The sequence below is a fragment of the Methylobacterium nodulans ORS 2060 genome, assembly GCF_000022085.1.
In the GTDB taxonomy this organism is placed as follows: domain Bacteria; phylum Pseudomonadota; class Alphaproteobacteria; order Rhizobiales; family Beijerinckiaceae; genus Methylobacterium; species Methylobacterium nodulans.
This window is the reverse complement of the sequence record NC_011894.1, coordinates 4,446,313-4,555,360: the sequence shown is the minus strand read 5'-3', so window position 1 is coordinate 4,555,360 and position 109,048 is coordinate 4,446,313. Positions and strand designations below refer to the sequence as shown.

Annotated in this window: 107 protein-coding genes and 1 pseudogene (1 of these 108 cut by a window edge); 53 read left to right on the top strand and 55 right to left on the bottom strand. The window is 70.8% G+C overall.

Annotation, left to right across the window (positions count from 1 at the left end):
- Positions 1–8: 8 nt before the first annotated feature.
- Positions 9–2,867, bottom strand: coding sequence for a phosphoenolpyruvate carboxylase (locus MNOD_RS21215; RefSeq protein ID WP_425277485.1), 2,859 nt, complete (start codon positions 2,865–2,867; stop codon positions 9–11).
- A gap of 167 nt (positions 2,868–3,034) precedes the next feature.
- On the opposite strand from MNOD_RS21215, the gene MNOD_RS21210 reads away from it, so the two are divergent.
- The 3 genes from MNOD_RS21210 to MNOD_RS21200 all read left to right on the top strand — a co-directional run bounded on the left by MNOD_RS21210 (position 3,035) and on the right by MNOD_RS21200 (position 4,335).
- The gene (locus MNOD_RS21210) at positions 3,035–3,232 is read left to right on the top strand and encodes a hypothetical protein (RefSeq protein ID WP_015931008.1); all 198 of its coding nucleotides are present in this window, start codon (positions 3,035–3,037) and stop codon (positions 3,230–3,232) included.
- A gap of 174 nt (positions 3,233–3,406) precedes the next feature.
- Positions 3,407–3,745, top strand: coding sequence for a hypothetical protein (locus tag MNOD_RS21205; protein WP_015931007.1), 339 nt, complete (start codon positions 3,407–3,409; stop codon positions 3,743–3,745).
- Positions 3,742–4,335: a hypothetical protein gene (locus tag MNOD_RS21200; protein ID WP_015931006.1), complete on the top strand. Its 594-nt coding sequence runs from the start codon at positions 3,742–3,744 to the stop codon at positions 4,333–4,335. Before MNOD_RS21205 ends, MNOD_RS21200 begins: the two co-directional genes overlap by 4 nt.
- A gap of 111 nt (positions 4,336–4,446) precedes the next feature.
- On the opposite strand, the gene MNOD_RS21195 is transcribed toward MNOD_RS21200, so the two are convergent.
- The gene (locus tag MNOD_RS21195; protein ID WP_015931005.1) at positions 4,447–4,722 is read right to left on the bottom strand and encodes a hypothetical protein; all 276 of its coding nucleotides are present in this window, start codon (positions 4,720–4,722) and stop codon (positions 4,447–4,449) included.
- Between MNOD_RS21195 and MNOD_RS47005 the strand changes: the two genes are divergently transcribed.
- From MNOD_RS47005 to MNOD_RS21180, 3 genes are all read left to right on the top strand, one after another.
- Complete coding sequence (locus tag MNOD_RS47005; protein ID WP_043749175.1) at positions 4,721–4,900, top strand: hypothetical protein; 180 nt, start codon at positions 4,721–4,723, stop codon at positions 4,898–4,900. The two genes, MNOD_RS21195 and MNOD_RS47005, sit on opposite strands and share 2 nt — an antisense overlap.
- Positions 4,901–5,270: 370 nt before the next feature.
- Positions 5,271–6,014, top strand: coding sequence for a Crp/Fnr family transcriptional regulator (locus MNOD_RS21185; RefSeq protein WP_043749173.1), 744 nt, complete (start codon positions 5,271–5,273; stop codon positions 6,012–6,014).
- 117 nt (positions 6,015–6,131) lie between these two features.
- A complete protein-coding gene (locus MNOD_RS21180) occupies positions 6,132–6,731 on the top strand; it encodes a helix-hairpin-helix domain-containing protein (RefSeq protein WP_015931002.1) in 600 nt (199 codons plus the stop codon).
- A 148-nt stretch (positions 6,732–6,879) separates the two neighbouring features.
- Here the strand turns inward: MNOD_RS21180 and MNOD_RS21175 are convergent, their stop codons facing one another.
- The 3 genes from MNOD_RS21175 to MNOD_RS21165 form a co-directional block, all read right to left on the bottom strand.
- On the bottom strand, positions 6,880–8,478 hold the full coding sequence (locus MNOD_RS21175) for an adenylate/guanylate cyclase domain-containing protein (RefSeq protein WP_015931001.1): 1,599 nt from the start codon (positions 8,476–8,478) through the stop codon (positions 6,880–6,882).
- Between the two features lie 135 nt (positions 8,479–8,613).
- Complete coding sequence (locus tag MNOD_RS21170) at positions 8,614–9,576, bottom strand: CobW family GTP-binding protein (protein ID WP_015931000.1); 963 nt, start codon at positions 9,574–9,576, stop codon at positions 8,614–8,616.
- Positions 9,577–9,639: 63 nt separating this feature from the next.
- Positions 9,640–10,443 (bottom strand): creatininase family protein, encoded by an 804-nt coding sequence (locus MNOD_RS21165; RefSeq protein ID WP_015930999.1) that lies wholly within the window; start codon positions 10,441–10,443, stop codon positions 9,640–9,642.
- 192 nt (positions 10,444–10,635) lie between these two features.
- Between MNOD_RS21165 and MNOD_RS21160 the strand changes: the two genes are divergently transcribed.
- On the top strand, positions 10,636–11,217 hold the full coding sequence (locus tag MNOD_RS21160; protein ID WP_015930998.1) for a MarR family winged helix-turn-helix transcriptional regulator: 582 nt from the start codon (positions 10,636–10,638) through the stop codon (positions 11,215–11,217).
- Positions 11,218–11,497: 280 nt separating this feature from the next.
- On the top strand, positions 11,498–11,695 hold the full coding sequence (locus MNOD_RS21155; RefSeq protein WP_015930997.1) for a hypothetical protein: 198 nt from the start codon (positions 11,498–11,500) through the stop codon (positions 11,693–11,695).
- Positions 11,696–11,744: 49 nt separating this feature from the next.
- Here MNOD_RS21155 and MNOD_RS21150 read toward each other — a convergent pair whose 3' ends face one another.
- Positions 11,745–12,779: a phosphotransferase gene (locus MNOD_RS21150; protein ID WP_015930996.1), complete on the bottom strand. Its 1,035-nt coding sequence runs from the start codon at positions 12,777–12,779 to the stop codon at positions 11,745–11,747.
- A 234-nt stretch (positions 12,780–13,013) separates the two neighbouring features.
- Here MNOD_RS21150 and MNOD_RS21145 point away from each other — a divergent pair, with 234 nt between their 5' ends.
- From MNOD_RS21145 to MNOD_RS21135, 3 genes are all read left to right on the top strand, one after another.
- Complete coding sequence (locus tag MNOD_RS21145; protein ID WP_015930995.1) at positions 13,014–13,625, top strand: invasion associated locus B family protein; 612 nt, start codon at positions 13,014–13,016, stop codon at positions 13,623–13,625.
- Between the two features lie 91 nt (positions 13,626–13,716).
- Positions 13,717–15,012 (top strand): dual-specificity RNA methyltransferase RlmN, encoded by a 1,296-nt coding sequence (rlmN, locus tag MNOD_RS21140; protein WP_015930994.1) that lies wholly within the window; start codon positions 13,717–13,719, stop codon positions 15,010–15,012.
- Positions 15,013–15,027: 15 nt separating this feature from the next.
- Complete coding sequence (locus MNOD_RS21135) at positions 15,028–15,543, top strand: hypothetical protein (RefSeq protein WP_015930993.1); 516 nt, start codon at positions 15,028–15,030, stop codon at positions 15,541–15,543.
- A 282-nt stretch (positions 15,544–15,825) separates the two neighbouring features.
- Here the strand turns inward: MNOD_RS21135 and MNOD_RS21130 are convergent, their stop codons facing one another.
- Complete coding sequence (locus tag MNOD_RS21130; protein WP_015930992.1) at positions 15,826–16,461, bottom strand: LysE family translocator; 636 nt, start codon at positions 16,459–16,461, stop codon at positions 15,826–15,828.
- 116 nt (positions 16,462–16,577) lie between these two features.
- Here MNOD_RS21130 and ggt point away from each other — a divergent pair, with 116 nt between their 5' ends.
- The 4 genes from ggt to MNOD_RS21110 all read left to right on the top strand — a co-directional run bounded on the left by ggt (position 16,578) and on the right by MNOD_RS21110 (position 20,529).
- A complete protein-coding gene (gene ggt / locus MNOD_RS21125) occupies positions 16,578–18,329 on the top strand; it encodes a gamma-glutamyltransferase (protein WP_015930991.1) in 1,752 nt (583 codons plus the stop codon).
- Positions 18,330–18,390: 61 nt separating this feature from the next.
- A complete protein-coding gene (locus MNOD_RS21120; protein WP_043751783.1) occupies positions 18,391–18,969 on the top strand; it encodes a sigma-70 family RNA polymerase sigma factor in 579 nt (192 codons plus the stop codon).
- Positions 18,966–19,745, top strand: a complete 780-nt coding sequence (locus MNOD_RS21115) for an anti-sigma factor family protein (RefSeq protein WP_015930989.1) — start codon at positions 18,966–18,968, stop codon at positions 19,743–19,745. Before MNOD_RS21120 ends, MNOD_RS21115 begins: the two co-directional genes overlap by 4 nt.
- Positions 19,746–19,818: 73 nt before the next feature.
- The gene (locus MNOD_RS21110) at positions 19,819–20,529 is read left to right on the top strand and encodes a Bax inhibitor-1/YccA family protein (protein WP_015930988.1); all 711 of its coding nucleotides are present in this window, start codon (positions 19,819–19,821) and stop codon (positions 20,527–20,529) included.
- Between the two features lie 234 nt (positions 20,530–20,763).
- Here the strand turns inward: MNOD_RS21110 and MNOD_RS21105 are convergent, their stop codons facing one another.
- The 5 genes from MNOD_RS21105 to MNOD_RS21085 form a co-directional block, all read right to left on the bottom strand.
- Positions 20,764–21,999 carry a porin gene (locus tag MNOD_RS21105; protein WP_015930987.1) on the bottom strand — a complete coding sequence of 412 codons (1,236 nt, stop codon included), beginning with the start codon at positions 21,997–21,999 and terminating at the stop codon, positions 20,764–20,766.
- 669 nt (positions 22,000–22,668) lie between these two features.
- The gene (locus tag MNOD_RS21100; RefSeq protein WP_043749168.1) at positions 22,669–23,397 is read right to left on the bottom strand and encodes an amino acid ABC transporter ATP-binding protein; all 729 of its coding nucleotides are present in this window, start codon (positions 23,395–23,397) and stop codon (positions 22,669–22,671) included.
- A 150-nt stretch (positions 23,398–23,547) separates the two neighbouring features.
- The gene (locus MNOD_RS21095; RefSeq protein WP_015930985.1) at positions 23,548–24,240 is read right to left on the bottom strand and encodes an amino acid ABC transporter permease; all 693 of its coding nucleotides are present in this window, start codon (positions 24,238–24,240) and stop codon (positions 23,548–23,550) included.
- Between the two features lie 41 nt (positions 24,241–24,281).
- The gene (locus MNOD_RS21090; RefSeq protein ID WP_015930984.1) at positions 24,282–25,004 is read right to left on the bottom strand and encodes an amino acid ABC transporter permease; all 723 of its coding nucleotides are present in this window, start codon (positions 25,002–25,004) and stop codon (positions 24,282–24,284) included.
- Between the two features lie 283 nt (positions 25,005–25,287).
- Entirely contained in the window at positions 25,288–26,193 is a 906-nt protein-coding gene (locus tag MNOD_RS21085; protein WP_015930983.1) for a transporter substrate-binding domain-containing protein, read from the bottom strand.
- Between the two features lie 183 nt (positions 26,194–26,376).
- Between MNOD_RS21085 and dgcN the strand changes: the two genes are divergently transcribed.
- Positions 26,377–27,399: an N-acetyltransferase DgcN gene (gene dgcN, locus MNOD_RS21080; RefSeq protein ID WP_015930982.1), complete on the top strand. Its 1,023-nt coding sequence runs from the start codon at positions 26,377–26,379 to the stop codon at positions 27,397–27,399.
- A complete protein-coding gene (dgcA, locus tag MNOD_RS21075) occupies positions 27,396–28,376 on the top strand; it encodes an N-acetyl-D-Glu racemase DgcA (RefSeq protein WP_015930981.1) in 981 nt (326 codons plus the stop codon). Before dgcN ends, dgcA begins: the two co-directional genes overlap by 4 nt.
- A gap of 144 nt (positions 28,377–28,520) precedes the next feature.
- On the opposite strand, the gene MNOD_RS21070 is transcribed toward dgcA, so the two are convergent.
- On the bottom strand, positions 28,521–29,150 hold the full coding sequence (locus MNOD_RS21070; protein ID WP_015930980.1) for a hypothetical protein: 630 nt from the start codon (positions 29,148–29,150) through the stop codon (positions 28,521–28,523).
- Positions 29,151–29,768: 618 nt separating this feature from the next.
- Here MNOD_RS21070 and MNOD_RS21065 point away from each other — a divergent pair.
- The 3 genes from MNOD_RS21065 to MNOD_RS21055 all read left to right on the top strand — a co-directional run bounded on the left by MNOD_RS21065 (position 29,769) and on the right by MNOD_RS21055 (position 31,875).
- Complete coding sequence (locus MNOD_RS21065) at positions 29,769–31,082, top strand: NAD(P)/FAD-dependent oxidoreductase (RefSeq protein ID WP_015930979.1); 1,314 nt, start codon at positions 29,769–29,771, stop codon at positions 31,080–31,082.
- Between the two features lie 180 nt (positions 31,083–31,262).
- Positions 31,263–31,580 carry an EthD family reductase gene (locus MNOD_RS21060; RefSeq protein ID WP_015930978.1) on the top strand — a complete coding sequence of 106 codons (318 nt, stop codon included), beginning with the start codon at positions 31,263–31,265 and terminating at the stop codon, positions 31,578–31,580.
- A gap of 10 nt (positions 31,581–31,590) precedes the next feature.
- Positions 31,591–31,875: a hypothetical protein gene (locus MNOD_RS21055; RefSeq protein WP_015930977.1), complete on the top strand. Its 285-nt coding sequence runs from the start codon at positions 31,591–31,593 to the stop codon at positions 31,873–31,875.
- Between the two features lie 96 nt (positions 31,876–31,971).
- On the opposite strand, the gene MNOD_RS21050 is transcribed toward MNOD_RS21055, so the two are convergent.
- The 3 genes from MNOD_RS21050 to MNOD_RS21040 form a co-directional block, all read right to left on the bottom strand.
- Positions 31,972–33,495, bottom strand: a complete 1,524-nt coding sequence (locus tag MNOD_RS21050; RefSeq protein ID WP_015930976.1) for a heme biosynthesis protein HemY — start codon at positions 33,493–33,495, stop codon at positions 31,972–31,974.
- Between the two features lie 179 nt (positions 33,496–33,674).
- On the bottom strand, positions 33,675–35,684 hold the full coding sequence (locus MNOD_RS21045; protein WP_015930975.1) for a hypothetical protein: 2,010 nt from the start codon (positions 35,682–35,684) through the stop codon (positions 33,675–33,677).
- Positions 35,685–35,809: 125 nt separating this feature from the next.
- Positions 35,810–36,598, bottom strand: a complete 789-nt coding sequence (locus tag MNOD_RS21040; protein ID WP_015930974.1) for a uroporphyrinogen-III synthase — start codon at positions 36,596–36,598, stop codon at positions 35,810–35,812.
- Between the two features lie 96 nt (positions 36,599–36,694).
- On the opposite strand from MNOD_RS21040, the gene tsaD reads away from it, so the two are divergent.
- From tsaD to MNOD_RS21005, 8 genes are all read left to right on the top strand, one after another.
- Positions 36,695–37,744, top strand: a complete 1,050-nt coding sequence (gene tsaD / locus MNOD_RS21035; RefSeq protein ID WP_015930973.1) for a tRNA (adenosine(37)-N6)-threonylcarbamoyltransferase complex transferase subunit TsaD — start codon at positions 36,695–36,697, stop codon at positions 37,742–37,744.
- Positions 37,741–38,697: a GNAT family N-acetyltransferase gene (locus tag MNOD_RS21030; protein ID WP_015930972.1), complete on the top strand. Its 957-nt coding sequence runs from the start codon at positions 37,741–37,743 to the stop codon at positions 38,695–38,697. The genes tsaD and MNOD_RS21030 overlap by 4 nt, the downstream gene beginning before the upstream one ends.
- A complete protein-coding gene (locus tag MNOD_RS21025; protein ID WP_015930971.1) occupies positions 38,694–39,686 on the top strand; it encodes an NAD(P)H-dependent glycerol-3-phosphate dehydrogenase in 993 nt (330 codons plus the stop codon). Before MNOD_RS21030 ends, MNOD_RS21025 begins: the two co-directional genes overlap by 4 nt.
- Before the next feature lie 131 nt (positions 39,687–39,817).
- Positions 39,818–41,302, top strand: a complete 1,485-nt coding sequence (locus MNOD_RS21020) for an outer membrane protein (protein ID WP_015930970.1) — start codon at positions 39,818–39,820, stop codon at positions 41,300–41,302.
- A 672-nt stretch (positions 41,303–41,974) separates the two neighbouring features.
- Positions 41,975–42,496 (top strand): hypothetical protein, encoded by a 522-nt coding sequence (locus MNOD_RS48190; protein ID WP_015930969.1) that lies wholly within the window; start codon positions 41,975–41,977, stop codon positions 42,494–42,496.
- A gap of 151 nt (positions 42,497–42,647) precedes the next feature.
- Complete coding sequence (locus MNOD_RS48185; protein ID WP_015930968.1) at positions 42,648–43,313, top strand: hypothetical protein; 666 nt, start codon at positions 42,648–42,650, stop codon at positions 43,311–43,313.
- Positions 43,314–43,662: 349 nt separating this feature from the next.
- On the top strand, positions 43,663–43,971 hold the full coding sequence (locus MNOD_RS43790) for an HIT domain-containing protein (RefSeq protein WP_083786688.1): 309 nt from the start codon (positions 43,663–43,665) through the stop codon (positions 43,969–43,971).
- A gap of 157 nt (positions 43,972–44,128) precedes the next feature.
- Entirely contained in the window at positions 44,129–44,551 is a 423-nt protein-coding gene (locus MNOD_RS21005) for a cupin domain-containing protein (RefSeq protein WP_015930967.1), read from the top strand.
- Between the two features lie 22 nt (positions 44,552–44,573).
- Here the strand turns inward: MNOD_RS21005 and MNOD_RS21000 are convergent, their stop codons facing one another.
- Together MNOD_RS21000 and aptA are read right to left on the bottom strand one after the other, a co-directional pair.
- Positions 44,574–46,250 (bottom strand): formate--tetrahydrofolate ligase, encoded by a 1,677-nt coding sequence (locus tag MNOD_RS21000; protein ID WP_015930966.1) that lies wholly within the window; start codon positions 46,248–46,250, stop codon positions 44,574–44,576.
- 250 nt (positions 46,251–46,500) lie between these two features.
- A complete protein-coding gene (gene aptA / locus MNOD_RS20995) occupies positions 46,501–47,856 on the bottom strand; it encodes an omega-aminotransferase AptA (protein ID WP_015930965.1) in 1,356 nt (451 codons plus the stop codon).
- A gap of 161 nt (positions 47,857–48,017) precedes the next feature.
- Between aptA and MNOD_RS20990 the strand changes: the two genes are divergently transcribed.
- The 3 genes from MNOD_RS20990 to MNOD_RS20980 all read left to right on the top strand — a co-directional run bounded on the left by MNOD_RS20990 (position 48,018) and on the right by MNOD_RS20980 (position 49,590).
- On the top strand, positions 48,018–48,311 hold the full coding sequence (locus MNOD_RS20990) for a hypothetical protein (RefSeq protein WP_015930964.1): 294 nt from the start codon (positions 48,018–48,020) through the stop codon (positions 48,309–48,311).
- 243 nt (positions 48,312–48,554) lie between these two features.
- Entirely contained in the window at positions 48,555–48,785 is a 231-nt protein-coding gene (locus tag MNOD_RS20985) for a DUF6894 family protein (RefSeq protein ID WP_015930963.1), read from the top strand.
- Positions 48,786–49,014: 229 nt separating this feature from the next.
- Positions 49,015–49,590 carry a hypothetical protein gene (locus tag MNOD_RS20980; protein ID WP_015930962.1) on the top strand — a complete coding sequence of 192 codons (576 nt, stop codon included), beginning with the start codon at positions 49,015–49,017 and terminating at the stop codon, positions 49,588–49,590.
- Positions 49,591–49,601: 11 nt separating this feature from the next.
- Here MNOD_RS20980 and MNOD_RS49285 read toward each other — a convergent pair.
- The 10 genes and pseudogenes from MNOD_RS49285 to MNOD_RS20935 all read right to left on the bottom strand — a co-directional run.
- A pseudogene (locus tag MNOD_RS49285) lies at positions 49,602–49,706 on the bottom strand (polyketide cyclase); the annotation flags it as partial.
- 103 nt (positions 49,707–49,809) lie between these two features.
- On the bottom strand, positions 49,810–50,220 hold the full coding sequence (locus tag MNOD_RS20975) for a VOC family protein (RefSeq protein WP_015930961.1): 411 nt from the start codon (positions 50,218–50,220) through the stop codon (positions 49,810–49,812).
- Positions 50,221–50,352: 132 nt separating this feature from the next.
- Positions 50,353–51,348 carry a branched-chain amino acid ABC transporter permease gene (locus MNOD_RS20970; protein WP_012631247.1) on the bottom strand — a complete coding sequence of 332 codons (996 nt, stop codon included), beginning with the start codon at positions 51,346–51,348 and terminating at the stop codon, positions 50,353–50,355.
- A 42-nt stretch (positions 51,349–51,390) separates the two neighbouring features.
- Positions 51,391–52,278, bottom strand: a complete 888-nt coding sequence (locus tag MNOD_RS20965) for a branched-chain amino acid ABC transporter permease (protein ID WP_015930960.1) — start codon at positions 52,276–52,278, stop codon at positions 51,391–51,393.
- Between the two features lie 81 nt (positions 52,279–52,359).
- A complete protein-coding gene (locus tag MNOD_RS20960; protein ID WP_015930959.1) occupies positions 52,360–53,565 on the bottom strand; it encodes an ABC transporter substrate-binding protein in 1,206 nt (401 codons plus the stop codon).
- A 110-nt stretch (positions 53,566–53,675) separates the two neighbouring features.
- Positions 53,676–54,926 (bottom strand): ABC transporter substrate-binding protein, encoded by a 1,251-nt coding sequence (locus tag MNOD_RS20955; RefSeq protein ID WP_015930958.1) that lies wholly within the window; start codon positions 54,924–54,926, stop codon positions 53,676–53,678.
- Positions 54,926–55,660: an ABC transporter ATP-binding protein gene (locus MNOD_RS20950; protein ID WP_015930957.1), complete on the bottom strand. Its 735-nt coding sequence runs from the start codon at positions 55,658–55,660 to the stop codon at positions 54,926–54,928. Before MNOD_RS20950 ends, MNOD_RS20955 begins: the two co-directional genes overlap by 1 nt.
- Positions 55,653–56,441, bottom strand: coding sequence for an ABC transporter ATP-binding protein (locus tag MNOD_RS20945; protein WP_015930956.1), 789 nt, complete (start codon positions 56,439–56,441; stop codon positions 55,653–55,655). The genes MNOD_RS20950 and MNOD_RS20945 overlap by 8 nt, the downstream gene beginning before the upstream one ends.
- Positions 56,442–56,798: 357 nt before the next feature.
- Positions 56,799–58,085 carry an MFS transporter gene (locus MNOD_RS20940; RefSeq protein ID WP_015930955.1) on the bottom strand — a complete coding sequence of 429 codons (1,287 nt, stop codon included), beginning with the start codon at positions 58,083–58,085 and terminating at the stop codon, positions 56,799–56,801.
- A gap of 86 nt (positions 58,086–58,171) precedes the next feature.
- Positions 58,172–58,717 (bottom strand): gamma-glutamylcyclotransferase, encoded by a 546-nt coding sequence (locus tag MNOD_RS20935; protein ID WP_015930954.1) that lies wholly within the window; start codon positions 58,715–58,717, stop codon positions 58,172–58,174.
- 81 nt (positions 58,718–58,798) lie between these two features.
- On the opposite strand from MNOD_RS20935, the gene MNOD_RS20930 reads away from it, so the two are divergent.
- A complete protein-coding gene (locus tag MNOD_RS20930; RefSeq protein ID WP_015930953.1) occupies positions 58,799–59,923 on the top strand; it encodes a DUF2125 domain-containing protein in 1,125 nt (374 codons plus the stop codon).
- Positions 59,924–60,008: 85 nt separating this feature from the next.
- On the top strand, positions 60,009–61,844 hold the full coding sequence (locus MNOD_RS20925; RefSeq protein WP_015930952.1) for an aminopeptidase P family protein: 1,836 nt from the start codon (positions 60,009–60,011) through the stop codon (positions 61,842–61,844).
- A 39-nt stretch (positions 61,845–61,883) separates the two neighbouring features.
- On the opposite strand, the gene MNOD_RS20920 is transcribed toward MNOD_RS20925, so the two are convergent.
- From MNOD_RS20920 to MNOD_RS20905, 4 genes are all read right to left on the bottom strand, one after another.
- Positions 61,884–65,000, bottom strand: coding sequence for an efflux RND transporter permease subunit (locus MNOD_RS20920; RefSeq protein ID WP_015930951.1), 3,117 nt, complete (start codon positions 64,998–65,000; stop codon positions 61,884–61,886).
- A gap of 12 nt (positions 65,001–65,012) precedes the next feature.
- Positions 65,013–66,263, bottom strand: coding sequence for an efflux RND transporter periplasmic adaptor subunit (locus tag MNOD_RS20915; RefSeq protein ID WP_015930950.1), 1,251 nt, complete (start codon positions 66,261–66,263; stop codon positions 65,013–65,015).
- Positions 66,260–66,883, bottom strand: coding sequence for a TetR/AcrR family transcriptional regulator (locus MNOD_RS20910; protein ID WP_043749161.1), 624 nt, complete (start codon positions 66,881–66,883; stop codon positions 66,260–66,262). The genes MNOD_RS20915 and MNOD_RS20910 overlap by 4 nt, the downstream gene beginning before the upstream one ends.
- A gap of 211 nt (positions 66,884–67,094) precedes the next feature.
- The gene (locus MNOD_RS20905; protein ID WP_425277484.1) at positions 67,095–67,988 is read right to left on the bottom strand and encodes a DUF2778 domain-containing protein; all 894 of its coding nucleotides are present in this window, start codon (positions 67,986–67,988) and stop codon (positions 67,095–67,097) included.
- Positions 67,989–68,590: 602 nt separating this feature from the next.
- On the opposite strand from MNOD_RS20905, the gene MNOD_RS20900 reads away from it, so the two are divergent.
- Both MNOD_RS20900 and MNOD_RS20895 read left to right on the top strand, forming a co-directional pair.
- Positions 68,591–68,869 (top strand): BrnT family toxin, encoded by a 279-nt coding sequence (locus tag MNOD_RS20900; RefSeq protein WP_015930947.1) that lies wholly within the window; start codon positions 68,591–68,593, stop codon positions 68,867–68,869.
- Positions 68,842–69,201, top strand: coding sequence for a helix-turn-helix domain-containing protein (locus MNOD_RS20895; RefSeq protein ID WP_015930946.1), 360 nt, complete (start codon positions 68,842–68,844; stop codon positions 69,199–69,201). Before MNOD_RS20900 ends, MNOD_RS20895 begins: the two co-directional genes overlap by 28 nt.
- A 130-nt stretch (positions 69,202–69,331) precedes the next feature.
- On the opposite strand, the gene tolB is transcribed toward MNOD_RS20895, so the two are convergent.
- The 8 genes from tolB to MNOD_RS20855 all read right to left on the bottom strand — a co-directional run bounded on the left by tolB (position 69,332) and on the right by MNOD_RS20855 (position 76,462).
- Positions 69,332–70,660 (bottom strand): Tol-Pal system beta propeller repeat protein TolB, encoded by a 1,329-nt coding sequence (gene tolB / locus MNOD_RS20890; protein ID WP_015930945.1) that lies wholly within the window; start codon positions 70,658–70,660, stop codon positions 69,332–69,334.
- 118 nt (positions 70,661–70,778) lie between these two features.
- The gene (gene tolA / locus MNOD_RS20885; protein WP_015930944.1) at positions 70,779–72,197 is read right to left on the bottom strand and encodes a cell envelope integrity protein TolA; all 1,419 of its coding nucleotides are present in this window, start codon (positions 72,195–72,197) and stop codon (positions 70,779–70,781) included.
- 12 nt (positions 72,198–72,209) lie between these two features.
- A complete protein-coding gene (locus MNOD_RS20880) occupies positions 72,210–72,653 on the bottom strand; it encodes an ExbD/TolR family protein (protein WP_015930943.1) in 444 nt (147 codons plus the stop codon).
- Between the two features lie 31 nt (positions 72,654–72,684).
- Positions 72,685–73,401 carry a protein TolQ gene (gene tolQ / locus MNOD_RS20875; RefSeq protein ID WP_015930942.1) on the bottom strand — a complete coding sequence of 239 codons (717 nt, stop codon included), beginning with the start codon at positions 73,399–73,401 and terminating at the stop codon, positions 72,685–72,687.
- Between the two features lie 323 nt (positions 73,402–73,724).
- Complete coding sequence (locus tag MNOD_RS20870) at positions 73,725–74,579, bottom strand: lysophospholipid acyltransferase family protein (protein WP_425277514.1); 855 nt, start codon at positions 74,577–74,579, stop codon at positions 73,725–73,727.
- A 17-nt stretch (positions 74,580–74,596) separates the two neighbouring features.
- Positions 74,597–75,079, bottom strand: coding sequence for a GNAT family N-acetyltransferase (locus tag MNOD_RS20865; protein ID WP_015930940.1), 483 nt, complete (start codon positions 75,077–75,079; stop codon positions 74,597–74,599).
- 4 nt (positions 75,080–75,083) lie between these two features.
- Complete coding sequence (gene tsaB, locus MNOD_RS20860; protein ID WP_015930939.1) at positions 75,084–75,782, bottom strand: tRNA (adenosine(37)-N6)-threonylcarbamoyltransferase complex dimerization subunit type 1 TsaB; 699 nt, start codon at positions 75,780–75,782, stop codon at positions 75,084–75,086.
- Between the two features lie 116 nt (positions 75,783–75,898).
- Complete coding sequence (locus MNOD_RS20855; protein WP_015930938.1) at positions 75,899–76,462, bottom strand: NifU family protein; 564 nt, start codon at positions 76,460–76,462, stop codon at positions 75,899–75,901.
- A 551-nt stretch (positions 76,463–77,013) separates the two neighbouring features.
- Between MNOD_RS20855 and MNOD_RS20850 the strand changes: the two genes are divergently transcribed.
- A complete protein-coding gene (locus tag MNOD_RS20850; RefSeq protein ID WP_012631021.1) occupies positions 77,014–77,994 on the top strand; it encodes an IS110-like element ISMno29 family transposase in 981 nt (326 codons plus the stop codon).
- A 260-nt stretch (positions 77,995–78,254) separates the two neighbouring features.
- On the opposite strand, the gene MNOD_RS20845 is transcribed toward MNOD_RS20850, so the two are convergent.
- Positions 78,255–78,758 (bottom strand): universal stress protein, encoded by a 504-nt coding sequence (locus tag MNOD_RS20845; RefSeq protein WP_015930937.1) that lies wholly within the window; start codon positions 78,756–78,758, stop codon positions 78,255–78,257.
- Positions 78,759–78,964: 206 nt separating this feature from the next.
- Between MNOD_RS20845 and rplS the strand changes: the two genes are divergently transcribed.
- Entirely contained in the window at positions 78,965–79,360 is a 396-nt protein-coding gene (rplS, locus tag MNOD_RS20840; protein ID WP_015930936.1) for a 50S ribosomal protein L19, read from the top strand.
- A gap of 269 nt (positions 79,361–79,629) precedes the next feature.
- Entirely contained in the window at positions 79,630–79,842 is a 213-nt protein-coding gene (locus MNOD_RS46985) for a hypothetical protein (RefSeq protein WP_198157531.1), read from the top strand.
- Between the two features lie 535 nt (positions 79,843–80,377).
- Here MNOD_RS46985 and MNOD_RS20830 read toward each other — a convergent pair.
- Complete coding sequence (locus tag MNOD_RS20830; protein WP_244424540.1) at positions 80,378–80,842, bottom strand: GtrA family protein; 465 nt, start codon at positions 80,840–80,842, stop codon at positions 80,378–80,380.
- A 67-nt stretch (positions 80,843–80,909) separates the two neighbouring features.
- Entirely contained in the window at positions 80,910–81,740 is an 831-nt protein-coding gene (locus MNOD_RS20825) for an SDR family NAD(P)-dependent oxidoreductase (RefSeq protein WP_015930934.1), read from the bottom strand.
- 146 nt (positions 81,741–81,886) lie between these two features.
- On the opposite strand from MNOD_RS20825, the gene carB reads away from it, so the two are divergent.
- The 3 genes from carB to MNOD_RS20810 all read left to right on the top strand — a co-directional run bounded on the left by carB (position 81,887) and on the right by MNOD_RS20810 (position 86,533).
- Positions 81,887–85,360 carry a carbamoyl-phosphate synthase large subunit gene (carB, locus tag MNOD_RS20820; protein WP_015930933.1) on the top strand — a complete coding sequence of 1,158 codons (3,474 nt, stop codon included), beginning with the start codon at positions 81,887–81,889 and terminating at the stop codon, positions 85,358–85,360.
- A gap of 126 nt (positions 85,361–85,486) precedes the next feature.
- Positions 85,487–85,963 carry a transcription elongation factor GreA gene (gene greA / locus MNOD_RS20815; RefSeq protein ID WP_015930932.1) on the top strand — a complete coding sequence of 159 codons (477 nt, stop codon included), beginning with the start codon at positions 85,487–85,489 and terminating at the stop codon, positions 85,961–85,963.
- 72 nt (positions 85,964–86,035) lie between these two features.
- A complete protein-coding gene (locus MNOD_RS20810) occupies positions 86,036–86,533 on the top strand; it encodes a hypothetical protein (protein WP_015930931.1) in 498 nt (165 codons plus the stop codon).
- Between the two features lie 71 nt (positions 86,534–86,604).
- On the opposite strand, the gene MNOD_RS20805 is transcribed toward MNOD_RS20810, so the two are convergent.
- Entirely contained in the window at positions 86,605–87,531 is a 927-nt protein-coding gene (locus tag MNOD_RS20805; protein WP_015930930.1) for an amino acid--[acyl-carrier-protein] ligase, read from the bottom strand.
- A gap of 36 nt (positions 87,532–87,567) precedes the next feature.
- Positions 87,568–88,776, bottom strand: a complete 1,209-nt coding sequence (locus MNOD_RS20800) for an acyl-CoA dehydrogenase family protein (RefSeq protein WP_015930929.1) — start codon at positions 88,774–88,776, stop codon at positions 87,568–87,570.
- 302 nt (positions 88,777–89,078) lie between these two features.
- On the opposite strand from MNOD_RS20800, the gene MNOD_RS20795 reads away from it, so the two are divergent.
- The 5 genes from MNOD_RS20795 to MNOD_RS20775 all read left to right on the top strand — a co-directional run bounded on the left by MNOD_RS20795 (position 89,079) and on the right by MNOD_RS20775 (position 95,350).
- The gene (locus MNOD_RS20795; RefSeq protein WP_015930928.1) at positions 89,079–89,357 is read left to right on the top strand and encodes a phosphopantetheine-binding protein; all 279 of its coding nucleotides are present in this window, start codon (positions 89,079–89,081) and stop codon (positions 89,355–89,357) included.
- A gap of 985 nt (positions 89,358–90,342) precedes the next feature.
- The gene (locus MNOD_RS20790; protein ID WP_015930927.1) at positions 90,343–91,158 is read left to right on the top strand and encodes a WecB/TagA/CpsF family glycosyltransferase; all 816 of its coding nucleotides are present in this window, start codon (positions 90,343–90,345) and stop codon (positions 91,156–91,158) included.
- On the top strand, positions 91,155–92,597 hold the full coding sequence (locus MNOD_RS20785) for an acyl-CoA synthetase family protein (RefSeq protein ID WP_015930926.1): 1,443 nt from the start codon (positions 91,155–91,157) through the stop codon (positions 92,595–92,597). The genes MNOD_RS20790 and MNOD_RS20785 overlap by 4 nt, the downstream gene beginning before the upstream one ends.
- A 75-nt stretch (positions 92,598–92,672) precedes the next feature.
- The gene (locus tag MNOD_RS20780; protein ID WP_015930925.1) at positions 92,673–93,932 is read left to right on the top strand and encodes a TetR/AcrR family transcriptional regulator; all 1,260 of its coding nucleotides are present in this window, start codon (positions 92,673–92,675) and stop codon (positions 93,930–93,932) included.
- 167 nt (positions 93,933–94,099) lie between these two features.
- Entirely contained in the window at positions 94,100–95,350 is a 1,251-nt protein-coding gene (locus MNOD_RS20775) for an acyl-CoA dehydrogenase family protein (RefSeq protein ID WP_015930924.1), read from the top strand.
- On the opposite strand, the gene MNOD_RS20770 is transcribed toward MNOD_RS20775, so the two are convergent.
- Positions 95,351–96,037, bottom strand: coding sequence for an RluA family pseudouridine synthase (locus MNOD_RS20770; RefSeq protein ID WP_015930923.1), 687 nt, complete (start codon positions 96,035–96,037; stop codon positions 95,351–95,353).
- 72 nt (positions 96,038–96,109) lie between these two features.
- Between MNOD_RS20770 and ftsY the strand changes: the two genes are divergently transcribed.
- From ftsY to MNOD_RS20750, 4 genes are all read left to right on the top strand, one after another.
- A complete protein-coding gene (gene ftsY / locus MNOD_RS20765) occupies positions 96,110–97,423 on the top strand; it encodes a signal recognition particle-docking protein FtsY (RefSeq protein WP_015930922.1) in 1,314 nt (437 codons plus the stop codon).
- Positions 97,424–97,617: 194 nt separating this feature from the next.
- Positions 97,618–98,229, top strand: coding sequence for a septation protein A (locus tag MNOD_RS20760; RefSeq protein ID WP_015930921.1), 612 nt, complete (start codon positions 97,618–97,620; stop codon positions 98,227–98,229).
- Positions 98,230–98,354: 125 nt separating this feature from the next.
- A complete protein-coding gene (gene trpS / locus MNOD_RS20755; protein WP_015930920.1) occupies positions 98,355–99,398 on the top strand; it encodes a tryptophan--tRNA ligase in 1,044 nt (347 codons plus the stop codon).
- 39 nt (positions 99,399–99,437) lie between these two features.
- The gene (locus MNOD_RS20750) at positions 99,438–100,139 is read left to right on the top strand and encodes a haloacid dehalogenase type II (protein ID WP_015930919.1); all 702 of its coding nucleotides are present in this window, start codon (positions 99,438–99,440) and stop codon (positions 100,137–100,139) included.
- Positions 100,140–100,241: 102 nt separating this feature from the next.
- Here the strand turns inward: MNOD_RS20750 and MNOD_RS20745 are convergent, their stop codons facing one another.
- From MNOD_RS20745 to MNOD_RS20725, 5 genes are all read right to left on the bottom strand, one after another.
- Complete coding sequence (locus MNOD_RS20745) at positions 100,242–100,433, bottom strand: fumarylacetoacetate hydrolase family protein (RefSeq protein ID WP_015930918.1); 192 nt, start codon at positions 100,431–100,433, stop codon at positions 100,242–100,244.
- The gene (locus MNOD_RS20740; protein ID WP_015930917.1) at positions 100,430–101,191 is read right to left on the bottom strand and encodes an SDR family NAD(P)-dependent oxidoreductase; all 762 of its coding nucleotides are present in this window, start codon (positions 101,189–101,191) and stop codon (positions 100,430–100,432) included. Before MNOD_RS20740 ends, MNOD_RS20745 begins: the two co-directional genes overlap by 4 nt.
- A gap of 239 nt (positions 101,192–101,430) precedes the next feature.
- Positions 101,431–101,877 (bottom strand): Crp/Fnr family transcriptional regulator, encoded by a 447-nt coding sequence (locus MNOD_RS20735; protein WP_015930916.1) that lies wholly within the window; start codon positions 101,875–101,877, stop codon positions 101,431–101,433.
- Positions 101,878–101,990: 113 nt separating this feature from the next.
- The gene (locus MNOD_RS20730; protein ID WP_015930915.1) at positions 101,991–104,822 is read right to left on the bottom strand and encodes an ABC transporter transmembrane domain-containing protein; all 2,832 of its coding nucleotides are present in this window, start codon (positions 104,820–104,822) and stop codon (positions 101,991–101,993) included.
- A gap of 323 nt (positions 104,823–105,145) precedes the next feature.
- Positions 105,146–105,349 carry a hypothetical protein gene (locus MNOD_RS20725; protein ID WP_015930914.1) on the bottom strand — a complete coding sequence of 68 codons (204 nt, stop codon included), beginning with the start codon at positions 105,347–105,349 and terminating at the stop codon, positions 105,146–105,148.
- A 217-nt stretch (positions 105,350–105,566) separates the two neighbouring features.
- Here MNOD_RS20725 and MNOD_RS20720 point away from each other — a divergent pair, with 217 nt between their 5' ends.
- A complete protein-coding gene (locus MNOD_RS20720) occupies positions 105,567–105,761 on the top strand; it encodes a con-10 family general stress protein (RefSeq protein WP_012332567.1) in 195 nt (64 codons plus the stop codon).
- A 302-nt stretch (positions 105,762–106,063) separates the two neighbouring features.
- Here MNOD_RS20720 and MNOD_RS20715 read toward each other — a convergent pair whose 3' ends face one another.
- From MNOD_RS20715 to MNOD_RS20705, 3 genes are all read right to left on the bottom strand, one after another.
- A complete protein-coding gene (locus tag MNOD_RS20715) occupies positions 106,064–106,261 on the bottom strand; it encodes a hypothetical protein (RefSeq protein WP_015930913.1) in 198 nt (65 codons plus the stop codon).
- 34 nt (positions 106,262–106,295) lie between these two features.
- On the bottom strand, positions 106,296–106,802 hold the full coding sequence (locus MNOD_RS20710; protein WP_015930912.1) for a hypothetical protein: 507 nt from the start codon (positions 106,800–106,802) through the stop codon (positions 106,296–106,298).
- A gap of 395 nt (positions 106,803–107,197) precedes the next feature.
- The gene (locus MNOD_RS20705; RefSeq protein WP_015930911.1) at positions 107,198–108,001 is read right to left on the bottom strand and encodes a response regulator; all 804 of its coding nucleotides are present in this window, start codon (positions 107,999–108,001) and stop codon (positions 107,198–107,200) included.
- 188 nt (positions 108,002–108,189) lie between these two features.
- Here MNOD_RS20705 and MNOD_RS20700 point away from each other — a divergent pair, with 188 nt between their 5' ends.
- The gene (locus MNOD_RS20700) at positions 108,190–108,411 is read left to right on the top strand and encodes a NepR family anti-sigma factor (protein ID WP_015930910.1); all 222 of its coding nucleotides are present in this window, start codon (positions 108,190–108,192) and stop codon (positions 108,409–108,411) included.
- Between the two features lie 183 nt (positions 108,412–108,594).
- On the opposite strand, the gene MNOD_RS43780 is transcribed toward MNOD_RS20700, so the two are convergent.
- Positions 108,595–108,771, bottom strand: coding sequence for a DUF1328 domain-containing protein (locus tag MNOD_RS43780; protein WP_015930909.1), 177 nt, complete (start codon positions 108,769–108,771; stop codon positions 108,595–108,597).
- A 205-nt stretch (positions 108,772–108,976) separates the two neighbouring features.
- On the opposite strand from MNOD_RS43780, the gene MNOD_RS20690 reads away from it, so the two are divergent.
- Positions 108,977–109,048 carry the beginning of a hypothetical protein gene (locus MNOD_RS20690; protein ID WP_015930908.1) on the top strand. 144 nt of this gene lie beyond the right edge of the window, so the window shows 72 of its 216 coding nt (coding positions 1–72); its start codon is at positions 108,977–108,979; its stop codon lies beyond the right edge, outside the window.

The following is a 109,048-nucleotide window of genomic DNA, read 5'->3' as shown; positions in this document are numbered from 1 at the left end:
CGGGAGCCTTATCCGAATGACCCGATTTCGTGCTGGATCATGCCGCTGATCTCGCGCACCAGGGCGAAGAGCCGCCCGATCGGCTCGAACAGGGTGCGGTGCTCGGTCTCGTAGGTGCCGACGCCGCGCGGGCCGGGCGGCTCGCCGAAATTGAGGCCGAGCGTCGGGTCGGGCGCCACCGGGAAGATCTCGTCCAGCGCCTTGAGGCAGCTCGCCACGTCGAGGCGCAGGATGCGCTCGATCAGGATCTCGCGGGTGATCCCGGCCTGGGGCCGGAAGCCCGGGATGTGGACGGCCAGGAACCAGATCCGGTGGATCAGGGCGAGCCGCAGGGCGTGGAGCAGCGTGAGGCGCAGGCTCATGGTGCCGAGATCGGGGGCCACGGAATGCAGCATCAGGTGGTCGTGCGTGAGGCGCCCGAACAGGCGGCGCAGGCGCGGCGCGAGGTCGAGCCGGTCGAGCGCCGCCGCGATGGCGATGATCTCCTCCCGGCGCCCATCCCTCGTGGCCCGCCGCGCCCGCTCCAGCCACATGCCGGGATCGAGCGTCTCCACATAGGCGCGCAGCACGTCGAGGTCGCTCACCGCGGCGGCGTGCTGGACGAGGCTGAAGGCGCGGCCGAAGCGATCGGACTGGGCGCGCATGTCGCGAAACAGGTCCGGCGCACGGGCGGCTGCGTGGCCGATGCCGTGCATCGAATTCGCCAGGAAGCCGAGCTGCTGCAGGATCGCGTTGTTGGGGATCGCCCGGATCTGGCGCGGATGGGTGATGGCGACCGGCCCGCCGGCATCGGACTGGCGCGCCACCGGCCGCGAGCCGGTGCGGTCGATCAGGTTCGGGCCGAACGTCCCGAGCAAGGCGGCGTAGCCGGGATCGTCGACCAGGCTCTCCATGTCCTGGCGCGCGCCGGTGAAGAACTCGGTGGCGAAGTCGGGCTCGGCGTAGATCGGATCGTCGGGCGGATCGCCGGGTGCGAAGACGTGCTCGACGATGCGCAGGACCGTCGCCCGCGCGAGGGGCCCTGAGCCGAACAGCAGATAGCCGTCCGTCCCCTGGAAGCTCGATTCGAGCCGCGCCTTGACCCCGGCCTCGCGGTTGCGGCGCCGGGCGTGGCTCGGCGCGAGGTAGGCGAGGCGGTCCTTGAGGCTGGCCGGATGGGCGCCGCGGCCGATCGATTCGCCATGCGTGTCGAAGATGACGAGCTCGATGTCCGAGAGCCCGTTCTGCACCATCATCTCGGTAATGCGCAGGCGCAGCCGCTCGATCCAGAAGGTGGCGGCGAGCTGCCCGACATAGCGCCCGGAATCCGAATAGCCGAACTGCAGGACGAGCCGGCCGATCCGCCGCAGGTAGCGCCGCCAATGGGCCGAGCGCAGCGCGTCCTCGATCACATGGACGCCCTGCTCGAGGGCCGAGGCGGTCTCGAACAGCGGCGTGATCTCGACCTTGTCGCCGATGCCGAAATGCTCGGCGAGCCAGAGGGCGGCGAGCAGCGTGTAGCCGGTCTCGGTCTCGGCGATCAGGAAGCGGACCGGATGGGTGCCGTCCACGTGCTTGAGGATCTGGGCGACCGTCATCATCAGCCGGGCGGCGGAGGCCCGCTCGGCGGCGAGCGCGCCGAAATCCACCGGCACCGCCTCGACCCGGTCGAGCAGCGCGTTGATGGAGGCGAGATGCGAGCGGCGCTGCGCCGGATCGGTCGGATCGCCGTCCCGGTCGAGGGTGCGGCGCACCGCGTTGTGGACCTGCGTGGCGTTGAGCCGGAAATGCGGCAGCCCGTTCTGGAGCCCGTGGGCGGCGCAGCCGGCGCGCAGCACGCAGAGCTTGAGCCGCGACTCGTCATCGGCCGCGCCCGCGATCGCCGCGTCGAGGGCGGCGATGAGCGGCCCCGCCTCGGTCTGGGCGCGGTCGCGCTCGATGATGAGCGCGAGCGCGAATCGGTGGACCGCCTCCAGGCTCGGATCGTCCCCGAGCTTGGGCGCGACGGCGAGCTGGCGCGAGACGGCATCGCGCGCCGCCTCGGCGAGACGGCGCACGGGCACCGCCGCGGGATCGTCCGGCAGCTGGGCCAGCACGCGCTCGATCTGCGTCCGCTTCGATTCGAGCCGGTAGCGCAGGGTGTCCCACCAGCCGATATCGGTGCGCCCGTCCGTGTCGCAGCCCACCCACGAGGCGATCACGACGGGCTGGGGCACGAGTTCGAGCCAACGGTCCGGCCAGCGCTCGCGTGCGGCGCGCAGCAGCGCCTCGTTGAGGCCGTCGAGGGCGGCGCGCCCGTGCTGCACCGAGAAGCGGGCCTGCTCGAACTCGTCGTTGAGGGTGATGACCGGGTCGGGCCGCGACGACAGGGCGGCGGCCTCGGTCAGCAGCCCGCGGCGGGCCTCGGGCGAGGGCGTCGAGGCGGCCTCCGCGAGCAGATGGGCCACCGCCTTCGGCATGCCGAAGGTCGGATGGGCCGTGAACACCGCCGCGAAGCGCGGCCGCCCGATGCGGGCCCGCACGGCCTCGAAGTCGTCCGCCGTCTCGCCGAAGACGAGCGGCACCGCCCGCCCGAGATCGTCGCCTGCCTCCTCGCTCAAGCCCACATAGGCGCGCAGGCGCGCAGCCCGATCCTCGAGGGCCTGGAGCCGCAGGCTGCGGAACAACCCGTCGAGATCGCCCTCCGTCACCTCCCCCCGGTCCATCCGGCGGCTGATCGCCAGGGCCACGGTGAGGACCGGGTTGCGGAAGGGATCCTCGCTCGCCTGCTGGCGCACCTGCTCCACGAGCTGCAGCAGAGCCGCCTCCAGGCTCCCCGGAGCGGCGTGCGGATCGGAGCTGTCCTCGGTCCGGTGGATTGGCATCACTTGGGGCATCATTTGGGGCATCACTCGTCGCAGCGAAGGCGGGGCGCGGCCTGCGGCGACGCAAGGTCCGTTCCGCCCGAGCGGGCCGGCCGCTCTTCGGCCGAGATTGCCCGCAAGACAAGAAGAAGCGTTAACATAGTCCGACGCCGCGGCGATTCGGTCCGATGCGCGGAACGGGGGTATACCGCATGACGTCCATTGCCGCCGTTCTCGAACCGGCCCGTGCTCCCCTTGCCTGGACCGGGCCGGGCCCGTGCCCCCACGGCGAGGCCGCGTCGCGGCCGGTCGAGCCGGACGAGGCGGTGAGCGCCGCGGGGAATCCGGAGGACGACCTGTTTAGGGCCGTCGAGGCGGACCTGCGGCATGCGGGCTTCCTGGTCGATTGAGGCCCCGCCTCCGACCGGCTCGACGCCCGGAGGAAGTGGAATCCGGATTCGCCTTCGGGTAGATCGGGCGGGAACCGAGGATCCGTCGTTCGCCGAGGCGGCGACGCCTCACCGTCCTCTCCGAGACGGAATTCAGCGCGGACGGCAGGCGGGGCAGCCTCGGGCAGAGTGGATATGGTCGTGTTCCTGGCCGTCGCGGCCGTGATCCTCGCAGTCGGAATCGTCCTGCTGATCGTCCACGCGGCGGACCGGCGCCCGCCCCTGCGGCTGCCGCGGGAGGAACTGCTGGAGGAACGCGGGGACGAGCTCTACGACGCGATCGGGCCCCGGCCGAAGAGCCCCGTCGACCGCACCGCCCCCTCGCTGGAGGTGACCTCGGACGGCATGCCAGTCTCGCCGGACCCGGTGCGGATCGAGGGCCCACGGCCGCCGATGCGGGGAGGCCCCCTGGTGATCGACCATGACCCGTCCGAGCGCGGACCGGCTCCCCGCGGCGAGAGAGGCGCCCGGTGAGGCTGCGGCTCGGGCTCGCCGCCCTGCTGGTAGGCGTCGGCGCGGCTTGGGCTCAGGCAGCTTGGGCTCAGGCAGCTTGGGCTCAGGCGCCCGCGCCCATCGCCTGCGGCGGGCAGGCGGCGCAATACGCCGGCGGCAAGGGCTTCGCCCTCTGGGTCACGCGCCGGGGGACGCTGAGGCGGGAGAACCCCCTGCGCCCGCTCACGCCGGACGAGTTGCAGGTGCTTCAGGTGGTGATCCGCGGCAAAGCCGCGACCGCCTACGGGCCGGATCTCGACACGCTGCGCCGCGGCGCCGCGCCAGCGAGCCTGGAGGCGCAGAGCGGCGCCGCGATCCGGTGGGGCGAGAGCATTGACGGCCTGCCCGCCACCCTGCGCATCCTGGAGGATGACGGAGCGGGCGTCCTCGCCGCGCTGCAGTTCCGCAGCTGCGGCGATGCCCCCAAGGTTGCGGTGGCCAAGGCCCCGAAGGCGGAAGCGCCGAAACGGGCTGCGGCGCCGAAGCCGAAAGCGAATTCGAAAGCCGATCAGGCGGACTCCCCGCCGCGCCTGCCGAACGGGTTCACGCTGCCGCAGGGGGCTATTCCATGAGGTCGCCGCGCTGACAGGACCCTGGTTCCGGCTGGCGGCACCGCTCGCCGGCGGGTGCGGGCGAATGCGCGGCGCCTCCGCAACGGGTGACGCCGCGCCCGTGTCGGGGCGTTACTTGCGGGCAGCCATCATGTCGTGGGCGAGCACCGTGAGCTTGCCGATCAGGCTCGAAATATCCCCATGGGTGCAGGACCATTGCGTCCCGATCGATGCCCCGTCCGAGGAAACCGAGACGACGGCGACCGAGCGCAGCTTGCCCTCGCGCGCGAGCCGCAGCTGTTCCTGCAGCACCTCGATCATCGAGGCCGTGTTCTCGTCCGCGGGCGCGGCGGGAACCGCCTGGGGGAAGGTGAGGATGCGGGTCGGTTCAGGAGCGGGTTCGGTCATGGGACTCTTAACGACGCGGGTTGTGATCTCGGGCGTGGGAGGCGGGCTCGCCGTCGAGCCGCACCAGGAGTTCGGCGAGGCTCTCCGCGAGTTCGCAGGGGAGCGCCTCCGCGAGACAGCCTCCGAAGGCGGCCTGCAGCCCCGGAGCCAAGGCATCGGCCAGTCGATCGCCGCCTGACGGGCAGGCTCTGGTCGCACCATACCCGGGCAGTGCCGTGGCCGACCCGTGCCACATCGCAGGCGAATTCTGTGATGTCATGGGGTCCTCGGGACTGTACGCCGCCTCTGGCTTCAACCCTGCCAATCCCGGCGCGGATCACAATCCCTCGTCTGCGGCCGAGCTTTCGGTTCCACCGCCCTTGTGATCGGGCCGCAACACTCGCGCAGCTCAGGGATCGGCGGGCGGACCACCTGCGTCTCGGCCACCATGCCTCAGCCGGAAGAGCCGTCCCGAGATGCGGCGCTCTGGCCGACGAGCTAACTTATGTAGATCCGAACCCGAGCGTTTCCGGCCAAACTCTGCTGTGCTCCTCGGGATCGGTCACGCTTTGGCTCAATATCTGATCCGCAAGCTCGAGCATTACACTCGCCTCTCGTCAGAGGAGAAGGAGTCGCTCGATGCGCTCGCGCGGCTTCGGACGCGGCGAGTCCGTGCGCGGGACGACATCATCCACGAAGGAGACGTGCCTCAATTCATCAATCTGGTGCTCGATGGATGGGCTTGCCGCTACAAGACCTTGGAGGATGGCCGCCGGCAGATCGTCGCCTACCTGCTTCCAGGCGATGTCTGCGACATCGGCGCGCCGATCCTGCGCGAGATGGACCATTCGATCGGGACCATCACCGCCGTCACGCTGGCCGAGATCCCGCTCGACGCCGCGGAGCAGCTCCTCATGGCCCATCCGCGCCTGATGCAGGCCCTCTGCTGGGATGCCCTGACCGCAGCCTCGATTCAGCGGGAATGGACGGTCAATGTCGGGCAGCGCACGGCCTTCGAACGCCTGGGCCACCTCCTGTGCGAGCTGTTCGTGCGGATGCGGGTCCTCGGGCTCACCCGCGGCAGCAGCTGCGACCTGCCCCTCACCCAGGCCGAGATCGCCGACACGATCGGCCTCTCCGTGGTCCACGTGAACCGCACCCTGCAGGAACTCCGCAGCACCGGCTTCATCACCCTCGGCGGGCGGGAACTGACCATCCACAAGCTGGAGTCGTTCGAGCGGGTGGTGCTGTTCAACCAGAACTACCTCCACCTCTCGCATGAGGGGCGTCACCTCGACGCGGACGAGACCTGACGGGCGATGCCGGAATCCTCCGGCTGCGCTTAAGGCCGCCAGACACCCCGGCACCGCGTCACTAAAATGACACGGTCATCGAGAGTTTCTGAAGATCCAATGCTCGGATCTCTCGCCATGCTGACCGGTTCAGCCATCACGCGCGCTTTCGTCATCGTGGTCCTGGCAGCGGGCCTTGCGGGGATTTGGCAATCCCTCACCGGCCGGCTCGCCGCATCCGATCCGCTGTCCCAGCCGCCCAGGGTCGTGGCCTCTGCGGCGGCGCCCTCCCCTCCGGCGGTCCCGCAGCCCACGGCCTCGCCCGGCGACGATCCGGATCCGGTGCGCTTGGTCTATCCGGGTCCCGACGGGGGCGAGGCGCGCTCGCGTCCGCCGGTCCCGGACCCCGTTGCGCCGGTCACCGAGGCCCGGGCCGATCCGGCACCGCCCGCGTCCCCACCGGTCTTCCCACCGCCCGTCGCGGCGGCGGAGCCGGAGCCCATGCCGGACGCAGGCCCGCCCCCGGAGGAGCCGTCTCAGGCCGCGGCGCCCGCCGCCAGCGGCATCGATCTCAACACCGCCACGCTCGCCGAGCTCAACGGTCTGCGCGGCGGCGGCCTCATCGGCAAGGCGATCATCGCCCGACGCCCCTATGGCTCGCCGCAGGAACTCGTGTCGAAGCGCGTCCTCAGCCGGGCGGCGTTCGAGCGCATCAAGGACCAGGTCACGGTCCGCTGACCTCGGGATCGCCGCGGCGGTCAGCCGCTTCCGCCCGAGCGCGCCAAGCATCCTTCTCCAGGCATCCTTCGCCGGACCGTGAGACACTTCGGCGAAGGATGCGGAATCGAAGCAATCCAAGCAGCGTGGCGCGGCCCCGCCACCCTGCCTAGGCCGCGCTCGGCCGGGCGCCGCGCGCATCGAGGGCCTGAAGGGCCTCCGCGAGGCGGCGGCGCGCCCGCTCGGCCGCCGCGTCGTCGAGCGCCCCGAGATCGATGAACAGGTCGAGCCCGGCGGCGTGCTCCGAGATCACGGTCGCGTCGGCCGCGAGGTCCCCGGCCAGCCCCTCGACCGCGTAGGGCACGATCTCGCGGCTGATTCCCTTCATGCGGATCGGCGGCTGCGGCGTCGCCCGCACGACGTCGCGCACCTGCGCGTAGGTCTCGAAGCTCAGCATGATGCCGCCGGGCTCGGCGATCATCTGGAGGCGCGCGGCGAGGTTCGCCTCCGCCCCGATGATCGTGTAGTCCATGCGGTCGTCGCTGCCGAAATTGCCGACGTTGCAATAGCCCGTGTTGATGCCCATGCGGGCGCGGAACGGGATCTCGATGCCGCGCCGCCGCCATGCCGCGTTGAGCTGCTCCAGGCGCCGCTGCATCTCCACCGCCATGGCGAGGCAGGCCCGGGCGTCGCCCTTGACGCCGAGCGTCTCGGGATCGCCGAAGAACACCAGCATCGCGTCGCCGATGAACTTGTCGATCGTGCCGCCGTGCCGCTCGGCGATGGCGGCCATCTCCGTGAAGTATTCGTTGAGGAGGGCCGTCAGCTCCTCGGGCTGCAGCCGCTCCGTCGAGGCGGTGAAGTCCTTGATGTCCGAGAAGAAGATGGTGAGCTTCTTGCGCTCGGTCTGCACCACCACGTCCTTCTCGCCGCTGAAGATGCGGCGGTAGATCTGCGGCGGCAGGTACTTGGCGATCTTGAGCGAGATCGAGGCCAGGAAGTCGTTGGCGGTGGCGAGTTCGCGGTTCATGGCGCGGATCAGCCGCGCTTGGCGGCCCTGCAGCAGGATCACGGCGAGGCCCGCGCTGGCCGCCAGCACGAGGTAGGCGAGCAGGAACTTGAAGGCGAAGATGTTCGCCTCGATGGGCTGGCGGATCGCGATCTCCTGGATGCCGCGCACGTCGCCCACCGCCCAGTCGTTCTTGGGGCTCAACGGGTGGCTGTTGTGGCAGGCGACGCAGACCGGCCCCATCACGATCGGACTCGCGATCCGCACCTGCCGGTCGAAGATCGAGCCCGTGACCTCGACCACGGGCTTGCGGGCCTCCGGATGGGCGGCGCGCAACGCGTCGAGGGCCCCGCGCTGGAAGGTATCGAGGGTCTGGGCCTCCCGATTGCGGAACGGCAGGTCGGAGACGAAGCGGTAGCGCATCGCCCCGTCGCGGTCGCTGATGCGCCGGCCGAGCTCGATCGACAGCGTCGCGGGGATCGGGATCGCGCCGGGCGTGGTGCGGAAATCGTGCGTGACCGAGACCGGACGGTCGGCCTTCAGCACCCGGTCGACCACCTCGGTGGCATAGAAGCCGCGCACGTCGTTGATCAGGCGCCCGGTCTCGTTCGCCTGCTGGCGCAGCATCTGCTCGGTCAGGGCGCTGAGATCGAACCAGACGGCGACCGGCAGCCCGAGCAGCCCCAGGCACACCGCCGCGACGAGAAGCGGCATCAGGCGCCCCTGCCCCTCCGCCGCCTTCTCCTTGACCCCCGCCATGACCGGCCCCCGCGCGGGATGGCGGCCCGCGCCGCCCGACCATGATCCGGTCTAGCTCAGCGCGGGCAGACAGGCGAGCCCGCTGGCCGGGCGCGGGAGGAATCCGGCCCTATCGGTCCAGCGCCGCCCGACGGATCATGCCTTCGTGGCCTCGAAACCCTTGCGGATCTTCTCCGGATCGAGATTGCGGCCGATGAAGACCACGCGGGACTCGCGCGGATCGCCCGCCGGCCACTCGCCCTGCAGGTCGCCGTCGAGGATCATGTGCACGCCCTGGAACACGAAGCGGCGCGGCTCGTCGGGGAAGCTGACGATGCCCTTGCAGCGCAGGATGTCCGGCCCCTGCACCTGCGTGAGGTCCGAGATCCAGGGCATGAACTTGTTGGGATCGACCGCGCCGGGCAGCCGCGCCGAGACCGACTGGATGTCGTCGGAATGGTGATGGTGGTGGCCCTCCTCCAGGAATTCCGGCTCGACGGTCATGATCCGGTCGAGGTCGAAGGCCTTGCGGTCGAGCACCGCATCGAGGGGCAGGTTGCACTGCACCGTGCGGTGGATGACGGCGGAGGGATTGATCGCCCGGATCTGGCGCTCGACCGCGGCGAGCCCGGCCTCGTCGACGAGGTCGGCCTTGTTGAGCAGGATCACGTCCGCAAAGGCGATCTGGTTCTTCGCCTCGGGCGCGTCCTTGAGGCGCTCGGACAGCCACTTGGCATCCGCCACGGTCACCACCGCGTCGAGGCGCGCCGCCTCGCCGACGTCCTGATCGACGAAGAAGGTCTGGGCGACGGGAGCCGGATCGGCGAGGCCGGTCGTTTCGACGATGATCGCGTCGAACTTGCCCCTCCGCTTCATCAGGCCGTCCATGATGCGGATCAGGTCGCCGCGCACGGTGCAGCAGATGCAGCCGTTGTTCATCTCGAACACTTCCTCGTCGGCCCCGACCACGAGGTCGTTGTCGATGCCGATCTCGCCGAACTCGTTGACGATCACGGCGTAGCGCTTGCCGTGCGGCTCGGTGAGGATGCGGTTGAGAAGCGTGGTCTTGCCGGCGCCGAGATAGCCGGTGAGCACGGTGACGGGGATCTTGTCCGACATACGGCAAACCTGAGGGGCTGGACCGCCGGTACGGGGCGGCAGAGGAGCGAATGATATAGTGTATCACTCCGCCGACCGGGAGGGCGTCCCGGTCAGGCTGAAGCGGTCGACATCGCGCAGCAGCTCGACGAAGGCGCGCGCGCCATGCGCGAGGGCGGCCTCGCCGGCATCGAGGGTAGCGAGCGTCGCGTCGCCGATCGCGCCGGACGGGTTGAGGTCCTCGGCGAGCCACGCGAAGGCGGCGGGGCGCCCCGCCCGCAGATGGGTGAAATCCCGCTCCATCGCGCGGCTGCGCGGCATGAAGTCCCGCAGCTCGTCGCGGCGCACGAGGTCGGGGCGAAGGGCCAGCATCAGGGCCGTCTCGACGGCGCCGCCATGGATGCCGTGACGCACCTCCTCCGGCGGAAACAGCCCGGGCGGGTAGCCGAACCGGCTCCACGCCGTGGTGACCGCGACGAGCCCGCAGCTGCGGCGCAATTCGAGGGCGACGAGGTCGATCAGCGCGCTGTTGCCGCCATGCGAGGTGACGATGACGAGCTTGCGGCATCCGGCGCGGTGCACCGCGGTGCCGATCTCGACCCAGGCGGCGAGCGCCGTCGGACCGGAGAGGGTCAGCGTGCCGGGAAAGCTCAGATGCTCGTCGGACTTGCCCACCGCCTGGACCGGCAGGAGGAGAACCTCGAGGTCCTCCGGCACCAGGGCGCGCATGCGGGCGAGGTAGCCCTCGGCGATGATCACGTCGGTGCCGAGCGGCAGGTGCGGCCCGTGCTGCTCCACCGCCGCCACGGGCAGGACGGCGATGGCGCGGTGCAGCGGGCGGGCGCGGATCTCCGCGGTGGTCAGGTCCTGCCAGGAGCGGGCCGGCATGAGGGTCCTCCAGATCGACGCCCTGAGATAAGGAGGCCCGGCGCCCTCGCCTACCGTCCCGCCGAACCGCGGCCGTGCGCCGGCCGCAATCTGTCATCGGACCGTCACGGCCCGGCGGCAGATGGCCGTATAGTGTCTCATGCGCGGCGGCGGAGACATCCGCGCGGCCTCTGCGGCAGAAGGAAGGATCGGATGGCAACGGCCGAGCAGGCGATGCTGGTGGAGGCCGACGAGGCGCCGCGCCGCAAGTCCTCGAAGGCGCTGCGCCCGCCCGGCGCCAAGAGCGTCGGCTGGGCGCTGGTGCAGGCGGCCCGCATGCACCGCGCGCGGATCGGCGACCGGCTCGCCGCCCTCAACCTCTTCGCCGGACAGGAACAGGTGGTCCAGGTGCTCGCCGCGGCGGGCACCATGACCATGGGCGACCTCGCGGCGACCCTGCGGGTGCGGCCGCCCACCGCCTCCAAGACCGTGACGCGTCTTGCCGCCCTCGGCTTCGTCGAGCGCCGGACCGAGGCCGCGGACGGCCGCATCGTGCGCGTGCGCCTCACCGAGGCGGGCCTCGCCAAGGCCGCCGCGATCGACCGGATCTGGGACGAGGTCGAGGCCGAGATGCTCGACGGCTTCGACAACAAGGAGAAGCGGCGCCTGCGCAAGCTCCTGCGCCGGGCCGCCCGCAATCTCGCGGAGGCGTCCGGACTCGATTCCCACGAGCCCGAGGACGATCTCGACGCCGTCGGGCTGGAAGTGGAGGACGGCACGCGGGATGCGGATTGAGTTCGCTGCCGGCCGGGCCGACCCCGACGGACGAAACCGGCTGACTGAGCGCTCCCTCCCATGGCGGCCAACCCCGGCCCTCATGCTGAGGTGCTCCGTGCGATCTTCGATCGCCTGCACCTCAGCATGAGTTGAGGAGCGGCTTCCAGGCACGTCGGTTTCGACTTCGGCGCCTCCGATTTCCCACTGGATCGTTGCGGAAGGGTCACGCTCCAGCCCCGCCCTCGCCCGAATCGGCTGGTCAGGTCGCAACCCAAGCAAGAATACGGGGAGTGATCCGATGCAGGAGCGCCAAGCGGCCGCTTCGGAAGAGACCGAGCTCGAACGTTCCGTCGCGGAAGCCTTGCGGATCATCGCCGAGGCTCAGGCCGAGCGGGTCGACGCGCCGGTGCGCACCGCCCGCCTGCGGCTCGCGACGATCTACGGCGTCAACCGCCTGCGGCGGCGGCTCAGCCGCAAGGGCAGCGCCGCCGCCTAGGGCATCGTCCGACGCGCGAATCCCGCTTCGCCGGACGAGGCGCCGGGTCTCAGCCCCGCGCCAGTTCCCAGCCGCGCTCGGCGAGCGCGATCCCGAGCGCCCCCTTCTCGCTCGCATCCGCGCTCGATGCGTTGCCGGCCTTGGCGCGGGCGAGCACGCCTTCGAGGATCACCGCGAGGCGGAACAGCGCGAAGGCGAGGTGGAAGGACGTGATGCCGTCGCGGCGCCCGGTGCGCTCGCAGTAGCGGCGCACATAGGCCTCCTGGCTCGGGATGCCGAGCGCGTCGAGGTCGCGCCCGCGGATGCCGCGATAGACCGTCGGGTCGGTATTGTAGGCGATGCAGTTATAGGCGAGGTCGGCGAGCGGATGCCCGAGCGTCGCCAGTTCCCAGTCGATGATGCCGATCACCCGCGCCTCGCTTGGGTGGAAGATCATGTTGTCAAGCCGGAAATCGCCGTGGCAGATCCGGGTCTCGTCATCCTCCGGGATATGGGCGGGAAGCCAGGCGGCGAGATGGTCGATCGCCGGGTTCTCGCGGGTCTTCGAGGCCGCCCACTGGCCCGACCAACGCTCGATCTGGCGGCGGAAATAATTTCCCGCCCGGCCGAAATCCGAGAGGCCGATGGCCGCCGGATCGACACGGTGCAGGCGCGCCAGCGCCTCGTTCATGGCGAAGTAGATCGGCGCGCGCTCCTCGCGGGGAAGCTCCGGCAGGGCCGGGTCCCAGAACACCCGGCCCTGCAGCCGCTCCATCAGATAGAAGGGCGTGCCGATCACCGCCGGGTCGGCGCAGAAGGCGACCGCCCGGGGCACTGGCACGTCGGTGCGGGACAGGGCCTGTAGGACCCGGAACTCCCGGTCGACCGCGTGGGCGGAGGGCAGCAGCTTGCCGGGCGGCTGCTTGCGCAGCACGTATTCGCCCGTCTCCGTCACGATCAGGAAGGTCGGGTTCGATTGTCCGCCCCGCATCTGCCGCAGGTCGGTGAGGCGTCCCTGCCCCTGCCCGGCCAGGAAGGCCTCCAGCGCTGCGGTGGGGAAGCGATGCGCCTCGCGCACCGGGATGGTCTCGGGCAGGGCTGTCATGCGGTATCCGCTCCGGGGGATCGCGGCGGGACCATGCCTCAAGCGCCGGTCGGGGTCATTCCTGCACTGCAGCAATTCGCCAACGCCTTCCCGGAATACACGGCCCGGGTTTCCGGTCGCGGGCGGGGACCGAACGGGCGCAAGCACCGCCGCCGCCACATCGGGCCCTTGATTTCGCCTCCATCCTTCTGCGAACCGCAGGACACACCGCGGAATGATGCGTAGGATCCCCGTATGAGTCGCGCCCTCCTTCCCGTCCTCGCCCTCTCCCTCCTCGCGGCCGCTCCGGCCCTCGCCAGGCCAAAGGCCAAGCCCGAGGCCTCGGCGCCGCCGAACCTGCAGGCGAGCCCGATCGGCAGCTTCGGATCCTGGAACGTCTTCGCGGCCGGCGAAGGCAGGAGCCGGATCTGCTACGCGATCAGCCAGCCCCAGGCCCGCCTGCCGAAGAGCCTCAAGCGAGACGCCGCCTACCTGTTCGTGACCGTGCGAAAGGGCGAGCGGGTGTCGAACGAGATCGCCCTGATGATGGGCTTCGCGCCGAAGCCCGGCAGCAACCAGACGGGGGCCGGCACCGAGACCGCGGCCGCCAACGCCGCCGTGCCCACGCCCTCGGCGGCCAACGACCCGTCGCTCGCCATCGGCGCCGCCCGCTACGCCCTGGTGGTGAAGGGCACGAATGCGTGGCTGCAGAACCCGGCCGAGGAAGGCCGCGTCGTCAACGAGATGAACCGGGGCAAGAAGGTCATCGTGAAGGCCGTCTCGCAGCGGGGCAACGCCTCGACCGACGAGTACAGCCTCGACGGGTTCGGGGACGCGCTCAAGCGCACCCGCGAGGAGTGCAAGTAGGGGGCGACTTCCCCGTATTCGCGTTTCGGCCGCAAAGCGCCTATATCGACGGAAACCTGCATTCCAGAGATTTCCTGCCGAAGGTTTCCTGATGGCGACGGCGTCCCTCGACACCGCGCGGCCCGAGCGCCGCGCCGGTTCCTCTCCCCTCATCGAGAAGACGCCCGAGGTGCGCCCCGAGGCGATGGTGGCGACGGGCCGGCCGTCCCTGGTCGGCCTGACGCGCAACGCGCTGCGCGAGCGCCTCGCGGCGATCGGCGTGCCCGAGCGCGAGCAGCGCATGCGCACCGGCCAGCTCTGGCACTGGATCAACGTGCGCGGCGCCTCCTCCTTCGAGGCCATGACCAATGTCGGCAAGGCGCTGAAGGCCGAGCTTGAGCAGGTCTACACCCTCGACCGGCCCGAGGTGGTAAGCGAGCAGGTCTCGCGCGACGGCACCCGCAAGTGGCTGCTGCGCATGCCGCCGACCGGCCGCCACGACCACAATCGCGGCGCCGAGATCGAGTGCGTCTATATCCCGGCGAACGACCGCGGCACGCTCTGCGTCTCGTCCCAGGTCGGCTGCACCCTGACCTGCTCGTTCTGCCACACCGGCACGCAGCGCCTCGTGCGCAACCTGTCGGCCCAGGAGATCACCGCGCAGCTCGTCGTCGCCCGCGACCGGCTCGGCGACTGGCCCGGCCAGAGCCCGCCCAAGGGCACCTTCGTGCCCGTCGACGGCTCGCGCTTCGTCTCCAACGTCGTCTTCATGGGCATGGGCGAGCCGCTCTACAACGTCGACAACGTCATCGACGCGATCGGCGTGATGAGCGACAACGAGGGCCTCGGCCTCTCGCGCCGCCGCATCACCGTCTCGACCTCGGGCGTGGTGCCGCAATTCGAGCGGCTCGGCATCGACGCGAACGCGATGCTGGCGATCTCGCTGCATGCGGTGCGCGACGACCTGCGCAACGTCCTGGTTCCGCTCAACCGCAAATATCCGATCCGCGAGCTCCTCGACGCCTGCCGGAACTACCCGGGCGTCTCGAACGCCCGGCGCATCACCTTCGAATACGTGATGCTCAAGGGCGTGAACGACTCGGATGCCGAGGCGCGCGAGCTCGTGCGGCTGCTCAAGGGCATCCCGGCCAAGATCAACCTGATTCCGTTCAATCCCTGGCCCGGCTCGTCCTACGAATGCTCGGATTGGGAGCGGATCGAGCGCTTCTCCGAGATCGTGTTCAATGCCGGCTACGCCTCGCCGGTGCGCACCCCGCGGGGCCGGGACATCCTGGCCGCCTGCGGCCAGCTGAAGAGCGAGACCGAGAAGCTGCGCGCCCGCGCCCGGCTGATGCTGGAGGACGGCATCGGCGCCGAGGGCGTGTACGGCGCGGTGGACGACGACTGAGTTCGGGCCGGCCCCATGCGCCTGATCGGCCGCCTCCTGGTCATGGGCTTCGCGCTGCTGCTGGCGATTCCGGCCGGCGCCGCCCTGCTCGGGATCGGCACGCTCGCCGATCCGGTGCTGCGCGACCTCATCGGCCAGCTCGGCCTCTACGGCATCGAGGCGATATGGTCGGAACTCGCGGCGGGCTATCCGCCGGATGCCGGCATGGTCGAGGCTGTCCTGGATGTCGGCCGTGCGCTGCTGCTGCTGCTCGCCGTGCCGCCGGCCCTCAACGCGGTCGTCGGCGAGGTGCTCGGCTGGCGCTCCCTCGCCTGGTACGCGGGCGCGACCGGCTTCCTCACCGCCCTCCTGCCCTGGCTGATGCGCGGCACCCGTGCGGCGGGCGCGGCGGGGCCGAGCGGGATCGCGGAGGGCCGCGTCACCGCGCTGCTGTTCGTCGCGGGCGCGGCGGCCGGGCTGGCCTACTGGCTCGTCGCCGGCTGCTCTGCGGGCCGCCCGCCGGCCCCGATGGCGCTGCCCGGCCGGCGCTGAGCCTTCGTCCGACGCCGGCGCAACCGACCCTCGCGGATGAAACCATGGCTGACCGAGCGCTCCCGCCTGGGGCAGTCCCACCGGCCCTCATGCTGAGGTGCTGGGCGATCGAAGATCGCGCAGCCTCGAAGCACGCCTGAGCGCTGGTCCGAGGCTCTGGTGGATGGGAGCACCGGTCAGGCGTGCTTCGAGGCTTGCTGCGCAAGCACCTCAGCATGAGGAGCGGGGCGGCTTCCACCCACGTCGTTTCTATTTAGATGCCGCAGGGCGGCGTGGATCCGCTCACCGCGCCGTCGCCAGGATGCGCGCCGCGAAGGCACCGAACATCCCGGCAAACAGCCAGTCCATCGCCCGCAGCACCCGCGGCCGGGCCTGCAACGCGCCGGTGACCCGCTCCGCTCCGAGCACCAGCAGGATCCCGAGCGGCAGCGTCAGCCCCACGAAGGCGACGCCCAGGAAGGCGAGCTGGCCGGTCGGGTTCGGCGCATCGGCGCGCACGAATTGCGGCAGGAAGGTGATGAAGAACAGCACGACCTTCGGGTTGGTCAGGTTGACGCCGACCCCGGTCCAGAAGGTGCGCCAGACCCCGCCCTGCATCCGCTCGGCGCGCACACGAAGCGCCGAGCCGTGCCGCAGGGCATCCAGCGCGAGCCACGCGAGATAGAGGGCCCCCACCAGCTTGAGTACCAGGAAGGCCGTGGCCGAGGCGGCGAGCAGCGCCGAGACGCCGAACGCCGCTGCCAGCGTGTGACCGAGGGTGCCGACGCTGGTGCCGAGCACCGTCGCGATGCCGGCCCGGCGGCCGGCCCCGATGGTGCGGGCGAGCATGAGGCTCATATCCGGCCCCGGCGTGACGAAAAGGACGAGGCAGGCCGCCAGATAGGCGACGAGCGTCGGGGTATCGGGAAGAAAGCTCATGGCAGCGCTCCGGGTGAGCCCTCACGGGCCCACATGCCCCAGGCCGCCGCCCCGGCGCAAGCCGAGGGTTGAGGCGGGCCGGGGCAGCCCCACCTTGACGGCAGGAGGCCCGTCCCATGCCGCTGCGCCGCGTCCTCGCGCTCCTCGTCGCCCTTACGCTCGCCGCCCCGGCCCCGGCCGCGGCGCAGGGCGCCCCGCCCGGGATGCCGGGAGCGGGCGCGATCCAGTCGGACACGGCGCGGCTGCTGCCGGCCTTCGCGCCCCACGGCATGGTGGCCTCCCAGGAGGCGCGGGCGACGCGGATCGGCGTCGACATCCTGCGGCGGGGCGGCAATGCGGTGGATGCGGCGGTGGCGGTGGGCTTCGCCCTCGCCGTGACCCTGCCGCGGGCGGGCAATCTCGGCGGCGGCGGCTTCATGCTGGTGCATCTCGCCGCCCGCAACGAGACCATCGCGATCGACTACCGCGAGACGGCCCCCAAAGCTGCGACCCGCGACCTCTTCCTCGGCCCCGATGGCGAGCCCGATCCGAGGCTTTCGACCGCCACCGGCAAGGCCGTCGGGGTGCCGGGCACCGTCCGCGGCATGGCCGAGGCCCTGTCCCGCTACGGCTCAGGCCGCTTCAGCCTCGCCGACCTGATCGCACCCGCCGAGGCGCTGGCCCGCGACGGGATCACGGTGGAGGCGGATCTGGCGGATTCGCTGCCGCGGGCCGCCGGGCGGCTCGGGCGCTGGCCGTCGAGCCGCGCCGTGTTCTTCAACGGCGACAAGCCTTTCGCCTGGGGCCAGCGCCTCGTGCAGCCGGATCTCGCCGGGACGCTGCGGCGCATCGCCGAGACCGGGCCGGACGCCTTCTACACGGGCGAGATCGCCCGGCGGATCGTCGCGGCGGTGCGGGAGGCGGGCGGCGTGATGACGGAGGACGACCTCGCGGCCTACCGGGTGGCGCTTCGCGAGCCCGTGCGCGGCACCTACCGGGGCAACGCCATCGTGGCGATGCCGCCGCCGAGTTCCGGCGGCGTGCACCTCATCGAGATCCTCAACATCCTCGAAGGCTACGATCTCGCGGCGATGGGCGCGGGCAGCGCGGAGGCGATCCACATCCTGGCGGAGGCGATGAAGCAGGCCTATGCCGACCGGGCGGCCTTTCTCGGCGATCCGGACCGGGTCCGCATGCCGGTGACGGGGCTGACCGCCAAGGCCTATGCGGACGCCTTACGCGCGCGCATCGATCCCGCCCGCGCCCGGCCGGCCGATGCGGTTCAGGCGGGCGACCCCCTGCCCTTCGAGCCCGACCAGACCACCCACTATTCGGTGGTCGACCGCGACGGCAATGCGGTCGCCAACACCACCACGCTGAATTTCTCCTACGGGCTCGGCCTCGTCGCCGCGGGCACGGGCGTGCTCCTCAACAACGAGATGGACGACTTTTCCGCCAAGCCCGGGGCGCAGAACGCCTACGGCCTCGTCGGCGGCGCGGCGAACGCGGTGGCGCCGGGCGCGCGCCCGCTGTCGAGCATGACGCCCGCCTTCGTGTTCCGGGACGGGCGGCTCCTCCTCGTCACCGGCAGCCCGGGCGGCAGCCGCATCATCTCGACGGTCCTGCAGGTCGTCACGGGCGTCCTCGATTTCGGGCTCAACCTCGCCGAGGCGGTGGCGGCGCCGCGGGTGCATCACCAGTGGCGACCGGATGCGCTCTTGGTCGAAACCGGCCTGTCGCCCGACACCCTCGCGCTCCTGCGGGCCCGCGGCCACCGGGTGGTGGTGGGATCGACCTCCGGCTCGGCGAGTTCCATCATGGCCGTGCCCGGCGGCTGGGCGGGCGCCGCCGACCCGCGCCAGCGCGGCACCCTGGCGGACGGCCCGTGAGGGATTATTCGGCCCGGCCGAGCCGTTCATTCATCAGGAGCCCTCTCGAACCGTCCGGATGATGAGACCTCGCAAACGCCTCGACGTCGTGGATCTGATCGTGCCGCTGCGCCGCTATGCGCGCGCCCTGACCCGCGACGCGACCCAGGCCGACGACCTCGTGCACGATGCGCTGCTGCGCGCCCTGGAGCACCAGGGGGCGCTGAAGAGCGGAACCAACCTGCGCACCTGGCTGATGACGGTGCTGCACAACGCCTTCATCGACGGCCAGCGCCGGCGGCAGGTCGAGGCACGCTACGCCGATACGCTGGAGCACCTCGCCGACGAGGCGGTGCCGCCGGCCCAGGACAGCCACGTGCGCCTCGCGCAGATCCGCGAGGCCTTCTCCCGGCTGCCGGAGGAGCAGCGGGCCGCCCTCCACCTCGTGACCATCGAGGGCATGGCCTACCAGGAAGCCGCCGACGTCCTCGGCATCCCGATCGGGACGCTGATGTCGCGCCTCGGGCGGGGGCGGGCGGCCTTGCGCAATTTCGAGAACGGACAGGGCCGCCTGCCGTCCGCGGAACCCGAGACGCCGCGCTCCCCGCCGCGCCTGCGCGTGGTCCAGGGGGGAAGCCCGTCCGTGGAGTTCGACTCATGATGGACCCGATCACCGAGAGCGACCTGAACGCCTATATCGACGGCCAGCTCGACCTCGCGCGACGCATCGAGGTCGAGGAGCATCTGGCCGCCAATCCCCGGATCGCAGCCCGCGTGATGGCGGATCTGCGCACCCGCGATGCGCTCAGTGCGGCCTTCGCGCCGTCGCATCCGAACCCGCAGTCGGGCCCGGTGCCCGAGCGCATCGCGCTCGCCGCGCGGCGGCTCGACCGGGCGCTGACCTGGCGGCGCATCGGGCAGCGCTTCCAGCGCGCCGCCGTCGTGGCCCTGCTCGTCGGCACCGGCTGGCTGATGCATGCCGAGACCGGCGGCTTCGGGGTGCCGGGCACCATCGCCTCGACGCATTCGCCCCCCTTCGTGGAGGATGCGATCCAGGCGCGGCAGGCCTCGCAGATCCGGGCCCGGGTCGCGTCCTTGCGGCCGACGCCGGCCTATGACCGCAGCGGGATCGAGGCCGCGACCGGCATCCACCTGCCGGACCTGCCACAGGACTGGCGGGTGCGCGACCTGCAGATCTTCCCCACCCGCTCCGGCGCGGGGGTGGAGGTGGCCATCGACGCCGCCGCGCTCGGGCCGGTCGCGCTGTTCGCGACCCGCACGGAGGACGGCGAGGCGTTGGCGCCCGAGGTGACGCGCTCGGCCGAGGCCGTGACCGTCTACTGGAAGGCGGGCCACACGGCCTTCGCCCTGAGCGGTGGAGCCGACGAGCCGGCTTTGGGCCGGGCCGCCGCGACGCTCGGCGCCCCCAAGCCCTGATCGCCCTTCCCCGTTTCCCTTCCTGTCGGGCCGCCCCGCGGCTCTGGCGGGTTCCACGCGAGGATCTTGACGCATGAACACGCCTTACGCTTGGCAGACCGGAGCGGCTTCGTCCGCGGTCGCCTTCGACGCGAGCCTGCGGCAGCACATGCTGCGGGTCTACAACTACATGGGGCTCGGTCTCGCCCTGACCGGCCTTGTCGCCTTCGCGGTGGCCTCGACCCCGGCCATCGCCCAGCCGTTGTTCGGCACGCCGCTCAAATACGTGGTGATGCTGGCCCCGCTGGCCTTCATCCTGTTCCTGTCGTTCCGCATCGAGCACATCTCGGCCGCCACCGCCCAGACCCTGTTCTGGAGCTTCTGCGGCGTGATGGGCCTGTCGCTGGCCTCGATCTTCCTGGTCTTCACCGGGACGAGCATCGCCCGCACCTTCTTCATCACGGCGGCGATGTTCGGGGCGACCAGCCTGTACGGCTACACGACGAAGCGCGACCTGTCGCAGATGGGCTCCTTCCTGATGATGGGCCTGATCGGCCTCATCATCGCCAGCCTCGTGAACATCTTCCTGGCGTCGAGCGCCCTGCAGTTCGCGATTTCGCTCATCGGCGTGGTGATCTTCGTCGGCCTGACCGCCTACGACACGCAATCGATCAAGGAGCAGTACGCAGAGCATTGGGGACAGGAGGCGAACAACAAGCTCGCCGTGTTCGGCGCGCTGTCGCTCTACCTCAACTTCATCAACCTGTTTCAGATGCTGCTGAACCTCACCGGCGAGCGGGAGTGAGCGGGCGGAGCCCCGCCTCACCCAGCCGTTCAGCCTCCGGCCGGCCCCCCGTCCTCCCGGACGGGGGTTTTGTTTGGGCCGCTCAATCGTGGGGGACGGCGATCGCGGCGAGAGACCGCCGGATCGGATCTGCCGAGCTGCCACTCCGACAGACCGGAGCGTCAGGAAGGACGAAGCCCCGCCGGGAAGAATCCGGACGGGGCTTGTGGCATGAAACCGGGTTCCCGGACGGCTTTAGAACGTGAATCCGGTCTCGATCATGTAGCGGTCCTGGGAGGTCTTGTTGCCCAGGCGACCGAAGCCGAGTCCGGCGGTGATGTCGTAGAGCTGCACGTGCGAGTACTCGCCACGCAGGAAGTAACGGCCGATCGTGAAGGTCGGCGTGATCGTGAACGACAGGGCCGAGCTGCCCGGTCCGTACAGGAGGCTGGTGATGCCGGTCAGGCGGTTGCCGGTCTGAGTCTCGTACTCGACGCGGCCGGCCAAGGCGAAGTTGTCTGTGAAGGAGTAGCTCGCCAGCACCGCGCCGCCATAGGTCGAGGCGCTCTCCAGGATCCCGATCCGCAGATCACGTTCGACGTTCGTGAACTGGAAGTACGGCGTGATGGTCCAGGGACCCTCGGAATAGGTGTAGTTGATGTTGAAGATGCCGCTGTTCTGCTGGAAGAGCGGAGTGGCGTACTGATACCGCAGGCTGCGGTTGAGCACGTTCGTGCGGTCGAAGTTGAAGCCGCCGTTGATGCCGATCGTGTTGGCATCGTCGATCTTGTAGGAGACCGACCCCGTCAGCCAGCTCAACTCACCCGAGAAGAACCCATCCGTCACCGCGACCGAGGCCGACCACGGGCCGTCCGAGAAGTTCAGCTGGATGCCGTGATTGATAATGTTCTCCTGGTTGAACAGGAGGCCGCGCGAGATGTTGAGGTTCTGGAAGGTGAACGGCGCCTCCGATCCGATCAGGGTCGGCATGCGGCCACCCTGGATCGACCACATGTCGTTGATGACGATCTTGCCGAAGGCGACCGGCAGCGGGCTGAACAGGAGGTCGGTCTGGTCGAAGGCGCTGTAGTTCACGAAGCCCAGGGCCGGAATCGCGTAGGCACCGGCCTGGATGTAGAACTGGAACGGCCCGTCAGCCTTCTGGATGAAGGCCTGAAGGTTCGAGATGTCGACGCGCGCCGCACGATCGCTCGGCAGGGGAGCCGCCGAGAAGGGGAACGGATTCGTCTGCGTGTAGGCGTAGCCCGTGAGAGCGCCGCCCACGTAGATGTCGCCGAAACCCCCGATCGTGAAGCAGGTCGGATCCGGGTTCTGCTTGATCGGGCCGTTGAAGGCAGGGAACGAGATCGTGGCCTTGCAGGCTTGCGGCGCGGAGGCCGGCGCTGGCGCGGCGGGCATATCGGCCGCCTGAGCGTAGCCGGACATCAGCGCCAGGGCAGCCATGCTGACGGGAGTGAAACGGATCGCCACGGTTCTCAAATCCAATGTCGGTCTGACTACGGCTAAGCTGACAGCGCGTGGCATGTGGCGCAAAGGCATTTTCTGAGCATCTGCATATGTTTTGAGCAAGATCACCGCAACGGCAACGATGCGTTGCGCGCACGCAACAGTAGATTTCGCATCCGCATCGGTCGATCAACTCAGAAAAACTTGCAGCAACCTGCCTTCACAACAATCTATTACCCTGGGTTATCAAATCACGTTCAATGATTTGTCGTCACTATTGTATATTAATTTTGTCCGTCGAATCGTCAAAGAGGAATTTAGGAAATTTTTAAATTGGTTATTATTGAGACCATAACGCAAACATTATTCATGGGATCGACCACGGAGGCTGCACTGACCTGACCTGCTATAATTTAGAATAGATAAAATATGGATCGCCGATGGAACGGAAGGCGGTCCCGTTCTGGCAACACTCTGCACCAGGATGAAGGAATTCACTGCAACACAATGAGGATCTTCTGAGACGCTGCGCTATCGACGACCGCTCCAGGGAGAGAGATTGCGCCTGATCCCAATCGGGTAGGGGGCTCGGCATCCGAACCCTGCGCTTGATCTGCGGCGACGATGCGCACTCGGATGGCCGCGGCCGAGCACCAGTTCCCGACCATCCGCAGCATCGCCACCCCCGAAGGCTCAATGCGACAGGATCTTCGAGAGGAAGGTCTGGGCGCGCTCGCTGCGCGGGGATCCGAAGAAGTCCTCCTTGTGGGCATCCTCGACGATCTCGCCGCGGTCCATGAAGATCACCCGGTTCGCCACCTTGCGGGCAAAGCCCATCTCGTGGGTGACCACCATCATGGTCATGCCCTCGCGGGCAAGCTCCACCATCACGTCGAGCACCTCGCCCACCATCTCCGGGTCCAGCGCCGAGGTCGGCTCGTCGAACAGCATCACGATCGGATTCATGGCCAGCGCCCGCGCGATGGCGACGCGCTGCTGCTGCCCGCCCGAGAGCTGGCCCGGGAACTTGTGCGCATGCGCCTTCAGCCCCACCCGCTCCAGCAGCGCGAGCCCTTTCGCCTCCGCCTCCGCGCGCCCGCGCCCCAGCACCTTGCGCTGGGCGAGCGTCAGGTTGTCGGTGATCGACAGGTGCGGGAACAGCTCGAAATGCTGGAACACCATGCCCACCCGCGAGCGCAGCTTGGGCAGGTTGGTGCGCTTGTCGGCGATCTTGGTGCCGTCGACGGTGATCTGCCCCTTCTGGAAGGGTTCGAGCGCGTTCACGCACTTGATCAGGGTCGACTTGCCGGAGCCGGAGGGGCCGCAGACCACCACCACCTCGCCCTTGGCGATCGAGGTCGTGCAGTCCGTCAGCACCTGGAAGTCGCCGTACCACTTGCTGACCTGATCGATGACGATCATGGGGCCAGACGTCGTGGTGACGGGCGGCGTCTCGACGAACGGCGCTGTGACCGGGCCGGAAGGAGGCGCCATCGCGGCCGTGGCCTGGGGCTCCGGGGCAGTAGCGGGAGGCGGCATCGCGGACGAGGTCATGGGACGGGCCTCTCGAGTTCAGCGGATGATGGCGATGCGGCGCTGCAGACGGCGCACCAGGGTCGAGGCGAAGAAGCAGATCACGAAATAGACCACGGCCGCGAACAGGTACATCTCGACGAGGCGGCCGTCGCGCTGCGCCACCTTGGAGGCGGCGCCCAGGAAGTCGGTGATCGACAGCACGTAGACCAGCGAGGTGTCCTGGAACAGCACGATGGTCTGGGTCAGCAGGACGGGCAGCATGTTGCGGAAGGCCTGGGGCAGGATGATGTTGCTCATGCTCTGCCAATAGGTGAGGCCGAGCGCCGAGGCGGCCGCACTCTGGCCCTTCGGGATCGACTGGATGCCGGCCCGCATGATCTCCGAGAAATAGGCCGCCTCGAACAGCGTGAAGGTGACCAGCGAGGAGGTGAAGGCGCCGACCTGGATCGGCCGGTCGGCCCCGGTGAGCCATTGCCCGATATACGGCACCAGGAAGTAGAACCAGAAGATCACCAGCACCAGCGGCAGCGAGCGCATGAAGTTGACGTAGCCCTTGGCCACCACCGGCGCCACCGGCAGGCCGGAGAGCCGCATCATCGCGATCAGCGTGCCGAGGATCACGCCGCCGAGCGCCGCGAGCGCGGTGAGCGTCAGCGTGAAGGTCATGCCCGTCAGGAACAGGTAGGGCAGCGCATTGACGATGACGCTGAAATCGAAATTGGCGAGCATCGGCTCTCACCCGCGTCGGGAAGGTGGAAGGATCGGCATCATCAGCGGGCGCCGGGGATCGCGACCTTGCGCTCCAGGAACCCGGCCGCCGTCACCACCACCAGGTTGATGATGATGTAGAGGATGGTCGCCGCCGTGAAGGCCTCGAAGACCTGGAACGAGAATTCCTGCATCGAGCGGGCGCGGGCGGTGAGTTCGAGCAGCCCGATGGTCAGCGCCACCGACGTGTTCTTGAGGTTGTTGAGGAACTCGGAGGTGAGCGGGGGCAGGATGATGCGGTAGGCGTTGGGCAGCAGCACGTAGCGGTAGGTCTGGCCGGTGGTGAGGCCGAGCGCCGTGCCGGCCATGCGCTGGCCGCGCGGCAGGGACTGGATGCCGGCCCGCACCTGCTCGGCGACGCGCGAGGCGGTGAAGAAGCCCAGGCACACCACGGCGGTGTAGAAGGGGGCATCGGGCAGCTGCTTCAGCCAGGTGCCCCAATCCTGCGGCAGCAGCTCCGGCAGCACGAAGAACCACAGGAACATCTGCACGAGCAGCGGGATGTTGCGGAACACCTCGACATAGCCGTTGCCGAACGCCTGGGCGGCGCGGTTCGGCAGCGTGCGCATCACGCCGATCACCGAGCCGACCGCGAAGGCGATGATCCAGGCGCAGAGCGCCGTGACGATGGTCCAGACCAAGCCCGACAGGAGCATGTCGGCGTAGGTGCCCGTGCCTTCCGGCGACAGATCGAAGAAGATGCTCCAGTTCCAGTTGTAGTTCATCCCACACCCCGTTGCCGCGGTGATCCCGATCCCGGCTACGCGCCGGCCCGACGTTACGCCATTTCGGGTGGGAGCGGGGGCGAAATCCGCCGTATCCACGGCTTCATGACGCCGTCGCGCCCCTCCCCCCGACGCGGGAGAGAGGATTCTCCCACCGAGCATCCGTCAGGCGCCGATGGGAACGCCCGACGGATCCCGGGTCCTTGATCGATCGCATCTCCGTCCAGGAGAAGCGGCATCCGCTCTGTCCTGGACGGGTCCTTGCTCGTGAACCGGCGGCGCGTCAGTACATCGCCGGGTCGGGGCTGTCGCTCGGCTGCGCGAAGGCTTTCTTCATCGCCGCATCCATCGGCAGGTTCAGATTGATGTTGCGCGGCGGGATCGGCTTAGTGAACCACTTGTCGTAGGTCGCCGGACCCTCCGGGCTACGGTAGAAGGCCGCTGTCGCCTCGTCGGCCACCTTCTTGAATGGCGCGTCGTCCTTGCGGAGCATGATGCCGTAGGGTTCGGGCTTGGAGATCGCGTCCTTCGAGATCATGTAGGCGTCGGGTTCCTTGGAACCGGCGGCGAGCGAGGCCAGCAGCACGTCGTCCATCACGAAGGCGACCGCGCGGCCGGTCTCCACCATCAGGAATGCCTCGGCGTGATCCTTGGCCGGCAGGATCGTCATGCCGAACTTGTGCGCCGCGTTGTACTCGTTGATCTGCTTGATGTTGGTGGTGCCGGAAGTGGACACCACCGTCTTGCCCTTCAGATCCTCGAACTTGTTGACGTTGCTGGCCTTCTTGGCGACGAAGCGGTTGGCGGTCAGGAAGTGGGTGTTGGTGAACGCCACCTGCTTCTGGCGCTCGGCGTTGTTGGTGGTCGAGCCGCATTCGAGGTCGATCGTGCCGTTGGCCATGAGCGGGATGCGCGTCGCCGAGGTCACCGGGTTCAGCTTGACCTCGAGATTCGGCATGGCGAGCTTCGCCTTCACCGCCTCGACGATCTTGTAGCAGATGTCCATGGCGTAGCCGACGGGCTTCTGGTTGCCGTCGAGGTAGGAGAACGGCACGGACGAGTCGCGGTAGCCCAGGGTGATCGCGCCGGTCTCCTTGATCTTCTTGAGAGTTCCGGTGAGTTCCTCCGCCGAGGCCGGCATCGCGGCGAGGCCAGCGACCAGGAGGGGCAGCAGGCGTTTCAAGGGCATCCACATTCTCCTTTTGGGCGGGGTTCTACGTCCGCCATTGCGGGCCGCGGCGTCAAGGGCCGTGCCCATGTTGTGCAGCGCCCGGGACCGGTTGCGGAACACGCAGCCGCGCGCGAGAACAGCGGGCGCCGCCCCGCGGCAGCCCTTATGCCCGCCTGAACGCCCCCGCCAGGAGCGGACCGCATGCAGATCGCCACGCCCTACCTGATGTTCCTCGGCGACGTCCCCGACCGCCTCGCCGCCAAGACCGCCTACGGCATCGTGGACTGGCGGCCGGAATGGTGCGTCGGGCAGCTGCGCCTGCCGGGCTGCGCGGCCGATCTCGGCATCCCCGACCTGACGATCGAGGAGGCAGTGGCGAAGGGCGTGCGCACGCTGATCGTCGGCGTGGTGAATGCGGGCGGCGTGCTGCCGGACCATTGGATCACCTCGATCGTCGCGGCGCTCGAGGCCGGGCTCGACGTGGCGAGCGGGCTGCACACACGGCTCGGTTCGATCCCCGCCATCGCCGAGGCGGCGGCACGGGGCGGCCGGCAGCTTTACGACGTGCGCCATTCCGACCAGCGCTTCGACACCGGCAAGGGCACGAAGCGGCCGGGCCGTCGCCTCCTCACCGTCGGGACGGATTGCTCGGTCGGCAAGAAATACACGGTGCTGGCCCTGGAAAAGGGCATGCGCGCTCGCGGCTTCGACGCCGATTTCCGGGCCACCGGCCAGACCGGCGTGTTCATCTCCGGCCGCGGCGTCGCCATCGACGCCGTGGTGGCGGATTTCATCTCCGGCGCGGTGGAATGGATCTCTCCCGCCGCCGCGCCCGAGCACTGGGACCTGATCGAGGGCCAGGGCTCGCTGTTCCATCCCTCCTTCGCGGGCGTGAGCCTCGGCCTGCTGCACGGGGCGCAGCCCGACGCCTTCGTGGTCTGCCACGAGCCGACCCGCACCCGCATGCGCGGCGTGCAGCATCCCCTGCCCTCGATCGAGGAGGTCATCGACCTCACGGTCCGCTGCGGCAGCCTCACCAATCCAGAGATCCGCCCGGTCGGCATCGCGGTGAACACGCAGGCGCTGGAGGAGGCAGAGGCACGGGCGCTGCTGGAGCACCTCGCCGCTGCCCATGACCTGCCGGCGACCGACCCGGTGCGGTTCGGCGTCGAGAGCATCGTGGAGCGCATCGCCACCCTGTATCCGGCGGGAGTCGCGGCATGATCCGCCTCGAGGTCGCGGTCGAGACCTGGCCGCTCGCGGGCCGCTTCACCATCTCGCGCGGCAGCCGCACGGAGGCGGTCGTCGTCGAGGCCCGGGTCACGGACGGCACCCATACGGGCCGGGGCGAATGCGTGCCCTACGCCCGCTACGGCGAGACCGTGGAGGGCGTGCGCGACCTCGTCGCCGCGCAGGGGCCGGCGGTGGCGGCGGGTGCGACGCGCGCCGACCTCCTCCGGCTGATGCCGGCGGGCGCGGCGCGCAACGCCCTCGACTGCGCCCTGTGGGATTACGAGGCCAAGGCGACCGGGCGGCCCGCCCATGCCATCGCCGGCCTCCCGCCGCCCTGCCCCGCCACCACCGCCTACACGCTCAGCCTCGGCACGCCCGAGGAGATGGAGGCGGCGGCCCGCGCGGCGGCGCAGCGGCCCCTGCTCAAGGTGAAGCTCGGGGGCGAGGGCGACCCGGCGCGCATCGCGGCCGTGCGCCGCGGGGCTCCGGCCGCGCGGCTCATCGTCGACGCCAACGAGGCCTGGCGGGCCGGCACCCTGGCCGAGAATCTCGCGGCCTGCGCGGCGGCGGGCGTGGAACTGATCGAGCAGCCGCTCCCCGCCTCCGACGACGGCGCCCTCGCCGGCCTGCCGCGCAGCATCCCGCTCTGCGCCGACGAGAGCCTGCACGACACGGCCGGCCTCGACGCGCTGCTCGGCCGCTACGACGCGATCAACATCAAGCTCGACAAGGCCGGCGGCCTCACCGAGGCCCTGGCGCTTGCCCGCGCGGCCCGCGAGCGGGGGCTCACCATCATGGTCGGCTGCATGGTCGGCACCTCGCTCGCCATGGCGCCGGCCATGCTGCTCGCGGACTTCGCCGCCTTCGTCGATCTCGATGGGCCGCTCCTCCTCGCCCGGGACCGCGAGCCCGGCCTGCGCTTCGAGGGCAGCACCATCCATCCGCCGGAGCCGGCCCTGTGGGGGTGACGGACCGGCAACCAAGATGCGCGCGGTGCCGGGGTCGACCGCGTCCGGGGATGCCCTGACTGCGTCTGCAGTCGCTCGCCGGTCTCGTGCGGGAAGTTGCGAGGGTCCGGCGAGCACCCGTGCAAGTCTGCATGAGTGCCGGCGTCACCAGGCGCGCAGGCGCTCAAGATAGGCGGCATTGGCGGGAGGCAGGGGCACCGGGCTCCAAAGGCCGGACAGCCCGGCCACCACCGCCAGACCGAAGGCGAGCCCCGCGAGGGGCAGCAAGCGCAGCCAGAGCGGCGCAGGCGCGGGCCAGTTCCGGAACCTGAGCGCCGCGGCAAGGTGCGCGGCAAGGGCCGCGAGGGCCAGCGCGTAATAGGGACCGAAGTAGAACACGAAGGGCGCGCGGCTCACCACGGCGGCCGCGAAATGGCTGTCGGTGTCGAGCGGCGGCTCCTGCATCCGCGCGAGGAGGATCGCGGGCACGTGCTGCAGCAGGAAGAAAACGAGATAGCCGCCCGAGAGCACCTGGAGCCAGGCCCACCCTCCGCGCGGCCACCCCCGGCCGAAGGCCAGCGCAACGCCCAGAAGGATCTGGACGGCGAAGAGCCCGATGAGAAGGGTTTCGGTCAACATCCCGCGATAGATCTCGCGGAGCCGCCGCAGCACCGCGAGATGCGCCGCAACCCCTGCCATCCCGGCGGCATGGGTGGCGAGATGCAGGGTGAGGAAAAGGCCGAGAAGGGCGGCGTTCCAACGATGGAAGCTGCGCAGGAGAGGCATGAGGGACATCACGTTGACCCGAGGAGGCAGCAACAAGCCCTGCTGTGGTTCTTTCAGGCAGGTAAGCCTGCCGCGGCTTTCCGAGCCGTCATGGCCCGGAGGCGGTGCAGGTGGGCGGCAAGAAGAGACTGGTACGAGCAGGATAGAACGGACCGGCTGCTGATAGGGAAATGACGGGAGCGATACGCTTCGGCATGCTCCGGCCCGAGACCCCTATGTGATTCGCCTCATCTTCCGCAAAGGGAGATGCGGGTCACGGGACGTGTTATTCAGCCCTTGTCGGACCGCCTCTCAACACACGGCATCACCGGCCCCATTGCACCTCGCCGAGGGCGTGGCGATGCCCGCCAACAACCTCATCCTGGTCTTCCGCGCCGGGGAGCGGATGGCCGGGTAGTTCGCCCGTCCACAGCCGAGGCCGGCCCGCTCCGCCTCGGACATTCGTACCCCTTCCCGGGGCCTGCGCCCTTGCCCACCCTCTGTTCCCGCAGGGGTCGTGCGGCGAGAGGATCCCGACTTCGACAGCGGCGCCGGATCCTCCGCGAGGAACGACCATCCCGTCATCGGGCACTGGCCAATGCCATCGGATACAGGCCACAATCGGGATCTTTGAGGGGGGAGAGCGGCGTGGCGGGACGGCACAGGATCGTGGTGGTGGGGGGCGGCGCCGCGGGGCTGGAACTCGCGACGAAGCTCGGCGACCGGTATGGCAAGCGCAAACAGGCGGAGATCACGCTGATCGACCGCTCGCGCACCCATATCTGGAAGCCGCTCCTGCACGAGGTGGCGGCAGGCAGCATGGATGTGGGCTACCATGCGGTCGATTACCTGCACCACGCCCACGCGCACCATTTCCGCTACCGGATCGGCGAGATGACCGGGCTCGACCGCGACCGGCGGGTGGTGAAGCTTGCCGCGAGCCACGACGCGGAGGGTCGCGAGGTGACCCCGGCGCGCGAGATCCCATACGACACCCTCGTCATTGCGGTCGGCAGCACCAGCAACGATTTCGGCACGCCCGGCGTGAAGGAATACGCCATCGCGCTCGACACGCCGGACCAAGCCGAGCGCTTCCACCGCCGCCTCGTCAACGCGATGATTCGCGCCCATGTGCAGGAAGGCCCGGTGCGGCCCGGCCAGCTCCACGTGGCGGTGATCGGCGCGGGCGCGACCGGGACCGAGCTGGTCGCGGAGCTCCACCGCACCACCCGCCACGTGGCGGCGACCGGCCTCGACCGGATCGACCCCGACAAGGACCTGAAGCTGACGCTGATCGAGGCCGCCGACCGCATCCTGCCGGCGGTGCCCGAGCGCCTGTCGCAGGACGTCATGGCCCTGCTCGCCGGGATCGGCGTCGAGGTGCGCACCCGCGCCCGCGTCACCGAGGTGCGCCCCGACGGGGTGCAGCTCGCCGACGGCAGCTTCATCCAATCCGAACTGGTGGTCTGGGCGGCCGGGGTGCGCGCGCCCGACGTGCTGCGCGACCTCGGCGGCCTTGAGACCACCCGCAACAACCAGCTCGTGGTCACCCCGACCCTGCAGACCACCCGGGACGAGAACATCTTCGCGATCGGCGATTGCGCCCACCTGATCGATGCGGCCACCCAGAAGCCGATCCCGCCGCGCGCCCAGGCCGCCCACCAGCAGGCGACCCATCTCCTCAAGCAGATGCCGAAGCGCCTCGCCGGACAGCCCCTCGTGCCGTTCCGCTACCGCGACTTCGGCTCCCTCGTCTCGCTCGGCGAATACACGACCGTCGGCAACCTGATGGGCTTCATCCGCGGCCGCAACGTCTTCATCGCGGGGCTGTTCGCCCGGATGATGTACCAGTCCCTCTACAAGATGCACGAGCAGGCGCTGCACGGCACCTGGAAGGTCACGCTCGACACGGCGGCGCGCGCGCTCACCCGGCAGACCGTTCCCCGGGTGAAGCTGCATTAGAGCGCTCCCCGCCGAAGTGGACGCCGGTTCGGCGCAAGGGAGCGCGACAGAGCAAAAAACCTTAAGCGCCCTGCCCGATCCGGTTGGATCGGGCAGGGCTCCAAGGGGGGCGGTTGCGCCGCACCCCGATCGGTGCTTCCGTGCGCCCGGCCCGCGCGGGCCGGAGAGGACCGACGAGCGATGATCCTGGTCAGCGTGATGTATCCGGGTGGGGCCGAGCCGGCCGCCTTCGATCTCGACTATTACCTCAAGCGTCACATGCCGCTCGTGCGCGAGCGCTGGTCGCCGATGGGCCTGGAGAAGGCGGAGGTCGTGAAGGCCGCCGCGACCCCCGACGGCAGCCCGCCGCCCTTCCAGATCATGGCGCTTCTCAGCTTCCGGTCGCTGGAGGACTTCCAGAAGGCCGCCGCGGCGCACGGCAAGGAGATCTTCGCCGACATCCCGAACTTCACGCGGGCCCAGGCCGTGGTGCAGATCAACGAGCCGCAGGCGTGGTGAGCCGCCCCGCATGATCGACATCGTCAAGATCGTGAAGGAGCAGCACCCGGATCTCGGGCCCTATTTCGTGGTGCTGCGGCCCATGTCCGGCCTGATCGCCCCGGAGGCGCCCGACGCGCTGGCGGAGGAGGTTCAGGTCTGGGCCGCCACCGAGGCGCCGAGCGCCCGGCTGTCGCTCCGGGACGTCACCTACGCGCTCTTCCCGGGCTGGCCGGAGGAGACCCGCACCCTGGAGGTGGTGTCGTTCGCGGACGCCACCGAGCTGGCGCGGTTCGCGACCCGCTGGACGCATTGAGTTCACCGGCGGCTTGGCAGCACTTCGGTGCGAGACCAGAAGGCCCGCGCATCCGAGAGGATGCGCGGGCCTTCTTCGATCGGGAGGGCGGCCGGCTCAACCGGCCCGCCGCGAGGGCTCCGGGGCCGGGACCGGCGCCTCGTCCTCCTTCGGCTTCGGCGGCGGGAACACGACCGGGGTGGCGGTCGCCACGAAGGGCGGTGCGGAGGTGTCGAGGCCGTTGCCGGCCGGATGGGCAGGCTTCTCCTCCTTCACCGCGGGGCCGGGCGCCGGGAGCGGGCCCGGCTCCGAGACCTCCTTCTCCTCCGGCGGAACCTCGCGGCTCGAGCGGCCGAGGAGTTCCGGCGGGGTCTGCCACACGAAGGCATCGAGCCGGCCACTCACCGGCGAGACCGGTGCCCAGCGGTCGGACACGATCCCGTCCGCGCACCAGGCCGGGTCGCGTGGAGCGTGGGCGGCGCGGGCGAGCCACTCGCGGGCGCGGCCCGAGCCGCGGCCATGCTCGGCCTCCTCGATCTCGGCCATCATCAGGTAGACGCGCTGCGTCGGGTTGTCCGCGAGCAGGGGGCTCAGCACGTCGCGGGCGCGGCCGAACTCCCGGGCTTCCAGGGCCGCACGCGCGATGGCGAAGCGCGATTCCGGATGCCAGGAGGACAGCCGGGCCAGCGTCTCGGCCCGGGCGAGCCGGTCGCGGCTCGAATCGCCCGGCCGCAGGTCGAGATAGACCCGGGCGAGGTCGGGATGCGGGCTGGCCTTCCACGCCGCCTCGACGACGCGCGCGGCGCGCTTGAGATCCGCGCGGCGCGCGAACAGGCGCCCGGCCACGGCCGCCGCCGGCACGAGGTCGGGGGCGAGCTTGACCGCCTCCCGCGCCTGGGCGAGGGCGCGCTCGGGATCGCCGGCCTCAAGCTCCAGGGCGCTCGCGGTGAGCAGCACCGCCCGCTGGCGGCGCGCTGCCGTCTTGTCGGCGATGCCGAGGGAGGCGCGGCGCGACACCGTTTCGAGAGCGTTGTTCCAGTCGCGGTCCGCGCATTGCGCCTCGAGCACCGCCTCGTTGGCCCAGGACACGCCGGGAGCGAGCCGCGCGGCCTCGGCCGCATAGGCCCGGGCCGTCGCCTCGTCGCCCTGGCGCCGCGCCTCGACGAAGAGGCCGCGCAGGCCGAGCACCCGGGTCTCGGGCTCCTCGGTCATCCGACGGAAGGCGTTCTCGGCGCCGGCCCGGTCGCCGGAGATCTGCGCGGCCTGCGCCTTCAGGAGCAGGGCGAGCGGCTCGTCGCCGAGCAGGCGCGCGGCCTCGCCCGCGTGGCGCCGGGCCGCCGCCGGATCGCCGGATCCCACCGCCACCATGCCGCGCGAGAGGGCCTCGTAGCCCCGGGCGCGCCGCCGCGCCCGGTTCCTGACGCGCAGGCGATGCGGGAACCGCAGGATTCCCCGGGTGAAGGCCCAGACGAAGCCGAGGATCACGGCGAAGATCAGCACCCCGACGAGCGCTGCCGCGAGGCTCGTCGCCACCTCGTAGCCGCTCCAGGTCACGGTCACGACGCCGGGATGGTCGGCGAGCCAGACCGCCCCGTAGGCGGCGATGGCCAGGAGGGCCAGGAAGGCGAGTGCGCGCCACATCGGTTCTTCTTCTCCTCAGGTCCGCGCGGGGCCGCGCGGCGGGGACGTGAGCGCCCCTTGGATCTCCACGTTCGGCGCGGCCGGTCAGGATCCGCGGAGCGACCCGCACCGAACCGCGCCACACAGGCATGACCGTCGTTCGGCCGCGAGCCGAATCGTCCGGCGGTTGGTTCCCGTCCTCAGCGCGCCGCGCCCGACAGCGCCGCGAAGGAGGCCGCGAGCCGCGCCCGCGCCGCATCCCCGGCCGCCGCCCGCGCCTTGAGCTTGTCGCCGAACGCGGCGGCCTCCTTGCGGGCGGCCTCCGGCAGCGCGTCGAAGGCGGCGGCCGCCTCGGCGATCGCGCCGCGGTCGAGGGCGCTCTGCACCTTCGCCACCGCCGCTTCGGTCTGATCAGCCGCCGGCTCGGCCGCGCCCGGGCTCGCCCCGCCATCGGCCTTGCGGACCGAGACGATCGATCCGGCCATGCTGGCGAGCCGGTCGGTGAAGCTGCCCCGCTCGGCCACCTCGCGCTGCTGGGCCGCCTTCACGGCAGCGAGGATCCGGGCGCCGACCGGCTGGAATTCCTGCGCCAGGGCGGCGGCGGTCGGCGCGCCTGTCGCCGCGAAGGGCTCCAGGGCGGCGAGCGGAGCGCCGTCGTCCGGCCCGAGCTGCTTGAGCGTCGCGAGGGCATCCGCATAGGGCGCACCGAAGGCCAGGGCCGTCGCGATCCGGTCTGCCGCGACCAGCCGCAGACCGGCCTGGAGCGCCCCGGCCTCCGCCCGGCCGGCGACCTCGCGGGCAAGCTCGGCGAGGCGCTGGTCCTGTGCCTTGCCGCGGGCCTCGACGGCCTGCTGGAGCGCATCGAGACGACCGGCCAGGGCCTTGTCCGCCTCCTGGTCGGCGCCGAGACGCTGGCCGAGATCGGCCTGGAGCGCCTTCAGGCCCGCATCGAGCCCGTCGAGCCGCCCGCGCAGCTCGCTCGTGTCGGCCTTGCCCTGCAGGCTCGCGAGCGCCTGCGCGAGGTCGTCGACCTTCTGGCGCAGCTCGGGGTTTTCGGTCCGGCCCTGCAGGTCGGCGAGGCGCTTGTCGAGCGCGTCGAGCCGCGCCTGGAGGGGCTCGGCCGGGGTCGGCGCAGATTCCGGCGTGCCGGGCGCGGAGGCGGCCGGAGCCGCGGAGGCAGCCGGCGCGGCCTCGGCCCGCCGGAGGGCCTCCGCCGCCTGGTCCGAGGCCGCCTTGGCGGACGCCTCGGCGGTGCGGACGGCGTCGGGCAGCGGGCGCAGCGCCGCCTCGGCGGCGGCGATCCGGCGGTCGAGGGCCTGCACGCTCTCGCGCGGCGCGAGATCGGCGAGGCGCTGATCGAGCCCGGCCGCCGGGTCGGCAGGCTTGGGCAGGAGGCCATAGGCGGGGCCGTAGACCTGAACACCGTAGAGAAGGCCCGCCCCGATCACGCCGCCGAGCAGCGAGGCGGCCAGAACGGAGCCGAACCCGGCGCCGGAACGCGCGGGCGCCGGGCCGGATGCGGGCACGGCCGTCGGCCGCGGCGGTGCGCTCCCTGTGGGGACCGCCTTGGGCGGCTCCGACTTCGGGGGCTCGGCCTTGGACGGTTCGGTCTTGGACGGCTCGGCCTTGCCGGGCTCGGGCTTCGCCGCCGTGGTGGCCGCGGCCGGACCCGTCTTCGGGACCGATGACGGCGCGGAGCCGGTGGCAGCCGCGGAAGCGGGTTTCGCCGGGCCGGTTGCCCCCGTCGCACCCGCCGCGGAAGCGGGCGACGATGGCGAGGACGGAGGGGTCCCGGGCTTGGCGGCGCCGGTCGAGCCGGGCGCTGTCGTGTCACCGGCGGCCGGTCCCTTGCCGGGCCCGGTTGCGCCGGCAGCCGCCGCGGGCGCTGTCGCGGGCTTGGCGGTTTCGGCCGGCCCGGCCCCGGGCTTCGCCGCAGCGGCTGCTCCGGACGGGGCGCCCCCGGGTGGTTTCGGCGGCGCGCCGGAGGCCGGCGAGGCCCCGGCGGGCGGCTTCGGCGGGGTGTCGGCGGCCGAAGCGCCGGGCTTGGCCCCCTCGCCCGGCTTCGGCGGCGTACCGGGGCCCGGCCCCTTTCCGGGGGCCTCGCTCACGCGGGTCGCCTTCAGGTCGATGATCGGGCCGTCCGCCGGGTTGGGGCCGCGTCCGCCGGGGCGGTTGCGGGAATCCTGGGGGTCCTTGTCGGATGGGGTCACGGACGAAGATCCTCACGACTGCGCGGAACGTGAACGAAGGGAACGCCCGCCGGCTGCCTCTGGCCCAACGATGACGCGGCCTAAGACCGGCCGGCGCCGACCGCGGCTGCTCTGGTGCGCCGTCCTTAGCACCGCTTCCCATCCAGGCGCGAGCCTCCTTGCGCGGGGGAGGCCGGAGCGAGGGCGGCGAGGAGCGCATCTTCGGTCGGCTGCGCCGCGACGAGATGGGACTGGATGCCGGCGCCGACCAGGGGCGCGGCGCAATCCTCGGACAGGCAGAGATGCGCGAGCCGCGCGAAGGCCTCGTCGCATCCGGCGGCGCGCGCGAGCCCGAGGGCGGTGGCGGCGCTGCGGCGGGAATAGTGCAGGACGGCATCGAGACGCCCCTCTGCCAGGGCAGCCGCGACGGGTTCGGGCAGGGACGCCACCGGCCTCGCCGCATAGGCGACCCAGGCCGTGACCGCATAGCCCGCGGCCGCGAGGGAGGCGGCCGGCTCCGGCTTGCGCTCGCGGCCCGCCGCGTGGAGGAGGCGGGCCCCGACCGGCAGGACGGCGGCGACGTGCCCGGCGAGCGCCGCCGCATCACCCTCCCCCTGGCGCACATCCGGGAGCCCGGCCGCGCGGGCCGCCTGCGCCGTGCGGGCGCCGACGCAGAAGGCGGTGAGATGGATAAGGCCCGCCGATTCCAGCGCCGGCACCGCGTTCGCACTCGTCAGGATCAGGGCGTCGAACACTCCGTCCGGCGGCGGCGCGTGGCTAAGGCCGAGATCGAGCACGGGCGCGAGGAGCGGCGCATGGCCGAGATCCGACACAAGCGCGGCCGTGCGTGCGCCAGCCGGCAGCGGCCGCGCGACCCAGACCCGCAGGGGCGTCCGATCCAGCCTCAGCGCGCCGCCGCTCACCTCGCCTCCCATCTTTGCGGGGCGGGTCCCCCGGGTTATCTGAGCCCCAAGCATACCGGGCCCGGCGCTGTGCGCCATCCCTCCGCCTGCCTCGCGAGCGCCACTACGATGAACGTCCTCGGCATCGAGACCACCTGCGACGAGACCGCGGCCGCGATCGTGGCCGCCGCGGAGGATGGGCGCGGCGTCATCCGCGCCAACGAGGTGCTGAGTCAGATCGCCGAGCACGCCGCCTATGGCGGCGTCGTGCCGGAGATCGCGGCCCGGGCCCACGTGGAGGTGCTCGACCGCCTGATCGCCCGCGCCCTGCACGAGACCGGCCTCGTCTTCGACGATCTCGACGGCATCGCGGTCGCGGCCGGACCGGGGCTGATCGGCGGCGTGCTGGTCGGGCTCGTCACGGCCAAGACCCTGGCCCTCGTCACCCGCAAGCCTCTGCTCGCCGTCAACCACCTGGAGGCGCATGCCCTCACGGCCCGGCTCACGGAGGGCATCGGCTTCCCGTATCTCCTCCTCCTGGCCTCGGGCGGCCACACGCAGCTCGTCGCCGTGAAGGGCGTCGGCGAGTACCTGCGGCTCGGCACCACCATCGACGACGCCATCGGCGAGGCCTTCGACAAGGTGGCGAAGCTCCTCGGCCTCGCCTATCCGGGCGGCCCCGAGGTGGAGCGCGCCGCCGAGACGGGCAATCCCGAGCGCTTCGCTCTGCCGCGCCCGATGCTCGGCCGGCGCGAGCCGAATTTTTCCCTGTCGGGGCTCAAGACCGCCCTGCGCCTCGAAGCCGAGCGCATCGCGCCCCTCACCAACCAGGACGTGGCCGACCTCTGCGCCAGTTTCCAGGCCGCCATCGTGGACGTGGTGGTGGACCGGGTGCGGGGGGCTTTGCGCGCCTTCGGCGACGTGGCCGGGCACCCGACCGCGCTCGTCGCGGCGGGCGGCGTCGCGGCGAACGGGGCGCTGCGGCGGGCGCTGACGCAGCTCGCGGGCGAGGCCGGCCTGCCCCTGGTGGCCCCGCCCCTGCCCCTCTGCGGCGACAACGGCGCGATGATCGCCTGGGCCGGGCTGGAGCGCCTGCGGCTCGGCCTTATCGACGACATCACGGCGCCCGCCCGCCCGCGCTGGCCCTTCGCCGAGGCGCTGCCGGCGACCGCCGGATGAGCCCCGCCCGGCGAGAGGCGGCGCCCGACGCCGCGGCGATGCAGCGGCGCTGGCGCGCGCTGGTCGACGAGCGCCTGCCCGAAGCGGCCGCATCGCGCGGCGACTGGCCGGTGCGCCTCAACCACTGCTTTGCCCGCATCCTCCTCGACAATGCCTGCGGCGGGCCGTGGCGCGAGAGCGTCGCGCCCCCCGCCTGGGCGAACATGCCGCCCGCGCGGCTCGCGGCGGCGCTCGCCCTCGGCGAGGCCGTCCTGCGGGGCGAGGCGGATCTCGCGGAACTCAACCGCCGCTCGCTGGCATGGCGCGGCAGGCTGCGCAGCGCCGCAGCCCCGCCGGAACTCGCAGGCCCGGGCTTTCGCCTGCGACGCTGGCGCCGCGAGGACGATGCCCCCTTCGCGGCCCTCAATGCCGATCCGGCGGTGATGCGCTTCTTTCCGGCGCTGAAGAGCCGGCGCGAGAGCGAGGCGGAGGCCCGCGCGCTCGACCGGCGCTTCGAGCAGGACGGCTTCGGCCCCTGGGTGCTCGAGGCGGAGGGCACCTTCGTGGGCTTCGTGGGCTGCTGGCGTCCGGTGCGCCCCCTGCCCTTCGCGGCGGTGCCGGGACACGTCGTGGAGATCGGCTGGCGGCTCGCCCGCTCCGCCTGGGGCCGGGGGCTGGCGACGCGAGGCGCGCGGCTCGCCCTGGCGGATGCCTTCGGGCGCTGCGGTCTTCCGGAGGTCGTGGCCTATACGGCGGTTCTGAACCGCGCTTCGCAGCGGGTGATGGAGCGGCTCGGCATGGAGCGGATCGAGGAATTCGCCCATCCGGCGCTCGTCGAGGGCGATCCGCTGCGCCCGCACGTGGTCTACCGGCTCAGCGCTGCGCGCTTCGCGGGCAGCGCCGTGCGCTTCGCGGGCGGCACGGTGCATTCCGCAGCCGGCGCCGCGACCGTCGCGTCCGGAGGCGACCGATGAGCGCCCGCCCTGTCGCGGTCATCGGCGGCGGCTCCTGGGGCACGGCGCTCGCCAATGCCGCCGCCTTGGCCGCCCCGCGGGAGGTGGTGCTGTGGCTGCGCGACGCCGCGGCCGCCCAGGCGATGGCGACGTCGCGCGAGAATGCCCGCCACCTGCCCGGGGTGCCGCTTCACCCCGGGGTGCGGCCGACGGCCGATGCGGCGGCTTTGCGGACGGCCGAGGCCGTGCTCCTCGTCACCCCGGCCCAGACGCTGCGCGGGGTACTGACGGACCTCGCGCCCGCCCTCGATCCGGCCGCCCCCTTGATCCTCTGCGCCAAGGGCATCGAGCGGGGCACCAACGCCTTCCTCACCGATGTCGCGGCCGCAATCGTGCCGGGCGCCGCCCTGGCGGTGCTGTCGGGCCCGAGCTTCGCGGCGGACGTTGCCCGCGGGCTGCCGACTGCCGTGACCCTCGCGAGCCGCGACGGCGACCTCGCGGCACGGCTCGCGGCAGCTTTGTCGGGGCCGAGCCTGCGCGTCTACCATGGCACCGACCCGCGCGGGGTCGAGATCGGCGGGGCGGCCAAGAACGTCCTCGCCATCGCCTGCGGCGCCGCCATCGGCCGGGGCCTCGGCGAGAGCGCCCGGGCGGCGCTCGTCGCCCGCAGCTTCGCCGAGCTGATGCGGTTCGCCCGGGCCTGGGGCGCACGGCCCGAGACCCTGATGGGCCTCTCGGGCCTCGGCGATCTCGTGCTCACCGCGACCTCGGCCCAGTCGCGCAACTTCGCCTTCGGCGAGCGCCTGGGCCGCGGCGCGAGCCCGATGGAGGCGGGAGGCGGCGCGCTCGCCGAGGGGGCGCACACGGCGGCGGCCCTCGTCGCCCTGGCGCATCGGCGCCGCGTCGAGATGCCGGTGGCCGAGGCGGTGGCCAGCCTCGTGGCCGGGACGATCAGCCTCGACGACGCCATCGCGGGCCTGCTCAGCCGGCCGCTGCGGGCCGAGATCTGAACCGCGACCCGGTATCGTGACCGAAATGCCGCAACGCAGTCGAAAGCGAACGCCGCGCCGCTTTTCAACTGCCGCTTCACTCGGTGCCGACTAGTCTTCTGTCGGAAACACTCTGGATTCGGACCGGCCCGATGGTGATTCGAGCAAGCGCCCTCGGCGCGGCGGCGGCGGGGTTACTGGCCTCGCAGGCCTCACGGGCGGCGGACCTGCCGGCGCAGGCGGCTCCGATACCGGCCTTCGTCGTCCAGGACTGGTCGGGGTTCTATGTCGGCAGCCATCTCGGGGGCGTCGTCAGCGGGCGGGGCGAGCGCCGCGTGGTCAGCGGTGACGGCGGCGGGCTGATTCCGGCCGGGTTCGGCGGGCGCGGCGGCCGCACCGGCATCGCCATCGGCCGGATCGAGGGCCGCACCGTCTTCCAGGGCGTGCATGCCGGCTACAACTGGCAGCAGGGCAGCGCTGTCGCCGGCATCGAGGCCGACCTGGCGAGCCTCGGGCCGGTGGACGACCTGCTCGGCAGCGTGCGCGGCCGCCTCGGCTTCGGCAGCGACCGGCTGCTGATCTACGGGACGGGGGGCCTCGCCATCCGGTCCGTGCCCGGCCTGGTGCTCGGCACCTTCGTGGGCGGCAACGGCGGGGCCGGCGGCAATGGCGGACCGGGCGGCGCCGGCGGCAATGGCGGCAACGGATTCGGCACGCTGACAATCGCCCGCGGTGGCAGCGACGATGTCGGCTTCGTCGGCGGCGGCGGCGTCGAGGTGAAGCTGACTCCGCTGGTGGGGGCCGGCCTCGAGGCCCTGTACTATCGCTTCGACGGCCCGCGCCTTCTCGGCGCACCGCGGGACTTCCTGACCCTGCGGGGCCGCCTGACCCTCCACCCGGGCGCGGCACTCGCCCCGGCCTCGTCCCTGGCCTCCTTCCCCGTGTCCTGGGCCGGCGCCTATGTGGGCGGGCACCTCGGCGCGCTTCACACCCTGTCCGGCAGAACCTTCGGGTCCACGGCGCTCGCCGGGGGCGAGCCCGGCGGAGCGGGGCAGCGCGGGATCGATGGCGGCGGCGGTGGCGGCGGCGCCGTGGCCTTCGCCGGGCTGGCGCGCAGCCCCGCGATCCTCGGCGGTGCCCATCTGGGCTACAATTGGCAGAACGCCGCGCTGGTCTACGGGGCCGAGGGCGATGTCTCCGTTTCGGCTGCCGACAGCCACCGGTATCTGGGGACGATTCGCGGCCGCCTGGGCTGGAGCGGCGGGGCCACCCTGGTCTACGCCACGGCGGGCGTCGCCTTCGCGGGCAACGAGAGCGTACGGGCGGTCTTCGCCGGCAACGGCGGGGCCGGCGGCAATGGCGGCGCGGTGCTGGCCGCGCCGGGCGGGGCGGGCGGAGCCGGCGGGCAGGCCCTGGCCTTCCGGGCCAACGACACCGAGATCGGCTTCGTCGTCGGCGGCGGCCTCGAGGCACGCCTGAGTGAGCGCGTCAGCGCGGGCGCCGAGGCGCTCTATTACGGCCTGTCCAGCCGCGCCTTCGCGCCCGCCCTGCCCGGTCCCGGCCGCACCCTGGTGGCTGGCCGCGGCAACGACGCTCTCGTCCTGCGCACGCGCCTCTCGTTCAGCTTCGAGCCCTGAGCGCCCCCGGCGAGCGGCCATCATCGTTCTCGATCGAACCTGACCGGCGTGGCGGCCGCCACGCCGGTCAGGTTCTATTTCGGTCCCCTTCCTGAGCGCGTCGGCGACGCACAGCCTGCCGTCGCGATAGCGCGCGGCGGCGCGGCCGTTGCCGGGCGATCCTGGCACGGGCCGGCTCCATGCGTGCGAGGCTCGCCAAGCCCGGCGCGATACGAACGGTCTTCCGGCCAGTCCTCGGCGCCATCCCGTCACGCGTGCGCGATAGCACCTCCGGCCCTCGGAAGGGCCGATACAGTTCTCGTGTCGCTGGAACAGACCAACCGGCAGCGAAAACATCGAACGGATTGGACCGAACCCTAGGTCGGTGCCCGCACTCACCCGCACACCCCAAATGATCGGCCCAGTTCACGACCGGCACAGCACCTGAATGGCGAGAGTGGTTAACATTCATACTCCATTCAGCGCCACGCCAGCAAATTGAAACAACAGAGAATACAGAACAAATATCGGCCATTCCTTCAAAACAGGGGATGGCAAGCTCGCGCCAGAAGACGTCGCGAAGTAATACGCTCGTATCTGCGTAAACGCGCATGGGGTCCGGCGCGCTCAGCGGCCCCTTTACATCCCGTCACAGCAACTCGGCACCAACGGTGGCCGGTACAGGAGGTTGTCATGAAGAAGACGATGTTCGCGGTGGTGTCGGTCATCGCCATGATGGCGGCCTCGCCGCAGGCCTTTGCCTGGGGTGTCGGCGGCAACGGCGGCGCCGGCGGCGGCGGTTATTACGGCGGCTATGGCGGGACCGGCGGCGGCGGCGGCGGCGCCACCAAGGGCGGCTACGGCGGCAACGGCGGAAGGGGCGGCTCCGGCTATTATGGCGGCGGCGGTGGCGGTGGCGGCTGGGGCGGCAGCGGCTCCTACGGGGGCCGGGGCGGCAATGGCGGCGGCGGCGGCAGCGGCTACTATGGCGGGGCCGGCGGCGGCGGCGGCGGCGGCGGTTCGGGCGCCTTCGGGGGCCGGGGCGGCAACGGCGGCAAGGGCGGCATGGGCAGCTATGGCGGCATCGGCGGCTCGGGCGGCGGCGGCGGATCGGCGGCCGGGTACGGCTCGAGGGGCGGCAACGGCGGCGCCGGCGGCAATGGCAGCCATGGCGGCGTCGGCGGGGCCGGCGGGCAGGGCGGCAACGTCTACTAACGGCGGCTGAGCGAACCCCTCCACGGCGACGGTCGCCGGCCCGTGGAGGACCGCATCCGGGCCGGAGACCTGCGGCGACGCGGGGCTCCGGCCCGGCACATCGTGCAGGCCTTAAGGCCGGCGGCCGGATTCCCGACACGAGGCAGATCCGATGAAGACCCTCACCCTTCTGGCGGCCGCCGGCAGCGCAGCGCTCGCCGGCACCTTCGCCCTGGCGGCACCCGGGCCGGCAATGCCGGAGCCGACCCGGGATCTGGTCATACGGACCGGATCGGGTGATGGCGCCGGCCTCCCCGGCGCCCCGGGCGGACGGGCCGGTGCCCCGGGCCGCGTCGGCGGCACCTGGAGCGGGCCCGCGGCCCCGGCCAGTCCCGAGGCCCTGCGCCGCTACTGCGTCGACCTCCTCGACCCGGCCGATGCCCGGTCGGCGTCATCATCCACGGAATTCCGGCCCGCCGACTGCGCCGGCCTGTTCGCCGGGACCGAGACGGGGCCGGTGGGCAGCGGGCGGTCCGACCGGTCCCTCGCCCGCAGCTGCGCCGATTGGCTCAGGCACCCCGGCGCGACCATGGACACCGATGGCCTGGAGCCGGAGGATTGCAGCGCCTTGGTGACGGGCCTCGACAGCACTGCCCCGCGCCGGGACGCGACCGGGCTTGGCGGGCGGGCGGCCGATGGGCCGAGCATTGCGGGCGGGATCGGCGGGCGAGGCGGCCGGGCCGGGACCGGGCCGGGTGCCGGCCTGGGCGGCGCCGGGGGAGCCGGGGTCGGCGGCGGCGTGGGCGGGGCCGGCGGGGCCGGCGGCTCCGTGCGCTGAGGCACCGCACTGCCCTGAGGTCCGGCCGGCTCGTCCGGCCGGACGAGCCGGACCCCGGTTCCTCATCTGGACGCAGGATCCATCGAGAGCTGAACGCCTATGATCCGAAATCCCGCCTGATGGCGTGACCATCGGGCTTTCGGCTTCGCTCGAGCGCCGCACACGGCGTGTGGTCCGGTTTTCGAACCGGTCGTCCGGAAACCGGATCGATGTCCGGCCGGGTGGGAGCCGCTATTGAAATTCCCCTGACCTCCTCCCGCAGAGTTCGAAAAGCTGCGCATCCGCGCAATGAGGGCACAATTAAGTAACACGAAACGCTTGCGTATTCTGTCGCCGCTTCAGCCTTGACATCATCACTGAGAACACTCTGGCTTTTGCCATCAGGGATAAGTTCCCTGCACGCCCGCTTCATACACTGATCATCCCAAAGCGTCATGTTGCCGACATCTTTCACACCAACGCCGCGGAGCGCGAGGCCATCCATGAACTTGCGGCACTGTGCTGCGAGCAGATTCGCAATGAGGACGAGAGCGTCGGCGGGTTCAACTTCGGCTCGAATATCGGTGAAGCGGCCGGGCAGAAGATCTTTCATGCCCATGTGCATCTGATCCCGCGCCGAACGGGGGACGCTTCACTTGCACCTGCGCGCCCGGATTGAGCGGTGAGGGCCGGGCCGGCAGGGTGAAGTCGAAACGAGGAGGACAGACCTTTAACCGTCATATCGCCGAGTCCGCGCCCTTGACGATCGGGCCAGGGCGTCGGAGCGTTGCCGCATGCGGCCGGCAGGCGAGACCGGCCGGTCGGGAGGATCGGGGATGCTCACACGGCGCGGCTTCGGCCGTATCGCGTCCTGCGCGCTCTGCGCGACGGCGGGGTTCCTGGCGACGGACGCCTCGGCGCAGTCGCCGCCCAGCCCGACATCGGGCGTGCGGCGCAAGGTCCTGTCGCAGGTCGAAGGACCGACGCCGGGCTACGTCACGATCATCGTCGAGGCGGAGGTCGACCCGGGCGTGCTGGTCGCACGACACACCCATCCGGGGGTCGAATCCGGCTACATCCTCGACGGCGCGATCGAGATCCCCATCGAGGGCCAGGCGACCAGAACCTACAAGGCCGGGGAGGCGTTCCAGGTGCCGCCGAACACGCCGCATGCGGGAGCCCGGAACGGCGACCGGACCTTGCGCTTCACCAGCACCTACATCGTCGAGAAGGACAAGCCGTTGGCCTCGCCCGCTTGAGCGGGCGAGGAGCCTCGGCGCCTCAGAACAACCCCTCGATCTGGCCATTCGCGTCGAGGTGGATCCCCTCGGCGGCCGGGACCTTGGGCAGGCCCGGCATGGTCATGATCTCCCCGCAGATCACCACCACGAAGCCGGCCCCGGCGGACAGGCGCACGTCGCGCACCGCCACCACGTGGCCGCTCGGAGCACCCATCAGATTCGGATCGGTCGAGAACGAGTACTGCGTCTTGGCCATGCAGACCGGCAGCTTGCCGTAGCCGTCCTTCTCGAACTGGGCGAGCTTGGTGGCGGCCTTCGATTCGACCTGGATGTCCGCAGCCCCGTAGAGGGTCTGGGCGATGGTGCGGATCTTGTCGGTGAGCTTGGCGTCCTCGGGATAGACGAAGTTCGGGGTCTTCGGCGCCCCGCCCTCGGCGAGGGCCACCACCGCGCGGGCGAGTTCCTCGGCCCCCGCCCCGCCCTCCGCCCAATGGCGGCAGGTGATCGCCTCGACGTCGAGCTTGTCGCGGCAGAGCGCCTTCAGGGTGGCGAGCTCGGCCTCGGTATCAGTATGGAAGTGGTTGACCGCCACCACCACCGGCAGGCCGAAGCGGCGCACGTTCTCCACGTGGCGGGCGAGGTTGACAAAGCCCTTCTCGAGTGCCGCGATGTTCTCCGTGCCGAGCGCCTTCTTCTCGACGCCGCCATGCATCTTGAGCGCGCGCAGGGTCGCCACGATGACGACAGCGCTCGGCGACAGACCGGTCTGGCGGCACTTGATGTCGATGAATTTTTCCGCGCCGAGATCCGCGCCGAAGCCCGCCTCCGTCACCGCGTATTCGCCGAGGCGCAGGCCCGTGCGGGTGGCGATTACCGAGTTGCAGCCATGCGCGATGTTGGCGAAGGGGCCGCCATGGATCAGGGCCGGGCTGCCCTCCAGGGTCTGGACGAGGTTCGGCTGCAGGGCGTCCTTGAGCAGCACCGCCATGGCGCCGGTCGCCTTGAGGTCGGCGAGCGTCACCGCCTTGCGGTCACGGGTCTCGGCCACCACGATGCGGCCGAGGCGCGCCTCGAGGTCGGCGAGGTCGCGGGCGAGGCAGAACACCGCCATCACCTCGGAGGCCACCGTGATGTCGAACCCGTCCTCGCGCGGGTAGCCGTTGGCGACGCCGCCGAGCGACTGCGTGATGGAGCGCAGGGCGCGGTCGTTCATGTCGACCACGCGGCGCCAGGCGATGCGGCGCACGTCGATGTTGAGCTCGTTGCCCCAGTAGACGTGATTGTCGATCAGCGCCGCCGCGAGGCTGTGGGCCGAGGTGATGGCGTGGAAATCGCCCGTGAAGTGGAGGTTGATCGCCTCCATCGGGACGACCTGGGACTTGCCGCCGCCGGCCGCGCCGCCCTTCATGCCGAAGCACGGGCCGAGCGACGGCTCGCGCAGGCAGATCACCGCCTTCTTGCCGATGCGATTGAGGGCGTCGCCGAGGCCCACCGTCGTGGTGGTCTTGCCCTCGCCGGCGGGCGTCGGGCTGATCGCCGTCACCAGAATCAGCTTGCCCTCGGGCTTCGCCTCCAGGGAGGCGATGTGGGCATGGTCGATCTTGGCGATGTGCCGCCCGTGCGGGTGCAGGGCCGCGTCCGGGATGCCGATCTTCTCGGCGATGGCGCTGATCGGCTGAAGGGTCGCCGCGCGGGCGATCTCGATGTCGGTCGGCATGGAACCCGATGGCTGTTGTTCTGGGGAGCGTGACGTGGCGTCCGTCTCAGGTCACCTTAAGCCGCGCGGCTGGATTCAGGCCAGACTAAATCGGTTGATCATTCGGCTCAGAAAATTCTAACGCACGCGAGCCAAGACTGTACTTTAGTCTAGAGCTTTTTCCGACGAAGCGGATACCGGTTCGTCGTAGAAAATGTGGCAAATTCAAAGGCCTAGAGTGGCATCCGGTCCACCGTGAACGGATGCCGCTCTAGGCGACCGCGCGAATGACTCGGCCGAGTTTGTCGACGAGCTCGCCGATCTGGTCCTCACTGATGATGAGGGGCGGCGTCACCGCGATGGTCTCGCCGGTGATGCGGATCATCAGGCCGAATTCCTGGAAGGCGCGGTCCATGGCCTCGAAGGCCCGGGCGCCGGCCGCATCCGGCCGCGAGGCGAGGTCGATGGCGCCGACGAGGCCGAGCGTGCGGATATCGAGCACGTTCGGCAGGCCCCGCAGGGACATCAGGGCCTCGCCGAGCACCGGTTCCAGGCGCTTGGCGCGGGCGAACAGCTCCTCCTCGCGATAGAGATCGAGGGTGGCGAGCGCCGCCGCGCAGGCGAGCGGATGCGCCGAGTAGGTGTAGCCGTGGAAGAGCTCGATCGTGCGCTCGGGCCCCTGCATGAAGGCGTCGTAGATCCCCTTGCGCACGAGCACGCCGCCCATCGGCACGGTGCCGGAATTCACCGCCTTGGCGAAGGTGATCATGTCGGGCACGACGCCGTAGCGCTCGGCCGCAAAGGCATGGCCGAGGCGGCCGAAGCCGGAGATGACCTCGTCGAAGATCAGGAGGATGCCGTGCCGGTCGCAGATCTGGCGCAGGCGCTGCAGGTAGCCCTTGGGTGGCGGCAGCACGCCGGTGGAGCCTGCCATCGGCTCGACGATCACCGCCGCGATGGTCGAGGCGTCGTGGAGCGTCACGATGCGCTCCAGATCGTCGGCGAGATGCGCTCCCCATTCCGGCTCGCCCCGCGAGAAGGCCTGGTGCTCGCGCGAATAGGTGTGGGGCAGGTGATCGACGCCGGCGAGCAGCGTGCCGAAGAACTTGCGGTTGCTGACGATGCCCCCGACCGAGATGCCGCCGAAGCCGACGCCGTGATAGCCGCGCTCGCGGCCGATCAGCCGGGTGCGGCTGCCCTGCCCGCGCACGTTCCAGTAGGCGAGCGCGATCTTGAGCGCCGTGTCGACGGCTTCAGATCCGGAATTGCAGAAGAAGACGTGATCGAGGTCCCCCGGCGCCAGGGCGGCGAGGCGGGAGGCCAGCGCGAAGCCGCCCGCATGGCCGAACTGGAAGGCCGGCGAGAAGTCGAGCTCGGCCGCCTGGGCCTGGATTGCCGAGACGATCGGGTCTCGGTTGTGGCCGGCATTGCAGCACCACAGGCCCGCCGAACCGTCGAGCACGGCCCGCCCGTCCGGCGTGTAGTAGTGCATGTCCTTGGCGCGGGCGATCATGCGGGGCTTGCTCTTGAAGGCGCGATTCGCCGTGAAAGGCAGCCACCACGCATCGAGATCGTTCGGCGCCAAAGCATCGTTGGCCGCCCTCAAGCCCGCCGCGTTCACCGCCATCCGCCCTCTCCTCGCCGATTGCGTAGCCGCGACGGTAGCAGGGGCGTCCCTGCGACGCAAAAGGGCGCGACGTTAATCATTCCGTACGATTCGCAACCGGTGGAGAGGCGCGGTTCACGACTCCTCGCGAGAGTGCCGGCGATGGAGTTCGGGAGACGGGAATGGGTTTCCTCCTGCGCGCCGGCCTGGTGATCGGCCTTCTCGCCTATGCGTCGGCGCCCGCGACCACCGTGACCGCGGGCAGGCCCGGGCCGGGCCTCGCCGAGCAGGCTGCCGCGGCGGTGCCGGCCACCCTCGACGCCCTGCCGCCCGGCCTGCGCGAGCGCATGATCCGCGAGGGAGAGGCCGCCGCGAGCCGCGCGATCGCGGCCCAGCTGCGTGCAAGCCCGGGCGCTCCCGCCGCGGTGGAAACCGACCGGGAGGCGGCTCCGCCTCCCCCATCCCGGGAGTACTGATATATCAGTTCCTGCCAGATGTTCCTGGATATCTTCTGGCCCGATCATGTCCCCGGATAGAAATCGGGATCGCAGACCGGGCCGACTCGCCTATTGGTCGAGCAGCTTGGCGAACTGCATTTCATATGCCAGGGTACAGGGCAACCTGACGGCTGCGAGGACTTGCCGCCCGGCCTGTCGTGACGACTTCGGGCGGCAACTCGGGGCCGACGGGTCTCGGATGAGTGTTCGCGCCGGGATGCCGTGCCTCGCTACTTCTTCGACGTGATGGATTCGACGCGCAGCGTCCCCGATGAGGCCGGCCTCGAATGCCGGGACCTCGGCGAGGCACATCTGCGAGCCTGCGCCCTCATCGCCGACGCCATGACCGGACCGGAGACGCTCGCTCTCGATTGGCGTCTATGGCGCGTCGAAGTCCGCGACGAGGCCCGCAGCCTGTTGTTCAGCGTGCCGTTCCCGCCCCGGCTCGACTAGAGCCGTTCCCGACCTGATTGCATCAGGTCTGCGGCTCTCAGCTCTTGATGTGACGCGCTCCCTTGCGCCGAACCGGTGTCCATGTCGGCGGGGAGCACTCCAAGCACCCCGAACCAGACTGTGCGGAACCGATCCTCCCTGCGCGACGCGACTGGACCGTGCGCCATTGCGTTATACTGTGGGGGAGTTATCAGATCGGGGTCGGTCGCGTCTGTCGGGAAAGGTGGCGATGGGGGAGTCTGGGGAGCGGATCGCCGAGGAACAGATCCGGAAGACGCTCGACGCCGTGCTTCGCACGCCCTGCTTCACCCGTTCACCCAAGCTCGCGAGCTTCCTGCGTTTCGTGGTCGAGGAGGAACTCGCCGGACGCGGCGCGGCGCTCAAAGCCTATACGATCGCGACCCGCGCGCTCGGCCGCGGAGGTGATTTCGATCCGAGCCTCGATCCGAGCGTGCGCGTCGAGGCCGGGCGGTTGCGCCGCACCCTCGACGAGGCTCACGCGCTGGCCGGCCCGGGATTCGGCGTCCGGATCCGCATCCCGGTCGGCACCTATCGACCGCATTTCGAGATGGTCGAACCGCCCTCCCCCGCTGCGGAGCCCGTTGTGGCCCCGGCCGCTGCGGAGCCCGCCATGCCGACGCACCTCGTCGTCGCCTTTAGCCCGCGCGGCCAGACCGCGATCATCGCGCTCCTCACGGGCATCCTCCTGATGCTCTGCATCGAGGTCGGGCTGCTGCTCGGCGGAACGGTCCCGGTCGATCGGGGGATCGGGCGCGGGACCAGCCTCGCCGAGAGCCTGCGGTGAGAGCGGCTCGCCTATAGCGAAGCGGCCAGGGCGGCGAGCTGATCGGCGCAGCGCCCCCAGCCCGTGTGGAAGCCCATGGCCTCGTGCGCTTCGCGGTCGGCGTGGCTCCAGTGGAGGAGGTCGGGCTCGGTTCAGGCGCGGTAGGGGGCGGAGCGGGGCGCCGGGATCAGGCGGGTGAGCACGAGGTCGCGGTCGTCGGTCGTCATGGGCCCCTCCCGCTCAGCGCTTCGGCTGGTTCATCGCCCAGATGATTCCGAACGGGTCGCGCAGCTGGCCGTAGAGGTCGCCCCAGAACATCTCCGCCACCGGCATCACCACCTCGGCTCCGGCCGCCACCGCCCGGTCCCACCACGCCGCGATATCGTCGACGGGGAGCAGGAGGGAGAAGCCCTGCGGCGCCCGCCACGGATGCCCGTGCTCCGGATAGGCGTCGCTCAGCATCAGCGAGCTGCCATTGACGTAAAGGTGCACATGCATGGTGCGGCCCTTCTCGTCGGCCGGGTGCGCGGCGGCGATCTCGGCGCCGAAGGCTCGCGTGTAGAAGGCGGCGGCGTCCATCGCGCCGTCGACCGTCAGGTAGGCGACGACCCCGCCCTTCACGGCCGGGGAAGGCTTCGTCTCGGTGCTCATCGGTGTCGGTCCTCTCGAAGGCGGCCTCTTGTCGGGCCCGCCCCAAGGACGATCGGGGCGGGTGCGATCCGACATCATCGCGAGATATTTTCGCAGCGGCGTCCGGTGACGCCGCTCCGGCCGAGCCGCCCCTCAGAGCGGCTTCTTGAGCATCCGCGCGCAGAGGCCGACGATGCCCTCGCGGAACAAGATCACGCAGATCACGAACACCACGCCCTGGATGATCGTCACCCAGGCGCCGAACTGCGCGAGGTAGTTCTCCATCGCCACGATCACGAAGGCGCCGATGATCGGCCCGAACACCGTGCCCATGCCGCCCACCAGCGTCATCAGCACCACCTCGCCCGACATCGACCAGTGCACGTCGGTGAGCGAGGCGAGCTGGAACACGATCGCCTTGGTCGCCCCGGCCAGCCCCGCCAGCGTGGTCGAGAGCACGAACACCGCCAGCTTGTACTGGCTCGCCCGGTAGCCCAGCGACACCGCCCGCGGCTCGTTGTCCCGGATCGCCTTCAGCACCTGGCCGAACGGCGAGTGGATGATGCGGTAGATCAGCAGCAGCCCCAGGAAGAAGATCAGCGCCACCAGCGCATACAGCACCCGGTCGTCCGCCAGGCTGATCACCCCGAACAGCTGGCCGCGCGGCACCGCCTGGATGCCGTCCTCGCCGCCGGTGAACGCCGCCTGCAGCGAGAAGAAGAACACCATCTGGGCCAGCGCCAGGGTGATCATCGAGAAGTAGATGCCCTGGCGCCGGATCGCCAGCGCCCCGAACACCAGGCCGAGCAGCGCCGCGGTGAGCGTGCCGGCCAGGATCGCCAGTTCCGGGCTCAGGCCCCAGACCTTGGCGCCATAGGCCGCGATGTAGCTCGCCATGCCGAAATAGGCGGCATGGCCGAAGCTGAGCAGCCCGCCGTAGCCGAGCAGAAGGTTGAAGGCCAGCGCGAACAGCGCGAAGCACAGCACCTTCATCAGGAAGACCGGGTAGAGGATCAGCGGCAGCACCGCGAGCGCGACCGCGATGCCGATGAACACCAGGCGGTGGAGCGCCTTGGTGTCGCGGCCCTCCGGCAGGGCGCTGGCGATGGGGGTGGCGTCGTCGGGCGCCGTGGCGGCGGAGTGGGCCATCTCAGGCGGTCCTTGCGGGAGCGGGAAGCGGAGGATGCAACATCAGGCGGTGCGTCCGAACAGGCCGGCGGGCTTGACCAGCAGCACCAGCACCATGATGACGAAGATCACGGTCGAGGAGGCTTCGGGGTAGAACACCTTGGTGAGGCCCTCGACCAGGCCGAGCGTGAAGCCGGTGACGATCGAGCCGAGGATCGAGCCCATGCCGCCGATCACCACCACGGCGAAGACCACGATGATGATGTCGGCGCCCATGTTGGGGTTGACCGAATAGACCGGGGCGGCGAGCACGCCCGCGAAGGCGGCGAGCGCGACGCCGAAGCCGTAGGTGAGGGTGAGCAGCAGCGGCACGTTGACGCCGAAGGCCTGGACCAGGGTCGGGTTCTCGGTGGCGGCGCGCAGGTAGGCGCCGAGCTTGGTCTTCTCGATCACCAGCCAGGTGGCGAGGCAGACCACGAGCGAGGCGACCACCACCCAGCCGCGGTAGTTGGGCAGGAACATGAAGGGCAGGCGCTGGCCGCCCGACAGTTCGGCGGGGATGGCGTAGGGCAGGCCCGAGACGCCGTACTGGTTGCGGAACAGGCCCTGGATGATGAGGGCGAGCCCGAAGGTGAGCAGCAGGCCGTAGAGGTGGTCGAGCTTGTACAGCCGCGCGATCAGGAGCCGCTCCAGGATCACCCCGAACAGGCCGACCGCGAGCGGGGCCAGCAGCAGCGCCCACCAGTAGCCGATGCCGGCGTAGTTCAAGAGCATCCAGGCCACGAAGGCGCCCATCATGTACTGGGCGCCGTGGGTGAAGTTGATGATGTTGAGGAGCCCGAAGATGATCGCGAGGCCGAGCGACAGGATCGCGTAGAACGAGCCGTTGATGAGGCCGAGCAGCAGCTGCCCGAACAGCGCCTGCAGGGGTACGCCGAAGATCGTGGTCATGGGGATCAGCGACTCGTGGGTTGCGAAAGAGCCGGTCGGGCGGGGCCGACGGCCCCGCCCCGCAGGATCAGGTCGGCCGGATCAGCTCTTGCCGACGAGGGGGCAGCCGCCCTCGCTCATGGGCCGGAAGGCCTCGGCACCGGGGATCGTCGCCAGCGTCTTGTAGAGGTCCCATTCCCCCTTCGACTCGCCCGGCTTCTTCACCTCGAACAGATACATGTCGTGGATCTTGCGCCCGTCCGGCCGGATCGTGCCCTTGCCGAACAGCGGGTCGTCGGTGGGCAGTTCCTTCATCTTGGCCACCACCTGCGCCCCGTCACCCGCCGATTTCAGCGCCTCGACCGCCTTGAGGTAGTGGATCACGCCCGCATAGACGCCCGCCTGCACCGCCGTCGGCTTCTTGCCGCCGGAGGACTTGGCGAAGCGGTCCGAGAAGGCGCGGGTGGCGTCGTTGAGGTCCCAGTAGAACGGTTCGGTGAGCACCAGGCCCTGTGCGGTCTTCGTCGTCAGCGAATGCACGTCCGACACGAAGATCAGCAGGCCGGCGATCGACTGTCCGCCCTCGGTGATGCCGAACTCCGCCGCCTGCTTGATGGCGTTGATGGTGTCGCCGCCCGCATTGGCGAGCCCGATCACCTTGGCGCCCGACCCTTGAGCCTGCAGCAGGAAGGATGAGAAGTCGGAGGTCGGGAACGGCGTCTTGACCGAGCCGACGACCTTGCCCCCGTTCTTGACCACGACTGCGGTGGTGTCGCGCTGCAGCGCCTGCCCGAAGGCGTAGTCGGCGGTGAGGAAGAACCAGGTGTCGCCGCCGCGCTTGACCATCGCGCCGCCGGTGCCGTTGGCGAGCGCCACCGTGTCGTAGGTCCAGTGCACGGTGTTGGGCGAGCATTGCGCGCCCGTGAGATCGGCGGTGCCGGCACCCGAATTCACGAAGGCCTTGTTCTTCTCGCGGGTCACCTGACTGATGGCCAGGGCAACCGAGGAGGTCGGGACATCGAAGATCGCGTCAACGCCATCCCGGTCGTACCATTGGCGGGCGAGGGCCGCGCCCACATCGGGCTTGTTCTGGTGGTCCGCCGAGACGATCTCGACCTTGAGGCCCTTGTCGGCGGCCTTGAAATCCTCGACCGCCATGCGGGCGGCCACCACCGAGCCCTCGCCCGAAAGGTCGGCGTAGACGCCCGAACGGTCATTGAGCACGCCGATCTTCACGGGCGTCTGGGCCAGGGCCGCCCCGGCGGTGAGCGCCGCGAGAGCCGTCGCGGTCAAGAGTCGTTTCAGCATCCGTCTCTCCTCCGGTGAGCGCCCTCCGCACAGGGGCGCCGATTGTCGTTGATCGTCCCCCGCGCCACCTTACGTGCCGCGGGCCTGCGGTTCGAATCAGGCTTCGCCCGTCACGGCGTAGCCCGATCGAGCCGGACCACGTCGCCCCGGCCCAAGGCTTCCGCGCCGACGAGGGGGCAGCCGCCCTCGCTCATGGGCCGGAAGGCCTCGGCACCGGGGATCGTCGCCAGCGTCTTGTAGAGGTCCCATTCCCCCTTCGACTCGCCCGGCTTCTTCACCTCGAACAGATACATGTCGTGGATCTTGCGCCCGTCCGGCCGGATCGTGCCCTTGCCGAACAGCGGGTCGTCGGTGGGCAGTTCCTTCATCTTGGCCACCACCTGCGCCCCGTCACCCGCCGATTTCAGCGCCTCGACCGCCTTGAGGTAGTGGATCACGCCCGCATAGACGCCCGCCTGGGCCGAGGTCGGCATCCGCCCGCCGAACCTTTCCGCGAAGCGGTCCGAGAAGGCGCGGGTGGCGTCGTTGAGGTCCCAGTAGAACGGCTCGGTGAGCACCAGGCCCTGCGCGACCCTCGTCGTCAGCGCGTGGATGTCCGACGAGAAGATCAGCAGGCCCGCAAGCGCTTGGCCGCTCCGCGCGAGGTCGAGCTTGGCGGCCTGCCGGATGGCCGCGATGGTGTCGCCGCCCGCATTGGCGAGCCCGATCACCTTGGCGCCGGAGCCCTGCGCGAGGCGCAGGAGCGGCGTGACATCCGAGGCCGGGAACGGCGCCCGGACCGCGCCGAGCACCCGCCCGCCCCGGCGGGCGATGAGGGCGGCGGCATCCCGCTGCACCGCTTCGCCGAAGGCGTAGTCGGCGGTGAGGAAGAACCAGGTATCGCCGCCGCGCTTGACCATCGCGCCCGCGGTGCCGTTGGCGAGCGCCACGGTGTCGAAGGTCCAGTGCACGGTGTTGGGCGAACATCGGGTGCCGGTCAGGTCCGCGATGCCGGCGCTTGAGTCCACCAGGACCTTGTTGCGCTCACGGGCAACCTCGTTGACCGCGAGCGCAACCGAGGAGGTCGGGACGTCGAAGATCGCGTCGACCCCATCCCGGTCGAACCAGCGGCGGGCGAGCGAGGCGCCCACATCGGGCTTGTTCTGGTGGTCGGCCGAGACGATCTCGACCTTGAGCCCCTTCTCGGCGGCCTTGAAATCCTCGACCGCCATGCGGGCGGCCACCACCGAGCCCTCGCCCGAGATGTCGGCGTAGACGCCCGAGCGGTCGTTGAGCACGCCGATCCTGACCGGTGTCTGCGCCCGGACCGCCCCCGCCGCGAGGACGGCGACGATCGCGGCAAGGAGGGCCCGGATGCTCATCACACCCCGAGGTAGGTGTGGAGCTTGTCGATGTTGGCGTCGAGCTCGGCATTGGGGATCATGTCGATCACCCGCCCCTGCTCGACCACGAAATGCCGGTCCGCCACCGTCTGGGCGAAGCGGAAGTTCTGCTCCACCAGCACGATCGTGTAGCCCTCGCTCTTCAGCCGGGCCAGCGTGCGGCCGATCTGCTGCACGATCACCGGCGCAAGCCCCTCGGTCGGCTCGTCGAGCAGGATCAGCTTGGCCCCCGTGCGCAGGATGCGGCCGATCGCCAGCATCTGCTGCTCGCCCCCCGACAGCTTGGTGCCCTGGCTGCCCGCGCGCTCCTGCAGGTTCGGAAACAGCGTGTAGATCTGCTCCACGCTCATGCCGCCGGGCTTCACCCGCGGCGGCAGCATCAGGTTCTCGTAGACCGACAGGCTCGAGAAGATGCCCCGCTCCTCCGGCACGTAACCGAGACCCAGCTTGGCGATGCTGCGCGAGGCCATCCCGATCGTCTCGGTGCCGGCGTAGCGGATCGAGCCCTTGCGCTTGCCGAGGATCCCGATGATCGCCCGCAGCGTCGTGGTTTTGCCCGCGCCGTTGCGGCCGAGCAGCGTCACCACCTCGCCCGGCCGCACGTCGAAGCTGACGCCGTGCAGCACATGGCTCTCGCCGTACCAGCCCTCCAGCCCCTGGACCGCGAGCAGCGGCGCCGCGGCCGCGGATGTCGTCAGCGCCGCCTCAGCCATGTCCGGCTCCGATATAGGCCTCGACCACGCGGGGATCCTTCGAGACGGTGGCATAGTCGCCCTCCGCCAGCACCTGGCCGCGGGCCAGCACGGTGATGCGGTCGGACAGCGAGGCCACCACCGAGAGGTTGTGCTCGACCATCAGGATGGTGCGGTTGGCCGAGACCCGCCGGATCAGGGCGGCGGTGCGGTCGACGTCCTCGTGCCCCATGCCGGCCATCGGCTCGTCGAGCAGCAGCATGGCGGGATCGAGGGCGAGCGTGGTGGCGATCTCCAGGGCCCGCTTGCGGCCATAGGACAGCTCGACCGCCGGCACCTCGGCGAAGTCGGCCAGGCCCACCGCCTCGATCAGGCTGAGCGCCTCGTCGTTGAGGGCGCGCAGCACGCGCTCGGAGCGCCAGAAGTCGAAGGAATCGCCGCGCTGGCGCCGCTGCAGGGCGATGCGGACGTTCTCCTTGACGGTCAGGTGCGGGAAGACCGCCGAGATCTGGAAGGAGCGCACCAAGCCGAGCCGGGCCACGTCGGCGGGCTTCATCCGGGTGATGTCGCGGCCGTTGTAGCGGATCGCGCCGGCGGTGGGGGTGAGGAATTTGGTGAGCAGGTTGAAGCAGGTGGTCTTGCCGGCCCCGTTCGGGCCGATCAGCGCGTGGATCGTGCCGCGCTCGACCCGAAGCGCCACGCCGTTCACGGCGCGGAAGCCCTTGAATTCCATCGTCAGGCCTTCCGTGGCCAGCACGATGTCCGGCGGCGCGGCCGCGGCATGGGTGGTGGTTTCAGCCATCGCTTAGCGTCACCCCTGCGTTTCCTCGATCGCGCTTATGCGACATTGGTATGCCTCACAGCATGGCGCCGGGAGTGAGTCAACCGCTCCGCCGCTCAGCGGTCGACAATGCGGCTCATCCGTTCGAATAAGGCCGGAACGGGCGGGTCTATCCGGCCATCGCGCCGGCAGGCCGGGCGATCGACCGGATTCAAGGCGGATTCCGACCAGTCGCCGGCCTCATGTCAACGACCCGAGATGCTGATGCGCTTGCTCACGCATCGGGCCGTTGACCCATTTCGAATGGTCGATGCCAAGCCTTGGGCCTGACGACAATTTGAAAATGGAACCAAGGGTCATTGACAAGGCCCGTCGGCATCAGGCCCGCCCCTGCTCCTCGAAGGCCAGCCGCGGGCCCTCCGGCGGGAGCCGGCTCGCCGCCCCGATGGTCCCGCAGGGCGCGCCCGCCGCATCCTGGCCACTGGGCGCGCAGGTCTCCTCCAGCCAGAGGGCGAGGCCGAGGCTCAAGAGGGCCGGCAGGCCGAGGGCCAGGAAGGTCCAGGTCCAGCCGAAGTGGATCGCCAGCAGGCCGCCGATCCAGCCCGAGAGCGCGCCGCCGACACCCTGGACGGCCGCGACCGTGCCGAGGGCGGTCTGGGTCCGCCCCGAGCCCCAGGTGAGGTCGGCCACGACCACGGGCACCGCGACGCCGATCACGCCGGAGGCGACACCGTCGAGCACTTCCGCCAGGATCAGCCAGGCCGGGTCGTCGAGGAGCGCGGACAGGAGCGCGCGCACGGGAAGCACCGCGCAGGCCGCGATCAGGAGCTGGCGCCGCCCCCGCCGGTCCGCCAGGGAGCCGGCCAGCAGCGCCACGGGAATCATCACGAGCTGGGCCACCATGACGTAGCGCGCGGTCCAGCCGGTGCCGTCCTGTCCGGCCGCGACGAGCTTCTGGCCGAGCAGGCTCAGCATCGAGCCGTTGGCGAGGTTGAACAGGGCCAGGGACGCCGAGAGCAGCAGGAGCCGCCGGTCGCCCAGCACCTTCAGGATGGCGGATCGCTCGGGCTTGTCGTCCGGGTCGTCCTCCTTCCAGCCGACCGCCCGGCGGGCATTCCAGGCCCTGCCGGGCGTCGTGACCGTCGCGACGATGGCCCCCACGGCGAGGAGGCCGAGGACCCAGAAGGCGATGCTCGGGCCGAAGACCGGCGTGCCGAAGCTGATCGCCAGGGCGGCCCCGAGGATGCCGACGTGGTTGTAGGCCTGATTGCGTCCCTGCTGCTTCGGGAAAGCCTGCTTGCCGACCATGCCGAGGGTGAGCGCGGCGACCGCCGGCACGACGAGCGTTCCGCCAAGAGCGGCCACGAACTGCGCCGCCAGCACCGTCGGGAAGGAGCGGGCGGGCATCAGCATCACGGTCCCGCCCAGGATCGCCGCGCAGGCCAGCGCGATCAGCAGGCGCGGGCGCCCGACCCGGTCGACCAGCGCCCCGAGCGGGCCGCTGAGAACCAGGGTCGAGAAGCCCACGATGGTGGTGACGAGGCCGATCCGGCTCGGGCTCCACTGCGCGGCCTGCGCCAGCCATGTGCCGAGAAAAGGGCCGAGCCCTCCCTGGATGTCGCCGACGAAGACGTTGATGAGCGCGAGATGGGAGGTGGCCTGCATCGACGCATGATCCTCGTGCGCCCGAAGCCGGCGCGGACCTGAGCAACGCATGACGGGCGGAAAAAGGTCGATCCAATCTTTGCCGCTCACGGGCTCGGCACCGCGCAGGCCGCGGCGATCCGGGCCAGCAGCGGGTCGGCGACCCCCATCGCCAGCAGGTGCTGGTGGGTGTTGCGGACGTAATCGGGATTGGCGCCGGAGCGGCCGAGCCCCTGGCGCACGAGGCGCAGCAGCTCCGCCTCCGGCAGACGGCCGGCATATTGCGGGTGGGTGCGGTCGACGAGGTAGGTCACGGCGGTGACGCGGCGCCCGTCCTCGAGGGTCACCCCGAGCCGGCGCTCGACATAGACCGCCGTGACCTGCTCGCGGGCGCGCAGATAGGCGAGCGTCGCGGCGGATTCCGTCTCCGCGATCCGGAAGGCGACGCCTCGGCAGCTGCCGCCGCGGTCGAGGCCGAGCACGAGGCCCGGCCGCTCCGGCGTGCCGCGATGGACATGCGAGAGCACGCAGAGCGCCCGATGGTAGCCGCGCAGCTGCGCCTTGCGCCGCTCGACCGCCGGGAAGCCCGGGTTCCACATCAGCGACCCGTACCCGAACACCCACAGATCCGCGGTTACGTCGCCAATGCCCACGCTTTGCCCTCCCCGCCTTGCCGGCCGCGGCCGGTAGCAGCTAGGGAGACCCGGTTCAATCGCGAGCGGAGGCTAAGGCCGATGGTGCGGACGACCGAGACCGACGGGGATGTGCCGGCGCAGCATCGCGGGCGAATCGGCCTCTTCGCCCCCTTCATCCTGCTCGTCCTCGTCGCGGCCCTGTGGTCGGCCGGCTGGGTCTGGGTCCGCGGCCGGGCCGAGGAAGCGGTCGACCAGTGGTTCGCCCGCGAGGCGCAGGCCGGCCGCAGCTGGACCTGCAGCGACCGCAGCCTCGGCGGCTATCCGTTCCGCCTCGAACTGCGCTGCGCCGCCCTGCGCTTCGCGCGCTCCGACGTGACCTTCTCGGTCGGGCCGGTCGTGGCGGTGGCGCAGATCTACCAGCCCCGTCACGTCATCGTCGAGGCGGACGGCCCCTTCCACGTCGAGCAGGAGGGCAAGGTCGGCGACGTGACGTGGCGGCTCCTCGAAGCCTCGCTGCACCTCACGGACGGGGGCTTCCAGCGCGCCTCCCTGGTGACGGACGATCTGCGGGGTCAGGTCACGGGCGTCGAGGTGCCGGGCGCCGCGGGGCAGCCGATCGCCTTTACGGCGGAGCATCTCGAGTTGCATGCCCGCCCGACGCCGGGCCGCTTCGAATCCGACGGCGCCGTCGACCTGAGCGCGCGGGTCACCCAGGCGACGCTGCCGCTCCTCGACCCGATCCTCGGCGGGACGGAGCCGGCCGATCTTGGCCTCGATGCGACGGCGAGCCGCGCGGCGGGCCTCCGCACGCGGCCGCTCGCCGAGGAGCTGGAGCGCTGGCGCCTGGCGGGCGGCAGCGTCGCGCTGACGCGGCTGTCCGCCGAGAAAGGCCGCAGCCGCCTCCAGGCCCAGGGCACGCTCGCGCTCGACGAATCGCACCGGCTCGCCGGCCAGCTCGATGTGCGCACGGCCGGGCTCGACGCGGTGATCGCGCCCCTCGTCACCGAGCAGCTCGGCGAGCGGGTCGGGGGAGCGAACGCGGCCCTGATCGGAAACCTCGTCGGCCAGCTGCTCGGCGGCGGCCGGCGGCGCGAGGAGGCCCCTGCGTCCGGCCGGCCGGACGAGGCCGCGCTCAAGCCCCTGCCGCCGGTGCGGCTCGCGGGCGGCAAGGTCGCGGTGGGCCCCTTCGTGATCCCGAATGTGAGACTCGACCCCCTCTACTGAGGGCCCGCCCGCCCGAGGCAGTGCCCTGCAAGCCATGCTCCCCCGCCCCATTGCCGCGCCCGCCCGCGCAGCGTAGGCCTTGGCCATGACGCAGGCCCGCTTCCAGACCTTCGACGATCCCAGCCACCGCGCCGGCGCCGCCCGCATCGCGGCGCTCCGCGCCGCCATGCTCCAGAAGGGCTTCTCGGGCTTCGTGGTGCCGCGGGCCGACGAGCACCAGTCCGAATACGTCCCGCCCTATGCGGAGCGCCTCGCCTGGCTCACGGGCTTCACCGGCTCGGCCGGCACCGCCGTGATCCTGGCGGACCGGGCCGCCCTGGTGGTCGACGGGCGCTACACGCTCCAGGCCGCCGAGCAGGTCGACACCAGCGTCATCACGCCGGTTCCCCTCGCCGAGACCTCGGCCGAAGCCTGGATCGAGGCGAATCTGCCCGCGGGCGGCATCCTCGCCTACGACCCCTGGCTGCACACGCCGGATGGGTTCGCGCGGCTCGAACGGGCCGCGAAGGAAGCGGGCGGGCGGCTTGAGCCCACGGGCCTCAACCTCGTGGACCAGATCTGGATCGATCGGCCGCCTGCGCCGCGGGCGCCGGTCGTGCCGCACCCGGAGGCGCTCGCCGGCGAGGCGGCCGCGCGCAAGCTCGACCGGGTGCGCGAGGCGCTCGCCAAGGCGAAGGCCGATGCCCTCGTCGTCTCGGACCCGCACAACCTCGCCTGGGTGTTCAACCTGCGCGGCGGCGATGTCGCCCATACGCCCCTGCCGCTCGGCTACGCCATCATTCCCCGCGAGGGCTCCGCCACCCTCTTCCTCGACGCCGCCAAGGTGACGCCCGAGGCGGCGGCGGCCCTCGACGGCCTGGCCGAGCGCATGGATCCGGCGGGGCTGCCCGCGTCCCTCGCCGCGCTCGGCCGCGCGGGGGCCCGGGTGCGGCTCGATGCGGCGACGGGTGCGGTCGCCCTGCGCCGCCGCATCGAGGAGGCTGGCGGCACGACGGATATCGGCCCGGACCCGATCACCGGGATGAAGGCGGTCAAGAACGCGGCCGAGATCGACGGTTCGCGGGCGGCGCACCGGCGCGACGGGGCCGCGGTGACGCGTTTCCTGGCCTGGCTCGCCCGCGAGGCGCCGGAGGGCCGGGTCAGCGAGATCGCGGCGGTCGCGCGTCTCGAAGCCTTCCGCGCCGAGACCGGCGAGCTGCGCGACGTCTCCTTCCCGACGATCTCCGGAAGCGGGCCGAACGGGGCCATCGTCCACTACCGGGTGACGAAGGCCACCGACCGGACGGTGCGGCCGGGCGAGCTGTTCCTGATCGATTCCGGCGCGCAATATGTCGACGGCACGACGGACATCACCCGCACGGTCGCGGTGGGGGCGCCCACGCCGGAGATGCGCGACCGCTTCACGCGCGTGCTCAAGGGCCACATCGCGATCGCCACCGCGGTCTTTCCGCGGGGTACGACGGGGGCTCAGATCGACGGCTTCGCGCGCCGCCCGCTCTGGGAGGCGGGGCTCGATTTCGACCACGGCACCGGCCACGGGGTCGGCGCCTTCCTGTCCGTGCACGAGGGGCCGCAGCGCATCGCCAAGACCGGCACGACGGCCCTGCAGCCGGGCATGATCCTGTCGAACGAGCCCGGCTACTACCGGGCGGGCGCCTACGGCATCCGGATCGAGAACCTGGTCCTGGTGGAGGAGCGCGCGATTCCCGGCGGAGAGCGGCCGATGCTCGGCTTCGAGACCCTCACGCTTGCGCCGATCGACCGGACGCTGATCGCGGCGGAGCTTCTCACGCCCGCCGAGGCCGCCTGGGTCGATGCCTATCACGCCCGCGTCCGCGAGGCGCTCTCTCGGCTCCTCGACCCCGAGACCCGGGCCTGGCTCGAGGCCGCGACGCAGCCGCTCGCCAGTACCTCAGGATGACGTCGAGGGGAGGAACACCGAGGGGTTGACCGTTACGGGCTACTCCGCCGGAGCCCTGGCAGCCGGCAGGCGCCCGCGCCGCAGCCTGAGCAGGAGCCGGGTCGTGCCGGCGGCGAGCCGGTCCATGTAGAGATACAGGACCGGCGTGATGAACAGCGTGAGAAGCTGCGAGACGAGCAGCCCGCCCACCACGGCGACGCCCAGCGGCTGGCGCAGTTCGGCGCTCGCCCCATGGCCGATGGCGATCGGCAGCGTCCCCATCACGGCGGCGGCCGTCGTCATCATGATCGGACGGAAGCGCAGGAGACAGGCCTCGCGGATCGCGGTGGCGGGCGTCCAGCCCTGCTCGCGCTGGAGCACCAGCGCCACGTCGATCATCATGATGGCGTTCTTCTTCACGATGCCGATCAGCATCAGCACGCCGATGATCGCGATGACCGAGAGGTCCATCCCGAGCAGCTGGAGGGCCCCCAGCGCCCCCACGGCCGCCGCCGGGAGGCCCGTGAGGATCGTGAGCGGATGGATGAAGCTCTCGTACAGGATGCCGAGCACGAGGTAGATCGTCAGCACCGCGGCGGCGAGCAGCAGGCCCTGATTGGCGAGCGCATCCTGGAACACCTGCGCGGTGCCCGCGAAGGTGGTGGTGAGCGTGCCGGGCAGGCCGAGCGACTGCTTGATCGCGGCGACGCGGTCGACCGCCTGCCCCAGGGCGACGCCGGGCGGCACGTCGAACGAGATCGTCACCGCCGGCAGCAGGCCGAGCTGGTTGATCGAGAGCGGGCCGGGTTCGCGCGTGATGGTGGCGAAGGCCGAGAGCGGCACCAGCTTGCCGCTCGACGCGCGCAGCCGCACGTCGTCGAGCCGGTCGGCCGTCCATTGCAGCCGCGGATCGAACTCGGTGATGACTTGATAGCTGTCGGCGGTGCCGTAGATGGTCGAGATCTGGCGGGTGCCGAAGCCGGTATAGAGCGTCTGGCGGATCTGGTCGGAGCTGATGCCGAGCGCCTGCGCCTTGTCCGTGTCGACCGTGATCCTGGCCTGCAGGGCGGCGTTCTGCAGGTCGTTGGTCACGCCCGCGAAGGTGGCGCGGTCCTGCGCCATGGCATCGGTGAGCTTGAGGGACCAGCGCTCCAGCTCCGCCCGGTCGAGGCCCTGCACCACGTACTGGTACTGCGACTTCGACTGGCGGCCGCCGAGCCGCAGGTTCTGAACCGGCGTGATGAAGGCCGCAAGGCCGGGCACCTCGCCGAGGTCGCGGCGCAGCTCGGCGATGGTCGTCTGGAGGGGCGGCCGCTCGCTGCGGTCCTTGAGCTCCACGAAGAACGAGCCCTGGTTGAGCGTGCCGGTGAAGCCGTTCGAGCCGGCCCGGTTGACCACATGGGCGACCGCCGGGTTGCGGGCCAGCACCGTCTCGGCCTCGTGCTGGAGGGAGGCGACCGCATCGAAGGAGATGTCCTGGCGCGCCTCCGTGGCGATCTGCAGTTGCCCGATATCCTCGGACGGGAAGAAGCCCTTGGGGATCGCCGCGAACATGGCGGCGGTGAGCCCCACCGAGCCGAGGAACACCAGCAGCACCGCGAAGGGATGGCGCAGGCAGAGATCGACCCCGCGCTCGTAGCCGCGCTGCAGGCGCGCGAAGCCGCGCTCGAACAGGTTCTTGTTCGTCCCGTGGCCTGCGGCCCCCGCCGGCAACCGGGCGGCCAGCATCGGCGTGAGGGTCAACGAGATCACCGCCGAGGCGACGATGGCGATCGTCACCACGATGGCGAATTCGTTGAAGATGCGGCCCACCACCCCGCCCATCAGCAGGACCGGGATGAACACCGCGATCAGCGAGATGGTGATCGACAGGATGGTGAAGCCGATCTCGCCCGCCCCCTTGAGCGCAGCCTCGAAGGGCTTCATGCCCTCCTCCACGTGCCGGACGATGTTCTCCAGCATGACGATGGCGTCGTCGACGACCAGGCCGACCGCCAGCGTCAGGCCGAGCAGCGAGATGTTGTCGATCGAGAAGCCGAGCAGGTACATCGCCCCGAAAGTGGCGATGATCGAGATCGGCACCGCGATCGAGGGGATCAGCGTCGCGGCGAGCCGGCCGAGGAACAGGTAGATCACCACCACGACGAGCCCGATCGTGAGCAGCAGCGTGAACTGCACGTCGTGCACCGCCTCGCGGATCGAGACCGAGCGGTCGTTGACGACGCTGATCGTGCCCCCGCCGCCGAGCTGCTCCTGGAATTTCGGCAGCATGGCGCGGACGCGGTCGACCACCTCGACGGTGTTGGCGTCGGGCTGGCGCTGCACCGCCAGCACGAGGGCGCGCCGGCCGTCCTTCCAGGAGGCGATGCGGGCGTTCTCGACCGAGTCGATGACGCGGGCGACCTCGCCGAGCCGGACCGGGCGGCCGTTCCTCACTGCCACGATGATGTCGCGGAAGGCATCCGCGTTCATCAGCTGGGTGTTGGTCTGGATGGTGAGGTTCTGGCCCCGCCCCTCGACCACGCCGACCGGCGTCGAGGTGTTGGCGTTCGAGATCGCCGCCTGGACCTCGTCGACGCCGATGCCGCGGGCGGCGAGCACGTTCGGATCGAACTGGATCCGCACCGCGAATTTCTGGCTGCCATAGACCAGCACCTGCCCGACGCCCGTGATGGTCGAGAGCGAAGGTGAGATCACTGTCTGGGCGAAGGCGTCGAGGGTCGGCAGCGGCGTGGTGTCGCTCGACACGGCGAGCAGGATCACCGGCGCATCCGCCGGGTTGAGCTTGCGGAAGCTCGGCGGGATGGTGAGTTCGACCGGCAGACGCCGCAGGGTGCGGGTGATCGCCGCCTGCACGTCGGCCGCCGCCTGATCGATGTTGCGCGACAGCTCGAACTCGATCGTGATCGAGGTGAAGCCCTGGTAGTTGGTCGCCGAGATCGTGGCGATGGCCGGGATCGTGGAGAATTCCTTGATGAGCGGCGTCGCCACCGAGGCCGCCATGGATTCCGGCGAGGCGCCGGGCAGTTGCGCCGTGACCGAGATGGTCGGGAAATCGACGGTCGGGAGCGCCGCGACCGGCAGGAGCCGGTAGGCGAACAGCCCCGACAGGGTGAGCGCCAGCGACAGCAGGATCGTGGCGACCGGCCGGCGGATGAAGGGGGCCGAGATGTTCACGCCTCAAAGCCCCTACTCGATCCGGGTCCGCTGGCCTGCCGCCGCCTGCGCGTCGGGCGGGACGTCCTGCGGGCGCTCAACGACGGCGAGGCCCTCGCGCGCCCGCGCCTGCCCCTCGACCACGACGCGCTCGCCCGCCCTCACCCCGCGGGTGAGCGCCGCGACGCCGCCCGCGGCCGAGAGCACCTCGACGGCCCGCCGCTCGATGATGCCGTCCGGGCGCACCACCCAGGCATAGCTGCCGTCCTGGCCGGGCTGCACCGCGACCTGCGGCACCGTGACGGTGTTCGGGCGGCGGCCGAGATCGATCTCGACCCGCACGTACTGGCCCGGCCAGAGCCGCTCGTCCTCATTGGGGAAGAGCGCCCAGGCGGTCACTGTGCCGGAGGCCTGATCGACGCTCGAATCCACGAAGGAGAGCCGCCCGGTGGCGAGCACCGCGTCGCTGCCGCTGGAAAAGACCCGCACCGGCGCGGTCTGCGGCCGGGCGAGGGCCTCCCGCAGGCGGTCGAGCTCGCGCTCGGGCAGCGAGAAGGTCGCGCGCAGGGGCTTCATCTGCGTGATGGTGACGAGGCCGGTGCCGGCCGATTCGTTGCCCTTCACGAGGTTGCCTGCCGTGACCCGGACCGTGCCGAGCCGGCCCGCGATGGGCGCGCGGATCGTGGTGTAGTCGAGCCGCACCCGGTCGGCGTCGAGGGCTGCCTTGGCGGCCTCCACATTGGCGGCGGCGACCTTCGCCTCCGCGGCGGCGAGGTCGAACTGCGCCTGCGAGGCGGAGTTGCGCGACAGGAGCTCGCCGACGCGGCGCATGTCGTTCTGGGTGCGCGTGCGGGTGGCCTCGTCGCGGGCGAGCGCCGCCTCGTTGCGGGCGATCTGGGCCCGCAGCTCGCGGTCGTCGAGGCGGTAGAGCACCTCGCCCGCCTTCACCATCTGCCCGTCGCGGGCGAGCTGTTCCGTGATGACGCCGTCGATGCGGGGCCGCACCACCACGGTGGCGATGGGCTCGATCCAGCCGACGGCCGTGCGGGTGAGCGGCAGATCCACGCTGCCCGCCGCCACGGTGCCGACCGTCACCCGCGGCGGCGCCGCAGGCGCCTTGGGCGGCGGCGGCGTGAAGGCGAGCGGCAGGTGCTGCGCGAGGGACGGCGGCAGGGCCGAGCGGGTCGTCTCCCAGGCGGCGCGGGAATCACCCCCATGGCGGTAGACCATCACGCCCGCCCCCGTGCCGAGGGCCGCCACGAGGAGGAGCAGGAGGCGGGTCATGCGAGGGCTCCGAGGCGCCGGACGGCCGGAAGCGGCACCGCCGCGCCGGCCCGCAGGCCGTTGAGGAAGAAGGCGGCGACCGCGGTGGGCGACGGCGCCTCCCGGCCGGTGCCGTGGGCGGCCATGCGGATGCCGCCCAGCACCATCATCACGGCCAGATCCACGTCGGGGACATCGAAGCGCCCGGCCGCCACCCCGTCGCGCAGGAGCGCCGCCAGCGCGTCGCGCAGGCCGTCGAATCCCTCGCGCAGGACCCGCCGGCTCTTCTCGCCGAGATCGCTGCTGCGGCTCTCGATGGCGTGGAGCGCCGGCGAGAGCCGCCCGATCCGCTCCAGCACCAGCCCCACCGCGACTTCGAGGCGCCGGGCCTCGTCGCCGCCGGTCGTCCGGGTGGCCCCGATCGCCTCGCGCAGCTCCGCGAGCGTCCAGGCCAGCCCCGCGATGAACAGGGCCTCCTTGGTCGGGAAGTAGCGGTAGAGCGTCGGCTTGGCGACGCCTGCCGCGGCGGCGACCGCCTCCATGTGCACGTCCGCATAGGGCATGCCCGAGAACAGCCGCATCCCGGCCTCCAGGATGCGGCGGCTGCGGTCCGGATCGAGAGGACGGACGAGTTGGCTCATACGCACACAACTGAACTCACGGGTTCAGTCTCGCGGCGCAGGGCAACGATACAAGCGAAAGCTCCCGCGGCAGGGTGCCGCAGACCTTCGGGCAATGGGCGATCGCGCCGCGAGAGCGCACCCCGCCGCAGTGGTGCCGGTTCGGCGCAAGGGAGCGCGTGACAGCAAGACTTGAGAGCCGTGATCCGACCCGGCCGGGTCGGGCACCGCTCTAGCCGCGCCCGGCGACGACGACGAGGCGCTGGACCTCTCCGCGCAGGAAGGCCTGCAAGAAGCGGTTGTAGTCCTTGAAGGAGACGCAGCCGTTCGAGGCCCCGCTCGGCCCGAGCATGTAGGTATGCGCCAGGAGGCCCGTGCGGCCGTAGATGGCGCCGCTGCCGCCCACCGGGTTGAGCCGGATCGCCCGCACGCCGTGGAAGAGCGCCTCGCGCTCGGTCAGGATGTAGGTGCCGGGCGGCGTGGCGCCGCGCATGCGTAGGTGCACGTAGCGCGGATCGTCCATGTGCGGGCCGAGGCCGGAATGGGCCTCCAGCCGCTCGCCGTTCGGCAGGGTCACGGTGCCGGCGCTGATGTCGTAGACGGCGGTGGCCGCCTCGACCGGGCGGAACGGGGACGGGCTGAGCGGCTGGCGCGGGGTCTCGTCGAGGCTGCCGCCGCCGACCGAGGCATAGGCGAGGGCCGGCTCCGACGGGGATGGCGGGCCGCCGAACAGCTTCTCGAAGAAGGACCTTGTATCCGCCATGGCGGCGGCGGTGCTCTGGGAGCGGGACCGGCGCGGCGTGAGCCGCTCGGCGAAGCGCGGGGTCGCCGCCATCCGCGGCGTGCGGAACTCGGCCGGACGCGGCACCGGCAGCGGCACGGCCTGGAGGACGAGCCGCGCATCGGGCGCGAGCGAGGGCTGGGACGGGGCGGACGGCGCCGACTCGGCCTGCGTCTCCGGCACGGGCGACTCGGCGGGCTTTGCGGCGGCAAAGCCGTTCGCGGTGTCGAGGGACGCCTGACGCCACGTGAGCAGGGCCGGATCGAGCATCGGGTTCGGATCGAGCAGCCAGGCCTGACGGGGCGCCGGCACGGCGACGGGAGCCGGCACGGGCGTGGGCGCCACGGGTGCGGGAGCATCGGAGGCCAAGTGCGCCGGACCTGGGTCCTCGGGACCGCGCTCCTGCTGGCTCGCGAGTCCGAGCCAGACCGCTCCTCCGGCCACCAGGAGGCTGCGGATCAATCCTCGGCGGGGGGCGGGCCAGCGCAGACGAAGGGTCGTCCGACCGTGGCGGGTCGTGCGATCGGAGGAATACGCGCGCTGGACCATCGGGACGCTACTCGGATACGCGCTTCCCGTACGGCGACCGGTCGATCGTTGCTATGCACGCGCCAAGAGATGCTGGCGAGACGCAAGCTCACGCCGCCTCGGATCGGTCCGTTACTCCAGGAAGTGCCAATTTCGGCTGCTTCCGTACTAGCAGTGCGTGGTTAACTATCGCTGAATCCGACAGAGCACCCGATGATCCCCGGCGCAGGGGGGCAGCGGCGCGCCGAGGCGCCGCCGGGCTGTATCCGAATCGACAACCGACAGGCGCGGAAGCCGCCCCGCTCTCTATTTTCAGGCGGCGTCCGCAGTCTTGCGCCTTCGCGGCTTCGGTCGCGGGCGCATCCTGCTTTCCCCCTCCATGACCCTTGCCGTATGTGCGCCCTGGGCGCATATACGGCATGGACCTCGATTGGCATCCCGCGAAGTCGGACAAGAACCTCGCAGAGCGCGGGTTCGGCTTTGACTGCGCTGCCCTCGTGTTCCTCGGCCCTGTCCTCGCCAAGGTGGATGGCAGAGCGGATTGCGGCGAAGTTCGCGTCAACGCGCTCGGTGAGATCGACGGAGTTGTCTACCACGTCACCTATACAGACCGCGAAGAGGTCAGGTGGATTATCTCCGCTCGCCGCGCCGACAGGAAGGAGCGCAGGCTATGGCTCGCATTTCTCTCGAACAGCTGAAGACCAACCGCCCTGCAATCGACCAGGCCAAGATTGAAGCGACGACGGAGAAGGATATTCGTCGCCATATGATCGAAGATGGGCAGAACCCGGACGCAGAGCCGACCGGCTACCGCCCCGTTCTCTCGGTCACGACCATCCGGGAGCGGCTGAACATGACGCAGACCGTGTTCGCGCAGGCCCTCGGCGTCCCTGTCGCCACCATCCGCAATTGGGAGCAGGGCCGAAAACAGCCTGATCCCGCCGCTCGCTCCCTGCTGACGATCGTTGCACGGGAGCCGGAAGCAGCGTTCCGGGCTCTTGGGGTCCGGGCTCTTGGGGTAAGCCGATGACTTCCAGCGCCGCGGGTGAAAAGCGGTCGCTTCGCGACGTCTCGTGCTTGGTCCCGGGTCGCATTCCGCTGACGCTGCATGCGCCCGGGACAGGGAGAGCGGGCGAGAGGAGGCCAGCCGCCGCGCGGGATCAGCGCTGCGGGTCGATCAACGGCGACCAGCTCGGGTCGGAGGCGTAGGAGGGCGTCGGCACCGGCTGCTCCACCCGGCCGGTGATGTCGACCATGTAGAGCTTGCCGCCGGCCTGTCCCCCGGGATCGCGGAAGAACAGCACGTACTGGCCGTTCGGCGCCCAGGTCGGGCCCTCATTGTGAAAACCTTCCGTGAGCACCCGCTCGCCGGAACCGTCGGGCTTCATGATGCAGATGGCGAAGGAGCCCTTCCGCTGCCGAGTGAAGGCGATGTAGTCGCCCCGCGGCGACCAGGCCGGCTGCGAGGCCGAGCCCTCGCCGAAGGAGATGCGCCGCGGGTTCGAGCCGTCGGCGCCCATCACATAGATCTGCTGCTGGCCGCCGCGGTCGGATTCGAAGACGATCTCGCGCCCGTCCGGCGAGAAGGAGGGCGAGGTGTCGATGGCGTTGGCGTTGGTGACGCGGGTCTGCGCCTTGGAGGCGAGATCCATCACGTAGATGCTGGCATTGCCGCCATCCTGGTCGCTCATCACGAGCCGGCGGCCGTCCGGCGAGAAGCGCGGACTCGTGCTCATCTCGGCCTTGGTGGGGATCACCTGCCGGGCGCCGGTCTCCAGGTTGATCACCTGCACCCGCGGCTGCTGGCCGGTGATCTGGGACATGTAGGTGATGTCCTGGGTGGCGGGCGAGTAGCGCGGCGCCACCACGGCGGCCTCGCCGCTCGTCAGGTAGCGCACATTCGCGCCGTCCTGGTCCATGATGGCGAGGCGCTTGCGGCGGCGCTCCTTCGAGCCGGATTCGTCCACGAAGGCGATGCGGGTGTCGAAGAAGCCGCCGATGCCGGTGATCTTGGTGTAGACCGCGTCCGAGATCAGGTGGCCCATGCGGCGCGCATTCGCGGCGCTGCCCGCATATTGCTGGCCGATCATCTGCTGGCCGGCGAGCACGTCCCAGAGACGGAACTCGGCCTTGATCCCGCCCGAGGCGTCGCGGCTGACCCGGCCGGTGACGAGCCCCTGGGCGCCCGCCTCCTTCCAGGCCGCGAAGCGGGGCGCCGCGTCGAAGTTCGGGGTCTCGGGGAAGCGCGCCTTCTCGATCGGCACGAAGTACCCTGAGCGCTTCAGGTTGCTGGTGACGATGCCGGCGACGAGCGGCGCCAGGGACGGATCGCCGGAGAAGTCGGCCACCGCGATCGGCATCGGCTGGAAGGAGCCGCCCGGCCCCACGCGCAGGTTCAGCTGCGCCTCGGCCGGCCGGACGAGGACGAGAAGGAGCCACAGCAGGGAGGCGAGCGCGTGCGGCCATCGCGGCGAGAAGCGAGGAGGCATGGGGGCGTCTGGTCCGTTACGGAGGCGGAATTCGTGCGGAGCGCGAAAAGACCCTCTCCCCCGCGGGAGAGGAGGTCCCGTGCAGGTCCGTTGAGCGTGGTGATCTCGGCATCGCCCTTTAAGCCCGCGGCAGCTCGAACTCCGCATTGATCACCCGCCAGTCGTTGTAGAAGGGCGCGAACTGGGCGGGGATGCGGTAGGGCGCGCAGCGGCGCACGGCCCGCACGGCAGCCTCGGCGATCGAGCGGTCGACCGCGCTGCCGCCGGCCCGCAGGATGCGCGGGTCGGCACCGAGCGAGCCGTCGGGGTTCAGGCGGATGTCGAGCTGGGGCAGCACCACGCCCTGTTGGGCGCCGGGCGGGGCCGAGTAGCAGCGCTCGATCTGCTGCTGGAGCAGGCCGACGAGGGCGTCGCGCTGGCTCGGGTTGAGGCGCGCCGCGGTGCCGGTCGTCGTGCCGAGCGCCGCCGTGCGCTGGACCTCGCGGCCCGTCGAGCCGGTCGATTGCGCGGGGGCTCGGGAGGCCAGCACGTCGCGGATCGAGCCGGCATTGAACTGGTTGGCGAGTTCGGCCTGACGGCGCGCCTTCGCCTCGGCGGCGGCCTTGGCCTTGGCCTCCGCGAGCGCCTTGGCGCGCGCCGCCTCGGCCTTGGCTTTGGCCTCGGCAGCAGCCTTCGCCTCCGCTGCCGCCTTGGCTTCGGCCTTCGCCTTGGCCTCCGCCTCGGCCTTGGCCTCGGCCTGCGCTTTGGCTTCCGCCTCCGCCTTCGCCTGGGCTTCCGCTTTCGCCCTGGCCTCCGCCTCGGCCTTGGCCTGGGCCTCCGCGCGGGCCTTCGCCTCGGCCTTGGCCTTCGCTTCGGCGCGCGCTTTGGCGGCGGCCGCCTCGCGAGCCGCCTGCTCCTTCGCCTCGGCTTCCTCGCGGGCGATGAGCTGCGCCAGTTCCTCGCGGCGGGCCGCCTCGGCCTTGGCCTTGGCTTCGGCCTGGGCCTTCGCCTGGGCTTCCGCCTTCGCGGCGGCGGCCTTGGCCTCCGCGGCGGCCTTCGCGGCCTCCGCGGCCGCACGGGCGGCCTCGGCCTTCTGGGCTTCCGCCTTCGCCTTGGCTTCCGCGTCCGCTTTCGCCTTGGCCTCCGCCCTCGCCTGTTCGCGGGCCTCGCTGTCGTCGGGCCGGCTCGGCGGCAGGGGCGCGGGCTGCTCCAGGGCCGGCCGCAGGGGCGGCATCGGGGGCTCCTCGGCGCTGGCGACCTTCATCTCGGGCGGACGGGTCGGCGGGGTCGGGACATCCGTCTTGGCCTCGCCGGGGTCGCGCTCCTGCTTCGTGTCCGCGACGCGGTCCGCACGCGGCGTCTTGGCCGGAGCCTCGCCGTCCTGGCTGCCCTTGGTGAGTTCGGAGAACTGGTTCTCGGTGATGACCTCGACGGGCACGCCCTCCTCGGCCTGCGGCAGCTCGTGGGCCGCAGCCGCATAGAGCGCAGCGCCGAGCAGCGCCGCATGCGCCAGCCCCGAGATCCAGACGCCGGGCTCGGACCGTTTGAGGGGGGGCACGCCGCGCCTCGCCTATCGCTGGTCGGGCTCGGTCACCAGGGCGACCCGCTTGAAGCCGCCGCCGGTCACGATCGCCATCACCTGCGCCACGCGCCCGTAATCGACCCGCTTGTCGCCGCGCACGAAGACGCGCTCGTCGAAGCCCTCGCGGGCGGTGGCGGTGAGGCGCGCCACGATCGCGTCGTCGGCGAGCTCGTCCTCACCGAGGAAGACCTGGCCGCTCTGGCGAATCGACAGGGTGACGGGCTTGGCGTCGGAATTGAGCGGCGCGGCCTTGGTCTGAGGCAGGTCGAGGGGCACGCCCACCGTCATCATCGGGGCCGCCACCATGAAGATGATCAGGAGCACCAGCACGACGTCGATGAACGGCGTCATGTTGATCTCGTTGATGGCGCCGCCCCGCCGCCCGCGCCGGCGGCGTCCGCCGCCCTGTGCCGCTCCGGTGGCCATGCCCATGATGCGTCGTCCCGGCTCGCGTGGAGGATGATCAGGCGGCGAGCGCGAGGCGCTCGTCGATTTGGCGCGAGAGGATCGCCGAGAACTCGTCGGCGAAGCCTTCGAGGCGGCCTTGCGCCTTGGCCACCGAGGCCTGCAGCTTGTTGTAGGCGAGCACGGCGGGAATCGCCGCGAACAGGCCGATCGCGGTTGCGAAGAGCGCCTCGGCGATGCCCGGCGCCACTACCGCGAGGCTGGTGTTCTTGGAGGCCGCGATGGAGGTGAAGGCGGTCATGATGCCCCACACCGTGCCGAACAGGCCGATATACGGGCCGGCCGAGCCGATCGAGGCGAGGAAGAGCAGGCGCGACTCGAGGCGCTCCACCTCGCGCTGGATGGTCACGTCGAGCACCTTGTCGATGCGCTGGCCGAGGCTGTGGATCGAGCGGCCCGAGCCCTCGAAGGAACGCTTCCACTCGCGCATCGCGGCGACGAAGACCGCGCCGAGCCCGGTCGGGGCCTTGTCGTTGAAGGAGCGGTAGAGCTCCTCGAGGGAGCGGCCGGACCAGAACGATTCCTCGAAGGCGTCCATCTCGGCCCGGGTGCGGCGGAACAGCAGCGTCTTGTCGACGATGATGGCCCAGCACCAGACCGAGGCGCCGAGCAGCCCCAGCATCACGACCTTGACGACGAAATGCGCCTGCCAGAACAGGCCGAACAGCGTGATCTCGTGGACCGGCAGGGCCTGGACGGCATCGGCGGGGTTCATGCAGTCGTCCTCACGTCCCGGGCGGCGAATCCGGCCCCTGGTGTGTCCTCAGATTGAGCGGTTTCGCCCTCGATCGCGCCCGAATCTGTCGAAAGTAAGGGCCGCGGACCGGCACCGGCCGCGCGACCGACCGAGTTAAGCCGCCGTCAGGGTTAAGGTTTGGTTGATACCAACGGTCATTGGACATGACCGGTGGTTCCGCTCTCGCATTGTCGCCAAGCCTTTGGCTTGGTGTCGAAAATTCGAGATGGGTCAACGGCCCGCTGCGTCAGCACTTGGCTTACGTCAGCAGCCCGGGCCGTTGGGATGAGAGCGACCGCGCCTCAGAGGGCCTCGGCGAGCGCCGCCGACGCTCCGGCCAGTGGCGCGGGCGCGGCGGGATCGGCGGCGGGCCGCCCGGTCACCGCCTGCCGCAGCGCGCGCCGGACCGCGGCCTCCGCCAGCGCGGTCGCCACCTTCCGGTTCGTGCCGGCCGCGAAGGTGACGGGCTCGGCCCAGACGACCTCGGCGTCGATCGGCCCGCGCTCCAGGAACACGGCGAGGTGGGGAGCGAGTTCCATGTCGCCGTACCAGGCGATCTCCGGGCGCTCGCGCCGGGTGAGCGGCAGGCCGTGGCGGCGCGTATAGGCGATGCAGAGGGGCTGCAGCCGCACCGCGTCGAGACCGCCATCGGTGAGCGCCGCCCGGGCGGCGCCGACGAGCGAGGCGCGGAACGGCAGCAGGCGGTTGCCGTCGCCGGTCGTGCCCTCGGCGAAGAGCACCACCACGTCGCCGGCGGCGAGCCGGCGGCTCAGCTCGGTGTTGACCACCGCCGTGTGGCGCTTGCGGGCCCGGTCGATGAACACCGTGCGCTGGAGCCTCGCGAACAGCCCAATGATCGGCCAGCCGGCGATCTCGGACTTCGCCACGAAGGAGAGCGGGCGCAGCGAGCCCAGCACCGGGATGTCGAGCCAGGAGATGTGGTTGGCGAGCACGAGCGCCGCCTCGCCCGGGGCGGGCGGCGTGCCGGTCACTCGCACGCGCACCTGGAACAGCGCCAGGAAGAGCCGATGCAGGAGCATCGGGGCAAGCCCTGCGAATCGCCCGCCCCGCCGGAGGCTGAGCCGGTGCGGCCCGACGAGGAGCAGGAAGGCCGTGCCGTAGACGAGGAGGCGCAGGCCCGTCTTGACGTGGCGCAGGATGCGGGCCGGGGCGATCACACCAGCGTCGCCCGCATGGTCAGCGCCGCGGCCCTGGTGCCGTCCGGGCGCGGGTAGTAGCCGGCGCGCCGGCCGGTCTCGGTGAAGCCGAGGCGGCGGTAGAGCGCGAGCGCCGCCGCATTGCCGTCATCGACTTCGAGATGCACGGCACGCGCACCCGCATCGGCAAGGGCCCGCAGATGGGTCGCGAGCAGGGTCCGGCTCAGGCCCGCACCGCGCGCGGCGGGCCCGAGCACCACGGTGAGGATCTCGGCTTCGTCGACGACGATCCGCGACAGCACGAAGCCCGCGAGGTCGCGGCCGCGCATCAGCCCGTGGGCGATGTGGCTGCGCTCGCAGAGCATCTGCTCGAATTCGTGCGTCTCCCACGGCCGGGCGAAGCCGGTGGCATGGAGAGCCGCGAGATCCGGGGCGCAATCGGCCGACAGCAGCGGTGCCACGTGGACGGTCGGGGCGGCGCTGCGGAAGGGGTTCCACATGGGGCTAGCGCCGGGGCAGGCGCGCGTGGTCCTGCGGTTGCGCGTCGGGACCGCGGAGATAGAGGGGGCGGGGCAGCGCATGCTCGGGATCGGCGACGAGGCCGAGCGAGGCGACCCAGGCGATCTCGGGGGCCGTATGCCCTTCCGGCACGACGGCGTGGCCGCCGCCGGAATTCGCCGCCGCTGCGAGCGCGGGCGCCGCCGAGCCCGCGAGCGCCGCCGGGCCGGCGCCGAGATGCTGCACGGCCTCCGCGACCGGGATCAGGGCGGGCGGCACCACGATGCCCCCGTCGGGGCTGAGCGCCTGGAAATAGACGTGGCCGTGCCTGGCGTCGATCGCCGCGGCGAGAAGGTAGCCCTGCCCCAGGAAGTCCTCGCCGGAGGCGAGGAGCGGGGCGAGCAGCGCCGAGAGCGTGGTGACGCCGACGACCGGGATGCCGCAGGCCAGCCCGACCGCCCGGGCCGCCGCGAGGCCGACGCGCAGCCCGGTATAGCTCCCCGGCCCGACCGTCACGGCGACCCGGTCGAGCGCCGAGAAGCCGCCTTCGACCCGCGCCACCACCCGCTCCACGAGCGGCAGCAGCGCCTCCGCATGCCCGCGCTGCAGCGCGAGGCTCTCCTGCGCCAGCGGCTCCGAATCCTCGTCCGAGGAGATGCAGGCCGCACAGGTCTCGAGCGCCGTGTCGATGGCCAGGATACGCAAGGATCGTCGACTCCACCCGCCGGGCATGACGCAGCGCCCGCCCGGCTCTTTAAGCCGGCATGTTAACCCATGCGCCCGGCGCCGTCAGCGCGAAGCGGAGCCGCTATGAACAGCCGTCAGACCGACTGGACCTCGCGCACCTCCGGCAGGAAGTGGCGGAAGAGGTTCTGCACGCCCTGGCGCAGGGTGGCGGTGGAGGACGGGCAGCCCGAGCAGGCTCCCTTCATCTCCAGGTAGACGACGCCCTCGCGGTAACCCCGGAAGGTGATGTCGCCGCCGTCGCCCGCCACGGCCGGGCGCACGCGGGTCTCCAGCAGGTCCTTGATGGTCGCGACCGTGTCGGCGTCGGCCTCCTCGAAGAACTCCTCCGAGGTCCCCTCGCCCGCGGCTCCGGCCTCCAGGACCGGCGCACCCGACAGGAAATGCTCCATGATCGCGCCGAGCACCGCGGGCTTCACCTGCGGCCATTCCGGCCCGTCCTCGGCCTTGGTGACCGAGATGAAGTCGTGGCCGAAATAGACGCCGGCCACGCCCGGCACGGCGAACAACGCCTGGGCGAGTGGCGAGCGCGCGGCCTGATCGGGGCTGCGGGCCTCGAAGGTGCCCTCCGTCAGCACCACCCGGCCGGGCAGGAACTTGAGGGTGGTGGGGTTCGGCGTGGCTTCGGTCTGGATGAACATCGGGAGGGTCCTTCGGGTTCTCAGCGCCGGTTCAAGGCCGGCCGGGAACGGCGCCTCGCGCCAATCGAGATGTGGACCCGGCGCGGACAAACCGCAACGGTGCGAACGGCCTGTCTCCCCATGCGGAGGCCATCGGTCAACCTCTCGCAGTGACATGAGCGCTCCCTGCCGTGGCACCCTCTCCGGCCCTCATGCTGAGCAAGCATGGGATTGACGGCCGGGGTTGGCAGCCGCAGGCGGCAGCGCTCGGACAGCCACGGTCTCATCCGTCAGGGTCGGCAAAGGCCGGTGGTCAGCTCATCCGACATCCGGTCGATGGCTTCGCCTTGCGGATGGGGGCGCGATGAGAGGGGCTCCGACCCCCTCCTCCCGCTTGCATGTTTGACGGGCCGACCAGCGCACCAAGCTGTGAGGTGCGTCGCGGCCGGTGGCCACCGGCCGCGACGCGGGCGGCCGGGATCGATCTCCCTCTAGGATTGGCACCGTGGGAAAGCAGGATCCGGCCGCCCTCTGGCTCTTGTCCTGAACAGATGCTGGGGAGCAAGTCCCGTATGCAAGGCAAGGAAGTGTCCAAACAAGAGACCGCGGGCAAGTCTAGCGTGGGGATCGACGTCAGCAAGAGCTGGCTCGACGTCCACGTCCTCCCCTCCGGCCAAGCCCAGCGGTTCGCCAATACCGAGGTCGGCATCCGGCAGCTCAAGCGCTGGCTTGGGCGCTTTGCTCTGGGGCTGGTCGTGGTCGAGGCCACCGGCAAGTGGCACCGCCAGACCCGCCGCAGCCTGCATGCCTCGGGCCTGCCGGTCGCCGTCGTCGATCCGTTTCGGGTGCGCATGTTCGCCAAGGCGCAAGGCATCTGGGCCAAGACCGATCGGCTCGATGCCCGCGTGCTGGCGCAGTTTGCCGCGGTGATGGCCCCCCCGCAGCGCCCGCCGGCCTCGGACGCGCTCGAAGCGCTCCAGGAACTGGTCGCGGCCCGCGACAGCGCCGTGGCCGAACAAACCGCCCTCAAGAACCAGCTGGCCGCGGCCGCAAGCCCGTTCCTGATCCGCCAGTTCCAGGACCGTCTGGCCAGGATCGCCGCGGACATCGAGGCCCTTGCCGGCGAGATCCGCCGGCTCATCGCGGCCGATCCCGGACTGGCCCGGCGGCATGCCATCCTGGTCTCGATCCCCTCGATCGGGGACACGATCGCGGCCACCCTGGTGGCCAGCCTGGCCGAGCTGGGCACCTGCAGCAGCCGGCAGATCGGCCTGCTGGCGGGCCTGGCGCCGGTCGCCGACGATTCCGGCGCGCGCCAGGGCGTGCGGGTCATCTGGGGCGGCCGCCCGCCCGTGCGCCGCGTCCTCTACCTCGCGGCGCTCTCGGCCGCCCGCCACAACGCCGGCCTGAAAGCCTTCCACGAACGCCTGATCGCCAACGGCAAGAAGCCAAAGTGCGCCATCATCGCCGTGGCCCGCAAGCTCGCCGTGCTGGCCAACAGCCTCATCGCTCAGGACCGCCTCTGGACGCCAAATCAGCCCCAACAGGCTTGACGCCAAACACAGATGCTTTCCCGGACGACTGGAGCGCTAGGAGATCCGGGAACCAGCAGGGTGAGTTGCCGCGCAGCGGCTCCGGTTGTCTCCACCGTGGCTGACAAGTGGTCGCTGCGCGACTTCCTGTGCTGGCTCCCGGGTCGCATTCCGCTGGCGCTGCATGCGCCCGGGAAAGCGGGAGCAGGCGACAGGAGGCCGGGCGAGACGATCCTCGATCGCCTCCAGACGCGTCAGGCGGACATCGTCGCGCAGGACCGTCACCCGGCGAGCGCGGTGATCTCGGCCTCCGTCAGCGCGCCCGGCACGATCACGACAGGGACCGGGAAGGAGCCCGCGGCCTTGCCGGCGATGGTGGAGACGAGCGGGCCCGGCCCGTCCTTGCCTGTGGCGGCGGCGAGCACCAGGAAGCCGATATCCTCGTCCTCGCTGATCAGGCGCAGGATCTCGTCAGCCCGCTCGCCCGTGCGCACGACGCATTCCGGATCGACGCCCGCCGCCTGCCGGGCCGCTGCGGCGAGCCCATCGAGGCGCTCGCGGGTCTCGGCCTCGGCTTCGGCCCGCATCGCGTCGCCGACGCCGAGCCACTCGAAGCTCTCCGGCGGCTCGGCCACCGCCAGCATCACCACCCGGGCGTTGAGGCGCGCGGCGCGGCGGATGGCGAAATGCACCGCCCGGTCGCATTCCGGGGTCTCGTCGACCAGCACCAGGAACTTGAGCCGGTGCCCGGGCTCGAACGACCGGCGCCGCTTCATCTCGGTCATGGCTGGGGAGCTCCACCGGGACGGATGCTGCCGCCAGAGGCCCGCCTCCGCAAGGGCACCGGAAGCCCTCGCGCCTACGCTGAGGCCCCTGCCCCATCGACAAGCCGCGCCCCATCCTGTAGAGAGCCGGCCAACTCACAACAGGACGCCGAAATCCTGCGTCGGGCCGCATCCCGCGGTGAGGCGTAACGGCCGGAGTTTGACCCATGAACATCATCCAGCAGCTCGAGCAGGAGCAGATTGCCCAGCTCAACAAGACCATCCCGGATTTCGAGCCCGGCGACACGGTCGTGGTGAACGTGAAGGTGAAGGAAGGCGACCGCACCCGCGTGCAGGCTTACGAGGGCGTCTGCATCGCCCGCGCCGGCGGCGGCCTCAACGAGAACTTCACGGTCCGCAAGATTTCCTACGGTGAGGGCGTCGAGCGCGTCTTCCCGATCTATTCGCCGCTGATCGACTCGATCAAGGTGGTCCGCCGCGGCAAGGTCCGCCGCGCCAAGCTCTACTACCTGCGCGACCGCCGCGGTAAAGCCGCCCGCATCGCCGAGCGCGCCGAGCGCGGCAGCGAGAAGGGCAAGACCACGCCGGCCGCCGCCGAGTAAGCTTTTCCGCCGCATCGCTCCGGCACGAAAAACCCCTCTTCCCCCGGGAGAGGGGTTTTTCGTGCGTCATATGGCTTCCGGTTGATCCATTCGGAGACAAGAGGGCGCGGGAACCGCGGGATCCCCTCTCCCGTGCGGGAGAGGGGTAGGGGTGAGGGTCCCGGACGGAGCCGCAGATATCCACAACCGTGGTGCCGGCAGCGGCCCGGTTCAGGATACTTGCGGAACCGTCTCCACCCTCACCCCTACCCCTCTACGGGATGCACCCGGTGCTGTCGTGGTGCGCCATGAACGCGAAGGCGACGCCGGACCCGACCGGGGCGAGGAAGTTCGACAAGGCCAAGAGCACGGGCCGCATCGACGACCTTCAGACCCTCACCATGGCGCTCGGCGTCGCCAACCGGCACGAGGCCGAGCCGGACTGGACGCCGATGTGCGAGGTGGTAAAGCCCAAAACTCAGAGGAGTATCTATGCACACTAGTTCTTTAACTTACGCCCTCTTTTTGATCGGAATTATGCTCGCAGCTGCGGCCCAGATTTTCAATTACCTGATTGCTATAATAAAACCTGGACCGCGCCCTATACTAAGGACTATTACACTGATAACTGGATTATCTGGCATAGGCGCAGCCTCACTAGCTGGCTATCGAGCATCAATTGATTGGAGCACATTGCCTTCATCCCCAGAAGGATTGCGCCCGGGACAACTTTGGAACAACGGGGGCATCCCGGCTATCGTTCAGTCAGATTAGTTCTAATAAACTGATAGCAATGCCCGCTCAACTAGACGCCGGATTGCTTCGGGTCGGGTCGGTTTAGGGTCAGCCTGGGCAGCAATCCAAGCGTCAAGTGCCACGAGCTGAGATGGCGGCACGCGAACTGTGATGGGGGTGGCGCCGAGAAGGCAAGGCCACGCCGGCCGCCGCCGAGTAAGCTTTTCCGCCGCATCGCTCCGGCGCGAAAAACCCCTCTTCCCCCGGGAAGAGGGGTTTTTCGTGCGTCACGCACAGCCGAATCTAGAGATCGACAGCGGCATCCGGCGCCACGGACACGGCCCGCGTGCGCTCCGCGAAGGTCCAGAGCCTGTTGCCGGTGAAGTTCCAGAACACGACAAGGCCCGTCGTCGCGAATTGCGCGGGCAGGTAGGCGAGCCCCGCCCAGCGGGTCAGGACCGCCATCAGGATCCAGGTCAGCCCGAGGCCGATCGCGGCCACCACGGCGAAGCGCCAAGTCGCCTCGGCATGCGGCCGGTCGCTCGCATAGGTATGGCGGCGGTTGAGCGTGTAGGACACGACCCCGCCCGCAATGTAGCCCGCCACCGCGGCCGCGACCGGATCGACGCGGCCGAACTCGACCAGGGCCACCAGCAGGCCGTAATGGACCACGAGCGCGGCGAGGCCGACGCCGACATAAGAGATGAATTGCAGGCAAAGCCGCACGAGCGGATGGCCGCGCCAGCGGGCGATAGCCCTCAGTAACATCCGTTCTGGTCCCATGCGGTCCATCCGGGTCACCACGGCCCGCGGCCGCCCCGCTTCTCTCTAGCACTCATCGCTGAACCGGAGATGATTCCGGCACGCTCTGCAGCCGGTTCGCGACCTTGCGGGTGAGCCGGCGGGGCAGGAGCTGAAGGCCCGCCACGATCAGGCGATTCCTTGAGCCCGGCACCACCACGGCCTCGCCGCGCAGGTAGCCCATAAGGCCGATCCGGGCGACCTCCTCGGCTGCCATCCCGCGGCCGTTGAACCGCTTGGTTCCCTCCCGATCCGCGCGGGCCGCGAACTCGCTGTCGGTCACGCCGGGGCAGAGGGCCGTCACCGTGACGCCATGGGGCTTCGCCTCCTCGAACAGCGCCTCCGAGAGGGACAGGAGATAGGCCTTGGTGGCGTAGTAGACCGCCATCTTGGGACCCGGCAGATAGGCCCCGACCGAGGCGACGTTGAGGATGCCGCCTTCCCGCCGCGCGATCAGGTCGGGCAGGACGCGGCGCGCGAGCGCCGTCGGCGCCGCGACATTCACCGCCACCATGTCCATGAGCTCGTCCGCCGGCAGCGTGGCGAAGCGGCCCCGCATCCCGAATCCCGCATTGTTGACGAGGGTGTGGAGGGCGATGCCGCGCGACGCGACCGCCTCCATGAGCCGATCCGGCGCCGAGGGATCCGTCAGGTCCGCCGGGATCACCTCCACGGGCACCGCGCCGCTGAGCTCCCCGGCCAGGGCCTGGAGCCGCTCCGTCCGGCGGGCGCTCAGCACCAGCGCGTGGCCGCGCGCCGCGAAGGCCCGCGCCAGCGCGGCGCCGATGCCGCTCGACGCGCCCGTCACCAGCGTCCAGTTGCGCGCGCAGTTGCGCGCGGCGCTCAAGCCTGCCCCGCGCGGCATCGTCGCGGCCTTTCTTTCATCTCGCCCCGCGTGTTAAAGGCGCCGCACGACCATCCCCCCGCGTCCGGCTTGCCCCACCCGCGCCCGCCCCGAGCGGACCGGTGCGGACGAGGCCGGGCGCGCGCCGCAAGAGTCTGACGCGTCCGATGCCCAAGCGCACCGATATCTCCTCCATCCTCATCATCGGCGCGGGTCCGATCGTCATCGGGCAGGCTTGCGAGTTCGACTATTCGGGGACGCAGGCCTGCAAGGCCCTGCGCGCCGAAGGGTACCGGATCATCCTGGTCAATTCCAACCCGGCCACGATCATGACCGATCCGGAGCTGGCGGACGCGACCTATGTCGAGCCGATCACGCCCGAGATCGTCGCCAAGATCATCGAGAAGGAGCGGCCCGACGCGCTCCTGCCCACCATGGGCGGCCAGACGGCGCTGAACTGCGCCCTCTCGCTCAAGCGCATGGGCGTCCTCGACCAGTTCGGCGTCCAGATGATCGGTGCCACCGCCGAGGCGATCGACAAGGCGGAGGACCGCCACCTGTTCCGCGACGCGATGGCCAAGATCGGGCTGGAGACGCCGCGATCGGCCCTCGCCAACGCCTCGGCCGCCAAGAAGGCCGACCGCGAGAAGTATCTCGAGGAGATCGCCCGGATCGAGGCCGCGCATGCGGATCCGGAGGCGCGTAAAGCCGCGCTCGCCGCCTTCGAGAAGAAATGGGCCGCCGGCGAGGCCGATCGCCGCAAGCGCTACGGCGAGCACGCGCTCGGCCAGGCGCTGATCGCGCTCGCCGAGATCGGCCTGCCGGCGATCATCCGGCCCTCCTTCACGCTCGGCGGCACGGGCGGCGGCATCGCCTACAACCGGGAGGAATTTCTCGACATCGTCGAGCGCGGCATCGACGCCTCGCCGACCAACGAGGTGCTGATCGAGGAATCGGTGCTCGGCTGGAAGGAGTACGAGATGGAGGTGGTCCGCGACAAGGTGGACAACTGCATCATCATCTGCTCCATCGAGAACATCGACCCGATGGGCGTGCATACGGGCGATTCGATCACCGTGGCGCCGGCCCTGACGCTCACCGACAAAGAGTACCAGGTGATGCGCGACGCCTCGATCGCGGTGCTGCGCGAGATCGGCGTCGAGACCGGCGGCTCGAACGTGCAGTTCGCCATCGACCCGGCCACGGGCCGCATGGTGGTGATCGAGATGAACCCGCGCGTCTCGCGCTCCTCGGCACTCGCCTCGAAGGCGACGGGCTTCCCCATCGCCAAGGTCGCGGCGAAGCTCGCGGTCGGCTACACGCTCGACGAGATCGCCAACGACATCACGGGCGGGGCGACCCCGGCCTCCTTCGAGCCGACGATCGACTACGTCGTCACCAAGATCCCGCGCTTCGCCTTCGAGAAGTTCCCGGGCGCCGAGCCGACGCTGACGACCTCGATGAAATCGGTGGGCGAGGCGATGGCGATCGGCCGCTGTTTCGCCGAATCGCTCCAGAAGGCGCTGCGCTCCCTCGAGACCGGGCTCACCGGCCTCGACGACATCGAGATCGAGGGGCTCGGCAAGGGCGACGACCGCAACGCCATCAAGGCGGCGCTCGGCACGCCGACCCCCGACCGGCTCCTGAAGGTGGCCCAGGCCCTGCGCCTCGGCGTCAGCCACGCGGAGGTGCATGCCTCCTGCCGGATCGACCCCTGGTTCCTGGAGCAGCTCCAGGCAATCGTGGACCTCGAGGCCAAGGTGCGGCGCTTCGGCCTGCCGACGAATCCGGGCGCCTTCCGCCAGCTCAAGGCCGCGGGCTTCTCCGATGCGCGGCTCGCGGTGCTCGCCGGCACCGACGAGGCGGCGGTGCGGGCGGCCCGCCGGGCGCTCGCCGTGCGCCCGGTCTTCAAGCGCATCGACACCTGCGCGGCGGAGTTCGCCTCCCCCACCGCCTACATGTACTCGACCTACGTGGCGCCCTTCGCCGGCACCCTCGCGGACGAGGCGCAGCCCTCGGACCGCAAGAAGGTCGTCATCCTGGGCGGCGGCCCGAACCGGATCGGCCAGGGCATCGAGTTCGACTATTGCTGCTGCCACGCCTGCTTCGCGCTCGCGGATGCGGGCTATGAGACCATCATGGTCAACTGCAACCCGGAGACGGTGTCGACGGATTACGACACCTCGGACCGGCTCTATTTCGAGCCGCTGACCGCCGAGGACGTGCTGGAGATCATCGAGACCGAGCGGCAGGCGGGCACGCTTCACGGCGTCATCGTGCAGTTCGGCGGCCAGACGCCCCTGAAGCTCGCCCGGGCCCTGGAGGAGGCGGGCGTGCCGATCCTCGGCACCTCGCCGGACGCCATCGACCTCGCGGAGGACCGCGACCAGTTCAAGCGGCTCCTCGACAAGCTGCACCTGAAGCAGCCGAAGAACGGCATCGCCTTCTCGGTGGAGCAGAGCCGGCTCGTCGCCGCCGATCTCGGCCTGCCCTTCGTGGTGCGGCCCTCCTACGTGCTGGGCGGGCGCGCCATGGCGATCATCCGCGACGAGGCGCAGTTCGCCGACTACCTGCTCGACACGCTCCCGAGCCTGATCCCCTCCGACGTCAAGGCCCGCTACCCCAACGACAAGACCGGGCAGATCAACACGGTGCTGGGCAAGAACCCGCTCCTGTTCGACCGCTATCTCACGGACGCGACGGAGGTCGACGTCGACGCGGTGGCGGATGGGCGTGACGTGTTCATCGCCGGCATCATGGAGCACATCGAGGAGGCGGGCATCCATTCGGGCGATTCCGCCTGCTCGCTGCCGCCCCGCTCGCTCAGCCCGGAGACGATCGCCAAGCTCGAGCAGCAGACCCGCGACCTCGCCCTGGCGCTCAATGTCGGCGGGCTGATGAACGTGCAGTACGCGATCAAGGACGGCGAGATCTACGTGCTGGAAGTCAATCCCCGCGCCTCGCGCACGGTGCCCTTCGTCGCCAAGGTGATCGGCGAGCCGATCGCCAAGATCGCCGCCCGCGTCATGGCCGGCGAGGCGCTGGCGAGCTTCGGGCTCAAGCCCAAGACCCTGCCGCATATCGGCGTGAAGGAGGCGGTGTTCCCCTTCGCGCGCTTCCCGGGGGTCGACGTGCTGCTCGGGCCGGAGATGCGCTCGACCGGCGAGGTGATCGGGCTCGACCGCAGCTTCGGCGTCGCCTTCGCCAAGAGCCAGCTCGGCTCCGGCAACCAGGTGCCGAGCACCGGCACCCTCTTCGTCTCGGTGCGCGACGCCGACAAGGCCCGGATCCTGCCTGCCGTGCGGATGCTCGCCGAGCTCGGCTTCACGATCCTGGCAACGGGCGGCACCCAGCGCTTCCTCGCCGAGAACGGCGTCGCGGCCACCCGCATCAACAAGGTGCTGGAAGGCCGGCCCCACGTCGTCGACGCCATCAAGAACGGCGAGATCCACCTCGTCTTCAACACCACGGAAGGCGCGGGTGCGCTGTCCGACTCCCGATCCTTACGCCGGGCGGCCCTCTTGCATAAAGTGCCGTACTACACCACTCTCGCGGGCGCGATGGCGGCCGCGGAAGGGATCAGGGCCTATCTTGGCGACGATCTCCAAGTGCGCGCCCTGCAGGAATACTTCGCGGCCTGACGCGTGGGCCGTGCAGCAAGGCCCGCGTTGAAGTCCTCGCGCCTGCGCGAGATGGTTTGAACAGGCCCGGTGGAGCGTGACATCACGTCCTGCCGGGCCGATTGCTTGTGGTGTGAGACGAGAACGATGGAAAAGGTTCCGATCACGATCCGAGGATTTGCGGCTCTGGAGCAGGAGCTGAAGCACCGCCAGCAGGTGGAGCGCCCCCGGATCATCCAGGCGATCGCCGAGGCGCGGGCGCTCGGCGATCTCTCGGAGAACGCCGAGTACCATGCCGCCAAGGAAGCGCAGTCCCTCAACGAGGGCCGCGTGCTCGAACTGGAGAGCCTGATCTCGCGCGCCGAGGTGATCGACGTGGCCAAGCTCTCGGGCTCGAAGGTGAAGTTCGGCGCCACGGTCCAGCTCATCGACGAGGACACCGAGGAGGAGAAGACCTACCAGATCGTCGGCGAGCCCGAGGCGGACGTGCGCTCGGGACGGGTCTCCATCACCTCGCCCGTCGCGCGCGCGCTGATCGGCAAGGGCGTCGGCGACACGGTCGAGGTCTCGACGCCGGGCGGCGGCAAGTCCTACGAGATCGTCGGCATCAGCTTCTCCGGCTGAGCATCGCGGCCCGGCCGGGTCGTGCCGGGGCCGGAATCGGACGCTTCCCGACAACGAGCGGAGAGACCGAGGATGAGGCGCTGGTTCACGGCCGCGGTCGCGGCCTTCGTCCTCGCGTCCGCCGGCGTGCCGGCGGACGCGCTGGACGGCCAGACGCGGTTCTCCGCCGTGCGGGTCGACGTGACGCCCCTGCGCGCCCGCGGGCTCGGCGGCTTCGCCGAGACGGTCGCGGGCGACCTCCAGGCGGCACTCTCGCGCATCTTCGCGGACCGCCTGGGCGGACCGGGACCCGTCCTGGTCGTGCGGGTCTCGGGCGTCTCGCTCAACGCCTATGCGGGCAGCGACGGCCGCTTCGGCCATGGCGGCGGGGCCACGAACACCGATTACCTGGACGGCGAGGCCCTGGTGATCGGGCGCCGCGGCGAGGTGCTGCTGCGCCATCCGCAGCTCTCGGCGACCCCGGCCAGCTCCGGCGGCGCATGGTACGATCCGGCCTCCGAGCGGCGCCGCGTGGCGGCGCTCGCGGAGCATTACGCTTGGTGGTTGCGGCGAGGCCTGGGGCTCGATTGAGGCGCCGGCCGTGAACCCCTCTCCCGATCGGGAGAGGGGTTCCCCGCGCTGCCCGCGCCAAGCCGGCATTCTCACAGCGCCAGCGTCTCCCTGACCGCCTGCGGCCATTCCGCGACCTCGAGCCCATGCGTAGCGAAGAGCGCCACGGCGAGCCGGTCGATGCCGAAGGCGACGCAGCCCGTATGGGCCGGCGCGCCGGACGCGTCGCGCAGGTTCCAGGTCGTGCCGAAATGCTCGCGGTGATAGTTGAAGCTCATGCAGGCGGTGGCCGGGCCGTCGCCGCGAAGCGGCACCAGCAGCTCGAACTTCAGCGCCTGTTCCAGCTGGTTGAGCGCCATGAGCTGGCCGACGCGGCCGAAGAACGGATCGCTCGCCTGGGCCACCTCGTAGGCGAGGCCCAGCCGGTCGGCGAGGCCCTTCGCCGTCTCGAGCCAGCGCTGGCGGAAGTCCTGGATCTGCTCCGGCGTCCCCACGCGGACATATTCCCGCATCCGGAAGGATTGCAGCCGGTCGAGATCCCTGGAGGGTTCGCGGCGGAAGCAGTCGCAGGCGACGTCGAAGCGGTAGCCCCGGGCCGGCACCGCGCCCCGCGCCGCCGCGATCGGGTAGACCGGGTAGCAGGCGGCGGGCGTCAGCACGAGGTCCGCCGCCGCGAGGGATTCGGTCCAGTCGCCGCCCGCATAGTGCCGGTCGACGGCACCCCGGATCTCCGCCTCGCCGCCCTCCAGGCAGGACACGCAGCCGAGGAGGTTGGGGAAGCTCTTGAGATAGCCGTGCGTCTCGATCTGGTGCCGGCTCATCACGGGCGGGAAGCGGAAGACCTCGGTCCCCTCCTCGCGCTGGCGCGAAATCAGGGCCTGGAGCGCCTCCACCACCGCCTCGTAGCGGCCGGTGCGCGCATAGACGCCCTCCGCGCCCATCGGACGGAACAGCCCGTCGAACAGGCTGTCGAGGGCGTCCACAGCCGGCAAGGCCGGCTTCCTCCAGTTCATGGTCATGGCGTCACGCCGCTCCGGATCGGATGAGGGAAGAATTCAGTCCCGGAGCGAGGCCGGAACCGTGGACAGGAGGCTCGTCGCCGCGAGATTCGCGGAGATGCGGTCGTTGTGGATCATGATCGGCGCTGACAGGATGTCGCGCAGCGCGCGCCCGATGCTGAACGGGCCGTCCTGGCGGTAGCCGGCGAGCCCGCAGGCCCGCATCGCGCTCGACACCGTGGCGAGCGCGAGTTCCGAACTCTCGACCTTCAGCATGGTGATGGCGGTCTGGAAATCGAGGCTGCCGAGCGCCTTCGCCTCGCCGGCCGCCGCGTAGCGGTCGAGGGCCTGGGTGATCAGCCCGCGCAAGCTGCGCAGCGACGAGGCCGCCTTGCCGCAATGGGCCGCGCCGGGCGGCATCTGGCCGCCCGCGCCGCGGGCCGCCTGCCGGGTGAAGGCCTGCGCCCGCTCCACCGCGCCGGCCGCGATGCCCGCCCAGGCACTCGACCACAGGATGTGCGAGACCGGCGTCATCGTCTCGGCGTGGATGGTCTGGTAGGGCACGGCGAGCACCTGATCGGGCAGGCCGCGGGCGCGCAGGCGGAAGCCGTAGCTGCAGGTGCCGCGCATGCCGAGCGTCTCCCAGCCGCTCAGGCGCTCCAGGGTGTAATCCTCCTTCAGGAACACCGCGAGGACCTGATCGGATGCGGCCGCATCGGGCGCACGGCGCGCCGTCGTGACCACGCCGTCCGCCTCGGCGCCATAGGAGATCACGGTCGCGGCCCGGTCGAGGGTGATGAAGCCGCCGTCCCGCTCGATGGCGGCCGCGCTGGAGCGGAGGTTGCCTCCGCCCTGACCTTCCGTCGTCGAGGAGGCGAGCAGGAGCTGGTCCCGGCAGAGCCGCCGCAGCAAAGCCTCCTGCCAGGGCTGCCCGCGGCCGTGATCGACGATGCAGGCGACCTTGGTCAGGTGCATCGCGTAGATCATCGCGGTCGACGCGCAGGCGCGGCCGAGCGCGTAGCAGACATCTGCAGCCACGGCGAGGCTCGCGCCCTCGCCGCCGAATTCCGCCGGGACGATGAGGCCCATCAGCCTCTGCGCCTTGGCGGCCTCCATCGCCTCGACGGGGAAGCGGCCGTCGCGGTCGACCGCCTCCGCCTGAGCCGCGGCGATGCCGGCCACCATCAGGGCGCGAAGGCCCGGCTCGACGGAGGTGGCCGTCTCCTGCGCCAGCACGGCGCCGGCGGGAATGGTCTGGATGGTCATGCTGATCCTCGCTCGCTCGATGCCGCGGCCGCGCGCCCGCTCACGCCGGCGGGTTGCAGGGCTGCTCCTGTGATGGCCGTAGTCTGAACCCGAAACCCCGAGGCATCCTGATGCGACGTCCGGACAACATTGTTTCCGACTTGCAAACTCTCGGATGCGCAGAGAGCATTAAGTCTGACTTGCACTGATCTCCGACGAAGAGATTCGTCCCGTGCCCGTGCACCATCTCGAAAGGCCGGCGCGCCAGAGTGGCGTGCGCCAGAATGGCGCCGGAGCCCCACCGAAGCGCGAGAGGTCCATCGATGCCCGAGAGTTCGCCCCCCGACGTCGCCGCACGCACCGCCAGCCTGGTGCAGGGCATACTGGCTCAGAAGGGCATCGACCGGACGCCCGAAGCCGATACCATCCTGAGCGAGGTCGGGCTCACCTCCCTCGACCTCGTCAACCTGATGCTGGCCATCGAGGCGGAGTTCGACATCACCATCCCGGCGAGCCATCTCAGCCCGCAGAGCTTCCGCACCCTGAACACCATCACGGAGATGGTCCGGGCGGTCCGCGGCACCGCCACCCTCGCCGCCTGACCTTGCGGCCCGCCGAGGGGCGGCGGGGTGCTGCCCGGCCGCCGCTGCCGGCGGCGACCCGCCGGCGCTCGACCCAACTTCCTCCATGCGGCCCATCGGGTGCCTCCAGGTCGGACACCTGCCCCAGCCTGCCCCGCTTCCGATCGGCATCCTGGCGATTCTGTCCCGGGATGGAGCGGAGCGGACGCCGGAGCGGCGCCACGCCGGAGGAATTGCAAGAGAGGGTCCACCGGCTGATCCGGCGTCCGGACGATCGGTCGGAGACCGGATCACAGGGTCTCCGCCCTGTCCCGGATTCTCCGCCCCTTCGCGCTCCCTCTTCCCCGGACGACTGCAGCGTCAGCGGAAGGAGATCCAGGAACCGGCACGGTGGATTGCCGCGCAGCGGCTCCGACTTCCAGCGCCGCTGGTGACAAGCGGGCGCTGCGCGACGTCCTGTGCTGGATCCCGGGTCGCATTCCGCTGCCGCTGCATGCGCCCGGGAAAGGGAGAGCGGGCGAGAGGAAGCCGGGCGAGACGATCGTCTCCGGGCGCGTCAGACGGACGTCGTCCCGTGGGCCGGTCGCGCGGTCTCGGAATGGAACAAGTCGATTCCCGTTTTGGCGCCGCAGCGGCGGATGGGATCACAGCCCCGCGTGGTCCAGCGGCGCCTCCGGGACGGCTCGTCGGAACTCCAAGTCCTTGATCCATCATCCGTCGTGACCGTGAGTCGGACCCGGTCGTCCCTGGGCATGGGCCAGGAGCGCGGTTCCCGAACACGATGTCCGAGGCCGCTTCGCGGTGGTTTCCGTCTTGCTCGTCCCCGCCCAGGCGGCGGTCGATGCCAGGACGGATGAAGCGCGCGATGGACCTCCTCTCGAGACGCGGATCGGTACGCAACGGGCCGGCGGAGCCCTCCAGCCGGGCGTGCCCGCAGACGCAGCCCGGACCAGCCGCGCCCGGCGCGGCCGACCGGTCCGGTGCCGCCTGATCCGCGGAGGCGTCGATGCGCGTCGACCTCCTCGGCCTTCCGGTCGATCTCCTCAGCCGAGACGAAACCCGCATCCGCGCGCTGGCCGCCATGCGGGGCGATGCGGCGCCGTGCCGGCATGCCGCGCTCAACGTCGCCACGCTCGTCGGCGCCCGGCGGGACGGCGCGCTCGCCCGCGAGCTGCGCGAGAGCGATATCGTGGGCGTCGACGGCGCCGGGATCGCGCTCGCGCTCTGGCTCAAGGGCTGCGGCCGCGTCGCGCGGGTTCCTGCCCTCGACCTGTTCGAGAGCCTCGTTGGCGCCTGCGCCCGCGAAGGGCTGCGGCCCTTCCTGCTGGGCGCCAAGCCCGACGTGGTCGCCGATGCCGCCCGCAGCCTGCGCCGCCGCCATCCTCGGCTGGTGCTCGCAGGGCTGCATCACGGCTATTTCCGGCCCGACCAGGAGGCCGAGCTCTGCCGCCGGATCGCCGCGAGTGGCGCCGATGGGCTGTTCGTGGCGCTTCCGGCCCCACAGCAGGAGGGCTTCCTGCGGCGGCACCGCGAGCACCTCGACGTCCCCTTCGTGATGAGCATCGGCGGCGCCTTCGACGTCGTCGCGGGCCGGGTCCATCGCGCCCCGCCCCTCGTCCGGCGGATCGGTGCGGAATGGGCCTATGCGCTCGTCCAGGAGCCCGGCCGCCTCGCCGGCCGCACGCTGCGCACCAATACCGCTTTCGCCGGCCTGCTCCTCGCGGCCGCCCTCCGCCGCCTCGCCGGTCCGGCGGGCGCGCGCCCGACCCGCTGCGTCCGCGCGCAGCCGGCTGTGACCACGACCACGAGGAGAAGATCATGAACGCCCTCGACGTCGCCCCCCATGCCCTCGCTCACCTGCCCCACGGCGCCCGGCAAGGACTGGCCCGGACGCTGCGCGCAATCCCGGCCGGCCTGCGCTACGGCAGCCCCTACCGGACCTGGCGCTGCCGGATCCGCCGGGCTGCGTCCGATCCGGCCTTCGCGGCCCGCGCGCAGGATGCCGCCCTCGTCACGCTGATCGACCGGGCGCGGTTCGGCAGCCCGGCCCACCGCGAGCGCCTCGGCCCGGCCCTCGGCTTCGGCTCCCTCGACGCGGCGGCGGTGCGGGCGGCCTGGCACAGGGTGCCGGTCCTCAGGCGCGCCGACGTGCTGGATCTCGGCCGGCGCCTCTGCGCGACCGATCCCGCGCGCCTCGACGCATGCATCCTCGGCGATGGGGCGAGCCGGCCGCTCAGCATCTTCCTCGACCGCGGCCGCGAAACCGTGACGCTCGCCTTCCTGCACGAGGCCTGGGCGCGGGCCGGCTTCGCCCCGCATGACACGCGGGCGGTGTTCCGCGGCCTCGATCTCAGGGGACCCTCGCACATGCAGGAGGAGCCGATGCGGGGCGAGCTGCGCCTCTCGGTCCTTCACCTGTCCGATGCGGTCATGGAGGGCTACCGGGAGGCGATTCTCGATCGGCGCATCGCCTTCCTGGACGGCTACCCCTCCGCCCTCGCGACCTTCGCCGCCTTCCTGCTGCGGCGGCACGGCCCTCTGCGACAGATCCGGGGCCTGCTGCCGACCTCGGAGCGGCTCGCCGCACCGCTGCGGGCGATCCTCGAGCGCGCCTTTCCGCAGGCCGCCCTCGCCCCCGTCTACGGCCTGCGCGAGAAGGCAGCCTTCGCCACCGAGGTGCCGGGCGAGCCCGACACCTATGCGTTCGATCCGCTCTTCGGCCTCACCGAACTCGTGGACGCGCAGGGCCGGCCGGTGACGCGCCCAGGGCAGAGCGGATTCCTGCTCGCGACCGGCCTGCTGTTTCCGGGGATGCCCCTGATCCGCTACGAGACCGGCGATCGGGCCGAACTCGTCGAGGCGGCGAGCGCGGAGAACGGGCGCCGCCTGATCGTGCGCCGGATCCGCTCCCGGCAGGAGCCGGACGAGGTCGTGGGCCGGTCCGGCCGTTCGATCCCGCTCTCCGGCCTGTTCCCGACCGACGACGCGCTCCTCGGCGTCTGCACCTTCCAATTCGTGCAGGAGGAGCCGGGCCGGGTCACCCTGCACGTCGTGCCGAGCAGCGGCCCGCTCCCCGACTTCACCGGCACGCTGCTGCGGGTGAACCGGGCGCTGGCGGGCGAGCTCGAGCTCGACCTCGCGATCGTGAGCCGGATCCCGACGACGCTGCGCGGCAAGCGCCGGATGTTCGACCGGCGCCCGAACTCGGCCCATGCTTCCGTGTCCGCGGGCGACAGGACCGGCGCGCGCCGGCACGCCTGAGGCTCTGCGTGCGGTCCGCGGCAGGGCAGGCGGGCGCGGCTTGTCACGCTCGGGTCCCGCGTGCTCAATCGCCCCATGCCCCGATCCCTCGATCCGATCGACCCGCCCGCCGCCCCGCCCGGGCCGGAGGCGCCGCGCCAGACCCGGCGCTACGCGCAAAAGCGGGACGCGATCCTGCATGCGGCCGTCGCCCTCTTCAACGAAGCGGGCGTCAAGGGTGCGACGCTCGCCGACGTCGCGCGCCGCGTCGGGCTGATGACGAACAGCGTCACCTATTATTTCCGCCGCAAGGAGGATCTGGCCGCCGCCTGCTTCCTGCACACGATCGCGGTCCTCGACGGGCTGGTGGCCGAGGCGGAGGCGGAGCCCGATCCGCCCGCCCGGCTGCGGCACCTCCTCGACCGCTACTTCGCCAAGCGTGCCGCCGTGGCCGCGGGCGAGGAGCCCGACACCGCCGTCCTCAACGACGTGCGCGCCCTGCCCGAGCCGCAGGCCGAGGCCGTCTTCGCAGCCTATGCGGACCTGTTCCGCCGCCTGCGCGGGCTGTTCGACGGCGCGCAGTTGGAGCGCGCGGAGCGCAACGCCCGCACCCATCTGCTGCTGACCGTGATCCATTCGGTGCGGCTGTGGATCGACCGCTACGAGCCGCGGGATTACGGGCGGGTGGCCGCGCGGGTGAGCGACCTCCTCACCGGCGGCCTCGCCGGGCAAGCGGCGCGCTGGGCGCCCGGGATCCTGCCCGAGGCGCCCTGCCCGCCCGAGAGCGAGGTCTCGCCCGAAGCCTTCCTGCGGGCGGCCACCATCCTGATCAACGAGCAGGGCTACCGGGGCGCCTCGGTGGAAAAAATCTCCGGGCTCCTCAAGGTGACCAAGGGCTCGTTCTACCACCACAACGACAACAAGGACGACCTCGTCGCCAACTGCTTCGCCCGCAGCTTCGCGCAGATCCGGGCGGTGCAGGATGCCGCCGATGCGGCGGGGGGCAGCGGCTGGGAGCGCCTCAGCACCGCCTCGGCCACGCTGGTGCGCCGCCAGCTCGGCCCGGCGGGGCCGCTCCTGCGCATCACCGCCTTCAGCGCCCTGCCGGAGGGGCTGCGCACCGAGACCCGCCGCACCATGAACCGGCTCGCCGAGCGCTTCACCTTCTGCCTTGTGGACGGCATGGCGGACGGCTCCGTGCGGGCGCACGACCCCGGCATCGCCGCGCAGCTCGTCAGCAGCATGATCAACGCCGCCGCCGAACTCCCCGCCTGGGTGCCCGGCGTGACGCCCGAATCGGCGGCCGACCTCTACGCGCGCCCGCTCTTCCTCGGGCTGTTTGCGCCGCCCCCATAGAAAGAGCGGTACGCTCGGGAGGAGATGCGCCGGATTTCCCGTCCTGTGCGGCTGAAGGCATCGGGCGCCATTTTCGAAAAGCTGGTTCTGCTGACCGCCGGATGGCGCTAGGGTCGCCCGATCAGCACCGGGGCCTTCCGACCCCGGGCACGGGAGGAGGCACGCCCATGGATTTCACCCTCTCCGACCGGCAGCGGCACTGGCGCGACCGGGTGGTCGCCTTCATGGACCAGCATGTCCGCCCGGCCGTGCCGGTCTACAAGGCCGAGATGGAGGGCTTCGGCACGGAGCGCTGGCAGCCGGTGCCGGTGATCGAGCGCCTGAAGCCGCTCGCCCGCGCGGCGGGGCTGTGGAACCTGTTCCTGCCGCCCTCGCCCCAGCACGACGAGGGCGAGTACCGGGGCGCGGGCCTCACCAACCTCGACTACGCGCTCTGCGCCGAGGAGATGGGCCGGATTCCCTGGGCCTCCGAGGTGTTCAACTGCTCGGCGCCGGACACCGGCAACATGGAGGTGCTGCACCGCTACGGCTCCCCGGCCCAGAAGGAGCGGTGGCTCAGGCCCCTGATGGCGGGCGAGATCCGCTCGGCCTTCCTGATGACGGAGCCCGAGGTCGCCTCCTCGGACGCCACCAACATCGAGACCCGCATCCGCCGGGACGGCGACCATTACGTGATCACCGGCCGCAAGTGGTGGTCCTCCGGCGTCGGCGATCCGCGCTGCGCGATCGCGATCGTGATGGGCAAGACCGACCTCGACGCGCCGCTCCACCAGCAGCAATCCCAGATCCTGGTGCCCCTGGACACGCCCGGCGTGACGGTGGTGCGGATGCTGCCGGTCTTCGGCTATGACGACGCCCCCCACGGCCACGCGGAGGTGATCCTCGACGACGTGCGGGTCCCGGCCGAGAACCTGATCCTCGGCGAGGGCCGCGGCTTCGAGATCGCGCAGGGGCGGCTCGGCCCGGGGCGGATCCACCATTGCATGCGGACCATCGGCGTCGCTGAGGAGGCGCTCGCGGCCATGTGCCGCCGCCTCCTGTCCCGCGTCGCCTTCGGCAAGCGCATCGCCGACCACTCGGTCTGGGAGCAGCGCATCGCCGAGGCGCGAATCGACATCGAGATGACCCGCCTCCTGTGCCTGAAGGCCGCCGATATGATGGACAAGGTCGGCAACAAGGGCGCGAAGCTCGAGATCGCGATGATCAAGGTCGCGGCTCCCCGCATCGCCCTCCGGGTCATCGACGATGCGATCCAGGCCTTCGGGGGGGCGGGCGTCAGCAGCGATGCGGGCCTCGCCTATGCGTATGCGCGCATCCGGACGCTGCGCCTCGCCGACGGTCCGGACGAGGTGCACAACCGCTCGATCGCCCGGCTCGAACTGGCGCAGTACGGCAACCGGGAGCGTGGCAAGGCCTGATCACTCCGCCCATCCGCAGGCCGAAAGGCCCGGCCGGATGTGCGGCGGCACCGGCGCCGCCACCGCGATCGCCGGCTTCTTCGGGTAGAGCGGCAGGGTGAGCGCCCGGGCGTGCAGCTGCAGGCCCGGACCGCCCTGGCGCGGCGCGACGCCGTAAATGGCGTCGCCGCGGATCGGCCAGCCCATCGCCGCGCAATGCACGCGCAGCTGGTGAGTGCGCCCCGTCACCGGCTCGAGTTCGAGCCAGGCGCTGCCGTCGGGACCGCGCCCGCGCAGCCGCCAGCGGGTCAGGGCCGGATCCCCGGCGGGGTCCGGCTTCATCCACCAGCTGCGCGGATCGTCCGAGCGGCGGGCCAGCGGCAAATCGATCGCCCCTTCCTCCGCCGCGGGCATGCCCTCGACCAGCGCCCAGTAGGTCTTGCGGACCTCGCAGCCGGCGAAAAGCCCGCCGAGGCGCGCCAGCGCCTTGGCGTGGCGTCCGAGCGCAAGGCAGCCCGAGGTGTCCCGGTCGAGGCGGTGCGCGGCTTCCGGCCGGCGCGGCAGGCCGAAGCGCAGCGCGTCGAGGTGCTGGACCAGCGTCTCGCCGCCCCGGGGGCCCGGATGCACCGGCAAACCCGCCGGCTTATCGATGACGAGCACCAGGGCATCGCGGTAGAGGACCCGCGAGACTATGTCTTCGACGATCATGGCGGCCCCGTCGCCGTTGGTGGAGAGAATGAGTCCGGTCGATCCCTTCCGGACGGTGTGGAGCAGGCGCGGATGAGCGACAACACCAAGCCCGGCTGGTTCGGCCGATTGTTCGGACGCCGGGGCGAGGCCCCCGCGGAGGCGCCGCCCGTCACGCCGTCGGAAGGCGAGCCGGATTACGCCACCGCGGCCGAGAGTGCACCTCCCGCCGCGCCCACCGTCACGGAAGCCTCGCCCGACACGGCGCCGGAGCGGGACCTTCCGCCCGAACTCGCCGGCGCCGACCTGCAGCCCATCGAGGGCGCCCCCGAGGAACCGCCGGCCGGCACCGCCGGCCAGCCCCCCGCCACCCCGACCGAGCCCGAGGGCGCGGTGGCGCCGGAGGCCGAGCCCCCTGCCGCCAGCGCCCTCGCGGAGCCGGAGCCGGAGCCGGAGCCGGAGCCCGAGGCGCCCGCCGAGAAGCGTGGCTGGTGGAGCCGGCTCACCGGCGGCCTGCGCCGCACCTCCTCGGCGCTCTCCGAGCGCGTCACCGGGCTCTTCACCAAGCGCAAGCTCGATGCCACCACCCTGGAGGAGCTGGAGGACGCCCTGATCCAGGCGGATTTCGGCGTCGAGACCGCCATGCGCATCTCGGAAGCGGTCGGCAAGGGCCGCTACGAGAAGGGCATCGCGCCCGACGAGGTGCGGGCGATCCTGGCCACGGAGGTGGAGCGGGCGCTGGAGCCCGTCGCCCGTCCGCTCGCCCTCGATCCGGGCGCCAAGCCCTTCGTGCTCCTCATGGTTGGGGTGAACGGCGCGGGCAAGACGACGACGATCGGCAAGCTCGCTCAGAAGTTCCGGGCTCAGGGGCGCAGCGTGATGCTCGCGGCCGGCGACACGTTCCGGGCGGCGGCGATCGAGCAGCTCAAGGTCTGGGGCGAGCGCACCGGCGCGCCCGTGGTCACGCGCCCCCAGGGCGCCGATGCGGCGGGCCTCGCCTTCGACGCTCTTCAGGCGGCGCGGGAATCCGGGACCGACGTGCTGATGATCGACACGGCCGGCCGGCTCCAGAACAAGGCCGGGCTGATGGCGGAGCTCGAAAAGATCGTCCGGGTGATCCGCAAGCTCGACGAGAGCGCCCCGCACGCGGTGCTCCTCGTGCTGGACGCGACGGTCGGACAGAACGCCATCAGCCAGGTCGAGCTGTTCCAGAAGACCGCCGGCGTCACCGGCCTCGTGATGACGAAGCTCGACGGCACCGCGCGCGGCGGCATCCTGGTCGCGCTCGCGGCCAAGTTCGGCCTGCCGGTCCACTTCATCGGCGTCGGCGAGGGGGTCGACGATCTCGAACCCTTCACGGCGCGGGATTTCGCGCGGGCGATCGCGGGCCTGGAAAAGGATACCTGAGCGGAGGCCGCTTCGGGGAGCGGCGCGTCACGGGTCTCGGTGAGGAGCGCCGTGGCCTCATTGTCGATGGCAATGGGCATCGGCGTCTCCGTGAAGGGATGCGGTGCGCTCTCCGAGGGTCTAATGCTCGGGCGGGCGATGCGCGACGTTCCGCGCCATCCTGAGCCCCCGGCCGACGCAGTAGACCCCACGCCATGCAGATCGAATCCGTCCCGCCCAAGGCCCACCTGCCGCCGCTCGTCAAGCTCGCCCTCGAACTGGGGCCGCTCGGCCTGTTCTTCCTCGGCAATGCCTATGCGGACCGCTTCGGCTTCCCGTCCGACAAGAAGCTCTTCGCGGCGACCGGGCTGTTCATCGCCGCGACCCTCGTCGCGCTCGTGGTCCACTACCTGCTGGTGCGCCGCCTGCCGATCATGCCCCTCGTCTCGGGCGTCGTGGTGGTGGTGTTCGGCGGGCTCACCCTGGCGCTCCAGGACGAGCTCTTCATCAAGCTCAAGCCCACCATCGTGAACAGCCTGTTCGGCGCGGTCCTGCTCGGCGGCCTCGTCGTCGGCAAGCCGCTCCTCTCCCTCGTCCTCGACAGCGTCTTCGACCTCGATCCGGAGGGCTGGCGCAAGCTGACCTTCCGCTGGGGCCTGTTCTTCTTCGTGCTGGCGGCTCTGAACGAGGTGGTGTGGCGCACCCAGACCACGGATTTCTGGGTCGGGTTCAAGGTCTTCGGCATCATGCCGCTCACCATCGCCTTCGCGCTCGCCCAGACGCCGCTGCTGCTGCGCCACGAGCGCAAGGCCGCGGACGAGGCCTGACGGCCCCGCCGTGATGCCGCGGCCCGGATGCCTTGACCCGCCCGAACCGTTGGGTCAGAACGCCGCGCCCGCGGGCCGCCCGAGCCTCCGGCTCCCCCTGCTCTCCGGCCCGATACGAGACGCCGATGCCCGCGTTCCAGGAACTCGTCTTCTCCGGCGTCCAGCCGACCGGAAACCTTCACCTCGGCAATTATCTCGGGGCGATCAGGCGCTTCGTCGCCCTGCAGGCGCAGTACGCGACCTGCCTCTACTGCGTCGTCGACCTGCACGCGATCACGGTCTGGCAGGATCCGGCCGAGCTGACGAATCAGATCCGCGAGGTCACGGCGGCCTTCCTGGCGGCCGGCATCGACCCGTCGCGCGCCATCGTGTTCAATCAGAGCCAGGTGCCCCAGCACGCGGAACTGACCTGGATCTTCAACTGTGTCGCCCGCCTCGGCTGGCTCAACCGCATGACGCAGTTCAAGGAGAAGGCCGGCAAGGACCGCGAGAATGCCAGCATCGGCCTCTACGACTATCCCGTGCTGATGGCCGCCGACATTCTGGCCTACCGGGCGACCCACGTCCCGGTGGGCGAGGACCAGAAGCAGCACCTCGAACTCACCCGCGACATCGCCCAGAAGTTCAACAACGACTTCTCCGGCTCGATCGCGGCGCGGGGCCATGGCGAGGCCTTCTTCCCCCTCACCGAGCCGCTGATCGGCGGACCGGCCGCCCGAGTCATGTCCCTGCGCGACGGGACGAAGAAGATGTCGAAGTCGGACCCCTCCGACTATTCGCGCATCAACCTGACGGACGACGCCGACGCCATCGCCCAGAAGGTCCGCAAGGCCAAGACCGACGCCGAGCCCCTCCCCTCGGAGGTGGCGGGCCTCGCCGGGCGGCCGGAGGCCGACAACCTCGTCGGCATCTTCGCGGCCCTGCGGGACGTCTCCCGCGAGGACGTGCTGCGCGATTACGGCGGTGCTCAGTTCTCGGCCTTCAAGGGCGCCCTCGTCGATCTCGCGGTGGAGAGGCTGGGGCCGATCGGGGCCGAGATGAAGCGCCTCGTCGACGATCCGGGCCATATCGACCGGGTGCTGGCAGACGGCGCCGCCCGCGCCGAGGCGATCGCGGCCCCGACCATCGCGGCGGTGAAGGATATCGTCGGATTCGTGCGGACGCGGTAGCGCCGGCGCCCCGGGAGGCCCGGCGGGAGGGAGCGACCGATGGCCATCCAGGCCCTGATCTTCGACGTCTTCGGCACCCTGCTCGACTGGCACGGCGGCGTCGCCCGCGAGGCGGCGCGCCTGCTCGGCCCCCTGCGCCCCGACCTCGACGGCGGCGCCTTCGCGCGGGCGTGGCGCGACCGCTATCAGCCCGGCATGGAGCCGATCCGCCAGGGCGCGCGCGATTTCGCGGATCTCGACACGCTCCACGCCGAGAGCCTGGAGGAGGTGCTCGCGGCCGAGGGCCTCGGCTCCGTCGCGCCCGAGACCAAGCGGGAGCTGGTCCTCGCCTGGCACCGGCTCGACGCTTGGCCCGACGTCGCCGAGGGACTTGGCCGCCTGAAGCCGCGCGTCCTGCTGGCGCCCTGCTCCAACGCCCATATCCGGCTCGCCATCGCCCATGCGCGCCGCAACGGCCTGCCCTGGGACGCGATCCTCGGGGCCGAGCTCGCCCGCGACTACAAGCCGAAACCCGCCGTCTACCTGCGGGCCGTCGAGGCGCTGCGGCTCGCCCCCGGCGAGGTCATGATGGTCGCGGCCCATTCCTCGGATCTCGCCGCCGCGGCCGCCTGCGGCCTCGCCACGGCCCACATCGCCCGCCCCGACGAGAAGGGGCCGGGTACCGGCGAGACCGCGCCGAGCGTGCCCGTCGATATCGCCGCACGGGATATCGGCGACCTCGCCCGGCAGCTCGGCTGCTGACGCGGCGGGGGAGCGTGTCCCCCCGCAGGGGCTTCGCCCCACGCAGGGGCGCCGCCCCTGCACCCCGGCAGAGGGGGCTCGCCCCCTCTGCACGCCCCGCTCTCAGGCGAGGATGAAGCGCAGCGTGCCGAGCCCCTCGATCGTGCTCTCGATCCGGTCGCCGGCCTTCGGCCAGACCTGCTTGTCCTTGGGCATGCCGATGATCACGCCTGATGGCGTGTCCGTGAAGATGATGTCGCCCGGCTCAAGCGCGAACAGCCCGCCTGACGCAGTGACCGTCCGGAACCGGATCACAGACTCGAGACGAGGTGGCCGCCATCCACCGGCACGGTCGCGCCGGTCATCCAGGCCGAAGCCTCGCCGGCCAGGAGCAGGAAGGCCCCGTCGAGATCCTCCGGCTTGCCGAGTCGGCGCATCGGGATGCGCTTGACCAGCGCCGCTCCGGCAGGGCTCGCGAAGAACTCGCGGTTGATGTCGGTGTCGATGTAGCCCGGCGCCAGCGCGTTGACCCGGATGCCGTAGCGGGCCCATTCGAGAGCCAGCGCCTCGGTCATCTGCACCACGGCGGCCTTCGAGACCGTATAGGGGCCGACGCCGCCCGCGACCCGGATCCCGAGGATCGACGCGATGTTGAGGATGACGCCGCCGCGGCCGGCATCGCGCCATCGCCGCGCGGCGGCGGTCGACATCAGCCAGACCCCGCGCAGGTTGGTGGCGATGACGCGGTCGAAGACATCGGGATCGGTGTCGATCGCCGCCCCGCCTTCCGCGATGCCCGCATTGTTGACGACCACGTCGGGCAGGTCGTCCAGGGCCGCGAAGGCCGCCTCGACGGAGGCCGCGTCCGCCACGTCGAGGGAGACCGCCCGGGCGCGGGGCGATCCCGCGGCGCCGAGCGCTTCCACGAGGGCGTCGAGCCGGTCCTTGCGTCGGGCCGCGACGGTCACGGCGGCGCCGCAGCGGGCGCAGAGCCGGGCGAAGTGGTCGCCGAGGCCGCTCGACGCGCCCGTCACGAGCACGTGGCGGCCCCTCAGGCCGGCAGCGAGATCCATGGCGTCTCCTCGGATGATCTTGTCGGTGATCTCGGGTGGCGGTGGCGCCGTGCCCATCCCGTGGGGACGGGGAACGGCTCCCGGTCTTTGCTCGATCGCGCCTCCGGCCGAACCCGCATCCGCTGCGGTGCAGGCCCCCTCAGCAGGGTGGCGCGGCTGCTCCCCGCCACCCGGCTTGGATGTCTTTGCTTCCGCATCATTCTGATCGCCGACCCGCGGGACACTTCGGCGAATGGCGCTCAGCCGGCCCGGCGCTGGGCGAGCTGCTGGTTGGTCAGTTCGAGGCGATGCGCGAGCTCCCGCATCACCGCGATCGCGATCTGGGGAAACTGGCTCAGCAGTTCGAGGAAGACCCGGCGATCGATGCGCAAAGCCGTCGTCGCGCCGACGGCCGTCACGGTGGCGGAGCGGGGCTGATCCGCCAGGATGCCCATTTCACCAACGAGCGCATTGGCGCCGAGCACCGCCAAACGGATCGGCCCTGCCGGGCCGTCGATCGTCACCGCCGCCTCTCCCTCCAGGATCAGATAGGCGGCATCCGCTGCGTCGCCCTGATCGAAGAACTTTTGGCCCGCAGCGAAATGCACCCGCTCGCTCGTGAAGGCGAGCAGCTTGAGGCGGGACGGATCGACCTCCCGGAACATCGGAACTTGGCGCAGCGACTGCACCTCGGTCTCGAGCGTCATGCCTCGCATCCCGGTCCAGATCGACCCGACCTTGCCGCAGCGCCGCGCGCGGCGCCAGTCCCGAGTGCATGCAAGGCTGGGAAAAGGCCGCCGCGAGGGGCCTGCTCCCGGCCTCAGACCGCTTTCGGCGCCTCCGGCGCGATCGCCGTCCCGTGCGCGCGCAGCACCACGTCGAAGAGATGCGCGAAGCGGTCGTTCGGCAGGACGACGGCGAGGCTGGTCGCGTCGCCGAAATGCTCGAGCAGGAGCGTCAGGACGGCTTTCGCCCGGTTCTCGCCCATGGGGGTCAGGGCCCCGTCGAGGACGAGGAGGTCCGGGCGGCGCACGAGCGCACGGACCAGGCTGATCGCCGCCCGCTGTCCGCCCGACAGGAAGCGCCCGGCCGGCCCGACCTGATGGTCGAGTCCGACGCGCGCGACCGCATCCGCCAGATCCATCGACTCGACGGTGGCGGAGATCGCCGCCGTGACGGTGGTGGCGGCATCCGCCGCGGATTGGTTGATGCGCCCGAACAGCAGGTTGTCGCGCAGCGGCGCCGCCGCACAGACGGCGCCGTGCTCGTAGAAGTCGACGCCGCCCTCCCCGGCGCTGTCGAGGGCCCGATGCAGGGCCGCGCGGGCGAGGACGAACCGCTCCCGGAGCGTGTCGTCGAGAAGCCCGAGGCGATGGCGCGGCTCGATATAGGCGAGCGGCAGAGCGATGAGCCGCGTCGCGTCCGCGCCGCTGTAGCGCTCGAGACCGAGCCAGCGCCGCCGGGTGCGCGCGAACCAGGATCCGCCGTGGCGCACCTCCGACGCCTCCGTGGCGGTGCGCCGCGCCAGGATCGCCTCGTATTCCGGCAATTCGTCCGCCGACAGGAACGAGAACTGCTCGAAGAGCGGGTGGCCCATCGGCAGGCCCTGGAAGATCTCGAGCATCGTCTCGGCGATGCGCTCGCCCATGATGACGAGGTCGTCGGTGAGACCGCTGCCGTCGAGGACGCCGCGCACCACCGGGTGTTCCGCCATGGCCCGGCCGATCAGGCTCGGGGTCGTCGGCACGCCGAACAGGAGGTTCTCGCCGATCGTCGCCTGACTGTTGTAGCGGTCCGGATCGAAGGGCTCCACGAGATGCTCCATGCCCGTCGCCGCGAGGCGCGCCCGCAGGACCCTGCGCGCCTCGATCAGGCGCGCGGCGAGGTCGGCATGCCGCACGGGATCGACCTGCCCGAGCAGGCCGAACCGGTAGACCTCCTCGCCCATGCCGATGCGGCGCAGCCAGCCGAGGATCACCGCATCGAGGGCGGCGGCATCCGGCACGCCGGCCTGCGCATAGTCGATCCAGTCGCCCGAGGGGCCCTGCGTCGGGTTGCCCGTGCGGCGCGCCTCGGCGAGGTGCCGCCGCTCCTCCGCGGTCTCGGGCCTGTACTCCTCGTCCGGCGGCCGCCTCAGCCCGTACATGATGTTGTCGCGCAGCGACCCGGGAAACAGCACCGGTTCGACGCTCGCATAGGAGACCCGGTGCGCGAGGGCGCGCGAGGCCCACTCGCCGAGTTCATGCCCGCCGATCGTGACGCGGCCGCGCGAGGGCGCCAGCCGTTGGGCCAGGATGCGCGCCAGCGCGCTCGCCGACGGGCTCCCGTCGCTGACGATGCCCAGCCGCGTCGGCAGCGCGAGGGTCAGCGAAACCCCTTCGAGAAGCGGCCCGGGCGCCTCGTTCACCCAGACGTCCTCGATGGCCAGCGTGCCGAGGAGCGGCGCGTCGCGCCCCGGCGTCTCGGCCGGCCGCAGGCGCTCGGGCAGGAACTGCTGCACCACCTGCTCGTACTTCACCTGCACGTCGAGGCGCTGCTGGTCCCAGTCGATCAGCTCCTTGAGCGGCGGCGGCAGGTCCCGGTAGGCCGCGATCACCGCCACGAGCTGGCCGATGCTGAGCTGTCCCTTGAGCGCGAAGTAGCCGCCGATGCAGTAGAACAGGAACGGCGTCATCTGCGCGAGCAGGTTGTTCAGGAACTTCACCATGAACTTGCGCTGGTAGATGCGCAGGCGAAGCTCGAAGAGCCCGTAGAGCCGCTGCCCGATCTCGGCCCGCTCCCAGGGCTCGGCGCCGTTGGCGTGCACAGCCTCGATCCCGTCCACCACCTCGCCGACCCGCCCGGCGAGCCGCCGGGAGGCCAGCTGGCGGCGGCGCCCGAGGCGCAAGAGCTCGCGCCGCAGCCGCGGGATGACCACGAACTGCACGCCGACCACGCCCGCGGCCATCAGCCCGAGCCAGACGTTCTGGATCAGGATGAAGGTCATGGCGGTGGCGGCCTGCGTGCCGAGGAAGGCCGGCAGGATGTAGGCATCGCCGATGAAGCCGCCGATCGGCTCCACCTCGTCGCGCACGATGGTGGCGAGTTCGGAGGACTTCGCCTGCCGGATCGATTCGGGCGAGAAGCGCAGGATCAGCGAGAACAGCTGGAAGCGCAGGCGCCGCAGCATGCGCTCGCCGAGCGCGCCCTTGGCCAGATTGATCCAGTACTTGAAGGCGCCGTTGATCAGCACCAGGAGCAGGAAGAGCGAGGAGAGGCCGAACAGGAGCTCGAACCGGTCGACCTCGAACCCGTCGAAGAGCGGGTGCTCGCCCCCGAACCAGTCCGGCATTCGCAGGCGCAGCACCAGGAACTTGGCGGTCTCGTTGCCCTTCTCGAAGGCGTGGCCCTGGATCGCCTCGTTGACGATGCGGCGCGGCAGGTCGAGGGAGGCGAAGTAGAGCGGCAGCGAGGCCAGCACCACGGCGCAGATCAGGATCTGGTCCCGCTTCGAGTGGCGCCAGATGTAGCGAAAAAGGCTGCGATCGAGCCCGCCTGCCGCGTCGGCGGCCTCCGGATCGTTTCCGGCGAGGGGCGCGGCCTGCGGGGCGGGGCGACCGGCAAAGCCTGCCACGACCTGATTGCGCTCGACCGCTCCTGCCCCGTCCGTCATGCGCCACCTGTAGCCCCGCCCGATCCCCCTGCGCGCCATTTCCCGGATGAGTCGCACGCCCCGCCGGAAAAATGACGCGGAATCAAGGGGTCTCGGTCGACCGTCGTGGCGTCGCGCCACCGGAGACTGCTTAGGGCGCGGCTGCCTCCAAGGAAATGGGGCTTGTGTCGAGGCAGCCCGTAGCGGGAAGCGGACGCGTCATCCCGACGGGCCTCGACCATGCCCGTCGGCTCGGGTCTCGGATGCTTGCCAAGCCTCTGGCTTGGCATCGAGATTTCGCGATGGGTCGACGGCCCGGCGCGTCGCGGCTCGGGCCGGCGGTGTCAGTCCTTGCGCGTGGTGAGGCCGCCCGGGCGGCGGGTGGCCAGCAGATCCTGAGCGTGCGGCGAGTCTTCCGGATCGCGGTCGGTGACCGGCGTCGGGCTGTCTTCGGGAGCCGGCATCGGCGGCAGAGCGTCGCAGTTCGGGGCCGGTGCGGGCTCGGGCTGCGCGGCGGCGCGGCGCTTCACCATGTCGGGGTTGGTCATCGCAATGGCTCCCAACTCGAGGGGAATCGTGCCTTGCGCAGGCATGACGGGCCGGTCCGGCCTGGACTCGGCACCGAAGCGAACGTCATCCTCTCCGGCGCGGTTCCGGGCAATCGCTCCCGCCGCGGCCCTCGCGGGCGAGCGCCCCGAAACGGCACAGGAACCATCAATTGCGCTGAAGGTTGAGAGCACGAGGACACCGGCCAAGGAGGCAATCATGGCAACCGGAAATTCGACCTCAAAGCGCGGTTTCGCATCAATGGACATGGAGCGGCAGCGCGAGATCGCCAGCAAGGGCGGCCGCAGCGTTCCCGCCGAGAAGCGCTCGTTCTCGCAGGACCGCGAGCTCGCCTCGTCGGCCGGCCGCAAGGGCGGGCAGGCATCGGGTTCGGGCCGCTCCAGCGAAGACTGACACCGTCTGACGCTCCGCCGTGACCCGACGCCGGCGTCGGGTCACGGCGTCGGCTTGCCTGGGCCCCCTCCAACCGCCGGACGAACGAAACGGGCGCCCCATGGGGCGCCCGTCTTCGTCTGCGCGGCCTCTTCGCGCGATGTCGTCCTGTACCTTCGCCGGCGCGGTGCCTCTATGCGACTAAGCCTAATCGGCTTGCGGTGTCACGCCACCGCAAGCCGATTAGGCTTTTGCTGTGTCGCAGGTTTTTGACGGAAAACCGCAACGCACTGTTCCGAAACCTGCTTAGGACCGGCCGCGGCTCAGGCCGAAAGCTGCGTCACCACGAGGTTGCGCTTGAGCAGGGCGGTGCTGATCGTGTCGTCCGAGGGACGGGTCACCACCAGCCCGGCGAGGAGCCGTTCCAGGCGCTCGGTCTCGGACTGGGTCTGCACCTCGCGGCGCACCCGCTCGGGCACCGGCGGCGGAGCGGGATCGTCGGGTTCTCGACAGCCGAGCATGTTTCTCTCCCTGACACGATGTTCTTCTCGGGGATCAGCCGGCGAAAGCTGCCGGCCCGGCCTGCGCGAGGCAGCGGCTCGGCAGCAGGCGCCGGGCCTCGTGGCCTGCAAGCCCGCTGATGGCTCCCTCGCAGCCCTCGGGCATCGGCCGCCGGCTGGTGCCGACATCGTTGGCCGAGGGGACCGGGCTGCGCTCCACCACGGGGGCACCCTCGCGGCTGCGCAGGGTCACCTGCGGCACCGCCGTGTCGCGGGCCACGAGCGTCGTGTTCGCGGCCGAGTCGGTCTGGTAGACGATGTCGCCCGCCTCGTTCCGCAAGGTGACTTTCGCGGCGCCGAGACCGGTGATCTCGACCGCCACGGGCTTCTGCAGGCTCCGCGCGGGCTGCACGCGTGCGAGACGATCCCCCTTGACAAGCTGATTGAAATTCAGCGCCGGACGGGCGACTGCTTCGATCGAGTGCTCGACCAGTGGTTGCGCGGCGAGAGCAAGCAGCGCAGCCGGGGCGGTGATGCTGAAGAAGAGGTGAGCGCGAAGCATACGCGAGTCCTCGGGGCGAAGCTTGACACGTCAATCTCATAACGTCGTGACCGGCCAAGTCGTTCCGCAGCGACGTGCGGGAACGGCACAGTTCATGCCGGCGATCCGAGGAGACCGGTTAGGATTCTGCTCACCCTGCCGAGGTGCGCTCACGCACCCCGCATGCGGCGCGAGAGCCACACCTGCCGAAAAACGACACCGCAGGATCGGAACCTCGCGGGCCGGGGAGGCGTTGAGATGACAACCCGGCCACCTGGTCCTCCCCGCATTCCCCTTGTGCATTGGCCGGAAACTGAAAACGGGCCGGATGAACATCCGGCCCGTTCCTTTGTGCGCCGACGGAAAATGGCCGCTCCAGGGAGGAGCGGCCATCACAGGGTCAGGCGGTTGGCTTGTCAGACGGCGGCCTTGGCCTCGCGGCGGCGGGCGCTCTGCTGGAAGAACAGCGCCTGGCTGATCACCGCCGAGACGTTCGCGGGCTGGAAGGGCTTGGCGATGAGGAAGGCGGGTTCCGGCCGCTCGCCGGTGAGGAAGCGCTCCGGATAGGCGGTGATGAAGATCACCGGCACCTCGAAGGTCTTGAGCAGGTCATTGACTGCATCGAGGCCCGAACTGCCGTCCGCAAGCTGGATGTCGGCCAGGATCAGGCCCGGTCGGCGGCCTTCCGCGAGCTTGATGGCTTCCGAGCGGGTGCGCGCGACGCCGGTCACGTTGTGGCCGAGCCCCTCGACCAGGGCTTCGAGATCCATGGCGATGAGCGGCTCGTCCTCGATGATGAGGATCTCGGTCGCCATGTCGGCGGCGAGTTCGCGGCCCGCTTCGTCCACGAGGTCGCGCACCTCGGAGACATCGACGCCCAGGATGGTGGCGGCATCCTCCTCCGAGAATCCCTCCAGGCAGGACAGCAGGAAGGCCTGGCGCGGCAGAGGCGTGATCTGCCCCAGCCGCACCTCGGCCGGGAGGTCGTGCTGCACCTGCTCGATCTGGCCGTTCACCGAGAGCGAGTTCCAGATCCGCGTGAAAACCCGAAACAGATCCGCCTTGACGTTCGCGCTGCGGCCCAGCGTTTCGGGCTCGTTGACGAGCGTTTCGAGCGTCGCGGCCACGTAGGCATCGCCGGCCACTTGGCTGCCGGTCAGCGCGCGCGCGTAGCGGCGCAGGTACGGCAGGTGCTGCACGACGAGTTGTGCTGTCGACATTCAGTTCCCCTTGTGTGGTGTCGCGCGTGCGAAGTCCTCAACGTGCTCAACGCCGCGCATGCACGTTCGTTCCGGGAGCGGAACCGCCCGGGCCTGACAAGCGTTGTCGGCGCAAGAGCGCGCGTTGGTCAACAAGCGCCGAGGCATCGTCCTGCCCGCCTGTCGAGGACAGGGCGAAGGGGAATTGCATGATCGATTGCAAGGGGATGGAAGGCGCGCAGGCGCCCGCGGACCATGGGATCTCGGGAGACCCCCACCAGCCCGGACTTGATCGTACCACGCAAGGGCGCATCGGGTCCCACCTGCGGGCCATGTACGACGAGCTGATGCAGCAGCCGATCCCGGAGCGGTTCGTCGATCTCCTCGCGGAACTCGATCGCTCCCGCAAGCAGACCCCACAGGAATCCTGACCGGACCGCTGGCGCGGCAGGGCCGACCAGGCTTGCATCGGCAAGCCCGGTCCTGTGCTCGCCGCTTGGTAGCGCCGACCGGGACGCAGGCGGACACGATCCGAAAAACCGGCCTGCTCGGTGCGATGGTCCGCCTCGCGCGTGGAGGATGCGCGCCCGGGCGGGGCGGCGGGGGCGACGTCTTCAGAGGTTCGTGGATCGCCCGCGCAGGAGGCCGACCACGGCCGAGATGGCGAACAGCACGACGGCGACGAAGAAGATGATCTTCGCGGCCTCCACCGCGGTTCCGGCAATGCCGCCGAAGCCGAACAGCGCGGCCACCAGGGCCACGACCAGGAAAGTAACCGCCCAACCCAGCATGGCGCGAACCTTTCGTCCAGAGAGTCATCGGCCCGCGGCCGATCTTGAGCGTAGAAACGTCAAGCCTGAGATTCGGTTCCGCTTTGTCGCAGGGACGAGAGCCCGACGGATCCCCATCTTGGGAAGGACGCTGCGCGAGGGCGGCGGTGCCGGAACCGGGGTTTCGCGCCGCACGTTGCTCCGGCGAACTACTGGAGGCTGCACGATGAACCGATCCATTGCCCTGCAGGCCGGCCTCGCCCTCCTGATCGGGCTGCTCCTGGTCGGGTTCGCGTCT

What these genes read in the sequence shown, in the direction of transcription:
- carB (WP_015930933.1), top strand. Translation starts at nt 81,887, where the DNA reads ATGCCCAAGCGCACCGATATCTCCTCCATCCTCATCATCGGCGCGGGT.
- MNOD_RS20740 (WP_015930917.1), bottom strand. Translation starts at nt 101,191, where the DNA reads ATGGATCTCGCTGCCGGCCTGAGGGGCCGCCACGTGCTCGTGACGGGC.
- MNOD_RS20795 (WP_015930928.1), top strand. Translation starts at nt 89,079, where the DNA reads ATGCCCGAGAGTTCGCCCCCCGACGTCGCCGCACGCACCGCCAGCCTG.
- MNOD_RS20945 (WP_015930956.1), bottom strand. Translation starts at nt 56,441, where the DNA reads ATGGCTGAAACCACCACCCATGCCGCGGCCGCGCCGCCGGACATCGTG.
- MNOD_RS20750 (WP_015930919.1), top strand. Translation starts at nt 99,438, where the DNA reads ATGGCCATCCAGGCCCTGATCTTCGACGTCTTCGGCACCCTGCTCGAC.
- MNOD_RS20980 (WP_015930962.1), top strand. Translation starts at nt 49,015, where the DNA reads ATGGGGGAGTCTGGGGAGCGGATCGCCGAGGAACAGATCCGGAAGACG.
- MNOD_RS20940 (WP_015930955.1), bottom strand. Translation starts at nt 58,085, where the DNA reads ATGCAGGCCACCTCCCATCTCGCGCTCATCAACGTCTTCGTCGGCGAC.
- MNOD_RS20770 (WP_015930923.1), bottom strand. Translation starts at nt 96,037, where the DNA reads ATGATCGTCGAAGACATAGTCTCGCGGGTCCTCTACCGCGATGCCCTG.
- MNOD_RS20845 (WP_015930937.1), bottom strand. Translation starts at nt 78,758, where the DNA reads ATGACCGAGATGAAGCGGCGCCGGTCGTTCGAGCCCGGGCACCGGCTC.
- tolQ (WP_015930942.1), bottom strand. Translation starts at nt 73,401, where the DNA reads ATGAACCCCGCCGATGCCGTCCAGGCCCTGCCGGTCCACGAGATCACG.
- MNOD_RS48185 (WP_015930968.1), top strand. Translation starts at nt 42,648, where the DNA reads ATGAAGACCCTCACCCTTCTGGCGGCCGCCGGCAGCGCAGCGCTCGCC.
- MNOD_RS20710 (WP_015930912.1), bottom strand. Translation starts at nt 106,802, where the DNA reads ATGCTTCGCGCTCACCTCTTCTTCAGCATCACCGCCCCGGCTGCGCTG.
- MNOD_RS21090 (WP_015930984.1), bottom strand. Translation starts at nt 25,004, where the DNA reads ATGAACTACAACTGGAACTGGAGCATCTTCTTCGATCTGTCGCCGGAA.
- MNOD_RS21085 (WP_015930983.1), bottom strand. Translation starts at nt 26,193, where the DNA reads ATGCCCTTGAAACGCCTGCTGCCCCTCCTGGTCGCTGGCCTCGCCGCG.
- MNOD_RS20760 (WP_015930921.1), top strand. Translation starts at nt 97,618, where the DNA reads ATGCAGATCGAATCCGTCCCGCCCAAGGCCCACCTGCCGCCGCTCGTC.
- MNOD_RS21145 (WP_015930995.1), top strand. Translation starts at nt 13,014, where the DNA reads ATGAGTCGCGCCCTCCTTCCCGTCCTCGCCCTCTCCCTCCTCGCGGCC.
- MNOD_RS21005 (WP_015930967.1), top strand. Translation starts at nt 44,129, where the DNA reads ATGCTCACACGGCGCGGCTTCGGCCGTATCGCGTCCTGCGCGCTCTGC.
- MNOD_RS21030 (WP_015930972.1), top strand. Translation starts at nt 37,741, where the DNA reads ATGAGCCCCGCCCGGCGAGAGGCGGCGCCCGACGCCGCGGCGATGCAG.
- MNOD_RS20810 (WP_015930931.1), top strand. Translation starts at nt 86,036, where the DNA reads ATGAGGCGCTGGTTCACGGCCGCGGTCGCGGCCTTCGTCCTCGCGTCC.
- MNOD_RS21040 (WP_015930974.1), bottom strand. Translation starts at nt 36,598, where the DNA reads ATGGGAGGCGAGGTGAGCGGCGGCGCGCTGAGGCTGGATCGGACGCCC.
- MNOD_RS21135 (WP_015930993.1), top strand. Translation starts at nt 15,028, where the DNA reads ATGCGCCTGATCGGCCGCCTCCTGGTCATGGGCTTCGCGCTGCTGCTG.
- greA (WP_015930932.1), top strand. Translation starts at nt 85,487, where the DNA reads ATGGAAAAGGTTCCGATCACGATCCGAGGATTTGCGGCTCTGGAGCAG.
- MNOD_RS21205 (WP_015931007.1), top strand. Translation starts at nt 3,407, where the DNA reads ATGGTCGTGTTCCTGGCCGTCGCGGCCGTGATCCTCGCAGTCGGAATC.
- MNOD_RS20855 (WP_015930938.1), bottom strand. Translation starts at nt 76,462, where the DNA reads ATGTTCATCCAGACCGAAGCCACGCCGAACCCCACCACCCTCAAGTTC.
- ggt (WP_015930991.1), top strand. Translation starts at nt 16,578, where the DNA reads ATGCCGCTGCGCCGCGTCCTCGCGCTCCTCGTCGCCCTTACGCTCGCC.
- MNOD_RS20915 (WP_015930950.1), bottom strand. Translation starts at nt 66,263, where the DNA reads ATGACCCGCCTCCTGCTCCTCCTCGTGGCGGCCCTCGGCACGGGGGCG.
- MNOD_RS20990 (WP_015930964.1), top strand. Translation starts at nt 48,018, where the DNA reads ATGGGTTTCCTCCTGCGCGCCGGCCTGGTGATCGGCCTTCTCGCCTAT.
- MNOD_RS20730 (WP_015930915.1), bottom strand. Translation starts at nt 104,822, where the DNA reads ATGACGGACGGGGCAGGAGCGGTCGAGCGCAATCAGGTCGTGGCAGGC.
- MNOD_RS21020 (WP_015930970.1), top strand. Translation starts at nt 39,818, where the DNA reads ATGGTGATTCGAGCAAGCGCCCTCGGCGCGGCGGCGGCGGGGTTACTG.
- MNOD_RS21215 (WP_425277485.1), bottom strand. Translation starts at nt 2,867, where the DNA reads ATGCCCCAAATGATGCCCCAAGTGATGCCAATCCACCGGACCGAGGAC.
- MNOD_RS21150 (WP_015930996.1), bottom strand. Translation starts at nt 12,779, where the DNA reads ATGACAGCCCTGCCCGAGACCATCCCGGTGCGCGAGGCGCATCGCTTC.
- tsaD (WP_015930973.1), top strand. Translation starts at nt 36,695, where the DNA reads ATGAACGTCCTCGGCATCGAGACCACCTGCGACGAGACCGCGGCCGCG.
- MNOD_RS21070 (WP_015930980.1), bottom strand. Translation starts at nt 29,150, where the DNA reads ATGTCCCTCATGCCTCTCCTGCGCAGCTTCCATCGTTGGAACGCCGCC.
- rplS (WP_015930936.1), top strand. Translation starts at nt 78,965, where the DNA reads ATGAACATCATCCAGCAGCTCGAGCAGGAGCAGATTGCCCAGCTCAAC.
- MNOD_RS21095 (WP_015930985.1), bottom strand. Translation starts at nt 24,240, where the DNA reads ATGCTCGCCAATTTCGATTTCAGCGTCATCGTCAATGCGCTGCCCTAC.
- MNOD_RS20880 (WP_015930943.1), bottom strand. Translation starts at nt 72,653, where the DNA reads ATGGGCATGGCCACCGGAGCGGCACAGGGCGGCGGACGCCGCCGGCGC.
- ftsY (WP_015930922.1), top strand. Translation starts at nt 96,110, where the DNA reads ATGAGCGACAACACCAAGCCCGGCTGGTTCGGCCGATTGTTCGGACGC.
- MNOD_RS20700 (WP_015930910.1), top strand. Translation starts at nt 108,190, where the DNA reads ATGATCGATTGCAAGGGGATGGAAGGCGCGCAGGCGCCCGCGGACCAT.
- MNOD_RS21060 (WP_015930978.1), top strand. Translation starts at nt 31,263, where the DNA reads ATGATCCTGGTCAGCGTGATGTATCCGGGTGGGGCCGAGCCGGCCGCC.
- MNOD_RS21130 (WP_015930992.1), bottom strand. Translation starts at nt 16,461, where the DNA reads ATGAGCTTTCTTCCCGATACCCCGACGCTCGTCGCCTATCTGGCGGCC.
- MNOD_RS20965 (WP_015930960.1), bottom strand. Translation starts at nt 52,278, where the DNA reads ATGACCACGATCTTCGGCGTACCCCTGCAGGCGCTGTTCGGGCAGCTG.
- MNOD_RS21110 (WP_015930988.1), top strand. Translation starts at nt 19,819, where the DNA reads ATGAACACGCCTTACGCTTGGCAGACCGGAGCGGCTTCGTCCGCGGTC.
- MNOD_RS20790 (WP_015930927.1), top strand. Translation starts at nt 90,343, where the DNA reads ATGCGCGTCGACCTCCTCGGCCTTCCGGTCGATCTCCTCAGCCGAGAC.
- MNOD_RS20800 (WP_015930929.1), bottom strand. Translation starts at nt 88,776, where the DNA reads ATGACCATCCAGACCATTCCCGCCGGCGCCGTGCTGGCGCAGGAGACG.
- MNOD_RS20970 (WP_012631247.1), bottom strand. Translation starts at nt 51,348, where the DNA reads ATGGCCCACTCCGCCGCCACGGCGCCCGACGACGCCACCCCCATCGCC.
- dgcN (WP_015930982.1), top strand. Translation starts at nt 26,377, where the DNA reads ATGCAGATCGCCACGCCCTACCTGATGTTCCTCGGCGACGTCCCCGAC.
- MNOD_RS20785 (WP_015930926.1), top strand. Translation starts at nt 91,155, where the DNA reads ATGAACGCCCTCGACGTCGCCCCCCATGCCCTCGCTCACCTGCCCCAC.
- MNOD_RS20705 (WP_015930911.1), bottom strand. Translation starts at nt 108,001, where the DNA reads ATGTCGACAGCACAACTCGTCGTGCAGCACCTGCCGTACCTGCGCCGC.
- MNOD_RS20825 (WP_015930934.1), bottom strand. Translation starts at nt 81,740, where the DNA reads ATGCCGCGCGGGGCAGGCTTGAGCGCCGCGCGCAACTGCGCGCGCAAC.
- MNOD_RS20850 (WP_012631021.1), top strand. Translation starts at nt 77,014, where the DNA reads ATGCAAGGCAAGGAAGTGTCCAAACAAGAGACCGCGGGCAAGTCTAGC.
- tolB (WP_015930945.1), bottom strand. Translation starts at nt 70,660, where the DNA reads ATGCCTCCTCGCTTCTCGCCGCGATGGCCGCACGCGCTCGCCTCCCTG.
- MNOD_RS20735 (WP_015930916.1), bottom strand. Translation starts at nt 101,877, where the DNA reads ATGACGCTCGAGACCGAGGTGCAGTCGCTGCGCCAAGTTCCGATGTTC.
- MNOD_RS20950 (WP_015930957.1), bottom strand. Translation starts at nt 55,660, where the DNA reads ATGGCTGAGGCGGCGCTGACGACATCCGCGGCCGCGGCGCCGCTGCTC.
- trpS (WP_015930920.1), top strand. Translation starts at nt 98,355, where the DNA reads ATGCCCGCGTTCCAGGAACTCGTCTTCTCCGGCGTCCAGCCGACCGGA.
- MNOD_RS20895 (WP_015930946.1), top strand. Translation starts at nt 68,842, where the DNA reads ATGGCTCGCATTTCTCTCGAACAGCTGAAGACCAACCGCCCTGCAATC.
- MNOD_RS21180 (WP_015931002.1), top strand. Translation starts at nt 6,132, where the DNA reads ATGCTGACCGGTTCAGCCATCACGCGCGCTTTCGTCATCGTGGTCCTG.
- aptA (WP_015930965.1), bottom strand. Translation starts at nt 47,856, where the DNA reads ATGGCGGTGAACGCGGCGGGCTTGAGGGCGGCCAACGATGCTTTGGCG.
- MNOD_RS21025 (WP_015930971.1), top strand. Translation starts at nt 38,694, where the DNA reads ATGAGCGCCCGCCCTGTCGCGGTCATCGGCGGCGGCTCCTGGGGCACG.
- dgcA (WP_015930981.1), top strand. Translation starts at nt 27,396, where the DNA reads ATGATCCGCCTCGAGGTCGCGGTCGAGACCTGGCCGCTCGCGGGCCGC.
- MNOD_RS21000 (WP_015930966.1), bottom strand. Translation starts at nt 46,250, where the DNA reads ATGCCGACCGACATCGAGATCGCCCGCGCGGCGACCCTTCAGCCGATC.
- MNOD_RS20865 (WP_015930940.1), bottom strand. Translation starts at nt 75,079, where the DNA reads ATGTGGAACCCCTTCCGCAGCGCCGCCCCGACCGTCCACGTGGCACCG.
- MNOD_RS21160 (WP_015930998.1), top strand. Translation starts at nt 10,636, where the DNA reads ATGGCAACGGCCGAGCAGGCGATGCTGGTGGAGGCCGACGAGGCGCCG.
- MNOD_RS20925 (WP_015930952.1), top strand. Translation starts at nt 60,009, where the DNA reads ATGACGCAGGCCCGCTTCCAGACCTTCGACGATCCCAGCCACCGCGCC.
- MNOD_RS21165 (WP_015930999.1), bottom strand. Translation starts at nt 10,443, where the DNA reads ATGCCGGCCCGCTCCTGGCAGGACCTGACCACCGCGGAGATCCGCGCC.
- MNOD_RS20910 (WP_043749161.1), bottom strand. Translation starts at nt 66,883, where the DNA reads ATGAGCCAACTCGTCCGTCCTCTCGATCCGGACCGCAGCCGCCGCATC.
- rlmN (WP_015930994.1), top strand. Translation starts at nt 13,717, where the DNA reads ATGGCGACGGCGTCCCTCGACACCGCGCGGCCCGAGCGCCGCGCCGGT.
- MNOD_RS21155 (WP_015930997.1), top strand. Translation starts at nt 11,498, where the DNA reads ATGCAGGAGCGCCAAGCGGCCGCTTCGGAAGAGACCGAGCTCGAACGT.
- MNOD_RS21050 (WP_015930976.1), bottom strand. Translation starts at nt 33,495, where the DNA reads ATGTGGCGCGCACTCGCCTTCCTGGCCCTCCTGGCCATCGCCGCCTAC.
- MNOD_RS20930 (WP_015930953.1), top strand. Translation starts at nt 58,799, where the DNA reads ATGGTGCGGACGACCGAGACCGACGGGGATGTGCCGGCGCAGCATCGC.
- MNOD_RS48190 (WP_015930969.1), top strand. Translation starts at nt 41,975, where the DNA reads ATGAAGAAGACGATGTTCGCGGTGGTGTCGGTCATCGCCATGATGGCG.
- MNOD_RS21210 (WP_015931008.1), top strand. Translation starts at nt 3,035, where the DNA reads ATGACGTCCATTGCCGCCGTTCTCGAACCGGCCCGTGCTCCCCTTGCC.
- MNOD_RS20960 (WP_015930959.1), bottom strand. Translation starts at nt 53,565, where the DNA reads ATGCTGAAACGACTCTTGACCGCGACGGCTCTCGCGGCGCTCACCGCC.
- MNOD_RS21170 (WP_015931000.1), bottom strand. Translation starts at nt 9,576, where the DNA reads ATGTCGGACAAGATCCCCGTCACCGTGCTCACCGGCTATCTCGGCGCC.
- MNOD_RS21115 (WP_015930989.1), top strand. Translation starts at nt 18,966, where the DNA reads ATGATGGACCCGATCACCGAGAGCGACCTGAACGCCTATATCGACGGC.
- MNOD_RS20900 (WP_015930947.1), top strand. Translation starts at nt 68,591, where the DNA reads ATGGACCTCGATTGGCATCCCGCGAAGTCGGACAAGAACCTCGCAGAG.
- MNOD_RS20955 (WP_015930958.1), bottom strand. Translation starts at nt 54,926, where the DNA reads ATGAGCATCCGGGCCCTCCTTGCCGCGATCGTCGCCGTCCTCGCGGCG.
- MNOD_RS21195 (WP_015931005.1), bottom strand. Translation starts at nt 4,722, where the DNA reads ATGACCGAACCCGCTCCTGAACCGACCCGCATCCTCACCTTCCCCCAG.
- MNOD_RS20725 (WP_015930914.1), bottom strand. Translation starts at nt 105,349, where the DNA reads ATGACCAACCCCGACATGGTGAAGCGCCGCGCCGCCGCGCAGCCCGAG.
- MNOD_RS21055 (WP_015930977.1), top strand. Translation starts at nt 31,591, where the DNA reads ATGATCGACATCGTCAAGATCGTGAAGGAGCAGCACCCGGATCTCGGG.
- MNOD_RS21120 (WP_043751783.1), top strand. Translation starts at nt 18,391, where the DNA reads ATGAGACCTCGCAAACGCCTCGACGTCGTGGATCTGATCGTGCCGCTG.
- MNOD_RS20830 (WP_244424540.1), bottom strand. Translation starts at nt 80,842, where the DNA reads ATGTTACTGAGGGCTATCGCCCGCTGGCGCGGCCATCCGCTCGTGCGG.
- MNOD_RS20715 (WP_015930913.1), bottom strand. Translation starts at nt 106,261, where the DNA reads ATGCTCGGCTGTCGAGAACCCGACGATCCCGCTCCGCCGCCGGTGCCC.
- MNOD_RS20775 (WP_015930924.1), top strand. Translation starts at nt 94,100, where the DNA reads ATGGATTTCACCCTCTCCGACCGGCAGCGGCACTGGCGCGACCGGGTG.
- MNOD_RS47005 (WP_043749175.1), top strand. Translation starts at nt 4,721, where the DNA reads ATGGGACTCTTAACGACGCGGGTTGTGATCTCGGGCGTGGGAGGCGGG.
- MNOD_RS21100 (WP_043749168.1), bottom strand. Translation starts at nt 23,397, where the DNA reads ATGATCGTCATCGATCAGGTCAGCAAGTGGTACGGCGACTTCCAGGTG.
- MNOD_RS43780 (WP_015930909.1), bottom strand. Translation starts at nt 108,771, where the DNA reads ATGCTGGGTTGGGCGGTTACTTTCCTGGTCGTGGCCCTGGTGGCCGCG.
- MNOD_RS21175 (WP_015931001.1), bottom strand. Translation starts at nt 8,478, where the DNA reads ATGGCGGGGGTCAAGGAGAAGGCGGCGGAGGGGCAGGGGCGCCTGATG.
- MNOD_RS20805 (WP_015930930.1), bottom strand. Translation starts at nt 87,531, where the DNA reads ATGACCATGAACTGGAGGAAGCCGGCCTTGCCGGCTGTGGACGCCCTC.
- MNOD_RS20720 (WP_012332567.1), top strand. Translation starts at nt 105,567, where the DNA reads ATGGCAACCGGAAATTCGACCTCAAAGCGCGGTTTCGCATCAATGGAC.
- MNOD_RS20780 (WP_015930925.1), top strand. Translation starts at nt 92,673, where the DNA reads ATGCCCCGATCCCTCGATCCGATCGACCCGCCCGCCGCCCCGCCCGGG.
- MNOD_RS20975 (WP_015930961.1), bottom strand. Translation starts at nt 50,220, where the DNA reads ATGAGCACCGAGACGAAGCCTTCCCCGGCCGTGAAGGGCGGGGTCGTC.